Source organism: Streptomyces sp. NPDC102467, assembly GCF_044765445.1.
In the GTDB taxonomy this organism is placed as follows: Bacteria; Actinomycetota; Actinomycetes; order Streptomycetales; family Streptomycetaceae; genus Streptomyces.
The window spans coordinates 1-112,580 of sequence record NZ_JBIWKA010000022.1 but is presented as its reverse complement, the minus strand read 5'-3'; the positions used below and the strand labels follow the sequence as shown (position 1 = coordinate 112,580).

The 112,580-nt window shown below is 68.9% G+C and carries 104 protein-coding genes, 2 tRNA genes, 2 pseudogenes and 1 riboswitch (1 of these 109 running past the window's edge); of the genes and pseudogenes, 44 read left to right on the top strand and 64 right to left on the bottom strand.

Translation table 11 applies throughout. The features are described 5' to 3' along the window. The 3 genes from ACIREE_RS36740 to ACIREE_RS36730 form a co-directional block, all read left to right on the top strand. Window positions 1-390, top strand: partial view of a Uma2 family endonuclease gene (locus ACIREE_RS36740; protein ID WP_404162437.1) — the 3' portion only. 189 nt of this gene lie to the left of the window's left edge; the window shows 390 of its 579 coding nt (coding positions 190-579); its start codon lies off the left edge, out of view; its stop codon occupies window positions 388-390. Further along, window positions 387-593, top strand: a complete 207-nt coding sequence (locus ACIREE_RS36735; protein ID WP_404162434.1) for a helix-turn-helix transcriptional regulator — start codon at window positions 387-389, stop codon at window positions 591-593. Before ACIREE_RS36740 ends, ACIREE_RS36735 begins: the two co-directional genes overlap by 4 nt. 199 nt (window positions 594-792) lie before the next feature. Beyond that, window positions 793-1,278, top strand: a complete 486-nt coding sequence (locus ACIREE_RS36730) for a very short patch repair endonuclease (protein WP_404162554.1) — start codon at window positions 793-795, stop codon at window positions 1,276-1,278. On the opposite strand, the gene ACIREE_RS36725 is transcribed toward ACIREE_RS36730, so the two are convergent. From ACIREE_RS36725 to ACIREE_RS36705, 5 genes are all read right to left on the bottom strand, one after another. Next, entirely contained in the window at window positions 1,216-2,442 is a 1,227-nt protein-coding gene (locus tag ACIREE_RS36725; protein WP_404162431.1) for a DNA cytosine methyltransferase, read from the bottom strand. The genes ACIREE_RS36730 and ACIREE_RS36725 overlap by 63 nt on opposite strands. A 62-nt stretch (window positions 2,443-2,504) precedes the next feature. Next, window positions 2,505-3,287, bottom strand: coding sequence for a DUF3883 domain-containing protein (locus ACIREE_RS36720; RefSeq protein ID WP_404162428.1), 783 nt, complete (start codon window positions 3,285-3,287; stop codon window positions 2,505-2,507). Window positions 3,288-3,351: 64 nt separating this feature from the next. Further along, window positions 3,352-5,175 carry a DEAD/DEAH box helicase gene (locus ACIREE_RS36715; RefSeq protein WP_404162425.1) on the bottom strand — a complete coding sequence of 608 codons (1,824 nt, stop codon included), beginning with the start codon at window positions 5,173-5,175 and terminating at the stop codon, window positions 3,352-3,354. Beyond that, a complete protein-coding gene (locus ACIREE_RS36710) occupies window positions 5,172-6,590 on the bottom strand; it encodes a transcriptional regulator (RefSeq protein ID WP_404162423.1) in 1,419 nt (472 codons plus the stop codon). The genes ACIREE_RS36715 and ACIREE_RS36710 overlap by 4 nt, the downstream gene beginning before the upstream one ends. A gap of 73 nt (window positions 6,591-6,663) precedes the next feature. Beyond that, window positions 6,664-7,344 carry a hypothetical protein gene (locus ACIREE_RS36705; protein ID WP_404162420.1) on the bottom strand — a complete coding sequence of 227 codons (681 nt, stop codon included), beginning with the start codon at window positions 7,342-7,344 and terminating at the stop codon, window positions 6,664-6,666. 273 nt (window positions 7,345-7,617) lie between these two features. Here ACIREE_RS36705 and ACIREE_RS36700 point away from each other — a divergent pair, with 273 nt between their 5' ends. Further along, window positions 7,618-8,448: a multiprotein-bridging factor 1 family protein gene (locus ACIREE_RS36700; protein ID WP_404162417.1), complete on the top strand. Its 831-nt coding sequence runs from the start codon at window positions 7,618-7,620 to the stop codon at window positions 8,446-8,448. 16 nt (window positions 8,449-8,464) lie between these two features. Here ACIREE_RS36700 and ACIREE_RS36695 read toward each other — a convergent pair whose 3' ends face one another. Next, on the bottom strand, window positions 8,465-8,971 hold the full coding sequence (locus ACIREE_RS36695) for an ATP-binding protein (RefSeq protein ID WP_404162414.1): 507 nt from the start codon (window positions 8,969-8,971) through the stop codon (window positions 8,465-8,467). Window positions 8,972-9,314: 343 nt separating this feature from the next. Between ACIREE_RS36695 and ACIREE_RS36690 the strand changes: the two genes are divergently transcribed. The 8 genes from ACIREE_RS36690 to ACIREE_RS36655 all read left to right on the top strand — a co-directional run bounded on the left by ACIREE_RS36690 (window position 9,315) and on the right by ACIREE_RS36655 (window position 16,883). After that, complete coding sequence (locus tag ACIREE_RS36690) at window positions 9,315-10,160, top strand: helix-turn-helix domain-containing protein (protein ID WP_404162412.1); 846 nt, start codon at window positions 9,315-9,317, stop codon at window positions 10,158-10,160. Further along, window positions 10,160-10,378 carry a DUF397 domain-containing protein gene (locus ACIREE_RS36685; RefSeq protein ID WP_404162409.1) on the top strand — a complete coding sequence of 73 codons (219 nt, stop codon included), beginning with the start codon at window positions 10,160-10,162 and terminating at the stop codon, window positions 10,376-10,378. Before ACIREE_RS36690 ends, ACIREE_RS36685 begins: the two co-directional genes overlap by 1 nt. Window positions 10,379-12,061: 1,683 nt before the next feature. Then, on the top strand, window positions 12,062-12,379 hold the full coding sequence (locus ACIREE_RS36680) for a hypothetical protein (protein ID WP_404162406.1): 318 nt from the start codon (window positions 12,062-12,064) through the stop codon (window positions 12,377-12,379). 159 nt (window positions 12,380-12,538) lie between these two features. Continuing rightward, on the top strand, window positions 12,539-13,747 hold the full coding sequence (locus ACIREE_RS36675) for a putative T7SS-secreted protein (RefSeq protein WP_404162403.1): 1,209 nt from the start codon (window positions 12,539-12,541) through the stop codon (window positions 13,745-13,747). 59 nt (window positions 13,748-13,806) lie between these two features. Then, on the top strand, window positions 13,807-14,475 hold the full coding sequence (locus tag ACIREE_RS36670) for a hypothetical protein (RefSeq protein WP_404162400.1): 669 nt from the start codon (window positions 13,807-13,809) through the stop codon (window positions 14,473-14,475). A gap of 4 nt (window positions 14,476-14,479) precedes the next feature. Next, window positions 14,480-15,172, top strand: coding sequence for a hypothetical protein (locus ACIREE_RS36665; RefSeq protein WP_404162398.1), 693 nt, complete (start codon window positions 14,480-14,482; stop codon window positions 15,170-15,172). Next, window positions 15,169-16,281: a hypothetical protein gene (locus ACIREE_RS36660; protein ID WP_404162397.1), complete on the top strand. Its 1,113-nt coding sequence runs from the start codon at window positions 15,169-15,171 to the stop codon at window positions 16,279-16,281. Before ACIREE_RS36665 ends, ACIREE_RS36660 begins: the two co-directional genes overlap by 4 nt. A gap of 128 nt (window positions 16,282-16,409) precedes the next feature. Beyond that, window positions 16,410-16,883 carry a carboxymuconolactone decarboxylase family protein gene (locus ACIREE_RS36655; RefSeq protein ID WP_404162395.1) on the top strand — a complete coding sequence of 158 codons (474 nt, stop codon included), beginning with the start codon at window positions 16,410-16,412 and terminating at the stop codon, window positions 16,881-16,883. Here ACIREE_RS36655 and ACIREE_RS36650 read toward each other — a convergent pair. Next, entirely contained in the window at window positions 16,859-17,866 is a 1,008-nt protein-coding gene (locus ACIREE_RS36650) for an SDR family NAD(P)-dependent oxidoreductase (RefSeq protein WP_404162393.1), read from the bottom strand. The genes ACIREE_RS36655 and ACIREE_RS36650 overlap by 25 nt on opposite strands. A 293-nt stretch (window positions 17,867-18,159) precedes the next feature. Here ACIREE_RS36650 and ACIREE_RS36645 point away from each other — a divergent pair, with 293 nt between their 5' ends. After that, the gene (locus tag ACIREE_RS36645) at window positions 18,160-18,480 is read left to right on the top strand and encodes a hypothetical protein (RefSeq protein ID WP_404162390.1); all 321 of its coding nucleotides are present in this window, start codon (window positions 18,160-18,162) and stop codon (window positions 18,478-18,480) included. A gap of 14 nt (window positions 18,481-18,494) precedes the next feature. On the opposite strand, the gene ACIREE_RS36640 is transcribed toward ACIREE_RS36645, so the two are convergent. Together ACIREE_RS36640 and ACIREE_RS36635 are read right to left on the bottom strand one after the other, a co-directional pair. After that, a complete protein-coding gene (locus ACIREE_RS36640) occupies window positions 18,495-18,869 on the bottom strand; it encodes a VOC family protein (RefSeq protein ID WP_404162551.1) in 375 nt (124 codons plus the stop codon). A gap of 14 nt (window positions 18,870-18,883) precedes the next feature. Beyond that, window positions 18,884-19,798 (bottom strand): annotated as a pseudogene (locus ACIREE_RS36635) (GlxA family transcriptional regulator). 168 nt (window positions 19,799-19,966) lie between these two features. Between ACIREE_RS36635 and ACIREE_RS36630 the strand changes: the two are divergent. Further along, entirely contained in the window at window positions 19,967-21,175 is a 1,209-nt protein-coding gene (locus ACIREE_RS36630; RefSeq protein ID WP_404162387.1) for an MFS transporter, read from the top strand. Window positions 21,176-21,219: 44 nt separating this feature from the next. On the opposite strand, the gene ACIREE_RS36625 is transcribed toward ACIREE_RS36630, so the two are convergent. The 3 genes from ACIREE_RS36625 to ACIREE_RS36615 all read right to left on the bottom strand — a co-directional run bounded on the left by ACIREE_RS36625 (window position 21,220) and on the right by ACIREE_RS36615 (window position 25,455). Next, entirely contained in the window at window positions 21,220-21,858 is a 639-nt protein-coding gene (locus tag ACIREE_RS36625; RefSeq protein WP_404162384.1) for a hypothetical protein, read from the bottom strand. 434 nt (window positions 21,859-22,292) lie between these two features. After that, on the bottom strand, window positions 22,293-23,759 hold the full coding sequence (locus ACIREE_RS36620; RefSeq protein WP_404162381.1) for an MFS transporter: 1,467 nt from the start codon (window positions 23,757-23,759) through the stop codon (window positions 22,293-22,295). 166 nt (window positions 23,760-23,925) lie between these two features. Further along, entirely contained in the window at window positions 23,926-25,455 is a 1,530-nt protein-coding gene (locus tag ACIREE_RS36615; protein WP_404162549.1) for a DUF445 domain-containing protein, read from the bottom strand. A 380-nt stretch (window positions 25,456-25,835) separates the two neighbouring features. On the opposite strand from ACIREE_RS36615, the gene ACIREE_RS36610 reads away from it, so the two are divergent. Continuing rightward, a complete protein-coding gene (locus ACIREE_RS36610) occupies window positions 25,836-27,158 on the top strand; it encodes an SGNH/GDSL hydrolase family protein (RefSeq protein ID WP_404162378.1) in 1,323 nt (440 codons plus the stop codon). 21 nt (window positions 27,159-27,179) lie between these two features. Here ACIREE_RS36610 and ACIREE_RS36605 read toward each other — a convergent pair whose 3' ends face one another. The 4 genes from ACIREE_RS36605 to ACIREE_RS36590 all read right to left on the bottom strand — a co-directional run bounded on the left by ACIREE_RS36605 (window position 27,180) and on the right by ACIREE_RS36590 (window position 30,736). Continuing rightward, entirely contained in the window at window positions 27,180-28,025 is an 846-nt protein-coding gene (locus ACIREE_RS36605) for a DUF1707 domain-containing protein (protein ID WP_404162376.1), read from the bottom strand. Window positions 28,026-28,044: 19 nt separating this feature from the next. After that, window positions 28,045-29,028, bottom strand: coding sequence for an ATP-binding cassette domain-containing protein (locus ACIREE_RS36600; protein WP_404162373.1), 984 nt, complete (start codon window positions 29,026-29,028; stop codon window positions 28,045-28,047). Window positions 29,029-29,046: 18 nt separating this feature from the next. Then, on the bottom strand, window positions 29,047-29,811 hold the full coding sequence (locus ACIREE_RS36595) for an ABC transporter permease (RefSeq protein WP_404162546.1): 765 nt from the start codon (window positions 29,809-29,811) through the stop codon (window positions 29,047-29,049). Between the two features lie 112 nt (window positions 29,812-29,923). Then, entirely contained in the window at window positions 29,924-30,736 is an 813-nt protein-coding gene (locus ACIREE_RS36590) for an ABC transporter permease (RefSeq protein WP_404162371.1), read from the bottom strand. Between the two features lie 142 nt (window positions 30,737-30,878). Between ACIREE_RS36590 and ACIREE_RS36585 the strand changes: the two genes are divergently transcribed. Then, complete coding sequence (locus ACIREE_RS36585) at window positions 30,879-33,269, top strand: transglycosylase domain-containing protein (protein ID WP_404162368.1); 2,391 nt, start codon at window positions 30,879-30,881, stop codon at window positions 33,267-33,269. On the opposite strand, the gene sugE is transcribed toward ACIREE_RS36585, so the two are convergent. The 3 genes from sugE to ACIREE_RS36570 form a co-directional block, all read right to left on the bottom strand. After that, complete coding sequence (sugE, locus tag ACIREE_RS36580; protein ID WP_363193268.1) at window positions 33,214-33,534, bottom strand: quaternary ammonium compound efflux SMR transporter SugE; 321 nt, start codon at window positions 33,532-33,534, stop codon at window positions 33,214-33,216. The two genes, ACIREE_RS36585 and sugE, sit on opposite strands and share 56 nt — an antisense overlap. A 32-nt stretch (window positions 33,535-33,566) precedes the next feature. After that, window positions 33,567-33,630, bottom strand: a riboswitch (guanidine-III (ykkC-III) riboswitch). 67 nt (window positions 33,631-33,697) lie between these two features. Beyond that, complete coding sequence (locus tag ACIREE_RS36575) at window positions 33,698-34,042, bottom strand: GroES family chaperonin (RefSeq protein WP_404162366.1); 345 nt, start codon at window positions 34,040-34,042, stop codon at window positions 33,698-33,700. A gap of 44 nt (window positions 34,043-34,086) precedes the next feature. Continuing rightward, window positions 34,087-34,434: a DUF3618 domain-containing protein gene (locus ACIREE_RS36570; protein ID WP_404162364.1), complete on the bottom strand. Its 348-nt coding sequence runs from the start codon at window positions 34,432-34,434 to the stop codon at window positions 34,087-34,089. 171 nt (window positions 34,435-34,605) lie between these two features. Between ACIREE_RS36570 and bcp the strand changes: the two genes are divergently transcribed. The 5 genes from bcp (at window position 34,606) to ACIREE_RS36545 (ending at window position 38,454) form a co-directional block, all read left to right on the top strand. Further along, entirely contained in the window at window positions 34,606-35,073 is a 468-nt protein-coding gene (bcp, locus tag ACIREE_RS36565; protein ID WP_404162362.1) for a thioredoxin-dependent thiol peroxidase, read from the top strand. A gap of 149 nt (window positions 35,074-35,222) precedes the next feature. After that, window positions 35,223-36,728 (top strand): glycine betaine/L-proline transporter ProP, encoded by a 1,506-nt coding sequence (gene proP / locus ACIREE_RS36560; RefSeq protein ID WP_404162359.1) that lies wholly within the window; start codon window positions 35,223-35,225, stop codon window positions 36,726-36,728. Between the two features lie 253 nt (window positions 36,729-36,981). Next, window positions 36,982-37,473 carry an HNH endonuclease gene (locus ACIREE_RS36555; protein ID WP_404162357.1) on the top strand — a complete coding sequence of 164 codons (492 nt, stop codon included), beginning with the start codon at window positions 36,982-36,984 and terminating at the stop codon, window positions 37,471-37,473. A gap of 59 nt (window positions 37,474-37,532) precedes the next feature. Then, window positions 37,533-38,330, top strand: coding sequence for an HNH endonuclease (locus tag ACIREE_RS36550; protein WP_404162355.1), 798 nt, complete (start codon window positions 37,533-37,535; stop codon window positions 38,328-38,330). A 41-nt stretch (window positions 38,331-38,371) separates the two neighbouring features. Continuing rightward, window positions 38,372-38,454: transfer RNA gene (locus ACIREE_RS36545), tRNA-Leu, on the top strand. Window positions 38,455-38,504: 50 nt separating this feature from the next. On the opposite strand, the gene rdgB is transcribed toward ACIREE_RS36545, so the two are convergent. From rdgB to ACIREE_RS36525, 4 genes are all read right to left on the bottom strand, one after another. Continuing rightward, on the bottom strand, window positions 38,505-39,110 hold the full coding sequence (rdgB, locus tag ACIREE_RS36540) for an RdgB/HAM1 family non-canonical purine NTP pyrophosphatase (protein WP_404162352.1): 606 nt from the start codon (window positions 39,108-39,110) through the stop codon (window positions 38,505-38,507). A gap of 32 nt (window positions 39,111-39,142) precedes the next feature. Continuing rightward, the gene (locus tag ACIREE_RS36535) at window positions 39,143-39,535 is read right to left on the bottom strand and encodes a hypothetical protein (protein ID WP_404162350.1); all 393 of its coding nucleotides are present in this window, start codon (window positions 39,533-39,535) and stop codon (window positions 39,143-39,145) included. A 122-nt stretch (window positions 39,536-39,657) separates the two neighbouring features. Further along, the gene (gene rph, locus ACIREE_RS36530; RefSeq protein WP_404162347.1) at window positions 39,658-40,404 is read right to left on the bottom strand and encodes a ribonuclease PH; all 747 of its coding nucleotides are present in this window, start codon (window positions 40,402-40,404) and stop codon (window positions 39,658-39,660) included. Between the two features lie 181 nt (window positions 40,405-40,585). Beyond that, window positions 40,586-40,819 (bottom strand): glucose PTS transporter subunit EIIB, encoded by a 234-nt coding sequence (locus ACIREE_RS36525; RefSeq protein WP_398513146.1) that lies wholly within the window; start codon window positions 40,817-40,819, stop codon window positions 40,586-40,588. A 200-nt stretch (window positions 40,820-41,019) separates the two neighbouring features. Here ACIREE_RS36525 and ACIREE_RS36520 point away from each other — a divergent pair, with 200 nt between their 5' ends. Both ACIREE_RS36520 and ACIREE_RS36515 read left to right on the top strand, forming a co-directional pair. Further along, window positions 41,020-42,306, top strand: a complete 1,287-nt coding sequence (locus ACIREE_RS36520; RefSeq protein WP_404162344.1) for a PTS transporter subunit EIIC — start codon at window positions 41,020-41,022, stop codon at window positions 42,304-42,306. 243 nt (window positions 42,307-42,549) lie between these two features. Next, the gene (locus ACIREE_RS36515; protein ID WP_404162342.1) at window positions 42,550-43,812 is read left to right on the top strand and encodes a PTS transporter subunit EIIC; all 1,263 of its coding nucleotides are present in this window, start codon (window positions 42,550-42,552) and stop codon (window positions 43,810-43,812) included. Between the two features lie 75 nt (window positions 43,813-43,887). Here the strand turns inward: ACIREE_RS36515 and ACIREE_RS36510 are convergent, their stop codons facing one another. Next, window positions 43,888-44,640 carry an MBL fold metallo-hydrolase gene (locus ACIREE_RS36510; RefSeq protein WP_404162339.1) on the bottom strand — a complete coding sequence of 251 codons (753 nt, stop codon included), beginning with the start codon at window positions 44,638-44,640 and terminating at the stop codon, window positions 43,888-43,890. A gap of 198 nt (window positions 44,641-44,838) precedes the next feature. Here ACIREE_RS36510 and ACIREE_RS36505 point away from each other — a divergent pair, with 198 nt between their 5' ends. Further along, complete coding sequence (locus ACIREE_RS36505) at window positions 44,839-45,273, top strand: type II toxin-antitoxin system PemK/MazF family toxin (protein WP_404162336.1); 435 nt, start codon at window positions 44,839-44,841, stop codon at window positions 45,271-45,273. A gap of 197 nt (window positions 45,274-45,470) precedes the next feature. On the opposite strand, the gene ACIREE_RS36500 is transcribed toward ACIREE_RS36505, so the two are convergent. From ACIREE_RS36500 to clpS, 7 genes are all read right to left on the bottom strand, one after another. Further along, the gene (locus ACIREE_RS36500; RefSeq protein ID WP_404162333.1) at window positions 45,471-46,421 is read right to left on the bottom strand and encodes a PLP-dependent cysteine synthase family protein; all 951 of its coding nucleotides are present in this window, start codon (window positions 46,419-46,421) and stop codon (window positions 45,471-45,473) included. 17 nt (window positions 46,422-46,438) lie between these two features. Beyond that, a complete protein-coding gene (locus tag ACIREE_RS36495) occupies window positions 46,439-46,717 on the bottom strand; it encodes a MoaD/ThiS family protein (protein ID WP_404162330.1) in 279 nt (92 codons plus the stop codon). A gap of 89 nt (window positions 46,718-46,806) precedes the next feature. Continuing rightward, window positions 46,807-46,908 carry a putative leader peptide gene (locus tag ACIREE_RS36490; protein ID WP_323179532.1) on the bottom strand — a complete coding sequence of 34 codons (102 nt, stop codon included), beginning with the start codon at window positions 46,906-46,908 and terminating at the stop codon, window positions 46,807-46,809. Window positions 46,909-47,010: 102 nt separating this feature from the next. Further along, on the bottom strand, window positions 47,011-47,427 hold the full coding sequence (locus ACIREE_RS36485; RefSeq protein ID WP_404162327.1) for a Mov34/MPN/PAD-1 family protein: 417 nt from the start codon (window positions 47,425-47,427) through the stop codon (window positions 47,011-47,013). Window positions 47,428-47,512: 85 nt separating this feature from the next. Next, window positions 47,513-48,955 carry an amino acid permease gene (locus tag ACIREE_RS36480; protein ID WP_404162324.1) on the bottom strand — a complete coding sequence of 481 codons (1,443 nt, stop codon included), beginning with the start codon at window positions 48,953-48,955 and terminating at the stop codon, window positions 47,513-47,515. A 328-nt stretch (window positions 48,956-49,283) separates the two neighbouring features. Continuing rightward, entirely contained in the window at window positions 49,284-49,886 is a 603-nt protein-coding gene (locus ACIREE_RS36475; protein ID WP_404162322.1) for a DUF2017 domain-containing protein, read from the bottom strand. A 20-nt stretch (window positions 49,887-49,906) separates the two neighbouring features. Continuing rightward, on the bottom strand, window positions 49,907-50,224 hold the full coding sequence (gene clpS, locus ACIREE_RS36470; protein WP_404162319.1) for an ATP-dependent Clp protease adapter ClpS: 318 nt from the start codon (window positions 50,222-50,224) through the stop codon (window positions 49,907-49,909). A gap of 107 nt (window positions 50,225-50,331) precedes the next feature. Here clpS and ACIREE_RS36465 point away from each other — a divergent pair, with 107 nt between their 5' ends. Further along, the gene (locus tag ACIREE_RS36465; protein ID WP_404162316.1) at window positions 50,332-51,660 is read left to right on the top strand and encodes a nicotinate phosphoribosyltransferase; all 1,329 of its coding nucleotides are present in this window, start codon (window positions 50,332-50,334) and stop codon (window positions 51,658-51,660) included. 111 nt (window positions 51,661-51,771) lie between these two features. Further along, window positions 51,772-52,371: an isochorismatase family protein gene (locus ACIREE_RS36460; protein ID WP_404162314.1), complete on the top strand. Its 600-nt coding sequence runs from the start codon at window positions 51,772-51,774 to the stop codon at window positions 52,369-52,371. A gap of 77 nt (window positions 52,372-52,448) precedes the next feature. Here ACIREE_RS36460 and ACIREE_RS36455 read toward each other — a convergent pair whose 3' ends face one another. Together ACIREE_RS36455 and ACIREE_RS36450 are read right to left on the bottom strand one after the other, a co-directional pair. Further along, the gene (locus tag ACIREE_RS36455) at window positions 52,449-52,769 is read right to left on the bottom strand and encodes a hypothetical protein (RefSeq protein WP_404162311.1); all 321 of its coding nucleotides are present in this window, start codon (window positions 52,767-52,769) and stop codon (window positions 52,449-52,451) included. 133 nt (window positions 52,770-52,902) lie between these two features. Then, window positions 52,903-55,293, bottom strand: a complete 2,391-nt coding sequence (locus tag ACIREE_RS36450; RefSeq protein ID WP_404162308.1) for an immune inhibitor A domain-containing protein — start codon at window positions 55,291-55,293, stop codon at window positions 52,903-52,905. Window positions 55,294-55,641: 348 nt separating this feature from the next. Between ACIREE_RS36450 and ACIREE_RS36445 the strand changes: the two genes are divergently transcribed. Then, window positions 55,642-55,944 (top strand): hypothetical protein, encoded by a 303-nt coding sequence (locus ACIREE_RS36445; RefSeq protein ID WP_404162306.1) that lies wholly within the window; start codon window positions 55,642-55,644, stop codon window positions 55,942-55,944. A gap of 43 nt (window positions 55,945-55,987) precedes the next feature. Here ACIREE_RS36445 and ACIREE_RS36440 read toward each other — a convergent pair whose 3' ends face one another. Together ACIREE_RS36440 and ACIREE_RS36435 are read right to left on the bottom strand one after the other, a co-directional pair. Next, a complete protein-coding gene (locus ACIREE_RS36440) occupies window positions 55,988-56,719 on the bottom strand; it encodes an RDD family protein (RefSeq protein WP_404162303.1) in 732 nt (243 codons plus the stop codon). Window positions 56,720-56,799: 80 nt separating this feature from the next. Further along, the gene (locus ACIREE_RS36435; RefSeq protein WP_404162301.1) at window positions 56,800-58,416 is read right to left on the bottom strand and encodes an RDD family protein; all 1,617 of its coding nucleotides are present in this window, start codon (window positions 58,414-58,416) and stop codon (window positions 56,800-56,802) included. A 243-nt stretch (window positions 58,417-58,659) separates the two neighbouring features. Here ACIREE_RS36435 and ACIREE_RS36430 point away from each other — a divergent pair, with 243 nt between their 5' ends. Beyond that, entirely contained in the window at window positions 58,660-59,136 is a 477-nt protein-coding gene (locus ACIREE_RS36430) for an SsgA family sporulation/cell division regulator (protein ID WP_404162298.1), read from the top strand. Window positions 59,137-59,167: 31 nt separating this feature from the next. Here the strand turns inward: ACIREE_RS36430 and ACIREE_RS36425 are convergent, their stop codons facing one another. Next, window positions 59,168-60,538: an FAD-binding oxidoreductase gene (locus ACIREE_RS36425; RefSeq protein WP_404162296.1), complete on the bottom strand. Its 1,371-nt coding sequence runs from the start codon at window positions 60,536-60,538 to the stop codon at window positions 59,168-59,170. A gap of 108 nt (window positions 60,539-60,646) precedes the next feature. On the opposite strand from ACIREE_RS36425, the gene ACIREE_RS36420 reads away from it, so the two are divergent. After that, entirely contained in the window at window positions 60,647-62,128 is a 1,482-nt protein-coding gene (locus ACIREE_RS36420; protein ID WP_404162293.1) for a tetratricopeptide repeat protein, read from the top strand. Between the two features lie 268 nt (window positions 62,129-62,396). Here ACIREE_RS36420 and nthA read toward each other — a convergent pair whose 3' ends face one another. Genes nthA through hppD form a run of 4 tightly spaced genes read right to left on the bottom strand, consistent with a single transcriptional unit; the run spans window position 62,397 to window position 64,734 of the window. After that, window positions 62,397-62,984: a nitrile hydratase subunit alpha gene (nthA, locus tag ACIREE_RS36415; RefSeq protein WP_404162292.1), complete on the bottom strand. Its 588-nt coding sequence runs from the start codon at window positions 62,982-62,984 to the stop codon at window positions 62,397-62,399. After that, window positions 62,974-63,267 carry an SH3-like domain-containing protein gene (locus tag ACIREE_RS36410; RefSeq protein WP_404162289.1) on the bottom strand — a complete coding sequence of 98 codons (294 nt, stop codon included), beginning with the start codon at window positions 63,265-63,267 and terminating at the stop codon, window positions 62,974-62,976. The genes nthA and ACIREE_RS36410 overlap by 11 nt, the downstream gene beginning before the upstream one ends. After that, complete coding sequence (locus ACIREE_RS36405; protein WP_404162286.1) at window positions 63,260-63,544, bottom strand: hypothetical protein; 285 nt, start codon at window positions 63,542-63,544, stop codon at window positions 63,260-63,262. The genes ACIREE_RS36410 and ACIREE_RS36405 overlap by 8 nt, the downstream gene beginning before the upstream one ends. Window positions 63,545-63,576: 32 nt before the next feature. Further along, the gene (hppD, locus tag ACIREE_RS36400) at window positions 63,577-64,734 is read right to left on the bottom strand and encodes a 4-hydroxyphenylpyruvate dioxygenase (protein ID WP_404162283.1); all 1,158 of its coding nucleotides are present in this window, start codon (window positions 64,732-64,734) and stop codon (window positions 63,577-63,579) included. Window positions 64,735-64,901: 167 nt separating this feature from the next. On the opposite strand from hppD, the gene ACIREE_RS36395 reads away from it, so the two are divergent. From ACIREE_RS36395 to ACIREE_RS36375, 5 genes are read left to right on the top strand one after another with little or no spacing between them, the layout of a single operon-like run. Continuing rightward, window positions 64,902-65,372: an Lrp/AsnC family transcriptional regulator gene (locus ACIREE_RS36395; RefSeq protein ID WP_404162281.1), complete on the top strand. Its 471-nt coding sequence runs from the start codon at window positions 64,902-64,904 to the stop codon at window positions 65,370-65,372. A gap of 29 nt (window positions 65,373-65,401) precedes the next feature. Next, the gene (locus tag ACIREE_RS36390) at window positions 65,402-66,049 is read left to right on the top strand and encodes an ABC transporter permease (protein ID WP_404162279.1); all 648 of its coding nucleotides are present in this window, start codon (window positions 65,402-65,404) and stop codon (window positions 66,047-66,049) included. Between the two features lie 46 nt (window positions 66,050-66,095). Next, window positions 66,096-67,346, top strand: coding sequence for an ABC transporter ATP-binding protein (locus ACIREE_RS36385; protein WP_404162543.1), 1,251 nt, complete (start codon window positions 66,096-66,098; stop codon window positions 67,344-67,346). After that, on the top strand, window positions 67,343-68,206 hold the full coding sequence (locus ACIREE_RS36380; RefSeq protein WP_404162276.1) for an ABC transporter permease: 864 nt from the start codon (window positions 67,343-67,345) through the stop codon (window positions 68,204-68,206). The genes ACIREE_RS36385 and ACIREE_RS36380 overlap by 4 nt, the downstream gene beginning before the upstream one ends. Then, on the top strand, window positions 68,203-69,171 hold the full coding sequence (locus tag ACIREE_RS36375; RefSeq protein ID WP_404162273.1) for a glycine betaine ABC transporter substrate-binding protein: 969 nt from the start codon (window positions 68,203-68,205) through the stop codon (window positions 69,169-69,171). The genes ACIREE_RS36380 and ACIREE_RS36375 overlap by 4 nt, the downstream gene beginning before the upstream one ends. Window positions 69,172-69,193: 22 nt before the next feature. On the opposite strand, the gene ACIREE_RS36370 is transcribed toward ACIREE_RS36375, so the two are convergent. The 3 genes from ACIREE_RS36370 to ACIREE_RS36360 form a co-directional block, all read right to left on the bottom strand. Continuing rightward, window positions 69,194-69,997, bottom strand: coding sequence for a S16 family serine protease (locus tag ACIREE_RS36370; protein WP_404162270.1), 804 nt, complete (start codon window positions 69,995-69,997; stop codon window positions 69,194-69,196). A gap of 391 nt (window positions 69,998-70,388) precedes the next feature. Beyond that, entirely contained in the window at window positions 70,389-71,501 is a 1,113-nt protein-coding gene (gene menC, locus ACIREE_RS36365; RefSeq protein ID WP_404162267.1) for an o-succinylbenzoate synthase, read from the bottom strand. After that, the gene (locus tag ACIREE_RS36360) at window positions 71,498-72,346 is read right to left on the bottom strand and encodes a chorismate synthase (protein ID WP_404162266.1); all 849 of its coding nucleotides are present in this window, start codon (window positions 72,344-72,346) and stop codon (window positions 71,498-71,500) included. The genes menC and ACIREE_RS36360 overlap by 4 nt, the downstream gene beginning before the upstream one ends. 114 nt (window positions 72,347-72,460) lie before the next feature. On the opposite strand from ACIREE_RS36360, the gene ACIREE_RS36355 reads away from it, so the two are divergent. Continuing rightward, complete coding sequence (locus tag ACIREE_RS36355; RefSeq protein WP_404162263.1) at window positions 72,461-74,047, top strand: PucR family transcriptional regulator; 1,587 nt, start codon at window positions 72,461-72,463, stop codon at window positions 74,045-74,047. Window positions 74,048-74,262: 215 nt separating this feature from the next. Here the strand turns inward: ACIREE_RS36355 and dapE are convergent, their stop codons facing one another. The 5 genes from dapE to ACIREE_RS36330 form a co-directional block, all read right to left on the bottom strand. After that, entirely contained in the window at window positions 74,263-75,372 is a 1,110-nt protein-coding gene (gene dapE / locus ACIREE_RS36350) for a succinyl-diaminopimelate desuccinylase (protein WP_404162261.1), read from the bottom strand. Beyond that, the gene (locus ACIREE_RS36345; RefSeq protein WP_404162540.1) at window positions 75,369-76,769 is read right to left on the bottom strand and encodes an amino acid permease; all 1,401 of its coding nucleotides are present in this window, start codon (window positions 76,767-76,769) and stop codon (window positions 75,369-75,371) included. The genes dapE and ACIREE_RS36345 overlap by 4 nt, the downstream gene beginning before the upstream one ends. Before the next feature lie 150 nt (window positions 76,770-76,919). Continuing rightward, entirely contained in the window at window positions 76,920-77,561 is a 642-nt protein-coding gene (locus tag ACIREE_RS36340; protein ID WP_404162258.1) for an IclR family transcriptional regulator, read from the bottom strand. Window positions 77,562-77,920: 359 nt separating this feature from the next. Then, on the bottom strand, window positions 77,921-79,717 hold the full coding sequence (locus ACIREE_RS36335; protein ID WP_404162256.1) for a DEAD/DEAH box helicase: 1,797 nt from the start codon (window positions 79,715-79,717) through the stop codon (window positions 77,921-77,923). Window positions 79,718-80,450: 733 nt separating this feature from the next. Beyond that, entirely contained in the window at window positions 80,451-81,893 is a 1,443-nt protein-coding gene (locus tag ACIREE_RS36330) for an MFS transporter (RefSeq protein WP_404162537.1), read from the bottom strand. Window positions 81,894-82,088: 195 nt separating this feature from the next. On the opposite strand from ACIREE_RS36330, the gene ACIREE_RS36325 reads away from it, so the two are divergent. Further along, a tRNA-Cys gene (locus ACIREE_RS36325) sits at window positions 82,089-82,160 on the top strand. 77 nt (window positions 82,161-82,237) lie between these two features. On the opposite strand, the gene ACIREE_RS36320 is transcribed toward ACIREE_RS36325, so the two are convergent. Beyond that, a complete protein-coding gene (locus ACIREE_RS36320; protein ID WP_404162253.1) occupies window positions 82,238-82,429 on the bottom strand; it encodes a hypothetical protein in 192 nt (63 codons plus the stop codon). Window positions 82,430-82,519: 90 nt separating this feature from the next. Between ACIREE_RS36320 and ACIREE_RS36315 the strand changes: the two genes are divergently transcribed. The 7 genes and pseudogenes from ACIREE_RS36315 (at window position 82,520) to ACIREE_RS36285 (ending at window position 93,016) form a co-directional block, all read left to right on the top strand. Then, entirely contained in the window at window positions 82,520-82,726 is a 207-nt protein-coding gene (locus tag ACIREE_RS36315) for a DUF664 domain-containing protein (protein ID WP_404162250.1), read from the top strand. Next, entirely contained in the window at window positions 82,645-82,947 is a 303-nt protein-coding gene (locus tag ACIREE_RS36310) for a DUF664 domain-containing protein (protein WP_404162535.1), read from the top strand. Before ACIREE_RS36315 ends, ACIREE_RS36310 begins: the two co-directional genes overlap by 82 nt. Before the next feature lie 242 nt (window positions 82,948-83,189). Next, window positions 83,190-83,695, top strand: a pseudogene (locus tag ACIREE_RS36305) (hypothetical protein). Then, window positions 83,695-85,995: a hypothetical protein gene (locus ACIREE_RS36300; RefSeq protein ID WP_404162247.1), complete on the top strand. Its 2,301-nt coding sequence runs from the start codon at window positions 83,695-83,697 to the stop codon at window positions 85,993-85,995. Before ACIREE_RS36305 ends, ACIREE_RS36300 begins: the two are co-directional and overlap by 1 nt. A 789-nt stretch (window positions 85,996-86,784) precedes the next feature. After that, on the top strand, window positions 86,785-87,453 hold the full coding sequence (locus ACIREE_RS36295; RefSeq protein WP_404162244.1) for a hypothetical protein: 669 nt from the start codon (window positions 86,785-86,787) through the stop codon (window positions 87,451-87,453). Window positions 87,454-88,655: 1,202 nt separating this feature from the next. Further along, window positions 88,656-90,881 (top strand): protein kinase, encoded by a 2,226-nt coding sequence (locus tag ACIREE_RS36290; RefSeq protein ID WP_404162241.1) that lies wholly within the window; start codon window positions 88,656-88,658, stop codon window positions 90,879-90,881. Window positions 90,882-90,925: 44 nt separating this feature from the next. Further along, entirely contained in the window at window positions 90,926-93,016 is a 2,091-nt protein-coding gene (locus ACIREE_RS36285; RefSeq protein ID WP_404162238.1) for a PQQ-binding-like beta-propeller repeat protein, read from the top strand. 7 nt (window positions 93,017-93,023) lie between these two features. Here the strand turns inward: ACIREE_RS36285 and mycP (ACIREE_RS36280) are convergent, their stop codons facing one another. The 13 genes from mycP (ACIREE_RS36280) to ACIREE_RS36220 all read right to left on the bottom strand — a co-directional run bounded on the left by mycP (ACIREE_RS36280) (window position 93,024) and on the right by ACIREE_RS36220 (window position 109,265). Then, window positions 93,024-94,268 carry a type VII secretion-associated serine protease mycosin gene (mycP, locus tag ACIREE_RS36280; RefSeq protein ID WP_404162235.1) on the bottom strand — a complete coding sequence of 415 codons (1,245 nt, stop codon included), beginning with the start codon at window positions 94,266-94,268 and terminating at the stop codon, window positions 93,024-93,026. Between the two features lie 25 nt (window positions 94,269-94,293). Further along, window positions 94,294-95,661, bottom strand: a complete 1,368-nt coding sequence (gene mycP / locus ACIREE_RS36275) for a type VII secretion-associated serine protease mycosin (RefSeq protein WP_404162233.1) — start codon at window positions 95,659-95,661, stop codon at window positions 94,294-94,296. Window positions 95,662-95,665: 4 nt separating this feature from the next. Further along, window positions 95,666-97,366, bottom strand: a complete 1,701-nt coding sequence (locus ACIREE_RS36270; protein WP_404162231.1) for a translation initiation factor IF-2 — start codon at window positions 97,364-97,366, stop codon at window positions 95,666-95,668. Then, entirely contained in the window at window positions 97,367-97,897 is a 531-nt protein-coding gene (locus ACIREE_RS36265; RefSeq protein ID WP_404162228.1) for a hypothetical protein, read from the bottom strand. A 190-nt stretch (window positions 97,898-98,087) separates the two neighbouring features. Next, window positions 98,088-100,424 (bottom strand): xanthine dehydrogenase family protein molybdopterin-binding subunit, encoded by a 2,337-nt coding sequence (locus ACIREE_RS36260; protein WP_404162226.1) that lies wholly within the window; start codon window positions 100,422-100,424, stop codon window positions 98,088-98,090. After that, window positions 100,421-102,187: a 2Fe-2S iron-sulfur cluster-binding protein gene (locus ACIREE_RS36255; protein ID WP_404162223.1), complete on the bottom strand. Its 1,767-nt coding sequence runs from the start codon at window positions 102,185-102,187 to the stop codon at window positions 100,421-100,423. The genes ACIREE_RS36260 and ACIREE_RS36255 overlap by 4 nt, the downstream gene beginning before the upstream one ends. After that, on the bottom strand, window positions 102,184-103,080 hold the full coding sequence (locus ACIREE_RS36250; RefSeq protein ID WP_404162220.1) for an FAD binding domain-containing protein: 897 nt from the start codon (window positions 103,078-103,080) through the stop codon (window positions 102,184-102,186). Before ACIREE_RS36250 ends, ACIREE_RS36255 begins: the two co-directional genes overlap by 4 nt. Before the next feature lie 375 nt (window positions 103,081-103,455). Continuing rightward, a complete protein-coding gene (locus tag ACIREE_RS36245) occupies window positions 103,456-105,081 on the bottom strand; it encodes a beta-N-acetylhexosaminidase (protein WP_404162218.1) in 1,626 nt (541 codons plus the stop codon). A gap of 1 nt (window position 105,082) precedes the next feature. Then, window positions 105,083-105,946 carry a carbohydrate ABC transporter permease gene (locus ACIREE_RS36240; RefSeq protein WP_404162215.1) on the bottom strand — a complete coding sequence of 288 codons (864 nt, stop codon included), beginning with the start codon at window positions 105,944-105,946 and terminating at the stop codon, window positions 105,083-105,085. Then, window positions 105,943-106,836 carry a carbohydrate ABC transporter permease gene (locus tag ACIREE_RS36235; protein ID WP_404162212.1) on the bottom strand — a complete coding sequence of 298 codons (894 nt, stop codon included), beginning with the start codon at window positions 106,834-106,836 and terminating at the stop codon, window positions 105,943-105,945. The genes ACIREE_RS36240 and ACIREE_RS36235 overlap by 4 nt, the downstream gene beginning before the upstream one ends. Then, complete coding sequence (locus ACIREE_RS36230) at window positions 106,833-108,131, bottom strand: extracellular solute-binding protein (RefSeq protein ID WP_404162209.1); 1,299 nt, start codon at window positions 108,129-108,131, stop codon at window positions 106,833-106,835. Before ACIREE_RS36230 ends, ACIREE_RS36235 begins: the two co-directional genes overlap by 4 nt. A 224-nt stretch (window positions 108,132-108,355) precedes the next feature. Next, window positions 108,356-108,652, bottom strand: coding sequence for a DUF3039 domain-containing protein (locus ACIREE_RS36225; RefSeq protein ID WP_363193321.1), 297 nt, complete (start codon window positions 108,650-108,652; stop codon window positions 108,356-108,358). Between the two features lie 52 nt (window positions 108,653-108,704). Next, window positions 108,705-109,265, bottom strand: a complete 561-nt coding sequence (locus ACIREE_RS36220; protein ID WP_404162206.1) for a YqgE/AlgH family protein — start codon at window positions 109,263-109,265, stop codon at window positions 108,705-108,707. A 253-nt stretch (window positions 109,266-109,518) separates the two neighbouring features. Here ACIREE_RS36220 and murA point away from each other — a divergent pair, with 253 nt between their 5' ends. Further along, on the top strand, window positions 109,519-110,859 hold the full coding sequence (gene murA / locus ACIREE_RS36215; RefSeq protein ID WP_404162204.1) for a UDP-N-acetylglucosamine 1-carboxyvinyltransferase: 1,341 nt from the start codon (window positions 109,519-109,521) through the stop codon (window positions 110,857-110,859). 344 nt (window positions 110,860-111,203) lie between these two features. Here murA and ACIREE_RS36210 read toward each other — a convergent pair whose 3' ends face one another. Both ACIREE_RS36210 and ACIREE_RS36205 read right to left on the bottom strand, forming a co-directional pair. Beyond that, a complete protein-coding gene (locus ACIREE_RS36210) occupies window positions 111,204-111,485 on the bottom strand; it encodes an HU family DNA-binding protein (protein ID WP_016645140.1) in 282 nt (93 codons plus the stop codon). A 297-nt stretch (window positions 111,486-111,782) separates the two neighbouring features. Beyond that, window positions 111,783-112,580 (bottom strand): NADP-dependent malic enzyme (locus ACIREE_RS36205; protein ID WP_404162202.1); only part of this gene is annotated, 798 nt, incomplete at its 5' end.

Here is a 112,580-nt window from a genome sequence, read left to right as displayed (position 1 = left end):
CTGATGATGGAGACGGACGTCGAAGACGCGAGCCTGGGTGTGCTGCGCGTACCAGATCTCGTCGTGGTCGAGGCCGCAGCCGAAGAGGCCGCCTCAGACGCCCTGTCCCCCCGCGACTGCCACCTGATCATCGAGGTCGTCTCCCGCTCCAACCCCGCCAACGACTACGAAGGCAAACTGCGCGACTACCCCGCCATGGGCATCGAGCATTACCTGATCGTCGACCCCCGGGATGGCACCGCCGTGCACCACTGGGCGCCCACATCGCGTACCGGAAGTCCCACGTACGACAACGAACAGCACTACATCTTTGGCGACACCATCACCGTTCAGGACTGGAAGATCGACACGTCGAGTCTGCGTCGCTACGAGGACAAGCCCGAGCAATGACGGACACCGCAGCGGTCGTACGCGACTGGCGCCGACGACGTGGACTGTCACAGGCGCAACTGGCAGAGTTGATCGGCACCGGCCAGGCGGCGATCTCACGAATCGAGAATGGCCGCGACGTCCCTACGCTGCCGTTGCTTGCGCGGATCGCGGAGGCGCTGGAGTGCAGGGTGACTGTGTCGTTCGAGAGCGTCGGGGGCTGACGCGGCGACGCCACCCCGGCCGATCCTTCACGGGGCGGGCAGCTTCGGCACAATGCATGGGTGGCCCGCCCAACCCCATCATCCGCCGCCGTCTCGGCACGCATGAGCCGACAAGGCTCTCGTGACACCGCACCTGATCGTGGTCCTAGCGGACTTCGAACCGACGGCCTCCGATGCACCACTCAGCGGGAGACTGACCATGAGCCCTTCATCGGATCTCAACTGGGAGCCACCGGAAGGCTCTTGGGCGTCTTCCGCTGCCCGCCGCCGGAACATGCAGGCGATCCGAAGCCGGGACACGAAGCCCGAGCTCAAGCTTCGGAAACTTCTTCATGCGATGGGGTTGCGATACAGGGTGGCCGCACGGCCGCTCCCCGACGTGCGTCGCACCGCAGATCTGGTATTCCGGCCGACGAAGGTCGCAGTCTTTATCGACGGGTGTTACTGGCATGGCTGCCCGGAGCATTATCAGGCACCACGGAAGAATTCTGGTTATTGGTCGGAGAAGGTGTCCGGGAACATGACGCGAGACCGGGATACCGATCAGCGCCTCCGGGCCGCCGGCTGGCTCGTACTTCGGTACTGGGAACACGAGCCAGCCGAAGAATGCGCCAAATCGGTTTCAGATACTGTCGCCGCCCGGCGAAGGATACTCGTCGAAAAGAAACTGCGGGGCGACGGCTGACGGGTCGGCCTCCAACTCAAAGTCCGGACTTGGGTCCTTATGTAGCGGACCCGTACGCTCGAGCGCTTCACGGATACTCCGGCCGACCGCTTCAGCAACGCGCGGCGGAAATGCGTTGCCGACCTGGCGGTATCTGGCAGTTTTTCCGCCGGTAAAATCCCAGCTGTCTTTACCCGGGAATCCCTGGATGAGCGCGGCCTGCTCCACGGTCAGCATCGGCCACTGTGCACGTCCGGACTTCCCCGGGTCCCCCAAGTCCCGCTTGGAGTCGACCATCTTGTCCGGGTCGTTGGCAACTCCCATGGCGTTCACGCCGAGCTTCTCCCAGGCATGCTTCGCGCGCGTCGGGCCAAGATCGGCGCCCCCATGCTTCTTCGAGCCTCCGACCAGGGTGGGGGCAACGGTGCCCTTGCCGGCCTGCTTATACCAAGCATTGAAACGGTCCGTATCAGCCCCGAACCGCTCCCTCATTGATTCCGCGAGTTCCGCCTGCACCGTCTGGACTTTCTCGTTTTCAACCGGCCAGTCAAACCCTCGGTATTCGTCCTTCCGAATTGCGACAAGAATGGCACGCGGTCGTAGCTGCGGAACGCCGAAACTCTCGGCATGAAGAAGCTTCCAGCCGCAGATGACATAGCCTTCTTTCCGCAACCTGTTCTTAATGTGATTCCGATAATAGCGGAACTTGTCTTCAGGTTCTACAAGACCCCGAACGTTTTCGATCATCACGGCGCGCGGCTTCAGTTCTGCAACAAGGTCAAGCATGTTCGGGAAAAGATCACGTTCGTCAGCCCGCCCCAATTGATGCCCGGCAGCAGAAAAAGGCGGGCATGGGACCCCGCCGGCGAGGAGGTCGAGCTGCTTCCGCTTGAGCATCGGATACTTTTTATCTGGGTCCCGCTTAGAATGCCCAGGAGCTTGCGCGGCGTACACCTGTTTAGCCGGCCTGAATTCTTTCACGTCACCTTCGTGAATCAGGCAGTGCTCTTTTTCCCAGGCCCAATCCGGGTGATTCCCAATATTCGTGCGCAATGTGTCTGCCGCATGCTTATCGATCTCCACGAGCGCGAGGTGCCGGAAGCCCGCCGCGTGGAGCCCCAGGGCCTGGCCACCGGCTCCCGCGCAGATCTCGATTGAGGTCAATGGGGGCTTGCCGGAATCCATCGGTTCCTCCTGGTGCGGGACGTGCAGACACGCAAGTGTCGCATCCTTCAGCACCAGGGTCCTCAAGACAGGGCAGGTTCCCCTGCCTCCGCCCGACTGGACGGGATCACACCCTGGTCATCGCTCCTGTCCCGCGATCGTACGAGTTCCTCAAGCCCTTGGATACCTGCTTTCGTCTCCCCGTCTGGAATGTCCAGACGGGCGGTGTGCCACGCCGCGTCGCGGGAACGATCATCTGGCACCACGGATTCGATCCAGCCACGGTCAACAGTGACAATGCTGAGCAACTGGTCCTGCTCCCCCAGCCGGACAGCGATCATCCGCCACGAATGGTCGGCACGCATCGTGCGGAACTCATGCCGGGTGAGGTAAGCGGTGCGGGCCCCGCTGTGGAGAGTGCTCTTGACCTCCAGGTGAAGTTGTCGGCCCAACGCACCGGTCACCGCGATGTCGTACCCGTAGGCATCACTCTCCTCCGCGACGTGCCTGACCCACCAGCCTGCTTGCCTCAGGAGCTGGACAAGGGCTCGCTCACCCGCCGCGCCTACACGGGCCCGCTCCTCCAGGTCGGCCTTGCCCCGGACCTCACCGGCCACCGCTTGCAACAAGGCATCTGAGGCCCCGAATGCATCGCTGGCCTCCCGGACTATGGCAGGTTGCGAGGAGCACCCTGGTGATGCCGACTCCACAGCGACCAGGAACGCGCGAAGACCGGTTTCCGCGTCGGGCCAGGCCGGCCGGTCGCGCACATCGACCAACCCTGTGCTTCTGAGCCAATTCAGGGCAGCCAGGTATTGGGCTGGCGTCAGGTCTGCGTAATCGGGGTGATGGGTGAAAAGCGCCATGACGCGTGGTGCGTCCGACGCGCTCAGGTACGTCAGCCACCTGAGTGCAGCGCGTAAGACGGGGCTACCGGCCATCATGGATGTGCCTCATCAGGGCCGCGACATCCGCCATGTCCATTCCGCCGGCCACCGGTGCTTCCTCCTGGAGGTCCGCGAGCTGCTGAACAGACGGGTCGTCGAGGATCTTCCCCATGAACTCCAGCTTCTCCTCAAGCCGTAGTGCCACGATCTCGTCGACGGTGCCGCGTGAGGCAAGCACGGTGACGTTGGTCTCGGTGCCTGGTGCGAGACCGAGCCGGTGGATCCGGTCAAGGCTCTGAAGGAATCGTCCGGCCATGAAGTCACGGTCGACATAGACCGCGTCGTGGCAGACCTGGTGCAGGCTGATGCCTTCGCCAAGAGTTGCCGGATTGGAGATCAGGACCGCACACTCCGGGTCTTCCCGGAAGCGCCGGATCTCGGCTTCCCGGTCCTGGGTCCCTCCATAGACGACGGCAGGGTTGTAGGCCGCGAACAGCTTCTCCATCGTCGTGATGCCGCGCACAAACGTTGACCACACCAGCGTCTTCCGGCCCTGCTCCGCATTGGCCGCAACGATGCCCAGGGCCTCTTTGAGCTTGGGCGACAATTCGTAGCTCGGAAGGTCTCGCATCAGGTTGTAGAGGGTGTCGCCCGCAGGGACCTCCAGCGGCGGCACCTGATAGGCCAACGGCTCGTACCGCGTACTCCCCTCTCGCAACAGAGCGGGGCTTGTGGCCGCCATGAGCAGCCTGAGCATGGCCTTGCCAAGGGCATCAAAGTCATCCCGGGAGATCTCGGCCCGCGCCGAGTAGTTCCCCACCAGGGCGTCGTAGATCTCGCGGTGCAGGCCCTCCAGATCGACATACCGAATCTTCGGCTCAAAGGGCGGAAGTCCGAGCTCTGCCTTGGTCGTGCGGGTGAACAAAGGGCGAAGAACCTGGCTTGCGTAGGCAAGATCGCCGCCGGCCACCGCATTGGTAACGACAGTCCTGCCATGTCCTGGCCAGACGAAAGACAGGAGGTTCTCGAGGTCCCTAGCCCCATTCGGGGCCGGGGTACCAGTGAGGATCAGACGGCGACGACTGAGCGGGCCAAGTGCCATGCAAGACGCGCCGTAGACGCCCCGGGTCCCCAGCTTCATGCGGTGGGCTTCGTCGAGAATGACCATGGAGGGGACCGCTCGCAGCCAGGAAGCCAGAGCAGCGAGGGATCGGTCAAGCCGCTCGTAGTTCACCAGCATGATCTCGGCTGACTGATCAGGGTTCCGGCCCATCACAGCGAACCGCAGCGGCTCCTTGAAGCACGCACCATTCTCGAATTCCCATGACTCGTACGCCGCCTTGGGGCAGACGACGAGAAGACGCTGGGCTTCTCCGCGCGCCCGCAGCGCCGCGAACACGCCGAGCCCGACACGGGTCTTTCCGGCTCCGGGGACACTGAAGTTCGCGCCATGCCGCAAGGACAGCAGCCGCGAGATGTCGCGCTTCTGGAAGCTGGTGAGATCGGCGATCCAGTCTTCGCCGAGAAGGCGGGGCAGATCGTCTGGACTGACAACCGCTACATCCTCAGCGCCGCCTCTGAGCTGTGCTTCCGCGGCGTCGGCGTCATCGAGGACGCTGCCGACCAGCTCCCCGAATTCGTCGTCCCAGACGACGTCGCGAGACGGCCAGGAGCCAAGTTCGCTGATGCCGGCCAGAAACTCGTCAAGTTCAACCTCGGCGAGATTCCGGCTGCGAAGGCCGCCCGCAGGGAATCGGGCGGCCAGGGCAGCAAGTTCAGCGGTGAACTCGTCGCTGGCACGGAGTTCGGCGCGTGTGCGGGTGACGTCGAACCCAATGCGCAGTGACGGTTCCCCTGTTGGGCTCACGCATCCTCCTTCCCAGTCGCGCCGAGCAGCCAGGCCAGCCCATCGCCGGGCATCTTGATGCTGCGGTCCGCTTCGAGCGCGAGTTTGCCGAGCATGTCCCTCAACTTCAGAACGGCCTCGTCGAAGGCCTCTTCATCGAGTCCTCCAGACCCTCGCGCCAGAACCAGGTCGGTAACGCACTGGTCAATATCCTTGCAGGCATCAGACAAGCGATCGGGTGCTGCCTGCTTGCGCTTACGGACGCGGGCGTCCTTGCCAGCCGGCTCCAATGCTTCTTCCATCGCGCTCTTGACAGCCTCGAAGCGGTCGGCTGCTTCTGCCTTCTGCTCCGCTGTGGCCCCTGCCTTCGTCTCCCGGACGGCCTTGGTCTGGAGGACGGCATCCGTGAGCTTCCGAGCCTCCTCCACCTTGGGGTCGTTGCCCCTCACCGTGCGGTTAAGGCCCGGAATGGCGATCCCTGCGGGAGCTGCTGCCGCCTTCGGACGAACCGAGGACGGAAGACGCTTCTCCAGGTAGCGGTCCCGGAATTCCGGCTCGATGAGGCGGACGTCCGTCTTAGAGAAGCCGAGCACGATCGCAGCAAGCCGGTTCTCCTTCAGCAGGTCCGCCCGCGGCTTGCTGACGGCCGCTGCCTTCACGTAGGCGCGGTGCAGCTCCTTGAGCTTCTCCTGATGCTCCTCGAAGTCGAGCAGCTGCAAGCGAGCCCCGCCTTCCTCGCTTCGTGTCACCAGGTCCCTCAGGGTCTGCAGCACCCAGAGGTCCTGCTCGCACGCCTTGACCGTCGTACGGAACTCGCGCGCGAGATCCGTCAGCGGTCGGCCCAGCTCGATCTGCTCCTCGATCGTCAGCAGTCGATTGACGTAGGAGTACTCACGCCGGTGATCCTTGCGAAGCTGCAGGGACAGCTCGACGCGGCTGATGTCCTCCAAGTTGCAGGACTCGGGGAGCACGGCGACGCGCATGTCGCTCTTGCTCAGCTCCTTGAGGGCAGCACGCCGGGTATTCGCGTTGACGAGGATGCCGTCCCTGGTGATCAGGCCCGCGTCGTTCTGCCCGTACTCCTTCAGGCTCTCCATGAGGGCCGTGAATTCGGGGTCCGTCTTGCTGGGGTCAGCCGGCAGGGCCTTCAGCAGGTGGTGCAGATAGGCCTGACCTTCTGCACCGAAGGGCGCCTCATCGAGAATCCTGTCCCGTGCCGCATCGTGAGCTCGCTGAGCGCGGATTCGGTGAGTTCCAGGGTTGTAGTACAGCGAGGCTACGGGCATCACGATGACCGGGAACGGGGTCGGAGTGCCGCGCCACTCGACCATCAATGTCTCCTTGACGCCCCCCTCCCGCTCGACCTCGCGTAGCCGGGCCTCGACCTGTGCGCGGTTCTCCTCAGCCAGGGGCGGCCGACTGTAGTTCGAGCTCACGTGTGCCTCTCAGTTCAGTGGTGATCGATGGTGCCAGGGCGGGGGGCTGGAACCGGCCCCCCGCGAGCGCTGGCTAGTCGCCCTCAGTCAGGCCGTCACGGATTTCATCACGAGAGTCAGGGGTCAGCGTCTGGTACTCGGCCCAGACCTTCTCCACGAGGCCGAAGTCCCGCTCGCCGGCCTGGATCCACTTGCGCAAAACATCCCTCTCGATCGGGCTGAGGCGCTCGATCCGGTCACGCAGGTGCGGCAGATCGGTCACCAGGTCGCGCCCTCCGACCCGGCAGCGGTTGCACTCGGTAACCAGCTGCACCTCGTCACTGCCGTTCGGCAGACGGACGACTCGCCGCGCCATGTCCAACTGGGCGATCTCGTACGTGCCCTCGTAAGTCTGGCCAGGCGTGGCGCCACAAGAGCGGCACCGGTTGCCGTCACGGACAAGGGTGTCCCGACGCTGGGCAGCGTTGATACCGTCGCTGGACCGACGACGCTTTCCCGGCTCCCAGACCGCATCGCCACGGCTCACGAACCTCTGCTCATGCGACCCGAGGCTGGGATCCTCACGGTTGGTTTCGATGCGCCAGCCGTACTTGCGAAGCTCACGGACACGCCGGTCGATCTGGGCGACATTCGGGAAGGCCTCGGCGAGCCGTGCCTTGGTGAAGGTGTTTCCCTCACCGACCACCTCAATCAGCCACAGTGCGGCCTTGCTCATCGACCCCTTGGTGTCCTTGTAAGACGGCAGTTCTTCCATGCGACCAGCGCCTTCCGCTCGGCAGTTGGGGGAACGCCGAAACCCCCGCTGCGCAGAAGTCGCTCCCACCAGATGCCATCAAGGCTGCCGGTCCCCCTGCCACAAAGCCAGGGCGAACGGATCTTTCCCCAAAGGGGATACACGAAGCTCCTTGCAACACAGCCACACCAGCGGAATATAGGGAGCACTTCAACTCGTGAACTCGTGCCAGGAGAAGGGAAGGGCATGCCACCCAAGGGGGAAACGACAGACGAGCCGCTTCCGGGAAGCAGCGTGGAAGAGATCGCGTTTGCTCAAGCTCTGCAGGACGCGTGCCACCGCGCCCGGCTCGACTACGGCAGCCAGAAGGAGCTCGCCAGAAGGATCAGTTGTGCCGAGTCAACGTTGTCCTCATGGATAAGAGGACGGAAGATCCCGCATCTCGATGCTGCGTCCAAGCTGCTGAGAATCGCCCCGGACCTCGGTGGCAACGTCCCTGGCTGGGACCCGAAGGAGCTACTCGCTCTTTCACACCTCTGGGTACGCGCGAAGGCCGCTCGCGCGTACCGTCATGCAGCGGGAGAGGCAGAGAAGCTCATGCGGGCCGAGGCCAGGAAGCACTCGTGGGATCCGGGAACCGAGACCGCGATCACCATCGGGCTCGCCTTCGATGACGACTCCAAGCCGGCCGACTCCGGCAGGGGGGACGGCAGCGACCTTGAAGAAGAGACCTCAGGATCCGAGGTTTCCGCCGCCGAGCAAGAAGCGTTGCCGGTCCCCCACTCGCCAGGGGACCGGCAACATCTCATGCAACAGCCGTACGCCAACACGGGACTTGAGGAGCAGTTGACGGTGCTCATCAGCAGCAAGCCCGGTGCCGACTTACTCCCCGTGCTGAACCACATCGCGGCGAAATATCCCGTCGACGACATAGTGCAGGTGGTCAGGGTCTGCAGGGACAAGAAAGGGCTGTCACCAGCCGCAGATGTGGTGCTGCGAAACGCCGGACACCATCGATCCACGCCGGAAGTCTTTGCCCTCGCGGACGCCCTGCACCATGCCGGGCGATCTTCAGATGCGGGACTCCTCATCAGCGTGGCAGCTGCGCAACACCCCATGGACTGACACAGGGCCCGCCTGGTTACGCGGCCAGGTCGGCCTCCGCCTCGTACTGCAACAGGGCTTGGTCGAGCACGGTGTCGGGGTCTCCTCCCTGCACCGAGATCCAGTGCAGCAGATCGCAAATGGCATGCGTCACCGCCTCCTGCCCGGCAGCACTGTGCCCCACCAAGCCCTGGTGGCCGTCAGCAACCCGGCCGTACCCCTCCATCACGGCTGCCGCCCGTCGCACTCGAGCGCGGTGCCGGATATGATCCAGTGAAATTTCGCACCAGATCGCCTTGCCTGTGGTGGTGAGGAGGACGCCCCAATCAACCGCCAGGCCGGCCAGCAGTTGCAGGCCTCTGCCGTGTTCGGACCAGCGCTCCGCCCCGCTCACTCGAGGCGTCTCGTAGCTTTCGTCGTGTACTTCGATGCGCAGTGACCGGTCGCTGACCTCCATGACGATGGAGGCCGAGGCTCCCTCCCCCACGTGCTGGATGACGTTGGTAGCCAGCTCGGTCATGGCCAGCTCGGCCTCATCGCTCACGGCCGGCAGGCCCCAGCGGATGAGCTGGCGTTCTCACCGCCTTGCGCAGCGGGGACAGCCCTGCTGGCACCGCCTCGAAGGGCAGAACCGAACGGAGTTGATGCGAGTCAGTCTCGATCTGGGGCATAACGAGATTCCCTCCCAAGCCACACAGCGCTGCGCCTGCCGCGTCCGCGCGACTGCGCTGTGTAGCGGTCTGTGACCGAGCACGACATAGAGAAGTCTCGCTATGTAACTTCTCACGAGCATCCATCGAGTGAATCCGCTAGTCGGACAACTTCCCTGCTGCATAGCCTGATTGGGATTACCGGGCAGGTACCCGGCACTCGCTGGGAGGAGCTCGATGTCCGTACAAACCACCACCCGCCGACGGCAGCTAGGCGCCATGCTGCGCAAGCTGCGCGCCCGGAAGGGCCTGACGCTTGAGGAAGCTGGGCAGTTCGTCGGCGTATCCAAAGCCACGGTCAGCCGCTACGAGACTCAGGTTGGCCCGGTCAAGTGGCTTGTAGTGGAGGGGCTTTGCCGGGCCTACGGCGCGACGGAAGCTGAGCAAGGGGCGATGGTCAGTCTTGCGAAGGATGCAAAGCAGCAAGGCTGGTGGAGCTCCTTCGCCGACTCGATCCCCGAGAGCATGAACCTCCTTCTCACGCTCGAGGACGACGCCACCCGCGAGGATCACTTCTCCTGTGTGTACGTGCCGGGTCTTCTGCAGACACGGAGTTACAGCACCGCTCTGCAACAGGCCAACGAGGTCCAGCTCACGCCGGCGGAGATCGAGCGTCTGGTCACCATCCGGATGAAGCGGCAGGAGATCCTGGACCGCCCGAAGCCGCCCCGCCTGTGGGCGATCCTCGACGAGTCCGTCATCCGCAGAGTCGTCGGATCACCGGAGATCATGAAGGAGCAGCTCGGCCGACTCCTCGAAGCTAATGAATCGCCCCACGTCACGCTCCAGATACTGCCGTTCTCCAAGGGCGCCCATGGCGCCGCTCTCGGCAGCTTCGTCATCATCGGCGGCACGGAGGCGGCCCTTGATGTCGTGTATGTCGACCTCCATACCGGCTCGCTCTTCCTGGAGAAGGAACAGGAACTGGAGCGCTATCGGCTTGCGTTCGAGTACCTGCGCGCACAAGCGTTGGACATGGAAGCCTCTTCCTCCATGATCCATCGCGTGCGCAAGGAGCTGTAATGCCCGTACAGGACTGGCGTCCCTCATCCATCAGGCTCACCTGGTTCAAGTCGTCATACAGCGGAGCCAACACCACCGAGTGCGTCGAAGCCGCTTTCGTCGCTCAGGCCATACTCCTGCGAGACTCCAAAAACCCCGACGGCCCTTGCCTCAGAGTCTCAGGTCAGGCCTGGGCCGACTTCCTGACGACTCCGCCCCACATACACGCCGGCGGCTGAGCGGGTGCCCCGGTGCGGGTTCGTTGCCGGGTGAGGGGACGGTGTGGCTTCGGGTCCGGCGCTCGCGCCGGTGGAGTGGTTGCTGTGGGTTGAAGTTGAGTGCGGGCAGTGGGTGTTCTTTTGGGATTGCGTAGCTGGTGTGCGTGGTGGGTTGCTGTGCGCTGCTGAGGTCTCGGCGTTGGCTGGAGGCCGGTGGGGGCTGGCTTTCGTGGGTTGGGCTTTCGTCGTGGAAGAGAGCCAAGTCAGCCGACCGTTCCAGGACCTTCGGTGTGCAGCACCGCTCCCTGCGGTGGGGCGAGAGCGGGTTGTTTCGTGGTTGTGGTTCTTAAGTCTGGCTACGGGCTGTCGAGTTGGGAGCGTTGGCCTGAGTTTGCTCGTAGCGCCTCGACTGTGCCACTGTCCGTCACGGAGCGATCACCGACCGCTTATAGAGCTTCACATTGGTGACCCCCGCGAGGCGGCAACCTCCGGGGGTCCGGCACCAGGAGACAAGAACTCCCCATGCAGATTCATCGTATGCCCCGACATGAGCGGGGCTTCACCGTCATTGACAACAACGCTCTACGCGACCCGCGTCTGTCCCATACTGCGCGCGGCATCCTCGCCTACGCCCTGTCGATGCCCAGCGGCTCTCAGGTCAATGTCCGCACCCTGAGCGATGGGTTCCCGCAAGGGCGGCGCTCCGTGGGCAAAGCGGTCGATGAGCTGCGTGGGCTGGGGTATTGGGTGACTCGGACCGAGCGGGAGCCCGCTACTCGGCGGATCGTCTCCAGTGTTGATGTGTATGAGGTTCCGGTTCCACAGGTGGCCCTGTCGGCCGTGGCCCAGGCCTCGTCGCAGCCCTCGCCGCAGTCCTCGCCGCAGTCCGCAGCGTCTCCGGCGCCAACTCCGTTTGCCAGCACGCCGGTTCCCGGGCGGGTGGGAACCGGGAGCTCGGGCACGTTTTTCCCTGGCGGGAACAAGGACTCTTTCAAGGACGGGGGCAAGAACCCTCCCTACCCTCCCGCCGGAGCCGACGCTCGTGGCGGTGCGAGTGGCGGAGCCGTCAACGATCCGCACACCGATGAAGGCGCCCGCATCCTGCGCCGTCTTGCATCCGTCGATCCCCGGCTGCGGCTGTCCGAGCGGAGCGTTCAGGCGTTGGCGCCCGAGGTGGGTATGTGGCTGGACCGTGGGGCCTCCGCCTCTGAGGTCGTTGATGCCGTCACCGTCGGGCTGCCTGCCGAGGTGTATTCGGCCGCGCGGCTTATCGCCGACCGGCTCGTCCGTAAGCGGCCTGCTCGAAAACGGGCCTGGCGGCGGGTCTTTGAGTGTTCCGAGTGTCGTGATCCGTTGCCTTGGGGGCGTGAGTCGGGGGTCTGTCGGGCGTGTGCCCATGCCCAAAGAGGGGAGCCGGACGAGCATCGGGGGGCCTCAGCGGGCGGTGGTCACGTCGAGGTGCGGCGGGCTCTGCGGGAGCGGGTGAGGGTGCGGGCGCGAGTGCAGCCGGCTTAAGTGGGCGGCGTTCCTGCGTCCCCCGACCCGGACCCCCTGTACAGCGGGGAATTTGCGAATGTGCGCGCTTCGTGAAGGCGGCGTGCGCGCAGGAGGTAGATCGTCAAGCCCCCCGAAGTGGCATTCACCCATGGCCTTAGCCTGAGTCCGTCCGTCAGCGGCCAGGTGAGTACAGGGGAGACAGGCGCCATGTCGACGAGCGGGGACGGCCTGCACATCGATCCAGACGACGCGCAGCGCATCGCGCACAGCCTTGCCGAATTCGATCGCCGCATCGGCTCTTTGCGGTCGCGTCTGGAGAAGTACGGCCGCAACACGCTGGGCACCGAGGGGCTGGACGACGCCTGTGACGATTTCCAGGATCGGTGGGACGACGGGCTCAAGCGGTTGAAGAAGGCCGCGAGTTCCATCAGCGGGAACTTCGACAAGGCCATGAGCGAGTACGCCAGTACGGACATCGACGTACGCCACCACGTGAACAGCGTGAAGACCGACGAGCTGGCATAGCCGGCATGGCTGGCATGGCTGGCATGGCTGGCATGGCTGGCATGGCTGGCATGGCTGGCATGGCTGGCATGGCTGGCATCGCCGGTGCAGCGGGCGCAGCGGGCGCAGCGGGTGTGGCTGAAACAGCAGGCAGACGAGAGAGATACGGGGAGTACGGCTGTGTCCTGGCGTGGCATCTTCATCGCGGATGATTCCTCCTGGCCCGGTCTGGGCTTCAATCCGGCGCGTGGCGAAGTCGCCGCCATCGACCATCTCGCCGCTGATCTCAAGGCCGTGGGGCGGGGGTTGGACGATCTGCACGGGCTCGTCACGGGCGTCGGCAAGAACCACGGGTTCTGGCGGGGCGAGGGCGCCGATGCCTTCCGCAAGAAGCTCGGGAAGCTGCCCGAGTACCTGCAGCAGGGCAACGAGTCGATGAGCACGGCGGGGCGTGCGCTGCTGCACTGGCACGACACCCTGGACTCCATACAGCGTCAGGCCGATCCGCTGGAGTCGCATGCGGTGACGGCCCGCCGCGACTGGGAGCGTCTTGCGGGCGCGGCGGACACGGCCATGGCGCACGCCACGGCTCCGTCGGGTGATCCTCAGACCGACAAGCAGCACTCCGAGCGGGCCAAGACGGCCTCGCACGAGGCGCATGCGGCGAAGGAGAAGCTTGACGCCCTGGTCCGGCAGGGCGAGGAGTTGCACAAGAAGTGGCGGGAGGCGGCCGCCCGCGCCGAGCACGCCATTCGCGAGGCCACGGATCTCGCGCCCGAGTCCATCGGTCTGTGGGAGCGCGTCACCGACAGCCTCAAGGGTGCGCTGCACGACTTCACGGACTGGCTCGTGGAGCACGCGGACACGTTGTCGACGATCTCCAGCGGTCTCGCGCTCGCCGCGGTGGCCGTCCAGGCGATTCCGGTGGTCGGCCAGGCGGCCGGGGCCGTGCTGGGCACGGGCGCGGTTCTCTGCTCGGCCGGCGCGTTGGTCGGGCATGCGGTGGGGATGCGGCGTGGGAACGGGTCGGGGTGGCTGGATCTGGCGGGGGACGCGTTGGGGGTGGTGCCGGGTTGGGGGCTCGCCAAGGGCGCGGGACAGGCCGGAAAGGCCGTGGTGGTCGGCGGGAGGATGGCAGCAGTAGGGCGGTTCGGCCAGGCCGCCAAGGTAGCGAGGGGCGGGACGGAGGCCTTGAAAGAGGGGGCCTTCGCAGCCGGCACCAAGCTGCGCGCTGGTCTTGCGCAGCAGGGGATCGACAAGGCGGCTGTTCCACTCGCCAAGCGATTCGGCGTCGAACTCACGGGCAAGAAACTGCACTATTTCCAGGTTGGATCCCAGACCTTGCTCAGGGGCAACTCGTTCGCCCACAAACTGACAGGCGGAGAATGATTCTCAAGCCCTCGGACCGGGCTGCGACGGCTAGTCGATCAGGTAACTAGGTGCATGCGATGAAAAACGAACCCAACACCATTCTTACCACCTTGCAGACGGCGTGCCCAGGACAGAAGGTACGTGGCTATTACGTCACGGAAAGTGGCGCCTCGGCCTTTCCCAGCGAGCTGGGATTGGCGTTCGGTGAACGCCCTTGGGTGCTTTACGATCGAGTGAACCCCCTCTATTACATCTGGCGTAACTTCGTCGTGATCGATTGGATCGGGTCGGGCAAACCCCGCTGGAAGACCAGTGCTACATTGCCGCACGGTTCGGAGCGGCGTGCCCGATACTTCGCCAAGACCAAGGAGGAGTACAGGCACTTCGGCGACTGGAACAGTCTGGCCGGGCATATGCTGACAGGCCTCCAGGGCCGCGCGCGTTGCTTGTTCCAGAATCATCTCGTGGTGACTGACGAGGAGCTGTTGATCGTCGCCCTGTCCGACAACGAGAAGCACGCGCAAATCACCTTCCGCGTCCCTCTCGCCGATGTCCCCTGGACCCGTAGTCCACATCACCAGAAGGACAGGATCCAGTTCGGCTTCAGCGACGGGTCCTGGCATACCGCGAAGGTTGTTCGGACCGATCACCGGTCACCGAAGTTTCTGGAAGTCCTCCCGGACACCCTGCCGCACACCGCGCAACTTCCCGACGTCTTGGCCGAAACCGCGGGCGGAGGTGACTGATCACGTGCTGCGAGACAAAGTAGATACGTTCCAGGACCTCGTGAAGCGGGCCGATGCCGGGGAGCTGCGGGGGCACTTCTCCACGTACGAATCGCCCAGCGACCTGGAAAACGGACTGCAGTTGGCCTTGGTCGAGCGCCCCTGGAATTTCAGCGGCCGGGTGAATCCGATTTACTGGATCGGGCGGATTCTCGTGGTGGTCAAGATTCTCGGATCGGGAGTGCCGCGCTTGTGGAACAGCGCCAAGTTGCCGCAGAGCGCGGAAGAACGTGCCCGGCTTCTGGCCGACACCAAGCGTGAACATGCGCACTTCGGCGGGTGGAACAGCATGGCCGGACGCATGCTGATGGGAGTTCAGGGGCGCTCCCGCTGCTGCTTCACCGAAAATTACGTCCTGGTGACAGACCAGGAAGTCCTGGTGTCCGCGATCACCTTCAGCGAAAAGCACGCGCAGATCACCTTCCGTGCGCCTCTGACAGACATCGCGTGGACGCGGAAGCCGCGTCAGGGATATCTCGAGAGCAAGTGCACGATGCAATTCGGCTTCACGGACGGCTCGTGGCAGACCCTGAAGATGGGCTCCACCAGTTCCGACCTCACGAAAATCACGGAACTCTTTCCCCAGACCCTGCCCGGCACCGAGACCATCCCCGACGCCTTCGCAGGCTCGCCAGGGTCGCAAGGAGATCGGTCGTGATCGAGGACATAGGCGTGGATTCCGATGGAGATCTCGATGAGGGCGCGGTGCAGTTCTTCGACAGTTCATTGTATGTGGGCTGGCAGGTGCCGGACTTCTTTCATCACCTTCCCGTGCGCGCCGCCGATCACGACGAACTCGTCGATGAAATAGCCGACTTGGCCAGTGAACTCTTCCCGGGGCGCAGCCGCGAGGAGCAGTTCGACGTCGCCGTGATGTTTCTCGCGCAGACCGCCGGGTTGATCGATGCCGGGGCGCAGTACGCCGGGATGTGCTTCGTCGACTTCGACGGGCGCCCGTCCATGGCCACGGTCACCGCCCAGCGCGTGGAGCGTGAGCCGGGTGACGTGCGTGGGGTCGCCGAGGCGCTCGCGGGCCGGCTGGCGCGTCATGCGCCGGAGGACGACGTGGAGGTCGCCGAGCTGGCCTGCGGGCCGGTCGTCCTGCGCAGCGGAGTGGCGCCCTTGATCGTGCCGGCCGAGGTGTCGCCGGACTCCGTGGTGCACACCGTGCCGCGCCGGTTCGCCCAGGCGCACATACCGCTCCCCGACGACCTGAGCGTCCAGATGCTGGAGCTCAGCACCCTCAGCGTCGACGACTGGGACGCGTACGCGCAGATGTTCGCCCAGATCCTCGACACGGTCGAGTGGGCGACGGACGACGAGCTGCAAGCAGCGCGCGAACAGCGGGCATCCGAGGCGGAGTTGGACGACGAGGCACGCCTCACCCTGGCCGCCGTCTCCTCTCGCCTGTGGGACCTCATCAGCGCCCAGCAGTCGGGGATCGGGATGAGTCCGGAGCTCGATCGCATGCGCATGGGCTTCTGCTCGGCCTGCCGGGCCGCCGGTGATCCGGAACCGTGCGAGCCCGAACACCGCTGGGTCCTCGCGCCGGTCGACGCCGCGGAGGCCGAGCAGCTCGTGGCGCGGGTGCGCGGCCCGCTGGTCGCGGAGAGCTGGTCCTGGGCCTCGGACACCTTCTCCACGCCAGGGCACTGGCACGCCGCGCGCGCCCTCCCCCAGCCGGTACGCCTCGTCCTGCGCCACTCCGCGCACAGCGGCGCCGTCCACGTCACCGTCACGCTCGCCTGCCGTCGTCGTACGGGGTGACCCCCGATGTGTGGCGTGGGCTACGTCACATCCGGAGCCGTCACACTTCCCTCGGCCCCTCCGTCATAGAAGCGAACCCCCGAACAGGGGCCGACAAACGACGGTCAACGACGGTCTGGGAGCACACCATGGAAGCTCGACTCAACATCTTCGGCAACGCACTCGCCGGCAAGTTCATGAAGCACATCAACAGCGCGGGCAAGGTCGTCGGTGACGCCGGTGTGCCGCACGCCACGCAGGAGCTCGTGAAGATCCGGGCCAGCCAGATCAACGGGTGCGGGTTCTGCACCGACATGCACACCAAGGACGCCGCCCACGCCGGAGAGACCACCCAGCGGCTGAACCTCATCGCCGCCTGGCGCGAGGCCAAGGTCTTCACCGACGCCGAGCGGGCCGCCCTGGAGCTGGCCGAGCAGGGGACGCGGATCGCCGACGCGGCCGGTGGCGTCAGTGACGAGGCCTGGGCGAACGCCGCGAAGCACTACGACGAGGACCAGCTCGTCGCGCTGGTGGGGCTGATCGCCGTCATCAACGCGTACAACCGGCTCAACGTCATCGTCCAGCAGCCCGCCGGCGACTACCAGCCCGGCATGTTCGGCTGAACCAGCTCCTGGCTCGCCTCCCAGAGGCGGGCCGCCGTCTCCGGGTCCGTCATATGAGGCTTGGGCCGCTCCAGGCACGGGGCGCCGCGCAGTCCGAAGTGGCGCGGGCCCCACAGCCCGCCGCCCTCGACCTCCGGGTCCAGGGCGGCCCGGACGATCGGCCAGGCCCCCGCTTCCTTGCCCTGGACCAGGGCAGCCGCGGGGAGCGCGCGCAGCCGGGCGGACGGGGTCGACGCGGGGATCGTGGGCCGGGGCGGGGTGAGGGCGTCGAGTGCGCCGCCGGGGTGGGCCAGCACGCTGAGGACGGAACTGCCGTCGGCGCGCAGGCGGCGGTCGAGTTCGAAGCCGAACAGCATCTGGGCCAGCTTCGAGCGGCCGTACGTGCGCTTCGCGCGATAGTCCCGGGTCGACTGGAGGTCGGCCAGGTCGAGGCGTTCCGAGCGGGCCGCGAAGCTGCCGACCGTCACGACCCGGGCCGCCGGGGCGAGCGTGAGCAGGGGGATCAGCCACTGGGTGAGCGCGAAGTGGCCCAGGTGGTTGGTCGCGAGCATCAGTTCGTGTCCGGCGCTCGTCTCCCGGCGGGGCGGGTCGTCCAGGGCCACGCCCGCGTTCAGGATCACCGCGTCGAGGTGGCCGAGGGCGGCGAGGGCGTTCGCGGCGCCCTGTAGGGAGGGGAGGTCGGCCAGGTCCAGCGGGAGGTGGCGCAGTCGCGCCTCGGGGACCCGGGTCCGGATCGACGCCATCGCCGTCTCCGCCTTGCGAGCGTCCCGGCAGCCGAGTATCACCAGGGCTCCCGTCGTGGCCAACTGCTCCGCGACGAAGTAGCCGATCCCCGCGTTGCCGCCTGTGACCAGGAAGTTCTTGGCCGGCGCGGACGGCAGGGCGTCGACCCGCCAGCCGGCGTTCCGGTAGGCGCCGCTCACATCTGATGGCCGGCTCGAGGGCCGGTTCGAGGGTGAGTTCGAGGGCGGGTTCGCGGGCATGAGGTGGGCTCCTTCGGTCGGACCGCTGTGTGCGGGGCCGGGGTGTGCGGGGCCGGGCTGAACCGGCCTGCCGAGCATCTCAAGCCTCACCGACATATCGCCGACAGATCAGCGGTAGATCGGAGACAGAGCGGACCATCCCACCGACAGGGCGCCGACAACGGGCCGCCGGACACCGGCCGATCCCCGGCGAAACCCCCACAACCGGCGCCCGCACGTCGCGGCGTAGCCTCACGAGCAGCGTCCATGACCTGGAGACGCAGCGTCCATGACCTGGAGACCAGGAGGTCCTCATGCCCCGTACCGCCCGTTCCCTCCCCACCGCCCCCATCGCCGCCGCCGGACTCGTCGGTGGGTACGCGACCGCGCGTTTCACCAAGAAGCGGCAGCTGGGCGGAGTCGTGCTCGCCGCCGCCGGGGCGGCCGCGGCCACGCAGTGGAAGCGGACCGCGGGCGGGAAGGTGGCCGGGGCGCTGACCGGGGCGTACGTGGTGGCGTTCGCCGGGTCGCATCCACTGGCCAAGAAGGTCGGCGCGTGGCCCGCGGTGTTCGGAGTGGCCGGGGCCGTGGCGGCCGCCTCGTACGTGCTCGTGGACCGGAAGGCGGCCGCCTAGCCAGACGCACTGCTTCAGGAGCGCGCGGCTCCGGCGTGGCCCAGTACATTCACCACCTTCCCCTGCGGGTCCCGTACGAAGAAGCGGCGCACGCCCCACTCCTCGTCGCGCAGGTCGCGGACGATGTCGGCGCCCGCCGCCAGCATGGCCGCGTACGCCGCGTCGACGTCTCCCACCTCCACGCTCATGTCGGGCACGACGAGCGCCGGTCCGCCCTGCTCGATGAAGTTGATCTGGGCCGTGGGCTGGGTGGGCGACGCCAGTGTCATCACCCAGCCGAGGTCCATGACCTCCTCGAAGCCGAGCGTGCCGTAGAAGGCACGGTTCGCCGCCAGGGACTCCTCTCCGTCCACGGCGACATTCGGTACGACCCTGCGGGCTTCGTTCATCTCAGTCATGCGGTTCATCGTCCCCGGAACGTCGCCCGGTACGCCCCCGGCGACACACCCAGCGCCGTCTGAAAGTGCTGGCGCAGCGAGGTACCCGTGCCGAAGCCGGTCTCCGTCGCCACGCGGTCCACGGTGTGATCGGTGCGCTCCAGCAATTCCCTGGCCCGGTCGACGCGTTGGCGGGCCAGCCAGGTCATGGGCGTCAGGCCCGTCTCCTCGCGGAAGCGGCGGTTGTACGTACGGACCGACATCGCGTCCCGCGCCGCGAGGTCGGCGAGGGCCAGCGGCTCGCCGAGGCGTTGCAGGGCCCAGGCGCGCGAGCCCGACGTCGAGGTCAGTCCCGTCTCCTCCACCGGACGCCGGATGTACTGGGCCTGCCCGCCCTCCCGGTGCGGCGGGACGACCGTGCGGCGCGCCACCTCGGCCGCGACCCCCGCACCGTGGTCCGTGCGGATCATGTGCAGACACAGGTCGATGCCGGCCGCCTCGCCCGCCGAGGTAAGCACCCGGTCCTCATCCACGTAGAGGACGTCCGCGTCGACCGTCACCCGCGGGAACGTACGGGCGAACCGGTCCGACGACATCCAGTGCGTCGTCGCCCTGCGGCCGTCCAGCAGGCCCGCCGACGCCAGCACGAACGAACCCGTGCAGATCGACGCCACGCGCCCCCGCACCGAGCCGAGAGCCTACGTCAACTCGCCGCCCAGCGAGCCAGGTTGTAGCCCTTCGTCCGTCTCGTGTGACGCCGGGACCAGGACCGTGTGCGCCCGCTCCACCGCTTCCAGGCCGTGCTCGGCGAAGATCGGGAAGTCGGCGTCCGTGCGGATCCGGCCGGGGCGCGGGGCGCAGGTGCGGACGTCGTAGAGGCGCTCGCCCGTCGACGGGTCGCGGGCCGTGCCGAACAGCTGGTGGACCAGGCCCAGTTCCATCGGCAGGACACCGTCCCTGACCAGGACCGCCACCGACGTCCGTGTCCGCGTCCGTGTCCGTGTGTGCTCGTTCTGGTACTCGTGCCGGTCACTCATGGCCAGATCCTTTCAGATCATGTCCGTCTGGCCAGTCGTCCGGGCCTGGCCCCCCGCCGCATGGTCGTATTCATGGACACGAACAGGAAGTGGATCGTCGCCGCGGGGGCCGCCCTCGCCATCGTCGTCGCCGGTGCCTTCAGCACGCTGGCGGGGCTGCTCGTGGGGCCGCTGCACGAGGAGCTCGGCTGGTCGCGGTCGGCTGTCGGGCTCGGGTCGCTGGTGAACATGGTGGTGTACGGGGCCACCGCGCCGTTCGCCGCCGCGCTGATGAACCGGGTCGGCATGCGCAAGGTCGCCACCGGTGCGCTCGGCCTCGTCGGCGGCGGGGCGCTGCTCGCCACGACCATGACCGCGCCCTGGCAATTCGTTCTGTACTGGGGGGTGTTGGTGGGTCTCGGGACGGGAGCCACGGCCACCACGTTCGCGGCGACCGTCACCGAGCGGTGGTTCGTGGCGCGGCGCGGGCTCGTCGCCGGGCTGCTCACGGCGGCCAGCGTGGTGGGGCAGTTCGTGTTCCTGCCGCTGCTGTCGTGGGTGATCGACGCGTGGGGGTGGCGGGCCGCCGCCTACGGCCTCGCGTTCGCCGCCGCGGGCGCGCTGCCCCTCGTCTACGCGGCCGTACGGGATCCGGAGGCCACGCCTCTGCACGACAACGTACGAATCAAGGGAGCCGTCAACTTCCTTCGTAGCGGCCCCTTTTGGCTGCTCGCCGGAACGTTCGCCGTCTGCGGCGCCTCCACCAACGGCGTCATGTGGACCCACTTCGCCCCCGCCGCGCACGACCACGGCATGCCGACGACCGTCGCCGCGTCGCTGCTCTCCCTCATCGGGATCTTCAACGTGGCCGGGACCGTCACATCCGGCTGGGCGACCGACCGCTACGACCCGCGGAGGCTGCTCGCCGCGTACTACGCGCTGCGCGGGGTCAGCCTGCTCGCCCTGCCCCTGCTGCTGAGCTCGACGGTCGACCCACCGCTCGTCGCGTTCACCGTCACCTTCGGCCTCCTCGACGTCGCCACGGTGCCGCCGACGATCGCCCTGTGCCGCGCGCACTACGGCACCGACGCCCCGGTCGTCTTCGGCTGGGTCAGCGCCGCACACCAGGTGGGCGCCGGCTCCGTGGCGTACGTCGGGGGCGCCGTGCGGGACGTCTTCGGCTCGTACGACCTGGTGTGGGTGGGGGCGGGGGTGCTGTGCGCCGTGGTCGCGCTGCTCGCGCTCGTCATTGAACGCGGGCAGCGTCAACCATGCTCGCCCGAGGCCCAGTTGACCGCCTAAGGCACGCGCTCTCCGGTGTGCTCCGCTACGCGCTCGGCGAGCGGCTACGCGATGCGCGTCAGAACGTTCGCCGCGTTGTTGCCGGTGCTCGACTCCTGGCTGCTCGTGGCGACGGTGTTCGCCAGGCGCACGGTGCCGCCGCCGTGGGAGGGGGCCTTGCCGACGATCTCGAGCCGGATCGTCTTGCCGGGGGCGAGATCGCCGACGTTCAGCGCGATGCGCCCGTCGCCGGTCAGGGTTTCGGTGGCGTGGCCCTGACTGATGCGGTGGGCGACGTACTTGATGCCATTGGGCATGGTGGTGCTGGACCGCACGTTCTTGGCGGTCGCCTTGCCGCCGTTGGTGATCTCGACGACCCAGCGCTGCTCCTGGTCGTGGTCCAGATGGGACGGACCGGTGGCGTCGACGCGGACGTCGGCGAGCTGCTGCTTCCCGGAGGTACCGCCACCCCAGGCCTTGCCGTGGTCCTTGTTGTAGGACTTGGTCCAGTTGTCGGCGTAGCCGCCGCCGTAGTTCTTGACCCACGCGTCGCCGTAGTTGCCGCCGGTGTCCGCGGAGGCGGCCCCGGTGGCGGTGAGGGACACACCGACGGCGCCGGCCATGGCGAGCAGGGCGACGGCGCCACGGCGCCGGAGGGAATGGCTGCGGGTGCGGACACGGACGGGGGCAGAACGGTGAGCCATGGGATCGGCCTTTCGTCTGAGGAGACCCGGCAACAACCGGAGCGAGGTCTCGGGAGCTGTGGTGGTCGCGCCGTTCTCGGTGCGACCACCCACCACCCTGCCGAGCCCGCGGCACCGCCGGAGCGAGCGGAGGTCCCGGGGCGGGGGCCTTTCGCCCCTGTCCCCTTCCCGCGCCCGCGCACCGTCCGGACCGGCCGCCCCGGTTCGCCCGTGGCCCGCCTTCGCTCCGCGGACGAGAGAACCGTCAGGACCTTCGACTCATGGGCCAGTGGCGCCAGTTACGACTCTTTGCCCTTGATTTACTCATCCGGCCGACCGGATCCGTAGGGGATGTAACGAAGCCCCAGCGGACGTGTCACGGCGAGAAGCGACCCCACGACGACCCCACGACGACCCCACGACGACGCCACGACCCCCGTACCTGAACTCAGCGCCTACACCTGCGACAGTGGCCGCGCGATGTCCTCGAGCGACCGCCGCTCCGCGCGCACCGCGAACGCCGCCGCCACCAGGCCCCCCAGACACATCAGCGTGGCGCCCACCGAGAACGCGAGCACCGTGTCGCCGACCTCGCCGCTCTTGGTGAGGCCGGCGAAGAGCAGCGGTCCGCTGATGCCGCCGGCCGCCGTTCCGACCGCGTAGAAGAAGGCGATCGCCATCGCGCGGGTCTCCATCGGGAAGATCTCCGAGACCGTCAGGTACGCACTGGACGCACCCGCCGACGCGAAGAACAGGACCACCGACCAGCAGGCCGTCAGCGTCGTCGCCGTCAGCGATCCGCGGTCGAAGAGCCAGGCCGTGCCGAAGAGCAGCAGACCGGAGAGCAGGTACGTGGACGAGATCATGATCCGGCGGCCGACCGTGTCGAAGAGCTTGCCGAGCAGCAGCGGGCCCATGAAGTTGCCTGCGGCGATGACCACGAAGTAGTAGCCGGTCGAGCCGGTCGGAACGTCGTAGAACGTGGTGAGGATCGCGCCGAAGCCGAACGTGACCGCGTTGTAGAGGAACGCCTGCCCGATGAAGAGGGCCAGGCCGAGCGTGGTGCGGCGCGGATAGTCACGGAAGACGGTGCGGGCGATCTCCCCGAAGCCGATGCTCTTGCGCTGCCGGATGGTGATCTCCCCTGCTGGGGGCGGGAGTTCACGTCCGTCCTGCTGCGCGCGCACTTTGTCCTCGACTTCCGTGACCAGTGATTCGGCCTCCTCTCCCCTGCCGTGGATGAACAGCCAGCGGGGGCTCTCCGGCACGTTGCGGCGCACGAGGAGGATCACCAGGCCGAGGACGACGCCGAGGGCGAAGGTGAGCCGCCAGCCGATGTTCTTCGGGAACAGGTCGGTGTCGAGCGCGACGATCGAAAGGAGCGAACCGCCGATCGCGCCGAGCCAGAAGCTGCCGTTGATGATCAGGTCGACGCGGCCGCGGAAGCGGGAGGGGATCAACTCGTCGATGGCCGAGTTGATGGCCGCGTACTCGCCGCCGATGCCGAAGCCGGTGAAGAAACGGAAGACGAAGAACCACCACGGGGAGAACGAGATCGCGGTGAGAGCCGTCGCCGCGAGGTAGACGGCCAGGGTCAGCAGGAAGAGTTTCTTGCGGCCGTACCGGTCGGTGAGCCAGCCGAAGAAGAGGGCTCCGACGCAGGCGCCCGCCACGTACAGCGCGGCGGCGATACCCGTGACCTGCGCGGATGAGATCGGCAGGCCGCTGCCCGGCTCGGACAGGCGCCCCGCGATGTTGCCGACGACCGTGACTTCGAGACCGTCCAGGATCCAGACGGTGCCGAGGCCGATGACCACCGTCCAGTGCCAGCGGGACCAGGGGAGGCGGTCCAGGCGGGCCGGCACGGAGGTGGTGATCGTGCCGGGGGCGGGCGGGCGGTGCTTCTCGTGCTCCAGGGACATGTACGCCCTCCTCGTTGAGGGAACTGACCCCGTACGTGTGCCCCGCCAGGGGCGCGGGGAACTGCGCGACCAGCCACGACACACCGGCACCCGGCCACGTTCCCCCGCATGGCAGACGCGACGCCCTGATCGCGGAGACCCACCGACCCGCTGATGCCCGGAGGGCTTACGCCCCGAACCCCCTCGACACCGCGTAGATCAGCAACCCTGCCAACGAACCGACCACCGTGCCGTTGATCCGGATGAACTGCAGGTCGCGGCCGATGTGCGCCTCGATCTTGCGGGACGTGTGCTCGGCGTCCCAGCCGGCGACGGTGTCCGTAATCAGGGACGTGATCTCGGCGCGGTACGTCGTCACGACGTACACCGCCGCGCCCTCCACCCAGCCGTCGACCTTGGCCTGCAGCTTGGCGTCGGTCGCCATCCGCTGCCCGAGCGAGAGCAGCGACGCCCGTACCCGCATCCGCAGTTCGCTGCGCTCGTCCTCGGCCGCCGCCACGATCATCGAGCGGACCGCGGACCAGGTCGAGGCGATCAGGTCCTGCACCTCGGAACGGCCGATCACCTCGGACTTCAGACGCTCCACCCGGGCCCGCGTGTCGGTGTCGGACTGGAGGTCGCCCGCGAAGTCCTTCAGGAAACGGTCGACGGCGCCGCGCGCCGGGTGCTCCGGCATGTCCCGCATCTCGGTGACGAAGCGCAGCAGTTCCTTGTAGACGCGCTCGCCGACCCGCTTGTCGACGAAGCGGGGCGTCCAGCCGGGGGCGCCGCCCTGCACCGCGTCCGTGATGGAGTCCGAGTGCAGGACCAGCCAGTCGTGGGCCCGCGTGCACACCAGGTCCACGACCCGCTTGTGGCCGCCGTCGGCGACGACCTTCTCCAGCATCTTTCCGATGCCGGGCGCGATCTCGGCGTTGTCGGCGCGGCGCGTGATGGCTTCGCCGACGACCGCCTGGACGTCGGAGTCGCGCAGGACGGTCAGCGCGCCTCTGAGCGCCGTCGCCAGCTCCGCCGTGACGCGGTCGGCGTGCTCGGGTTCGGCGAGCCAGGCGCCGAGCCGGGATCCGATGCCGACGGCGCGCAGCCGGTCGCGTACGACATCGCCCGACAGGAAGTTCTCCCCGACGAACTCGCCGAGCGAGACGCCCAGCTGGTCCTTCTTCGTGGGGATGATCGCCGTGTGCGGGATGGGCAGGCCGAGGGGGCGGCGGAACAGGGCCGTGACCGCGAACCAGTCCGCGAGCGCGCCGACCATGCCCGCCTCTGCGGCCGCCGCGACATAACCGGCCCAGGCGCCCGCGCCCGAGTGCCCCGCCCATGTCGCCAGTACGTAGATGAGCGCGACGAAGACCAGGAGACCGGTCGCCGTCAGCTTCATACGGCGCACCCCGCGCTGCTTCTCCTCGTCGGCGGCGCTGAACTCGCCGGTGAAGCGGCGGCCGGTGCGGGATGGGCCGGGGGCCGGGCGGGCAGACTCCCCTGCGCCCGCTTCACCCCTTTCACCCCTCGCGGCCCCGCCATCTTCCGCCAATCGGGGCGTACTCGGGTCCGCGACCCGGGATGCCTCTTCCTCGCCGACCCGGGACGCGCCCTCGTCGCCGACCCCAGACGCGCCCCCGTCGCCAACCCGGGATGCACCTTCACCCGCCCCTCGGGGCGCACCCGCGTCCGCCGCCGCATACACGGCAGGCCCCATCGGCACGGGCTTGCCGAGATCCGCTGCCTCGGGCCCGCCCGTCCCCTCCGGCACGGACCCGCCCGGCTCCGCCGCCACGGACCCGCCCGTCCCCTCCGGCACGGACCCGCCCGGCTCCGCCGCCACGGACTCGTCCGACTCACCCGTTCCGTTCCCTACGCCACCGGCCATCCGGCCCGCTCCGTCCACGTCATCGCCATCGCCTCTGTCATTCCCCTCACACATTGTCCCTTCCTGACCTACTCCCGGAACGAACCACAAGTTCCCGGCGTCTGAATGAACGGAGGGGGGCACTGTCGGCCTCGTCCCGCCCCATGACGCATCATGGGTTCATCACACCGGAGCCTCGGGCTCCCCCTGCCCGAGGAGACACACACCGCATGGCCAGGCGTCACGGTTATGCCTTGTTGGCCGCGCTCGTCGCGGTCGTCGTAGTGATCTCGGCCGCCATATACGTCGCTTTCTCCGGCGTCCTGCGCGGCGACGAAGGCTCCGTCCAGGCGGGCGGCGCCCATCCGCACGGATCGGCCGCGCCCGCGTCCACCGGCACCTGGGCGGGCAGCTGGTCCGCCTCGCCCGCGGGAGCCGAGCCCGGCACGGAGACGACTGGTTTCTTCGGCCGCTCCCTCCGCAACATCGTGCACACCAGCATCGGCGGCACCGGTGCCCGCATCACGCTCTCCAATCTGTACGGGCAGCAGCCCCTCAGCATCACGCACGCCTCCCTCGCCGTCGCCTCCGCGCCGAACAACCCGACGGCGCTGGCCGGGACGGTGCGCCGGCTGACGTTCTCCGGGAACACCTCGGTCGTCATCCCCGCCGGTGCGCAGGTCATGAGCGACGCCGCACGCCTTCAGGTGCCGCGCGACGCGGACATGCTCGTCACCACGTACTCACCGACGCCGTCCGGGCCGGTCACCTACCACCCGCAGGCACGGCAGATGTCCTACGTGGCCCAGGGCGACCGCACCGAGGACCCCAGCGGCGCGCTGTACACCGAACAGAGCCCGTACTGGCGCTACCTGACCGCGCTCGACGTGCTGAGCCATGAGGCGGAGGGCACCGTCGTCGTCGTCGGCGACTCGCTCACCGACGGCATCACCTCCACGATGGGCGCCAACGTCCGGTGGACGGACATCCTGGCCGACCGGCTTCGCACGGAGTCGGGTGCCCCGCGCTACGGCGTCGTGAACCAGGGAATCAGCGGCAACCGGGTGCTGTCCGACGGACTCGGCCGCCCCGCCAACAACCCGAGCGGCCTGTCCCGCTTCGACCGGGACGCGCTCAGCCGCACCGGCGTCCGGGCCGTCGTCATCGACCTCGGGATCAACGACATCCTGCGCAACCCGCAGCAGAACGACCCCGACCAGATCGTGGAAGGCCTGCAAGAGCTGGTCCGGCAGGCGCGCACGCGCGGGCTGCGCGTGATCGGGGCGACACTCATGCCGTTCCAGGGCCACCGGGGATACGAGCCGCACCTCGAAGCCGTCCGCGAGGGCGTGAACGCGGCGATCCGCAGCGGCAAGGTGTACGACAACTACGTCGACTTCGACAAGGCGCTCCGCGACCCGTACAACCCCCGCAAGCTGCTCCCGCGCTACGACTCGGGCGACCATCTGCACCCCAGCGACGCCGGGTACAAGCGGATGGCGGACCGGTTCGACCTCGCCGGCCTGAAGGGCTCCACCGGCGCGGAGCTCTAGTAGCACCCAGCCGCCCCGGGGTCAGTCCCGGTGGCGGCGGTCCCGGCGGTCCCGGCGTTCCTCCATGCGGTCGAGGTGGTCCTCCATCCGCTCCCGGTGCCGCTCGAACCGGTCGGCGTGCAGCTCGTGGTGGCGGTCGCGGCGGCCCTCCAGCTCTCCCCTGCGCTCGGCCCTGCGGTCCAGTTTGTCGCGGCGGCGCTCCTCCTTCAGGCGCAGCCGCTCCGCCCGCGTGACCTTGCGCTCCACACCGACGCCACCCCAGAACGCGAACCCGCTCACCACCACCCGCGGCGCCCCGGGATCCCCCGGCACGCCCTCCTCGCTCTGGTCGAAGCCGCCCATGATGCCGATCCCGCGCACCACGACCTCGACGCCGGGCGGCACCACCACGTTCATCCCGCCCATGATCGCGACGCAGTTGACGACGACCTCGCGGTCCTCGAAGTTCGCCTCGCGCAGGTCGATCTCGCCGCCGCCCCAGAACGCGAAGCAGTTGAACCGCCGCGGCGCCGTCCACCGCCCCTTGCGCTGGAACCCGGACAGGATCCCGATCCCCCACGTGGAGGTGGCCTCGCCGCCGATGCGCGGCGACCAGTCGACGGCGCCCTCGGGCAGCGGCGCCTTCACCAGGTTCACCGGGGCGCTCACCCCGGCGCCGGGCAGATCGCGGGTCAGCGGCGCCAACTCCCCGTACGTACGCGCCTTGTACGTCGCTTCGAGCCGCTCCTCGAACTCCTCCATGTCGAGCCGGCCCTCGGCGAGCCCGTCCCGCAGCCGCTCCGCGACCTGTTCGCGGTCGGCGTCGGAGGCTCGTAGATCGGGGGTGCCAGGCACCTCGGAGCGCTCGGGCAGCGGTTCATCCGTCATACAACTCAGCCTACGGGCGTCAGGGCGCGACGGAAGCGTCCCGGGCGTACATCCGAGCGATCACGGCTTCGATGTCGGGCTCCCGCACCGAGAGGTCGACCAGCGGGCAGCGCTCCGCGATCGCGGCGACGAGCGGCGCCGCCGACCTGTCCGCCGGGAACGCCAGCCACTGACGGGCCCCCTCCACTTTCACCACCCGCGCGAACTCCACTTCCAGCGGCGGCAGTTCACGCTCCAGGTCGACGACGAGCGTACGCTCGACGACACCGCCGCCCACCTGGTGCAGGCCCTCCAGTTCGCCGTCGTACATCAGCCGCCCGTGGTCGATGACCATCACGCGGCGGCACAACTGCTCGATGTCGGTCAGGTCGTGCGTCGTCAGCAGCACCGTCGTGCCCTTCTCCGCGTTCAAGTCCCGCAGGAACCCCCGCACTTTGACCTTCGACACGACGTCGAGGCCGATCGTGGGCTCGTCCAGGTACAGCACCTCGGGGTCGTGCAGCAGCGCCGCCGCGATGTCCCCGCGCATCCGCTGCCCGAGCGACAGCTGCCGGACGGGCACCTCCAACAGCTCGCCCAGTTCGAGGAGTTCGACGCATCGGGCGAGGTTCTCCTCGTAGCGCCCGTCGGGAATCCGGTACATGCGTCGCATCAGCCGGTACGAGTCGATGAGCGGCAGGTCCCACCAGAGCGTCGTCCGCTGCCCGAACACGACCCCGATCCGGTGCGCGAGCCGTGAGCGCTCGCGCGACGGGTCGATGCCGGCCACCCGCAGCCGCCCCGCGCTCGGCGTCAGAATCCCGGTGAGCATCTTGATCGTCGTCGACTTCCCGGCCCCGTTGGGCCCGATGTAACCGACCATCTCGCCGCGCGGCACCGTGAAGCTCAACGAGTCGACGGCCCGCACCTCGCGCCGTTCCCGCCGCATGAAGCCCACCTTGCGCCGCACGTCGAAGACCTTCTCGACGCCGTCCACCTCGATGAACGCCTCGTCCTCAACCACCCTGTCGTCCCTTCGTGTTCAGCTTCCGGTACTGCGATATGCGCGCAGCGCCGCCCGCCAGGCGAGGCCCGCCACGCCCAGGCAGGCGCCCGCCACCAGCGGCGGCGCGAACGCGACCCAGCTCGGCAGGTCGAGCGGGTAGGGGCGGCCGAGGATGTAGAGCGCGGGCAACCAGTTCACGAAGGCCAGCGGCAGTACGAAGGTCACGCCGCGCAGCAGGTTGTCGCCGAAGACGGTCGGCGGGTACGCGAGCATGGCATTGCCGCCGAACGTCGCCGCGTTCTGCACCTCGGCCGTGTCCTGCGCCACGATCTGGAAGGACGCGCCCGCCAAGAACACGGCCGTGAAGATCCCGGCGCCGCTCACCAGGAGCACCGGTACGAGCAGCGCTTTCAGCGGGGTCCACGCGATGTCGAGCGCGACCAGCGCCCACGCCATGACCAGCAGGCCCTGGGTGACCCGGCCGAGGCGGCGCAGCGCGAACCGGTCGGCGCCGACCTGCGCGAGGATCGGTGCGGGCCGTACCAGGAACGCGTCAAGGGTCCCGTCCCGCACCCGGTCCCCGAGCCGGCCCAGCGTTCCGGCGAACAGGTCCGCGAGTCCGAAGGCGGCGCCCGATGTCCCGTAGAGGAAGGCGATCTCGGGCAGCGTGTAGCCGCCGAGCCGGTCCACCTGCGAGAACATGAGCAGGATGCCGACGAACTCCAGGCCTGTCAGGGCGAAGTTGCCGAAGGCCGTCATCACGAAGGACGCGCGGTAGGCCAGCGTGGAGCGGATCCACATGGCGCTGATCAGGCGGAACGCGCGTGCGCCGCTGCGGATCTGGCCGAGGCGGTCGGCTACCCGGTCAGGAGCCCAGACAGGAGCCCTGCCAGGAGCCCGGTCGAAGATCCGTTCAGCCACCTTGCACCACCACCCGTCGCGTCGCCGTCGCCTGTGCGAGGCGGCCGACGACGAGCAGCCCGGCGGCCCACGCGGCCTGGAAGAGGTAGCTGCCCAGCACCCCGCGCCCGCCGTGCGTACCCATCAGGACGTCCGCGGGCACCTGCAGCAGCGCCGACCACGGCAGCATGCGGGCCACGTCACCGATGGCGCCGGGGAAGACGTTCAGCGGCAGCAGCATCCCGCAGAAGAACGTGGCCGTGATGCCGTACATCTGCGCGACACCGCTCACGTCCATGAGCCAGAACGCGGACAGCGCCACGAGATAGCGCAGCGCGAAGCTGACGAGCATCCCGAGGAACACCGAGACGAGGAAGGCGAGCCAGGTCAACAGGTCGGCGGGCAGCGCCAGTCGGAAGAGCAGCGCGCCGATCGCCATCGGCACGACTCCCCGCGCGAGCAGTTGGAAGACGGCCCGCCCCAGATCCTGCGCCAGCCACCAGTACTGGAGGTCGGCCGGACGGTACAGATCGACGGCGATGTCGCCGCTGCGGATCCGCCCCGCCAGCTCGGTCTCGAACCCGGAGGGCACACCGAGCATCATCACCGAGAACATCGCCTGCCCCACCCACACGAAGGTGAGCGCCTGCGCCTGGTCGTATCCGCCCAGGTGGGGCCGCTCGTCCCAGAGCGCGATGTACGTGCACGCGATGATCAGACCGAAGACGGTGTTGGTGAAGACGCCGGCGAAGGTCGCCCCGCGGTAAGTGGCGTAACGCCGGAAGGCCCCGGCGGCGACGGCCGCGTACAGCCGTACTACTTGCACGTACGCCCCCTCAATCGGCCGAAGCGCAGGAGCCTAGTCAGTGCGGGCTCCGCCTGCCACGCATTTTCAGGGTGATGTAGGAGGCTTATGTGTCATACGAGGCGTACGTGACGTACGACGCGAATCAGGAGTTTCACAGGACATGAGCAGCGACGAGCCGCCCCAACCTGCGCAGCCCGAACGCACGCCCGAGCCCGCGCCGGCGTCCGGGCCGGGTTCCCAGGCCAAGACCAAGCGGCCCAAGCGCCCCAAGCGCAAGGGCTGGCGGCGCCTGATCCCCACCTGGCGGATGCTGCTCGGCACGCTGCTCGGTTTCGTCCTGCTGTGCATCGGCCTGTTCGCGCTCGGCTACTTTCTCGTGCACATCCCGCCCGCCAACTCGGCGGCGACCGCGCAGTCCAACGTGTACCTGTACGCCGACGGCACGCAGATCGCCCGCGACGGCGAGGTCAACCGGGAGAACGTGCAGCTCGCCCAGATCCCCAAGGCCACCCAGCGCGCGGTGCTCGCCGCCGAGGACCGCGACTTCTACAGCGAGTCCGCGATCGACCCGAAGGCGATGCTCCGCGCGGCCTGGAACACGGTCACCGGCAAGGGCAGGCAGTCCGGCTCGACGATCACGCAGCAGTACGTGAAGAACTACTACCTGGGCCAGGAGCAGACGGTCACGCGGAAGGTGAAGGAGTTCTTCATCTCCATCAAGCTCGACCGGGAGGAATCCAAGGACGACATCCTGGAGGGGTATCTCAACACGAGCTACTTCGGGCGCAACGCGTACGGGCTCCAGGCCGCCGCCCAGGCGTACTACGGCGCCGACGTCGAGGAGCTGACGGTTGCTCAGAGCGCTTATCTGGCAGCCCTGTTGAACGCACCGAGCGCGTACGACGTGATCGCGCACCCGGAGAACAAGGGACGGGCCGTGGCCCGCTGGAACTACGTCCTGGACGGCATGGTCAAGGAGAAGTGGCTGAGCGCCGCCGACCGCGCCGCGACGACGTTCCCGGTGCCCGACGAGGCGAAGGGAACGGCCGGCCTCTCCGGCCAGCGCGGCTACATCCGCGACGCCGTGAAGGACTACATCACCGACAACAAGATCCTCGACGAGGACACCCTCGCCCTCGGCGGCTACCGCATCACCACCACCCTGCAGAAGAAAAAGCAGGACGCCTTCGTGGACGCCGTCGACGACCAGCTGATGTCGCAGATCGACAAGAGCGCCCGCAAGGCCGACCGCAACGTCCGCGCGGGCGGCACCGCCATCGACCCGGCCACCGGCAAGGTCCTCGCGATGTACGGCGGCATCGACTACACGAAGCAGTACGTCAACAACGCCACCCGCCGCGACTACCAGGTCGGCTCCACCTTCAAGCCGTTCGTGTTCACCTCCGCCGTGGAGAACGGCTCGACCACGCAGGACGGCCGCACCATCACCCCGAACACCGTCTACGACGGCACCAACAAGCGGCCCGTCCAAGGGTGGGACGGCGGCTACTACGCCCCCGAGAACGAGGACGACGTCTCGTACGGGCCCATCACCGTGCGCACCGCCACCGACAAGTCCGTGAACTCCGTGTACGCGCAGATGGCCGTCGACGTCGGCCCCGGCGAGGTCAAACAGACCGCGACCGACCTGGGCCTGCCGAGGACCACCCCCGACCTGACCGCGACCCCCTCGATCGCGCTCGGCCCGGCCACCGCCAGCGTCCTCGACATGACCGAGGCGTACGCCACGCTCGCCAACCACGGCAAGCACGGCACGTACACGATCGTCGCCGCCATCAGCAAGGACGGCACCGACGTCGACCTGCCCGAGCGGAACACCCGGCAGGCCGTCAGCCGCGAGTCCGCCGACACCACCACCTCGGTCCTGCAGTCCGTCGTGGAGGGCGGCACCGGTACCGCCGCGCAGGCCGCGGGCCGCCCCGCCGCCGGCAAGACCGGCACCGCGGAGGAGGACCAGGCGGCCTGGTTCGCGGGCTACACCCCGGACCTGGCGACCGTCGTCTCGGTCATGGGCCAGGACCCGGACACCGGCGCCCACACCTCGCTGTACGGCGCCGCGGGCCTGCCGCGCGTCAACGGCGGCGGATTCCCGGCGCAGATCTGGGCCCAGTTCACGAAAAACGCCCTGGCGAACAAGGAGGCCACCGACTTCGACCTCGAACTGGAGCAGGGCTCCGAAGACGTGCCGCCCCCCGCCACCACCGCACCCTCGGCCACCGGCTCCGGCTCCGCCTCCCCCGACGAGCCCAGCACCGGTGCACCCAGCGACGGCGGCACGGCGCCCACCGGCGGCACGGACGAGGGCCAGGACCAGGGCTCGACGCAAGGCGACACGGAAGGCGGGACGGACGGCGGCGGGTCGACGACCGACGGCGGCGCCACGGACGGCGGTGGCGCCGACGGCGGCACGGACACGGGCGGCGCCGACGTCGGCGGCCTCACGGGCGGCGACGGCGGCACCACCACAGGCCCGCTCAATGCCCTGACGTCGCCTTCAGGCCGACGATCGCCACCAACAGCAGAGCGATGAAGAACACGCGCGCGGCCGTCGCCGGCTCACCCAGCACCAACATGCCGACGATGGCCGCACCCGCGGCACCGATGCCCACCCATACGCCGTACGCGGTACCGATCGGCAGGGACTTGGCCGCGTAGGACAGCAACATCATGCTGGCGACGATCCCGGCGCCCGTGAACACGCTCGGCCACAGCCGGGTGAAACCCTCGGTGTATTTCATGCCGATCGACCAGGCGACCTCGAGAAGTCCGGCGATCACGATCAGGATCCAGGCCATGACTGGCACCTCCGTCAGTGGTTCTCAACAGGGGTGCGTCGTCTTTTCAGGTCCCGGTACGGCGCGTCTCGTCGGGGTCCATCCAACATAGCAAAGGGCAGACAGAAGGGGCTGGTGACCATGGTCACCAGCCCCTTCTCACCACATGTCGCAGCCGGTCGCGCTACAGGTACAGGCCCGTCGAGTCCTCGGAGCCCTCGAAACGGTCGGCGGCCACCGCGTGCAGATCCCGCTCGCGCATCAGCACGTAGGCGACTCCGCGCACCTCGACCTCCGCCCGGTCCTCCGGGTCGTACAGGACCCGGTCACCCGGCTCCACGGCCCGCACGTTCTGCCCGACCGCCACCACCGCCGCCCAGGCAAGGCGCCGGCCGACCGCCGCCGTCGCGGGGATCAGGATGCCGCCGCCGCTGCGCCGCTCGCCCTCCGCGGTGTCCTTCCGGACGAGCACGCGGTCGTGCAGCATGCGGATGGGCAACTTGTCGTCGTGATGGGTCTGCTGGCTCACGGCGACGAACCTACCTGCCCCACCACGATCCGTACGCCCCCGGGTCAGCGCTTACGACGCCGCGAGGTCACCGTGAGGAGCCCGACGACACCGACCACGACGAGCGCGGCCGGCACGATCCGCCCCAGGCGCGGCGCGCCCTCCTCCGAGACGAACTGCCCCTTCACGTCGGAGACGAGCCGGTTGGCACCGACGTACGCCCGACCGAGGGTGTGATCGACGTTCGACACGAGCTTGGCCTTGGCGTCGCCGACGATCGTCTTCGGGTGCACGCGCACCCCGATCTCGTCGAGCGTCTCGGCCAAGGTCTCGCGGCGGCGCTTGATGTCCGCCTCGATCTGCGCCGACGTCCGCGTATCCGGCGTATCCGACGTGCTGGACGTGTCCGACACCGCGCTGCCTCCGTGGTCGCTTCGTATCCGCTCGCTGTCCTGCGTTACGGCTGGGGGACAGTCTGTCAGCTCAGCGCCGTCACCACCCCACGGCACCCCTATTACGCTCGTCCGGAGTCACCCACCCGGTCACCCACCACGGTCACCCACCCGCGAGGAGATACGAGCGACATGAGCGAGCGACTGCAGCCCGGCGACACCGCCCCCGCCTTCACCCTGCCCGACGCCGACGGCAACGAGGTCTCCCTCGCCGAGCACAAGGGCCGCAAGACGATCGTCTACTTCTACCCGGCAGCGCTTACCCCCGGATGCACCAAGCAGGCCTGCGACTTCACCGACAACCTCGACCTGCTGGCCGGCGCCGGCTACGACGTCATCGGTGTCTCCCCCGACAAGCCGGAGAAGCTCGCCAAGTTCCGCGAGCAGGAGAACCTCAAGGTCACGCTGGTCGGCGACCCGGAGAAGAAGGTCCTCGAGGCGTACGGCGCCTTCGGCGAGAAGAAGCTGTACGGGAAGGTCGTCACCGGTGTCATCCGCTCCACGGTGGTCGTGGACGAGGACGGCAAGGTCGAGCACGCCTTCTACAACGTGAAGGCCACCGGACACGTAGCGAAGATCATCAAGGATCTCGGCATCTGAGAACCGCGGAAGCCCTGCGCGTCCGGACAACCCCGCCGGGTACCCACGCTGTGACGTAAGTCCCCTCTCCCGGGGACTTTCGTTTGCGCGCGCCATCACTGAGCAAGTGATCCCCTTGGAAGCGATGTATGTCCAGAGAAGGGATCGCCATGTCCACCGACACCGAGGAAGGGCCCCAGTCGCCCGACCCGGAGGCGGTCAAGCGTCACCGGGCGCTGTTCCGCGCCGTCAAGCGGCGCAAGAACCCGCCCCTGCGCCGCACCGACATCACCGTCACCGATGACACGGCGGTGAAAAGGGCGGTCAAGGCGGCCTCGCTCGGCAACGCCATGGAGTGGTTCGACTTCGGTATCTACTCCTACCTCGCGGTGACGATCGGACACGTCTTCTTCCCTTCCGGGAACGACACGGTCCAGCTGATCTCGTCGTTCGCGACCTTCGCCGTGTCCTTCCTCGTCCGGCCGATCGGCGGCATGGTCTTCGGCCCTATGGGTGACAAGATCGGCCGCAAGAAGGTCCTGGCGATGACCATGATCCTGATGGCGATCGGCACGTTCGCCATCGGTCTCATCCCGTCCTACTCCACGATCGGTTTCTGGGCGCCGGTCCTGCTGATCCTCTTCCGCCTGATCCAGGGCTTCTCCACCGGCGGCGAGTACGGCGGCGCGTCGACCTTCATCGCCGAGTACGCGCCCGACAAGCGGCGCGGTTACTTCGGCAGCTTCCTGGAGTTCGGCACGCTCGCCGGTTACGTCGGCGCGGCGGGCCTGGTCACGATCCTGACCTCGGTGCTCGGCAGCGACGGCATGGACTCGTGGGGCTGGCGCATCCCGTTCCTGGTGGCGGGCCCGATCGGCCTCGTCGGCCTCTACCTGCGACTGAAGCTGGACGAGACCCCGGCCTTCCAGAAGCTGGCGGACGAGTCGGCCCACAAGGCCTCGGAGGCGGCGTCCACGGTCGAGACGACGGCGAAGGGCGACCTCGCCAAGATCTTCCGCGACTACTGGCCGACGCTGATCCTCTGCATCTGCCTGGTCGGCGCGTACAACATCACCGACTACATGCTTCTCTCCTACATGCCGACCTACCTGTCGGACGAGATGGGCTACTCGGAGACCCACGGCCTCCTCATCCTCATCGCCACGATGATCGTCCTGATGTGCATCATCAGCCAGGTCGGCAAGCTCTCCGACCACTTCGGCCGCAAGCCGCTCCTGATGACGGGCATGCTCGGCTTCTTCATCACCTCGATCCCCTCGTTCCTCCTGGTGAAGAACGGCGCCCTGTGGGCGGTCTCGCTCGGCATGCTGATGCTGGGCCTGTCCCTGGTCTGCCTCCTCGGCACCATGTCGGCGGCGCTCCCGGCGCTCTTCCCGACGCAGGTCCGCTACGGCTCCCTCTCCGTCGGCTACAACCTCTCGGCATCGATCTTCGGCGGTACGACCCCGCTGGTGGTCACGGCCCTGATCTCGTGGACCGGCACCGACATGATGCCCGCGTACTACGCCATGGCCGCGGCTCTGGTCGGCGTCATCGCGGTCGCCTGCATGAAGGAGACGGCGCAGAAGCCACTGGCCGGCTCCCCGCCCTCGGTGGAGACGCAGGAGGAAGCAGCGGAGATGGTGGAGTCCCAGGCCCAGGCCCCGAGGTTCTGACCTCCCTACTCCGCAACCGCTCCACCGCTTCCCGGATCGGACCGTTCCGCATTTCGTGCGTGACGGTCCGATTTTCGGTTCGTTAGTCCGTACGAGAACGGAACTGGCGGTCGAGGGGGGCCCAATGGTGAGGCAGCGTTATACGCGGGAGCTGTTGGAAGAGGCGGCGCGGGAGTCTGCGTCGTGGGATGAGGCGGTGCGGTTCTGTGGGGGTGAGCCGACGCGGTACAGCAAGCGGTACCTGCGGGAGAAGATGCTGAAGGCGGGCATCGACGTCTCGCGGATCGCGACGCGGGCCGTGCGGCACACGGAGGAGGCGCTGCGGGAAGCCGTCGCCGAGTCCCGCAGCGTCAAAGACGTCGTGCGCCACTTGGGCATCAGCAATGTGGGCGGGAATCACACGCACATCAGTCGCCGCATCGCAGCGCTGGGCATCGACATCTCGCATTTCGTCAGCAAGCACGGCAAGGGTCCGGGAGCCCGCGGCGACGTGCTGGTCCTGCGGGAGCCCTGCGCCGGACGCACCCCCGGAGGCCGACTGCGCCGAGCCCTGCTTCAGGCCGGTACGCCAGAGGCATGCGCCGCCTGCGAGGCTGCCACATGGACCGGGCAACCGATCCCGCTGGAAGTCGACCACATCAACGGTGAATGGTGGGACAACCGGCCGGAGAACCTGCGGCTTCTGTGCCCCAACTGTCACGCGGTGACGGATACCTACCGAGGCCGAAAGCGAGGGGTGAAGTGAGCAAGTACCCACGTGACGTGCTCGCCCGAACGGCCAAGGAATCAACGAGTCTCGTAGACATGATGCGCAGACTCGGCGCGCCGCTCGGAAGCAAGCCCTACAGCTACTTGCGGCGCAGGCTCAGCCACTACGGGATCGACACCAGCCATTTTCAGGAGGAACCGCTCCCCGAGCGCCCGAAGCGGTCGTACTCCCGGGCGATCCTGGCGGAGGCCGCAGCTGACTCCAGCAGCATCCGTGAGATGTTCCTCCGTATGGGGATCCCTCCCGAGGACGGCCCGTACCAGCACGTCAAGCGAAGGCTCGCCCACTTCGGTATCGACACCAGCCACTTCCTGCCGTCACGCAGCCATCGCCGGTCAGGCCCCATCCCTCAGCAGGAACTCACCGTGGCCGTCGCAGCGGCCCACAGCCTGGCCGATCTCATGCGCCGCCTGGGGTACCCGCCGTTCAACGGGGCCGCACGGGCCAAGGCAGTACGCAGCATCGACGAGTACGGGTTGTCGACAGAGCACTTCACCGGACAAGGACACAACGCGGGGTGGCGTTCTCCGGCGCGCAGGAGCGCCGGAGACATCCTGATCCAGGCTCCCGCCGGCGCCCGCCGAACGCGCACAGCGCTCCTGCGCCGCGCCCTCGACGACACGGGAAGACCTCGCATGTGCGCCAGGTGCGGAGTGGGCGAAACGTGGCAGAAGAAACGACTGGTACTGGAGATCGACCACGTCAACGGCGACCCATTGGACAACCGGCAGACGAATTTGCGCTACCTGTGCCCGAACTGCCATGCACTGACCAGCACTTGGTGCCGCGGTGACAGGCACGCTCCCCCAGCGGGCGGCATCGCCGTACACTGACGAGGCGGATCACACCCGAAAGGCGTGATGTCCGTTTTATCGCGGTCGTGATGGAATGGTAGACATGTCGGGTTTAGGTCCCGGTGGGAGAAATCCCGTGAGGGTTCGAATCCCTCCGACCGCACGCGAAGGGGCGCTCCCGGCGGGAGCGCCCCTTGCCATATCCACTACTGGTCAGCCCACCAGCTCCCGCACCACCGGCACCAGCGCCCTGAACGCCTTCCCCCGGTGGGAGATCGCGTTCTTCTCGGCGGAGGTCAGCTCCGCGCACGTGCGCGTGTCCCCCTCCACCTGGAGGATCGGGTCGTAGCCGAAGCCGCCCGCGCCTGCCGGGGCGTGGCGCAGGGTGCCTCGGAGTTGGCCCTCGACCACGCGCTCCGTGCCGTCGGGGAGGGCGAGGGCCGCGGCGCAGGCGAAGTGGGCCGTGCGGTGGTGGTCCTCGTCGATGTCGCCGAGCTGGGCGAGGAGGAGGTCGAGGTTGGCCTTGTCGTCGCCGTGGCGGCCGGCCCAGCGCGCGGAGAAGATGCCGGGGGCGCCGCCGAGGACGTCGACGCAGAGGCCGGAGTCGTCGGCGACGGCGGGCAGGCCGGTGGCCTTCGCGAGGGCGTGGGCCTTGAGGAGGGCGTTCTCGGCGAAGGTGACGCCGGTCTCGCGGACGTCGGGGATCTCGGGGTACGCGTCGGCACCGACGAGTTCGTGGGGCAGGCCGGCGTCCGCGAGGATGGAGCGGAGTTCGACGATCTTGCCGTTGTTGCGGGTGGCGAGGATGAGGCGGGTCATGCCTCCAGTATTCACGCCCGCCCCGGCACCCGTTACGGCGTGCAGACCTTCGTCAGTTCGCCGGCCGCGTCTATGGCGGGGTCGACGTCGGGGGTCTCGTCGCCGTTCTTGATGGCGGTACGCACGTTGCCCACGGCCGTGTTGAGGTCGCCGACCGCCTTCGACACGTCGGCGTTGTCGGTCTTGTCGCCGATCTTGTCGAGGTTCTTGTCGATGGAGGCGAGCGCCTCGTCCGCCTGGCCCGGGTCGTTCGCCGCGCTGTCGACGGCCTGCTGGAGGTCGTTGACGCTGTCGGCGATGGCGTCGGCGGTCTGGACGCAGTCGAGTGCCTTGTCGACGGCGGAGCAGCCGACGGCGGCAGGCGCCACCATCAGTGCGGCGGCTGCCGCGAGTACGGCGATACGGCGGTGGCGGCGCGCGGACATGGAACGGTCCTCCCCTGAAGTACGGACGGGTGGACGGCGGTTGCTGGCGCGTGCCGTCCACTCATCCGTAGTGACGCAGTCGGCGGCCGAGTGGTTGCCGCTCTGCTTGGGGAGTTCTTTACCTAAGCGGTTTCTTTTCCGAGTGCGCCCTCAAGTGCCTTGCGCTGGGCGATGGCGAGCTCGTCGCAGCCCGAAACGGCAAGGTCCAGAATGGAGTTGAGTTCGTCGCGGGCGAACGGCTCGGCCTCGGCGGTGCCCTGGACCTCGACGAAGCGGCCGTCGCCGGTGCAGACCACGTTCATGTCGGTGTCGGCCCGCACGTCCTCCTCGTAGCAGAGGTCGAGGAGCGGTACGCCGCCGACGATGCCGACGGAGACGGCGCTGACCGTGCCGGTGAGGGGCTGACGGCCTGCCTTGATCAGCTTCTTGCCCTGGGCCCAGGCGACGGCGTCGGCCAGGGCCACGTAGGCGCCGGTGATGGCGGCGGTGCGGGTGCCGCCGTCGGCCTGAAGGACGTCGCAGTCCAGGACGATGGTGTTCTCGCCGAGCGCCTTGTAGTCGATGACGGCGCGCAGCGAGCGGCCGATGAGGCGGCTGATCTCGTGGGTGCGGCCGCCGATCTTGCCGCGGACGGATTCGCGGTCGCCGCGGGTGTTGGTGGAGCGGGGCAGCATCGAGTACTCGGCGGTGACCCAGCCCTCGCCGCTGCCCTTGCGCCAGCGGGGGACGCCCTCGGAGAAGGAGGCGGTGCAGAAGACCTTGGTATCGCCGAAGGAGACGAGGACGGAGCCTTCGGCGTGCTTGCTCCAGCCGCGTTCGATGGTGATCGGGCGGAGCTGTTCGGGCGTGCGGCCGTCGATGCGAGACATGTGATGAGCCTAGCGGGCACCGGCAGGGCGAAGGTCTTGAGGTGGTGGAGCGGCGGGGCGGGTGAGCCGGCTCCGGTGGAGCGGCCCGGACCGGCGTCGATGGGGGGAAACGGGAACGGCCGCCGCTCCCTGGTCGTGGGGGCGGCGGCCGTTCTCGCGGGGCCTGTTCAGTGACGAGGGGTCACATCATGTCTTCGATGTCGGCGGCGATCGGGTCCGCGTCGGTGCCGATGACGACCTGGATGGCGGTGCCCATCTTCACGACGCCGTGGGCGCCGGCGGCCTTGAGGGCGGCGTCGTCGACCAGCGACGGGTCCTTGACCTCGGTGCGCAGGCGGGTGATGCAGCCCTCGACCTCTTCGATGTTGTCGATGCCGCCGAGCCCGGCAACGATCTTCTCAGCCTTGCTGGCCATGTCGTTCTCCCTGTTGTTCCCTGGCCCCCCAGTGGGCCGCTTTGTCACGGTAACCCACGGTTGGCCCATCTTCGCGAGCGGTAGCACCGCCCGTGACGAAAGATGACGAGCACGTGGACCGACCCGCCCCGCGACTGGTCTACACCAGTAGCCAGAGTACCTAACGCCCGCCAGACGTGGCTTTCTACGGGAGGACGCCCATGAGCGCGAACGCCGCCGCAGCACCCCGGCCGAGCCCTTGGAGCAGCTTCTTCCAAGGGCTTCAGAAGATGGGGCGCAGCCTGCAGCTGCCCATCGCGGTGCTCCCCGCCGCGGGTATCGTCAACCGGCTCGGCCAGCCCGACGTCTTCGGGGACGACGGTCTCGGCTGGACCAATGTCGCCAAGGTCTTCGCGGGTGCGGGCGGCGCGCTGCTCGACGCCGACCTGGGCCTGCCGCTGCTGTTCTGCATCGGTGTCGCGATCGGCATGGCCAAGAAGGCGGACGGCTCCACCGCGCTGGCCGCGGTGGCGGGCTTCCTCGTCTACCGGGGCGTGCTGCACCAGTTCCCCATCGACTGTGCCGACGGGGCCAAGGCCGTACTGACGGGCTGTCAGGCGGCGGACAACACCGTCTCCGCCTTCCAGTTCCAGAACCCGGGTGTGTTCGGCGGCATCATCATGGGCTTCCTGGCGTCGTTCTTCTGGGTCCGCTACCACCGCACCAAGCTGGTGTCGTGGCTGGGCTTCTTCAACGGCCGCCGGCTCGTCCCGATCATCATGGCGTTCATCGGCATCATCTTCGCGGTGATCTGCCTGTGGATCTGGCCGCCGATCGGTGACGGCCTGGAGAGCTTCTCCAACTGGCTGCAGGACCTGGGTGCCATCGGATCGGGCATCTTCGGTGTCGCCAACCGCGCCCTGCTGGTGATCGGCCTGCACCAGTTCCTGAACGTGCCGCTGTGGTTCCAGTTCGGTTCGTTCACCAAGCCGGACGGTACGACCGTGCACGGCGACATCAACATGTTCCTCAGCGGGGACCCGAGCGCCGGCATCTACCAGACCGGCTTCTTCCCGATCATGATGTTCGCGCTGCCCGCGGCCTGTCTGGCGATGTACCACTGCGCGCGGCCGGAGCGGCGCAAGGCGGTCGGCGGCATGATGCTGTCGCTGGCGCTGACCTCGTTCGTCACCGGGATCACCGAGCCGATCGAGTACTCGTTCGTCTTCATCGCGCCGGTCCTTTACGCGGTGCACGCGGTGCTGACCGGTGTCTCGATGGCGGTGACGTGGGGCCTGGGCGTGCACGACGGCTTCAGCTTCTCCGCGGGTCTCATCGACTACGTCATCAACTGGGGCCTGGCGACGAAACCGTGGATGATCATTCCGATCGGTCTGTGTTTCGCGGTCGTCTATTACGCGATCTTCCGGTTCGCGATCACGAAGTTCGACCTCAAGACCCCTGGCCGGGAGCCCGAGGAAGAGGTCGAGGACGTCACCAAGGCGTAGCTGCCGCGACTCGCTCCCACGCGGCGCGAAGGGCCCTCGGACCACTGGTCCGGGGGCCCTTCGTCACGTCTGAGCCGAAGCGGACGCATATGTTCCAGACCACAGAATCAGCGGGTTCCTTATCTCACCTTCACCGTGCTACAACAGGTCTACACCACTGAGTGGTGTAGACCTTCTGGCTGCTGCCCACCCCCCTCTTTTCACCCCGTCCCCTGGCAGCACCCCAGCACATGGAGGAAGTTGATGAGCACCGCCAGCGCTACGGCGGCTCCCGCGAAGAAGCGGGGATCGGGCCTGTTCCAGGGCCTCCAGAAGGTGGGCCGCAGCCTGCAGCTGCCGATCGCGGTGCTGCCGGCCGCGGGCATCATGGTGCGCCTCGGCCAAGACGACATCTTCGGCAAGGACGGCTTCGGCTGGGACAAGGTCGCCGCGGTCTTCAACAACGCGGGCGGCGCCATCACCGGCAGCCTGCCGATCCTGTTCTGCATAGGCGTGGCCATCGGCTTCGCCAAGAAGGCCGATGGCTCGACGGCGCTCGCCGCGCTCGTCGGATTCCTCGTCTACAGCAAGGTCCTGCAGGCCTTCCCGGTGCACGAGGCCGTGGTCAACACGACGGCCAACAAGGGCGTCGACGTCGCTGCCGTCTACAACGACCCCGGTGTCCTCGGCGGCATCATCATGGGTCTGCTGGCCGCGGTCATGTGGAAGAGGTTCCACCGCACCAAGCTGGTCGACTGGCTCGGCTTCTTCAACGGCCGCCGTCTCGTCCCGATCCTCATGGCCTTCGTCGGCGTCATCGCCGGTGTCTTCTTCGGCCTGGTCTGGGAGCCCATCGGCAACGGCATCACGGACTTCGGCAACTGGATGACCAGCCTGGGCTCCGGCGGCGCCGCCCTGTTCGGCGGCGTCAACCGCGGGCTGATCCCGGTCGGCATGCACCAGTTCGTGAACACCGTCTCCTGGTTCCAGCTCGGCGACTTCACCGACTCCGCCGGCGCGGTCTGGCACGGCGACATCCCGCGCTTCATGCACGGCGACCCGACGGCCGGCATGTACCAGTCCGGCTTCTTCCCGATCATGATGTTCGGTCTCCCGGCCGCCGCGATCGCGATGGCGCACTGCGCCCGCCCCGAGCGCCGCAAGGCCGTGATGGGCATGATGGTCTCGCTCGCCCTGACATCCTTCGTGACCGGTGTGACCGAGCCGATCGAGTTCTCGTTCATGTTCATCGCGCCGATCCTCTACGTGCTCCACGCGCTGCTCACCGCGGCGTCCATGGCGATCACCTGGGGCCTGGGCGTGCACGACGGCTTCAACTTCTCCGCCGGCTTCATCGACTACGCGCTGAACTGGAACCTGGCCACCAAGCCATGGCTGATCATCCCGATCGGCCTGGTCTTCGCCGCCATCTACTACGTGGTGTTCCGCTTCGCGATCATCAAGTTCGACCTCAAGACCCCGGGCCGTGAGCCCGAGGAGGAGGTCGAGGACCTCACCAAGGCGTGAGTCCTCCCCCGTACCACGTCGAAGGCCCCGGAACCGATGCGGTTCCGGGGCCTTCGCCATGCCACATCAGAACGCTCAGAGCTCGTACGCCGCCCCGGCCACGGCCAGCTCCACCGGGCCGTCGAAGACATCCCGCGCGTCCGCCAGGTTCACCTGCGGGTCCGTCCACGGCGGGATGTGCGTGAGGACCAGCTTGCGGGCGCCGGCGCGCTGGGCCGAGTCGCCCGCCTCGCGGCCGTTCAGGTGCAGCGCCGGGATGTTCTCCTTGCCGTGCGTGAACGCGGCCTCGCACAGGAACAGGTCGCTGTCCGTGGCCAGTTCGTCGAGCGCGGCGCACGGCCCGGTGTCACCGGAGTACGTCAGGGAGCGGCCACCGTGCTCGATGCGGATCGCGTACGACTCGACCGGGTGGCAGACCTTCTCCATGCGTACGGAGAAGGGCCCGATGTCGTACGAGCCCGGCTTGACGGTGTGGAAGTCGAAGACCTCGCTGAAGGCGGAGGCCGAAGGGGTGTCGCCGTGCGCGGTGGTCAGGCGCTGCTCGGTGCCCTCGGGTCCGTAGACCGGGATGGGGTCGCAACGGCCGCCGTCGTGGCGGTAGTAGCGGACGACGAAGTACGCGCACATGTCGATGCAGTGATCCGCGTGCAGATGACTGAGGAAGATCGCGTCAAGGTCGTAGAGACCACTGTGGCGCTGCAGCTCGCCAAGGGCGCCATTGCCCATGTCGAGAAGCAGCCGGAAGCCGTCGGCCTCGACGAGGTAGCTCGAACAGGCCGAATCCGCGGACGGGAACGACCCCGAGCAGCCGACGACGGTGAGCTTCATATGAGCCGGAACCTCCGCGCTGGCGGTCGGGAAGCGGGTGTGGAACGGGACTGAGGGATTCGTCGAGCGTAAGGCGCGAAAGGGCGGGTAGCTCCTCCGTCGCGGGCCGTTGTGGGCGAACTCACCTGCGTTGTCACCGGTTCGGGGGGCGCTCACCCGGCGCGGCGCCCCGTGCGCCCCGCCCGGTACCGTCATGCCATGGACACGTCCTGGTGGCTCGCGCTCGTTGCCGTCGTACTGCTCGCGTTGGTGGCGACGCTCGTCGACGGTTGGGGCCGGGGTTCGCGCCGACGCCGACTGCGGACAGGCTCCGCCGCGGTCGCCGACGGGCCGCGCCCGGCCGAGATCTGGTGGGCGCTGGTGCCCTACGAGGACGGGCCCGGCGGAAAGGACCGGCCTTGTCTGGTGCTGGCGCTGCGCGGCGACTCGGCGCTGGTCGCGAAGATCACCAGTCGGCAGCACGAGGAGCGGCCCGGGGTGATCGCGTTGCCGCGGGGGGCGGTGGGCGATGCGCGGGGGCGGGCCAGTTTTCTGGAGACGGATGAGCTCCGCGAGGTGCCTGTGCGGGACTTTCGGCGGCGGGCGGGTGTGGTCGACCCGGGGCTGTGGGATCGGGTGCGGCACCTGGGGTGACCGGGCCGCCCGCAGACCGGCCGCCCACAGGTCCAACCCCACAGATCCAGCCCCGCCGGGCCGGCCCCGCCGGGCTCACCGCCTCGGGGCTCCGCCCCGGACCCCGCTCCTCAATCGCCGGAGGGGCTGGATATTTGCCGGGCGGGACTGGACTGTTGTCGGACGGGCTGGATTGTTGCCGGGCAGGGCTGGATATGTCAGGCCCAGAGCTGGCCGTGCAGGACCTCGATCGCCTCTTCCGTCGTTGCCGCCGTGTAGACGCCCGTCGACAGGTACTTCCAGCCGCCGTCCGCCACGACGAACACGATGTCCGCCGACTCGCCGGCCTTGAGCGCCTTCTTGCCGACGCCGATCGCGGCGTGCAGCGCGGCGCCCGTGGAGACGCCCGCGAAGATGCCCTCCTGCTGGAGGAGTTCACGGGTGCGGGTCACCGCGTCGGCCGATCCGACCGAGAAGCGGGTGGTCAGGACTGACGCGTCGTACAGCTCGGGGACGAATCCCTCGTCGAGGTTCCTGAGCCCGTACACCAGGTCGTCGTAGCGCGGCTCGGCCGCGACGATCTTGATGTCGGGCTTCTGCTCGCGCAGGAACCGGCCGACGCCCATGAGCGTGCCGGTGGTGCCGAGGCCCGCCACGAAGTGGGTGACCGAGGGGAGGTCCGCCAGGATCTCCGGGCCGGTCGTGGCGTAGTGCGCGCCCGCGTTGTCCGGGTTGCCGTACTGGTAGAGCATCACCCAGTCCGGGTGCTGCCCGGCCAGCTCCTTGGCCATCCGTACGGCCGTGTTGGAGCCGCCCGCGGCCGGGGACGGGATGATCTCCGCGCCCCACATGGCGAGCAGGTCGCGCCGTTCCTGTGAGGTGTTCTCCGGCATGACGCAGACGATGCGGTAGCCCTTGAGGCGGGCCGCCATGGCCAGCGAGATGCCGGTGTTGCCCGAGGTGGGTTCGAGGATGGTGCAGCCGGGGGTGAGCCGGCCGTCCTTCTCGGCCTGTTCGATCATGTGGAGCGCGGGGCGGTCCTTGACCGAGCCGGTCGGGTTGCGGTCTTCCAGCTTCGCCCAGATCCGTACGGAGTCGGAGGGCGAGAGCCGTGGCAGGCGCACCAGAGGGGTGTTGCCCACCGCGGCCAGCGGACTGTCGTAACGCATACGTCGCTACGTCCGGCTCAGCGCATGCCGCCGGCCACGGCCGGCAGGATCGTGACGTTGTCGCCGTCGGCGAGCTTGGTCTCGATACCGTCGAGGAAGCGGACGTCCTCGTCGTTCAGGTACACGTTCACGAAGCGGCGCAGCTTGTCCCCGTCCACGATGCGGGCGGAGATGCCCGCGTGCCGGGTGTCCAGGTCGGCGAAGAGCTCGGTGAGGTTCTCCCCGTTGCCCTCGACGGCCTTGGCGCCGTCGGTGTAGGTGCGGAGGATGGTCGGGATGCGGACCTCGATGGCCATGCTGGTGCTCCTGTCAGGGGTCGGAAGTCGTGTGGGAGAGCGCGCGGCGACGCCCTGTACCGGCGGTCGGCCGAGTGAAGGGGTGCGTTTCAGCGCGGACAGATGGCGCTGGCGAGGCGGCACAGGTCGACGTGCAGCCGCGCCACGAGCAGCATGCCCGGCGTCTTTTCGCTCACGTCGTGGGAAACCATGCGGTCATCGTATCGATTCCCGGTCGGGATCCCCGAGTGTGATCTCACCATGCGGTCGAAATCCGTCCGGTGAACGAGACGGGCTCCAGAACGCGCTCTGGATCACGGGGTGACCTCGACCTCTTCCTCCGTCACCTGGCCCTCGACGATGCGGTAGGAGCGGAACTGGAAGGGGCCCGCGTCGTCGGTGTCGGCGGTGGAGACCAGGACGTAGTGGGCGCCCGGCTCGTTGGCGTACGTGATGTCGGTGCGGGACGGGTACGCCTCGGTGGCCGTGTGCGAGTGGTAGACGATCACCGGCTCCTCGTCGCGGTCGTCCAGGTCGCGGTAGAGCTTGAGCAGGTCGCCGGAGTCGAACTCGTAGAACGTGGGCGAGCGGGCCGCGTTGAGCATCGGGACGAAGCGCTCGGGGCGGCCCTCGCCGGCCGGTCCCGCGACGATGCCGCAGGCCTCGTCGGGGTGGTCGGCGCGGGCGTGGGCCACGATCTGGTCGTACAGGGCCTGGGAAATCGTCAGCATGCCGCCAGGATAAACAGCTGGGCCGCCCCGTACCGGAGTGCGGTACGGGGCGGCCCAGCTGGTGAGACACGGGTCGACGCGGCGGCTACGAACGCTTGGCGAACGCGGTGCTCTGCGGGTTGCGCTTGCGCAGGACGAAGTACGAGACGCCCAGGATGACGCCCCACACCGGGGCCGCGTACAGGGAGACGCGGGCGTCCTTGTCGATGCCCATCATCACGATGACCATCGCGATGAACGCCAGCGAGAGGATGCTCGCCCAGATGCCGCCCGGCGCGCGGAACTCGGACTTGGGGAGATCGCCGCGGTCGGACTTGATCCGGTAGCGGATCTGGCAGATCAGGATGACGATCCAGGCCCACATGCCGGAGATGGTGGCGAAGGAGACGACGTAGTTGAACGCCTCGCCGGGCCACTGGTAGTTGATCCAGACGCCGACCAGCATCATCGCGGCGGAGACGGTCGTGCCGATCAGCGGGAGGCCGTTCTTCGTCAGCTTGGTGAAGAAGCCGGGGCCCTGGCCGTTGAGCGCGAGGTCGCGCAGCATGCGGCCGGTGGAGTACATGCCCGAGTTGCAGGACGACAGGGCGGCGGTGAGCACGACGAAGTTGACGATGCCCGCGCCCGCGGACAGGCCCATCTTCGAGAAGGCCTCGACGAAGGGGCTCTTGCCCGCCTCGAAGTTCGTCCACGGCACGACCGAGAGGATCATGATCAGGGCGCCGACGTAGAAGACGGCGATACGCCACGGCACGGTGTTGATGGCCTTCGGCAGGACCTTCCGCGGGTCCTTGGACTCGCCGGCGGTGACGCCGACCAGCTCGACGGCGAGGAAGGCGAACATGACCATCTGGAGGGTCATGAGGGTGTTGCCGATGCCGTTCGGGAAGAAGCCGCCCTGGTCCCACAGGTGGGCCACGGAGGCGGTGTCGCCGGCGTCGGAGAAGCCGAGGGTGAGGATGCCGGCGCAGATCAGGATCATGCCGACGATGGCGGTGACCTTGACCATGGAGAACCAGAACTCCAGCTCACCGAAGAGCTTCACGGAGATCAGGTTGGCGCCGTACAGGATGACGGTGAAGACGAGGGCGGACACCCATTGCGGGATGTTCCACCAGTACGTCATATAGGTGGCGGCGGCGGTGACCTCGGTCATGCCGGTGATGACCCAGAAGAGCCAGTACGTCCAGCCGGTCACGAAGCCCGCGAAGGGGCCGATGAACTCGCGCGCGTACTCCGAGAAGGAGCCGGAGACGGGGCGGTACATGAGGAGCTCGCCGAGCGCCCGCATGATGCAGAAGATGACGACGCCCGCGATGGCGTACGCCAGGATGAGGCTCGGGCCCGCCTTGGAGATGCCCTTGCCCGCGCCGAGGAAGAGGCCGGTCCCGATGGCGCCGCCGATGGCGATCATCTGGATCTGCCGGGAGCCGAGGCCCCGCTTGTAACCCTCGCCGCCCTCACCGGGGGCGGTGTCACTCACGGCCTCATTGCCGGCGTTGTGCTGGTCGACCTGCGCTGAGGTCATGGTGCTGCGCCTTTCTCCATGCCGATCCGTGCCATGGGCGGCTCGGATCGACTGTGACGATCCTTGGGGACCTGGTCCCTGGATGGATGGAGCTGTGCCTGCCGGCGGTCGGCCGACAAGGGCGCCCCCGGCGGACAGGGGTGGCGTCCGCCAGGTGGTCGTGAAGATTTATCACGGCGTTCACGGTGCCCGGTCGAGACGCTTGTGACGTGGGCCACTGGAAAAAGGGGACAAAAGTTGTTCGCAACCGCAATGAGGATCGACGCGGTGACGCGATCGTTATACGGATTTGAGTGCCCGCTGAGCGAACGCGGTCGGGGCGCCGCGCTCAGGGCATGAGGGTTTCGACCAGAGTCTCCTGCAGCCCGCCCAGCCACAGGTACGCCATCACCATGGGCTTGCGCGGATCCTCGTCGGGGAGCCGGTAGAGGAGGTCCGTGTCCTCCTCGTCGGTGATGTCGAGGCGGGTGCCGATGGCCAGGCGCAGGTCGTTGAGGGCCCGCATCCACTGGATCGACTCGTCCTGGGAGAGCTTCAGGACCGCGCCGCCGTCGCCACCGCCAGGGCTCAGCACGTCCAGCGTGCGGACCACCGCGAGGGCGTCCTCGCGTTTGCCGGCGCGCAGGTCGTTCTCGGTGAAGCGGCGGAACTCCGAGGAGTGGGCGCGCAGTTCGGCCTCGTCCTGGTCCGCCGGGCCGCCGGGCCCGCCGTACGCGTCCGGCAGGAGGCGGCGCAGTACCGCGTCGGTGGGCGGCTCACTGGGGCCCTCGGCGAAGAGTTCGGCGAGCGGGTCGTCGAAGGCCTCGCCGCCGGGGCCGGGACCGATCAGCTCGAGGAGCTGCACGGCGAGCGAGCGGATGATGGAGATCTCGACGTCGTCGAGGGCGACGGCCGCGCCGCCTCCGGGGATCGGTTCGAAGTGCCCGGGCATCAGAGCGCTGTACCCCTCATTTAATTCCGGTCGTGTTGCAGCGTGGCCCACAGGCCGTAGCCGTGCATGGCCTGGACGTCCCGCTCCATCTCCTCGCGGCTGCCGGAGGAGACCACCGCGCGGCCCTTGTGATGGACGTCCATCATCAGCTTCGTGGCCTTGTCCTTGGAGTACCCGAAGTAGCTCTGGAAGACGTACGCCACGTAACTCATCAGGTTGACCGGATCATTGTGGACGAGCGTGATCCAGGGGACGTCCGGCTCGGGGACCACGGAGAGATCCTCCGTCGTCTCGGGGCTTTCGATCTCAAGGGGTGCAGGAGCCGTCACACGGTCCATGCTGCCACCACCAGGCGTCAACCGCACAAACGGGCCGCTCGGGCCGTTGGCACAAACAGACCCCAGAAATCGTCACCTTGACGCTAATTGGGGGTAGCATCCAGCCCATGAACACAGCGGACCTTGGCCTGCCGGTGGACGTTCCGTCGACAGCGCTCTTCACCGATCACTACGAGCTGACGATGCTGCAGGCCGCCCTCCACGGGGGCGCGGCCGACCGCCGCTCGGTCTTCGAGGTCTTCACCCGGCGCCTGCCCGAGGGCCGCCGCTACGGCGTCGTCGCGGGCACCGGGCGCGTCCTGGACGCCGTGGAGAACTTCCGCTTCGACGCAGGAGTGCTCGGCTTCCTGCGCGAGCGGAACATCGTCGACGAGCCGACGCTGCAATGGCTCGCGCAGTACCGCTTCTCCGGCGACATCTGGGGCTACCCCGAGGGCGAGGTGTACTTCCCGGGCTCGCCGATCCTGCGGGTCGAGGGCTCGTTCGCCGAGTGCGTGCTCCTGGAGACGGTGATCCTCTCCATCCTCAACCACGATTCGGCGATCGCCGCGGCCGCCTCCCGGATGGCCTCGGCCGCCGCCGGCCGGCCGCTGATCGAGATGGGCGCGCGGCGCACGCACGAACTGGCCGCCGTCGCCGCCTCGCGCGCCGCGTACGTCGGCGGGTTCGCCACGACATCGGACCTGGCCGCCGGATTCCGGTACGGCATCCCGACCGTCGGCACCAGCGCCCACGCCTTCACGCTGCTGCACGACTCCGAGCGGGACGCCTTCCGCGCCCAGGTCGACTCCCTCGGTGGCGGGACGACGCTGCTCGTGGACACGTACGACGTGAAGGAAGCGGTGCGGACCGCGGTGGAGGTGGCCGGGCCCGAGCTCGGCGCCGTCCGGATCGACTCCGGCGACCTGCTGCTCGTCGCGCACCGGGTGCGCCAGCAGCTCGACGACCTCGGCGCGAAGGACACCAAGATCGTGGTCACCTCCGACCTCGACGAGTACGCCATCGCCTCGCTCGCGGCGGCGCCCGTGGACGCGTACGGCGTCGGTACGCAGCTGGTGACCGGCTCCGGCCACCCGACCTGCTCGATGGTCTACAAGCTGGTCGCGCGCGCCGAGTCCGCCGACCCCGAGGCGCCGCTGGTGCCGGTCGCGAAGAAGTCGGCGGGCGGGAAGACGTCCATCGGCGGCCGCAAGTGGGCCGCGCGCCGGCTCGACCGGGACGGTGCCGCGGAGGCCGAGGTCGTGGGCGTCGGCGCCGTGCCGGCCGACCTCGCCGACCGGCAGCTCCTCGTCGAGCTGGTCAAGGGCGGTTCGGTGGTCTCCCGCGAGCCGCTGGACGCGGTGCGCGAGCGGCACATCGCCGCCCGCGACGGGCTGCCCCTGTCGGCGACCCAGCTCTCCCGGGGCGAGGCCGTCATCCCCACCGAGTACGTGTGACCCCGGCGAGTCACCGGGCGCCCCGTATGCCCTCTCCCGCGAAGCACTTGAAGCTTCTACGCTCATAAGTCTCCACGCCCACCCGGGCAGACCTGAGTAAGGACACCGCCCATGCGCCGCGCCCTGATCGTCGTAGACGTGCAGAACGATTTCTGTGAGGGCGGCAGCCTCGCGGTGGCGGGAGGTGCCGATGTCGCCGCCGCGGTCACCGACCTGATCGGGCAGTCGGCCGGCAGCGGGTACCAGCATGTCGTCGCCACCCGCGATCACCACATCGCGCCCGGGAACCACTTCGCCGTGCCGCCGAAGACCCCCGACTATGTGCACAGCTGGCCCGTGCACTGCGTCGCCGGGACGGAGGGTGTGGGGTTCCATCCGAACTTCGCCCCCGCGGTGGCCTCCGGCGCGATCGACGCGGTGTTCGACAAGGGGGCGTACTCGGCCGCTTACAGCGGGTTCGAGGGGGCCGATGAGAACGGGGTGTCCTTGGCGGGGTGGCTCCGGGCCCGGGACATCTCCGAGGTGGACGTGGTCGGGATCGCCACGGATCACTGTGTGCGGGCCACCGCGCTGGATGCCGTCGGGGCCGGGTTTCTTACGCAGGTGTTGCTCGATCTGACCGCGGGGGTCGCTGCCGCTACGACCGAGGCGGCGTTGGAGGAGATGCGGGCCGCCGGAGTTGAGCTCAGCGGTAAGCCCGTCGTGGCCTGAGGTCACGGGGCTCCGCCCCGGACCCCGCTCCTCAAGCGCCGGAGGGGCTGGATTTTAAACGCCGGAGGGGCTGGATTTTATGCGCCGGAGGGGCTGATACGGAGCAGCGCTCTTATCGGGTGCCAGAGCTCGCCCGCCGTCGGGTCAGGGGCGTCGCGCCAGAGCAGGCCGTCCGGGTGGTGCAGGACGGCGGTGATCTCGTCCGGGGTCGGTGGCTGGGCGTTGCCGCGGAGGTAGACCGCTCGCAGGCCCAGGTTGCGCAGGCGGGTCAGGGCTCGGGCCCGGTTCGCGGCGTGCACGAGGATGCGGACCGCGCGCTCGCCGGAGCCCGGCGCGGGCAGGGTCAGAGCGACCACCACACTGCCGCCGGGCAGCTTGCAGAACCCTCCTGCGGACATGACTGTCACACCCCCGTGAGACGTAGTGTCAATAAGAAACTCACAGGACGCACTCAAACACGATCGGCCGCGACCCGCTAGACCCAGCTAGCACAGTCGCGGCCGATACGTTTCTGACCTGCGGTTTTACCGGCTACTTCGCCGAGGGGCCGACCTTGACCGTGATCGAGGAGCCGTCGAGCGGCTGACCCACGACCGAGATCCGGGTGTGGGTGTCAGTTGTCTTGACACTCCCGGTCGGGTTCTCCGCGTACCAGTACGTGCCCTTGTGGTCGTCGAAGACCGGGTTGCCGAACTGCGCCGGGATCTTCGTCTCGACGCCCAGCTTGTGGAGCTTCATGCCGGGCACCGGGTACCAGCCGAAGGCCGCGTCGTACGGCGTGATCTTGTTCGAGATCAGCTTGCCGTCCGACCACTTCAGCGGCTTCGCGTGCGCGTCGATCGGGAGGATCAGACCCTTGCCGGGGTGCTGGCCGACGTTGTTGTTGCGCTGCGAGGTGTCCCACTGCCAGACCATCAGTCCGGGCCGGTACTGGTAGTGCTCGACCCAGTCGTTCTTCGCGCCGCCGTCACGCCACCCGAAGTTGTACGGGCCGGCCTTCAGGGTCTTGTCGTAGCTGACGTACTGGCGGTTCTCGGCGATGTAGAACTGCGGGAAGTCGCCGCTGATCGAGGCGCCGACGCGGGAGAAGCCGCGTGCGGTCCAGCCGTTGTCGTCGCCCTCGGCGTTGTCCGTGAACAGCGCCGAACCGTCCGCCTTGACCGTGAGGTTGTCGGCGGTGAAGCCCATGCCGCCCGCGCCGCCGTCGGTCTTGTAGCGGAAGCGGATGCCGATCTTCTTGCCCGCGAACTCGTCGAGCGGGAAGAGGAGATGCTGGAACTTGGTGGAGTCGCCGGTCAGGGCGGGCTTGTCGCCGCCGTCCCGGGTGATGGTCCGGCCGTCGGCCGTGCCGTCGATCGAGTGCCAGCTCGCGCCGTCGTCCGTGGACACCTGCGTGTACAGGTAGTCGTAGTCCTTCTCGATGTTCCACCAGCCGTCGAGCTCCAGCGACGCCTTGGACCTGCCGGTCAGGTCGACCGTCCGCTCCAGGGTGTTGGAGAGATCGTCGCCGTAATCCGACCACCACTGCTTGGCGCCCTCGGTGGGCTGCACGATGTCCGTGGTGACGTTCTTCTTCGGCAACTCGACGACCAGCGCCTGCTTCAGCTTGGTGTTGTACTCCGAGACACCCAGCTTGTGCGTCGACCTGGTCGCCGCCTTCGCCTTGTCGTAGTTGAGCCAGCCCAGCTGCAGCTTGTCCCAGGCGGTCATGTCGCCCGGCATGTCACCGATGGAGTCCTTGCCGGTGCCGAGCCAGGAGCCCGCCGACATCAGCGACCAGAAACCGACCGAGTTCTCGGCCGCGTTCGAGGTGTCGTACAGGTCGGGCAGGCCCAGGTCGTGGGCGTACTCGTGGGCGAAGACGCCGAGGCCGCCGTTCTCCGGCTGCATCGTGTAGTCGCCGACCCAGATGCCGGTGTCGCCGACCGGGGTGCCGCCCGCCTTGAAACCGGACGGGCCGGTGTCGCCGTCGTCGCGGCTGTAGGCGTAACCGCGGTGCGCCCACAGGGAGTCGCCGCCCTGCGCGCCGCCGCCGGCCGACCCGTCCTCGCCCGCGTGGACGATCTGGAAGTGGTCGATGTAACCGTCGGGCTCGTTGAAGTTGCCGTCGTTGTCGTGGTCCGTACGGTCCCACTGGTCGTACTGGGCGAGGTCGGCCTTGATGTCGGCGTCGGACTTGCCGACCGCCTTCTGCTGCTCGACCCAGGCGGTGACACCGTCGCGGACCAGGTCCTCGACGTTCGGGCAGTTGTCGGCGCCGCAGTAGTTGGAGCCGTAACGGGCCTCGTTCCAGGGGACCTTCACCCAGTCGGAGACCTCGCCGTCGACCGAGTAGCGGCCCGAGGACGTCTTCTCGTAGTACGTCTTGAGAGAGTCGACTCCCTTGCCGGACCCGAAGTAGAGGTCCTTGTAGTGCTGGGAGTTGTAGTCCTTCTGCCAGGCCGTGCTGTTGTTCTTGGTGCGGTCGGGCTCGGCTATCGCGTTGTGCAACGGGCCGGGCGTGCCGCCGTACTTGGGCTTCAGGTCCGGGGTGTTGTCGTCCGCGCGGTCCACCAGAGTGGTGTCGTCGACCTTGTCGCCGAACTCGGTCAGGATCGTGAAGATCTTGTCCGTGCGCTCACGGCCCAGCTCGACGTACTTGCCCTTGCCGAGGTCGACGACCTTGGAGCCGTTGCGCTCCACGACCTTCGACGTGCCCTGCAGCACGTTCTGCAGGGCGGTCTGGCGCTGCTGCTCCTGCTGCTTGCTGAACGGGCCGTCCATGACGTGGCCCTTGCCTCCGTACGTCTTGCCGGAGGTCGTGCTCGTCGCGGCCGGTGCGTCGGCCTGGGCGGTCGTCGCCGCTATGGACCCGGTGGCCGCGGTGGCGGCCAGGGTCACGAGCACGGCGGCGGATCGCAACGCCCGTCTCTTGGTGGTCACTTGAGTGTTCCCCTCTTCCGTGACGCAATCGCCACGTGTCACAAGTGACGCCATTTGACCGGAGGTAGAGGAGAAATAACAGCCCTTGACTGTGACGTTTCCGTTGCACTATGCAGGGGGGCGGGTCCGCTATCCGGACAAGGAGGTAAATGCACAACGGGCGCGTCGGAACGTCCACTTCCTGGACCGGATGACTCCGTGCGCCCCCCATGCACCTGCACTGTGGGTAAGGTCATGCTTACCGGACGTTCCACTCGGGCACACGTCGGATTAGAGTCGGGCCTCAGGTGCGACCCACCTCGTTCGCCCTTCTCGCGCTCCCCCGATGTCACGAGGACGGATACCGCCATGCCTCGCCCGACTGTCGCACAGCTCCTCTACGGTTCGGCCACCGTCGTCTTCTCCACCCTCGCCATGCTGCTGCTCTCGCAGACGAGTTCGGGGCCCGGAGTGGCCGTGATCGCCGTGTCGGCGCTCGCCCTGGGGCTGCTCGTGGCGCTGTCCGTACCCGTGCGCAAGCAGGCGCCCGCGGAGGAGCAGGCGGAGCAACCCACCGAGGAGGGACGGGTGCCCGCGCAGCACGTCCCGGCTCCGGCGCGCGCGGCCAGGTCCCGGTCCGTGCGGCGCGAACGCGAGCCGGCGGGCCCGTGAGGCACGGACCCGCCGGATCTGTCGTACGTCGTCGCTGTCGCCGTCAGGCGCTGCTGACCACCACTGTCTTCGCGGCCTTGTCGTGCAGGCCCTGCTTGTAGGGCTTGTCGAAGAAGCTCCAACCGCCGCAGATCGCCGTCCAGATGCAGGCGCAGCAGAAGACGGCGGGGAGCCACAGGACGACCGCGCGGATCAGGTTGGTCTGCACGCTGGGCGTCGCCCCGTTGTCGAGACGGGCCAGGCGCAGCTTCATCAGCTTCTTGCCGAGAGTCTGGCCGGTCTTCGCCATCATGAACGTGTCGTAGCCGATGTACAGGACGGCAGCGAGCAGCGACTGCCCGAACTGCCGGCCGTATTCGATCTTGTCGGGGTCGGTCTCGTACTCGGAGGTCCCGAACGCCCAGGACAGCAGGCCCACGACGATCCCGACCAGGACCAGGTCGATGATGCGTGCCAGGACGCGTTTGCCGCTGTCGGCCAGCGGCGGCATCCCGGCGAGCGGGTCGGCGCCGCCGTAGCCGCCGGATCCGTACGGGTCACCGCCGTACGGAGGGGGTGTGCCGCCGCCGAACGGGGGCGGGGTGCCGTCGCCCGGCGGGGGCGTCGAGCCATAGGGATTCTGCGCGGAGTCGTACGGGTTCTGGCCCGCTGAGCCCTGAGGGTGCTGCGGACCGTCGTACGGGGAGCCGCCGCCCGGGGAGGCCGGGGGCGGCTTGCGGAACGGGTCGTCGTCCGGCGGCTCGCCGGATCCGCCCGGCGGCGGTTCGGTACTCATGGCCCGAGTGGACCGCGAAGACCGGCGGCACGCACCCGGCGGGCCGCCGTCCGGATGACCCGGGGGCCGCTATCCGGCCACTATCCCGATACGAACGTACGCGCCACCTTGTCGTGCAGACACTGGCGCCACGGCCGGTCGATGGCGCCCCACAGGACGCCGAGGATCCCGATGACGAGCACGCCGAGCACGCTGTAGGCGAGCCAGCGGCGCAGGGCCGCGCCGAACGTCGGGGAGTCGCTTCCCTCGATCTCCCGCACGCGCAGGCCCATCAGCTTCTTGCCGAGCGTGTGACCCCACTTGGCGGTCGGCAGCGCCTCGTAGACGACGCCGAAGAGGAGCAGCACGGCGAGCACGATGCCGAGGTACGTCGCGGTCGTGCCGTCGAGCAGCCAGACCGTGACCTGCCGGCCCGAGGCCTTCGCCGCGTCGATCTTGCCGTCGATGTGGTCGAGCGCGCGGGTGCCCAGCGGCACGGCGACCGCCGCGGTGACGGCACCCAGAACGAGTGTGTCGATGAGGCGTGCCACGAATCTCTTGCCGAGACCCGCCGGGCGCGCGGACGCCTGGGCCTGCGCGGCGGCGAGGAACGGGTCGTTCACCACCGGCTTGAACGGAGTGACCGGGCCCTCCGGCTCCGCCAGCTGGTGCACCTGCTGCGCCCAGGACGGCGAACCGCCGCCGGGGCCCTGGGTGACGGGCGTCGGCACGGCGGGCGCCGCCGACCGCTCGGGCCCCGGGTAGCCGTACGCGGGCGGGGTCGTGGGACCCGGCGCCTGCTGGGCGGGGCCCGGGTAGCCGTACGCGGGTGCGGCCGTGGGACCCGGCGCCGGCTGGGCGGGGGCCGGGTAGCCGTACGCGGGCGGCGGAGTCTGAGCGGGTGCCGGGGCCGGGGTGCTCGCCTGGGGCTGTGCGCCGCCGAGGCGGGGGTCCGCGGCGGGGGTACTGGGCGCGCGCTGCGGGTTGAGCCCCGCGCGGGACTGGGCCGGGGCCTGCGGCTGGGGTTGGGCTTGGGCTTGTGCCTGCGGTTGGGCCTGCGGCTGCGGTTGGGCAGGGGGCCGTGCCCCCTGCTGCGGGGAGCCTTGCTGCGGTACCGCCCGGATCGTCATCGTGCCGTCGGTGCGCGGGGACGTGCCCGCGCCGCCGGGCCGCACGGCGCGGATCGCGACAGTGCCGTCGGAGCGCTCGGGGGCCGGGGCCGCCGGGGCCTCAGGAGTGGCGGGGGCGGCCGGAGTCGCTGGGGTGGCTGGGGTGGCTGGGTTCTCGGCGTGTCCGGCGGGCTCGGTGTGCCCTTCCGCCTCACCGCCGGAGGCCTCGCCACCGGAAGCCTCGCCACCGGAGGCCTCGCCGCCCCAGGAGACCCGGCGGTCCTGCTCGCCGCCGAAGCCGGACTGGCGGGCGGTGTCGGCCGCCCAGGCGGAGGCGGGCTCGGGCGACACCGGTTCGTCGGGGCCCGTCTCCGTACGCACGGAGGGCTCCTCGTCGAGGAAGACCGGGCCGGTCTCCTCGACGGGGGCGGCCGCCGGGGCCGAACCCGCCGGAGTCGGCAGCGTCTCGCCCTCGGAAGGGGCGGGGCGGCTGGTGCCGGGGACCCAGGCGGCACCGTTCCAGTACCGGACATATCCGGGAATGGACGGGTCGGGGTAGTAGCCTTCGCGGGGCCGGTCGTCACCGGGGGCCGGGGTTGGGGCGCTCATGTCCGTCGTCCCGTATCTGCTCGGGGGTCTTGTTGTGGCCTCCACATCTATCAGACGGCCGCACCCGCCCGCGCCGGTCCGCCGGTACGCCCCACTTTCCGGGCACGGAAGCTGTACAAAAAAACTTTCCCGAACTCGCGTAATGCCGACGGGACATCGCGCTCTCCTCCTGCACGGGCCCGCTCCGGGGCCCGTACGGGACCTCGTACGAGATCTCGTACAGAGGGAAAGGAAGTGCACGCCATGCACACCGTGGTGGAACGCGAACTCGAGCTGAATCTGGTGTTGTCGCCCGAGCGGAGCATCCCCGTACCGGCCCGCCTCACCTATCGCTCCGACGACCCCTACGCCGTCCACGTCATGTTCCACATCGGTTCGGAACACCCCGTCAGCTGGACGTTCGCCCGCGAGCTGCTCGTCGAGGGGGTGTTCAGGCCGTGCGGGCACGGGGATGTGCGGGTGTGGCCGACCAAGGTGGACGGGCGCAGTGTGGTGCTGATGGCGCTGAGTTCGCCGGACGGCGACGCGCTCCTCGAAGCGCCCGCCGCGCCGGTCTCGGCCTGGCTGGAGCGGACGCTGCGGGTGGTCCCTCCGGGCTCTGAGGCCGAGCAGCTCGGAATCGACGACGGCCTCGCCGAGCTGCTGGCCCACACTCCGGCCGACGACCTCTACCTGCGCGACCCGTGGCCGTCGGACGAGTCGTCGTCCGACGACCGGTGAGGCGCCGGGCGGTGCGGCGGACGCGGCCGGGTCAGAACAGCTTGCCGGGGTTGAGGAGGCCCAGGGGGTCGAAGGTCGCCTTCACCGCCCGCTGTACGTCGACGCCGACCGGGCCGAGTTCGCGTGCGAGCCACTCCTTCTTCAGGACGCCGACGCCGTGCTCGCCGGTGATGGTGCCGCCGAGCTCAAGACCGAGCGCCATGATCTCGTCGAAGGACTCGCGGGCGCGCCGCCCCTCGTCGGCGTCCTGGGCGTCGAAGCAGACGGTGGGGTGGGTGTTGCCGTCGCCCGCGTGGCAGCAGACGCCGATGGTCAGGGAGTACTTGTCGGCGATGCGCTCGACGCCTTCGAGCATCGCGCCGAGCGCCGAGCGCGGTACGCACACGTCGTCGATCATCGTGGTGCCCTTGACCGCTTCGAGGGCGGTGAGGGACAACCGCCGCGCCTGGAGCAGCAGTTCGGACTCGGCGGCGTCCTCGGCGGGTACGACCTGGGTGGCGCCCGCGGCCTCGCACAGGGCACCGACCGCGGCGAGGTCGCGCGCCGGGTCCGGGGTGTCGAAGGCGGCGAGGAGCAGGGCCTCGGTCGTCTCGGGGAGACCCATGTGTGCCATGGCGTTGACGGCCTTGACGGTCGTACGGTCCATGAGTTCGAGGAGCGACGGGGTGTGACCGCCCTCCATGATCGTGCAGACGGCGTCGCAGGCCGCGGCGGCGGACGCGAACTCGGCTGCCAAAACGAGCTGTTGGGGCGGCTGCGGCTTCAGCGCGAGCGTCGCCCCGACGACGATGCCCAGGCTGCCCTCCGAGCCGACGAAGAGGCGGGTGAGGTCATAGCCGGCGACGCCCTTCGCGGTGCGCCGTCCGGTGGACAGCAGGCGGCCGTCGGCGAGGACGACGTCGAGCCCGAGCACGTACTCCGCGGTCACCCCGTACTTGACGCAGCACAGGCCGCCGGAGGCCGTGCCGATGTTGCCGCCGATGGTGCACATCTCCCAACTCGACGGGTCGGGCGGGTAGTACAGGCCCCGCTCGTTCACGGCGCGGGAGAGCGTGGCGTTGATGACGCCGGGCTCGACGACGGCGATCCGGTCGACCGGGTTGATCTCCAGGATGCGGTCCATCTTGACGAGCGAGAGCACGATGCAGCCGTCGGAGGCGTTGGCGGCGCCCGACAGTCCGGTGCGGGCGCCTTGGGGGACGACGGGGACGCGCAGGGCGGTGGCGGTGCGCATGACGTGCTGTACCTGTTCGACGGTGCGTGGCAGTACGACGACGGCGGGGGTGCCCGCGTCGCAGAAGCTCGCCATGTCGTGGGCGTACGAGGCGGTGACGTCGGGGTCGGTGACGAGCGCCTCGGGGGGCAGCCCGTCGCCCAGCAGTTCGATGAGGGTGCGGCTCATGATCACAGCCTGGCACTCGGGGCCATCGGTGTGAACCCGTATGCGGGGTGCATCCCGTGCCGGAATGGCGGCCGGGTGTGCTCTTCGTATTGACGCACAGTGTGCGCCATGGAGACCTCCACAAGATCCCCGGAAACGGAACCCCCGGAAGGTGATGTGGTGCCCGGCGCGCCGCGCCGCCCCTCCCCCGCGCTGAAGCGCGCGGTCCTCGCGTCCGTCGCCGGATGCGTGGTGCTCGGCGGTGTGCTCGTCCTGCTGCCGAAGGACGACGCGCCGAAGTCGTCCGCGCTGCCGGGGCCCGCCGGGCGGGCGGTGATCGCGGCCGCCGCCGGGGCGCCGGCGTCCCTGCCCGACCTGACCGCGCTGATCGTGCGGCACGAGGCCGAGCTGCGCAAGAACCCCCGGGACGACCGGACGTGGGCGGCGCTCGGGGCCGCCTATGTGGAGCGCGGTACGCGCACGGCCGACTCGGCGTTCTACCCCAAGGCGGAGCAGGCGCTGGGCAGTTCGCTGAAGGTGCGGCCCCGAGGGAACGTGGCGGCCGTCGACGGGCTCGCCGCGCTGGCCGCCGCGCGGGGCGACTGGCCGGGCGCCAAGAAGTGGGGCGAGGCCGCGACGAAGCTCGCGCCGAACCGCTGGCCGGCGTACTCCGCGCTGATCGACGCCTATCAGGGCGTCGGCGACTACAAGGCGGCAGAGAAGGCCCTGGAGAAGCTGGCCGGGCTCACGTCGGGCACGCCCGTGACGCTCGGCACCGCGACCGTGTACCGGGACAAGGGCTGGCGCGAGGACGCGGCGGCGCTGCTCACCGACGCCGCGGCCCGCGCCGGAACACCCACGGAGCAGGCCGCGCTGCTGCAGCGCGCCGGTGAACTGGCCTGGGAGCGGGGCGAACCCGCCGACGCGCTGCGGCACTTCGAGGCGGCGAGCGCGGCGGACCCGGACTTCCCTGCGGCGCTCGCGGGCCAGGCCCGTGCGCTCGCCTCACTGGGCCGTACGTCGGAGGCGCTGCGGGCGTACCAGCGGGCCATCGCCAAGCGGCCCGCACCCGAATACGCCCTGGAACTCGGTGAGTTGTACGAGTCTCTGCATCTGGGCGGGGCGGCTCGCGCCCAGTACGCCATGCTGCGGGCCCGCGCCGCGGCGCAGGGTGCGCACGGGGTGGACGACGCGCTCGTGCTCGGCCGGTTCGAGGCCGATCACGGGGATCCGGAGGCGGCGGTGGAGCGGCTGCGCGCGGAGTGGAAGCGGGCGCCGGGCGTCCAGGCCGCGGATGCGCTGGGCTGGGCGCTGCACCGGGCCGGCGAGGACGACGAGGCGATCGGGTTGTTGCGGCGGGCCACGGATCGGCAGAAGGGCGGATCGTTGCGCAGTGGCCTGATCATGTATCACCGGGGCGCGGTGGAGCGGGAGTTGGGTCTGTACGGGGCGGCCCGGCGGCACATCGGGGAGGCGCTGCGGATCAATCCGACGTTCTCCCCGCTGCTCGCTCCGCGGGCCCAGCAGGACCTGGCCGCACTCGGCGACCCGCCGACGGGCGGGCCCGAGCAGATGTGGGCCCCGCGGGGCACGGCTCCGCAGCGCCGTTGAGCGCTTCGCCGCCGACGGGGTGCGGCTCTCGTCGTGGCGGGTCGCGCAGTTCCCCGCGCCCCTGGTTTGTTCTTCGTGCTCAGCTCGGTGGGGACTTCTCGCGCAGTTCCCCGCGCCCCTGGAGCATGCGGCTTCGCCGCAGCCCCATGGGGCGCGTGATGCGCGCCGATGAAATGGCGCACGCAGTGCGCATTTCAGGGGCGCGGGGAACGGCGCGAGAAGTCCCCACCGGCCCGCGGGCAAGGTACTGCCCAGGGGCTCGGGGCCGTCACAACAGCGCCGTTCCGATCAACCCGTTCCGAGTGACCAACGCGGCAAGTTCCGGCTCGGGCAGGCCCTCCGTCCCACCGGGCCGCCGCGGCAGCACCATGTACCGCGTCTCCGCACTGGAGTCCCACACAGTGACCCGCACGCCCCGCGGAAGGGTCACCCCGAACTCGGCGAGCACCCCGCGAGGGTCCCGCACCACGCGCGAGCGGTACGCCTCGCTCTTGTACCAGCCGGGCGACGGGCCGAGCAGCCGCAGCGGGTAGCAGGAGCACAGGGTGCACACGATGACGTTGTGCACGGATTCGGTGTTCTCTGCGACGCGCAGGCGCTGATGCTGGACTCCGCCCGCGGCGAAGCCCAGCTCGCCGATGGCCGCCGCGCCGTCCGCGAGGAGCCGCTCCTTGAAGGCGGGGTCGGTCCAGGCGCGGGCCGCGACCTTCGCCCCGTTCACCGGGGAGGCGCCGGCCAGGAACCCGTCGATGACCTCGTCGACGGTGTCGCCGCCGACGATGCCCCGCTCCTCCAACAGGCTCTCCAGAAGCCGGACCTGGCGGGAGATCACCGCGTCGTCGTGGTCACCGGACATCCGTGGTGTCAGCCTTTCGCAAGTAGCTCTCCGACAGGTCGAGGACCACCTCGTGTTCGCCCTCGCCCCACAACTCCCGCGCGGCGAACCGCACCGCGTAGATCATTTCGACGGGGGCGTCGGCGCGGCCCTGCGCACGGGCGTCGGCGAGCGGTGCCGGGCCCTCCGGCTCGACGACGACGCCGAGCTTGCCGCGGGCGTAGCGCGGCAGTCGCGTGTGGTGCGGCGGGTCGTGGCGGTAGGTGCGCACCAAGTCGCCGGGTGTGTACGCGAGTTCAGGCATCGTTCAGAGCCCCCTGCGCGATCACGCCTTTGTGCTCCAGGAGCGTACGGATCGCGTGGAACCAGCGCTCGTAGTACGAGGCCGCCAGGTACTCGGCCGGCGGCATCGTCTCGATGGCGTCCCGGAACTCGTCGAGGTTGAAGACCTTCTTGACGAGCAGTGCGCGCTGGAGCGCGAAAACGCGCGCTTCCCAGTCCGCCTGGAAGGGTTCGGCGTCATCGCTGGTGTCGATGGCGCCGAACCCTGTCATGCCGCCTACGTCGTTCATCCTGGCCATGGGCCCACAGTAGGCGGCGGCCGGGCGCTCGCCTACAGGTTGCCGCGCTTCTCCTGCTCCCGCTCGATCGCCTCGAACAGGGCCTTGAAGTTGCCCTTGCCGAAGCCCATGGAGCCGTGCCGCTCGATCATCTCGAAGAAGACCGTCGGACGGTCCTGGACCGGCTTGGTGAAGATCTGCAGCAGGTAGCCGTCCTCGTCGCGGTCGACGAGGATCTTCTGCTCGCGCAGGGTCTCGACGGGGACGCGGGTCTCGCCCGCCCACTCGCCGAGCGTGTCGTAGTAGGAGTCCGGGGTGTCGAGGAACTGCACGCCGGCCGCGCGCATGGCCCGTACGGACGCGACGATGTCGTTCGTGGCGAGCGCGATGTGCTGGACGCCCGCGCCCCCGTAGAACTCCAGGTATTCGTCGATCTGGGACTTCTTCTTCGCGACGGCGGGCTCGTTGATCGGGAACTTGACCTTCAGCGTGCCGTCCGCGACGACCTTCGACATCAGCGCGCTGTACTCGGTCGCGATGTCGTCGCCCACGAACTCCTTCATGTTCGTGAAGCCCATGACCTTGTTGTAGAACGCGACCCATTCGTTCATGCGGCCGAGTTCGACGTTGCCGACGCAGTGGTCGATGGCCTGGAAGGTGCGCTTGGCGGGCGGCTCGACGATCGGAGCGGCCGGGGCGAAGCCGGGCAGGTAGGGGCCGTCGTAGCCGGAACGCTCCACCAGTGTGTGGCGGGTCTTGCCGTAGGTGGCGATGGCCGCGAGCACGACCGTGCCGTGGTCGTCCTTCACCTCGTACGGCTCCTGGAGGCCGCGGGCGCCGTGCTCGACGGCGTACGCGTACGCGGCGCGCGCGTCCGGCACCTCGATGGCGAGGTCGACGACGCCGTCACCGTGGGCGGCGACGTGCTCGTTCAGGAAGTGGCCCCACTCGGTGGACGCCTTGATGACGGAGGTGAACACGAAGCGGGCGGAGCCGTTGGTCAGGACGTACGAGGCGGTCTCGCGGCTGCCGTTCTCCGGTCCGGAGTAGGCGACGAGCTTCATGCCGAAGGCGGTGGAGTAGTAGTGCGCGGCCTGTTTGGCGTTGCCCACGGCGAAGACGACCGCGTCCATCCCCTTCACCGGGAAGGGGTCGGCCTGCCGGGCGGTGTCGGGGGCTGCTGCGGCGGACGAACCTGTGGTCTGCGTCATGTGTGGAGGCTCCCCCTGTTCCACAAGGTGCGCAATAGTTCGCGTATCCGCTGGGCAATCTGGCCAGTGGAACGCCCACTCCTACGGTCTTCTTGTACAGGGTGACCAGGGTGCCGGGGGTTGCCAGGTGACCGGGACGGCCGGGACCACTGCTTCTGGAGGTGCTCATGTCGATCGACCAGCTGGACGGGCGGCTGATCGTGCTGCTCGCGCGCGAGCCGCGGATCGGGGTCCTGGAGATGTCGCGGCGGCTCGGGGTCGCGCGCGGCACCGTGCAGGCCCGGCTCGACCGGCTTACCTCGAACGGAGTCATCCGCGGATTCGGCCCCGAGGTGGACCCGGCGGCGCTCGGCTATCCGGTCACGGCGTTCGCGACGCTGCAGATCCGGCAGGGTCAAGGAGCCGATGTCAGGGCCCATTTGGGGCGAGTCCCCGAGGTTCTCGAACTGCACACGACGACCGGCGGCGGCGACATGCTGTGCCGGCTCGTGGCCCGCTCGAACGCCGATCTTCAACGTGTGATCGACCTGGTTGTCGGTTTTGATGGCATCGTCCGGGCTTCCACGGCGATCGTCATGGAAAATCCCGTTCCGCTGCGCATCATCCCGCTGGTGGAACAGGCGTCGGGAGATTCCTGACACGGGGACCGGTTCGGAAGTGAGGTGCGATGAACTTCTGGGACTACCTCGGCAACCGGCACCAGCAGCTGCTCGCCGACTCGTATCAGCATGCCAGCGCCGTCTTCCAGTGCATGGTCGTCGCGACCCTCATCGGGATCGTCATCGCCGTCCTCACGTACCGCAGCGACTGGGCCGGGAACCTGGCGACCACCGCCACCTCCACGATCCTCACCATCCCCTCGCTCGCCATGATCGGCCTGCTGATCCCGATCGTGGGCCTCGGCGTCGCACCGACGGTGATCTCCCTGACCCTGTACGGGCTCCTGCCGATCGTGCGCAACGCCATCGTGGGCCTGCGCGGCGTCGACCCCACGCTGATCGACGCGGCGAAGGGCATCGGGATGTCCCGCGCCGCCCGGCTCTTCAAGGTGGAGCTGCCGCTGGCCTGGCCGCCGATCCTCACCGGGATCCGGGTCTCCACGCAGATGCTGATGGGCATCGCCGCGATCGCCGCGTACGCCTCCGGACCGGGTCTCGGCAACGAGATCTTCCGCGGCATCGCCTCCCTGGGCAGCGCCAACGCGCTCAACCAGGTGCTCGCGGGCACCCTCGGCATCATCGTTCTCGCCCTGCTCTTCGACGCCGCGTACGTCCTCATCGGACGGCTGACCATCCCGAGGGGGATCCGTGTCTGAGACCACCACGAGGCGCACGCCCGAACCGGGCCCCGAGCCGGGTCCCGTGCCCGTGGACGAGCGCAACACCGGCGCCACCATCGAGCTGGAGAACCTGACCAAACGCTATCCGGGCACCCACGACCCGGCCGTGGACAACGTCAACATGGAGATCAAGGCGGGCGAGCTCGTCATCTTCGTGGGCCCGTCCGGCTGTGGGAAGTCGACCACCCTGAAGATGATCAACCGGCTGATCGAGCCGACCGGCGGACGGATCCGCATCGGCGGCGAGGACGTCACCGACATGGACCCGGTGAAGCTGCGCCGCAAGGTCGGCTACGCGATCCAGTCCTCGGGTCTCTTCCCGCACATGACGGTGGCGCAGAACATCGCGCTCGTGCCGAAAATGGTCGGCTGGTCGAAGTCGCGGATCAAGTCGCGGGTCGAGGAGATGCTCGACCTGGTCGGGCTCGACCCCGGCGAGTTCCACGGCCGCTACCCGCGCCAGCTCTCCGGCGGACAGCAGCAACGCGTGGGCGTGGCACGGGCGTTGGCGGCCGACCCGCCGGTGCTGCTGATGGACGAGCCGTTCGGCGCCGTCGACCCGATCACCCGCGACCACCTCCAGGACGAGCTGATCCGGCTCCAGCACGAGCTGCACAAGACGATCGTCTTCGTCACGCACGACTTCGACGAGGCCATCAAGCTCGGCGACCGGATCGCGGTGCTGCGGGAGCACTCGCACATCGCGCAGTTCGACACCCCCGAGGCCATCCTCACCAATCCGGCCGACGACTTCGTGTCCGGGTTCGTGGGCGCGGGCGCGGCCCTCAAGCGGCTCAACCTCACCCGCGTACGCGACGTCGAGGTGACCGACTATCCGACGGTGGGCGTCGACGACCCGCTGCAGGACATCTTCAACAAGCTGCGGGCGGCCGGCACGAACGAGCTCCTGCTGCTCGACCGGCGCCGCCGCCCCTACAAGTGGCTGCGCCGCGGCGACCTGATGCGCGCCAAGGGCTCCCTTGCCCGCGCGGGCACCCTGGTCCACGACACCGTCACCTGGGACGCGACCCTGCGCGACGCGCTCGAAGCCGTCCTCACCGACAACGCGGGCCGGGTCGCGGTGACCGGGCGGCGCGGCGAGTACGAGGGCGTCGTCGACATGGAGACGCTGATGAACTCCGTGCACGAACTCCTGGAGGCCGACCGGCTCGAAGCGGTCGAGCACCAGCACGAGCTGGAGGAGCACAGGGCCCAGCAGACGCAGGCGGAGCAGGAGGGCGCGCAGGCCGGCGACGGGGAGGCGAAGGCGTGAGCACTCCCCTGAAGCAGGGCGACGGGCGGCCCGAGGGCGAGCACGAGGTCAAGGGCCTCGCGTTCCGCGACGAGGGCGAGGGCGAGCAGGAGGCGCCGCCGCGGTCCGCCGCACGGCAGGAGCGCCGCATCACCTGGCAGAAGGTGACGTTCCTGCCGGTCGTGCTCGTGGCGGTGCTCCTCGCCACCTGGCTCTGGTTCCGCAGCGCCGACCTCGACTCGATCTCCGAGAACGCGATCTCCGGCGGGCAGGTGTGGAAGGCGCTGCGCCAGCACGTCACCCTGACGGTGATCTCGACGTTCTTCGTGCTGATCATCGCGATCCCGCTGGGGATCCTGCTGACCCGCAAGACGTTCCGCAAGGCGACCCCGTTCGCGCTCACCCTCGCCAACATGGGACAGGCGACACCCGCGATCGGCCTCCTCGCCCTGCTCGTCATCTGGCTCGGCATCGGCCAGAAGACCGCCCTGATCGGCATCATCATCTACGCGATCCTGCCGGTGCTCTCCAACACGATCGCAGGGCTGAAGGCCAACGACCCGACGCTCCTGGAGGCCGCGCGCGGAATCGGCATGTCGCCGATGGGCGTGCTCAGGAAGGTCGAACTGCCCCTCGCCGTCCCGCTGATCCTCGCCGGGGTGCGCACCGCGCTCGTCCTCAACGTCGGTACCGCGACGCTCGCCACGTTCGGCGGCGGCGGCGGACTCGGCGTCCTGATCACCACCGGGATCACCAACCAGCGCATGCCGGTCCTGATGCTCGGCTCCATCCTGACCATCGCGCTCGCGCTGCTCGTCGACTGGCTGGCCTCGCTGGCCGAACTCCTGTTGCGGCCGCGCGGGCTGGAGGTGCGCACATGAGGTACCGGATGCGTCTGGCAGCGGCGGCGACGAGCGGTCTGGCGCTGCTCGCCGGCTGCGGGCTCACCAGCGGCAGCCCCCTGGTCGACGACGTACGGCCCGGCTCGGTCGGCAAGGGCGAGCCGCTCAAGGGCGCGAGCATCACCGTCACGTCGAAGGAGTTCACCGAGCAGCTGGTCCTCGGCGCGATGATGGGCATCGCGTTCAAGGCGGCCGGCGCGGACGTCCTGGACCGGACCGGCATCCAGGGTTCCGTCGGCGCCCGCGAGGCCATCAAGTCCGGTGACGCGGACGCCATGTACGAGTACACGGGCACGGCCTGGATCACGTACCTCGGCAACTCCGATCCGATCCCCGACCCGCAGAAGCAGTGGCAGGCGGTGCACGACGCCGACCTCAAGAACGGCATCACCTGGCTGCCGCCGTCCGCGCTCAACAACACGTACGCGCTCGCCATGAACCAGGCCAACTTCAAGAAGTACGGCACCAAGACGCTCTCCGACGTCGCCGCGCTCTCCAAGTCGAACCCGGGCGCCGTCACCCTGTGCGTGGAGAGCGAGTTCGCCAACCGTGCGGACGGGCTGCCCGGCATGGAGAAGGCGTACGGGATGAAGATCCCCGCCGGGAACATCACGCAGATGGACAGCGGCATCATCTACACGCAGGCGAACAAGGGCAGTTGCACGTTCGGCGAGGTGTACACGACCGACGGCCGCATCAAGGCGATGAACCTGAAGACCATGGCGGACGACCGGCATTTCTTCCCGAACTACAACGCGGCGCCCGAGATCAACACCAAGTCGCTGAAGAAGTACCCGAAGATGGCCGAGGTCCTGGACCCCATCACCAAGAAGCTCGACAACACCGTCGCGCAGGAACTCAACGCCAAGGTCGACGTCGACGGGCAGGACCCGCACGACGTGGCGAAGGACTGGCTGGTGAAGGAGGGCTTCGTCAAGGAGTGAGCCGCGCGTTACGGCGTGCGGCTCAGCACTTGGGGACGGAGCCGAAGTCCTTCTCCAGGTCCGTCAGAGCGGTGACCGCGCCCTTGAGCGTGCTCACCGGGATCAGCCGCATCGACTTCGGCGCCGACGCCTTCGCGTCCGCGCACTCCGCCTTCGGTACGAGGAAGACCGTGGCGCCGTCACGGTCGGCGGCCTGCACCTTCAGCGAGACCCCGCCGACCGCGCCCACCTTGCCGTCGTCGTCGATGGTGCCGGTGCCCGCGATCGACTTCCCGCCGGTCAGCTCGCCGCCGCTGCCGTCGCCGTCCAGCATGTCGATGATGCCGAGCGAGAAGAGCAGACCGGCGCTGGGGCCGCCGACGTCGCCGAGCTGAAGAGTGACCCGGACCTTGTCCGTGCCGTCCTGGCCCTCGTCGGCCAGGTAGGCCAGGGCGGCCTCGGTGGCGGCGTCCTGGGAGCCCTTCATCTCGTCCTTGTTGTGCGCCTCGATCTCCTTCGTGGAGTTCCCCGCCGGGTAGACGGAGTCCCGCGGCATGATCGCCTGATTCTCCGCGAACCAGCCGTCGAGCACGTCACCGAAATGCACCGACGCATCGGGCCCTGTCGCCACGATGGTCACCGCGCGCAGCGCTCCGCGGGTGTCCCGGGTGGGGGCGCCGGTGATCTTGATGACGGCCTTGCCGTCGTCCTCACCGAGCACGTTCGTCGTGGGCCCTGGCTGCGCCACCGAGAACGGCAGCGGGGCGAACCCGGCGACCGCGAGCAACGCGATGACCGGGAGCGCGCAGAGGGCTAGGGCAGCGGGGCGGCTGAGGCGGTTGAGCACGGGCCCAATCTAACGCGGCCGGGGTTTTGCGCGGGGGGCGCCTTCGCGTGGGCCAGGGTTTTGCGCGCGGGGCGGCTTCGCGTGGGCCAGGGTTTTGCGCGCGGGGCGGCTTCGCGTGGGCCGGGTTCGGTTGCGCTTGATCGTCGGGTGCGGGCCGGTGGGGACTTCTCGCGCAGTTCCCCGCGCCCCTGAGGCCTGCGGCTCCGCCCGCGGGCCGGTGGGGACTTCTCGCGCAGTTCCCCGCGCCCCTGGAGCATGCGGCTCCGCCGCAGCCCCATGGGGCGCACGCGCGTGCGCCCTCTGAGATGGCGCACGCAGTGCGCATCTCAGGGGCGCGGGGAACTGCGCGACCAGCCCCCACCGGCCCGCGGTCGCCACGCAACCGGACGGACTACGGCGCGACGTACAGACTCAGCCGCGCAGTGGTGAACCGGCGCAACACATCCGGCAGCGGGGCGACCCCGATGCCGGGCCCCGAAGGCACGGGCAGATGGCCGTCCGCCAGGACGAACGGCTCCGTGATGTCCTCGGCGAAATACCGGCTGGAAGCAGACGTGTCGCCGGGCAGCGTAAAACCGGGCAACGCGGCAAGCGCCAGGTTCGGGGCCCGCCCGATCCCGGTCTCCAGCATCCCCCCGCACCAGGCGGCCACGCCATGCGCGGAGGCGACATCGTGGACGCGGCGCGCCTCCAGATATCCGCCGACCCGGGCGGGCTTGACGTTGACGACCCGGCACGCGTCCATGGCGATGGCGGACGCCGTGTCGCGGGCGTTGTGCAGCGACTCGTCGAGGCAGACGGGGGTGGCGATGCGCTGCTGGAGGAGGGCGTGGGCGTGCAGGTTGTTCTCTTCGAGGGGCTCCTCGATGAGCAGCAGCCCGAACGCGTCGAGCCGCCGCAGATGCTCGGCGTCGGCGAGCGTGTAGGCCGTGTTGGCGTCGACCTGGAGGGGGAGGTCCGCCCCGAACCGTTCGCGTACGGCCGCTACGGGCGCCACGTCCCAGCCGGGTTCGATCTTCAGCTTGATCCGGATGTACCCCTCGGCGAGATAGCGCTCGACGTCGTCGAGGAGCTCGGGGACCGAGTCCTTGATGCCGACGGAGACCCCGGCGGGCACCCGGTCGCGTACGGCACCGAGGTAGGTGGCCAGCGACATGCGGTGGGCGCGCAGCTCGGCGTCGAGGACAGCCGTCTCCAGCGCGGCCTTGGCCAGCTCGTGCCCCTTGATCTTGGCCATCGCGGGCGCGAGCGCCGCCGTCGTCAGTTCGGGCAGGGCGGCGACGCGCGGCAGCAGGAAGTCGCGGATCACGGTCTCGGCGCCGGAGACGAACTCGGAGCAGTACAGCGGCTCCGGGTCGGCGGCGAACTCCGACCAGCCCTCCGCCTCGTCGGTGACGACGTGCAGCAGGAAGGTGTCCTTGGTCGTCATCGTGCCGAACGACGTACGGAACGGGGTGACCAGCGGGATGGCGACATGCAGCAGTTCTACGTGGTCGAGCCTCATGCCTGCTTCTCCTCGGTCAGGGTGTACCAGCCGTCGCGGGACATGGCGGTGGCGGCGTACCCGTCGGCGAAGGCGTCCGTGAACACGGAGCGGACGGCGTGGCGCCAGCGCAGCGCGAGCGCGGGGTCGGCGGCGCGCAGCCGCACGATGTCGCCGGGGACGCGGCAGTGCAGGACACCGTCCGCACCGAGCACGAGCGGGTCGCCGTCGGGGGCGGTTTCGAGAACGGTGCCGGCGGGGACGGCGGGCTCTGCCGTGCGGTCGTCGCGGGCCAGGTCCCAGGTGACGGTGAGCCGGTCGCTCTCGTCGCCGTCGTTCACTCCGTCGGCCATGGGCCCGTAGAAGTCGACGAGGTACTCGGTGCCGGTGGCGCCCAGCTTGACCAGGTTGAAGCGGGCGTTGCGGCCGACCAGCGGGTCGAACGTCCAGCGCATGGTGCGCGCCCCGCGTTCCAGCGCCCACACCCGCTGGCCCTGCTTCACGGCGAGCCCGACGCCCCGGTCGCTGGTACCGGCGGCGGCCACGAACGAGTACACGTCGGATGCCGCGGGCTGACCGAACACAGCGGCGGCCGCCCCGCGCAGCTCGCCCGCGTCCGTGTACGCGGCGTGCACGGCGCCGCCCGCGTGCACCAGGCTGTGCAGCACCTCGGCCGGGTAGGGCGGGGTGCTGCGCGGGGTCTGCCAGACGTCGCTGAAGAAGTCGGCGACGGCCGCGATGCCGGACACGTCGTGGGCGGTGCGGACGGTGACGCCGGCCGCGTGCGCGGCCGCGGCGGCACGATCACGTACTGCGGGTGCTGCGAGTACTTCAGGTGCTGCGGGTGCTGCGGGTGCTCCGGTCATGCCTTGAGTCTCGGCGGGCGGGCAGGGGCCCGGGTTGTCCGTCGGCACAACAGGTACTTAAGGTCGTTTGGCGATCGGCCAAACGGAGGCTGCTCCCCGCCGGAAAGGCCCCCCATGGACAGCCCTCACCTCAGCCACCACCCCGCTCCCACCCTCAGTGATCTGCTCGATGTGCTCGGCGGCTCGTCCGTGCGGGCCATCGTCGCGCCCGCCGGGCTCGCCGTGTCGGTCGGTGAGGTGCTGCTGTACGACGCCGAGGCCCCGCTGCCCCAGGCGCCCGGCGCCGTCCTCCTCGCGGTCGGTGTCCGCGCCGAGGCCGCGGCCCCGCTGGTGCACGCCGCCGCCGACGCGGGCATGGCGGCCGTGGTCGTGCGGGGCGGCGCCGAGCGGCACCACCCCGTGGCGGCGGCCGAGCGGGCCGGGATCGCGCTGCTCGCGGTCGACGACGACGCCGCCTGGCACCGCGTGCACCTGCTGCTGTCCTCCGCGGCCGGCGCCGGGACCGCGCCCACCGCGTCCGGCGACCTGTTCGCGCTGGCCGACGCGATCGCCGCGGCGGTCGGCGGGGCCACCGCCGTCGAGGACCCGCGCCAGCGCATCCTCGCCTACTCGACCGTGCCGGGGCAGATCGTCGACGAGGACCGCCGCCAGGGCATCCTCGGCCTCCAGGTGCCCGACAGTCCCGAGAACGCGGAGCAGTACCGCACCCTGTTCGCCGCAAAGGCGCCGCTGCGGCTGCCCGCGCTCGACGCCGAGAACCTGCCCCGGCTCGCCGTCGCCGTGCGCGCGGGCGGCGAGACGCTCGGCTCGCTGTGGGTCGTCGACGAAGGCACCCTCGCCGCCGATGCCGAGCGGGCCCTGACCCAGGGCGCCTCCACCGCCGCGCTGTTGCTGCTGCGGGCCCGCGCCGCGCAGGAACTGGCCCGCCACCTCGGCGGCGACCTGCTGCGCCGCGTCCTGGACGGCACCGCCGACGCGGCCGGCGCCGCCCACCGCCTGGGCCTCGGCGCCGGTACGGACCCGGTGCGGGTCGCGGCGTTCGCCCCGGCCGGGCCGAGCGCGGCGCCCGACGTGGAGCGCACGGCACTGCGCCTCCTTGACCTCGTACGCCTGCAGTGCGAGGCCCGCTACGGGCGGCACGCCTGCGTCCTCGTCGACGGCGTCGTGTACGCGCTGCTCCCGGCGACCGGTGAACGCGGCGCGGCCCGCCACAAGCGGCTGGCCCAGGACATCGTGGAGCGGGCCGGGCACGCCCTGCGCGTCCCCGTGCGCGCCGGGCTCGGGGTGCTGGTACCGGGCCTGGCGCGGGCCACGGACTCGCGGGACGACGCCGATCTGGTGCTCAGGTGCCTCGACGAGGAACGCCCCGTCGCGGTCGTGGACGACGTACGGGCCCGGGTCACCCTGCTGCGGCTCGACGAACTCGTGGGCGCGCGAAGGGAGTTGACGTCGGACGGGACGTGGGTGCGGGTGCTGGCGTACGACGCCGCGCACGGTACGGAGTACGCGCGTACGGTGCTGGCGTGGCTGGATGCCGGGTGCGACATGGCGGGCGCGGCGAAGAATCTCGCCGTCCATCCGAACACGTGCCGGTACCGCCTTCGGCAGGCGCGGGAACAGGTGGGCCTGGATCTCGACGACCCGGACGAGCGGTTGGTGTTGTGGCTGGAGGCGCGGCTTGCTGGGGCGGGATCCGCCTAGGGCCCTTCTGACGGGTGCCTGTTCGGTGGGCGGCTGCGGACCGGTGGTCCTGCTGCGCGCAGTTCCTCGCGCCCCTGAAGGCGAGCGGCTTCGCCGCTCAGCCTTCATCGGGGAAATGCGGCGCGAAGCGCCTGCATTTCAGGGGCGCGGGGAACTGCGCGACCAGCCACGACGCAACCCGCAGCCGCCCACCGAACAGGCACTCCGCAGACGGTTCAGCGTAGCCAGGCCACCAACTTGCGCTCACATTCCACCAGTTGACCTACCGGCACATACTCCCCGGCCGTGTGCGCGAGCGCCGGATCCCCGGGTCCGAAATTCAGCGCGGGCACCCCGAGCTCGGTGAAGCGGGCGACATCCGTCCAGCCCAGTTTCGGGCGCGGCTCGGCGCCGAGGAAGCGGACCAGGGAGGCGACGGCGGGCCGGTCGAGGCCGGGCAGGGCGCCGGGCACGACCTCCGTCACCTCGAACTCGTACTCGCACGCGTTCTCATGGGATTCCGCGGAGAAGAGCCCTCGGACGTAACTCTCGGCCTGGGCCGCCGAACGGCTGGGCGCGAAGCGGGCGTTGAGGGAGATGACACAGGTGTCGGGGACGACGTTCCCGGCGACCCCGGCGCGTACGGCGACGGCGCTGAGCCCTTCCCGGTACTCGAGCCCGTCGATAACCACCCGCTCCGGGACGTGCTCGTCGAGCAGCCGCAGCACCGCCGCGGCGCGGTGCGCGGCGTTGACGCCCATCCAGGCGCGGGCGGTGTGCGCGCGGGCGCCGCGCACGGTGATGTCGGCGCTGAGTACGCCCTGGCAGCCCGCCTCCACTCCCGCGCCGGACGGCTCCATGAGGATCGCGAGGTCGGCGGCGAGCAGTTCGGGCCGCTCCGCCGCGATGCGGTGCAGGCCGTTGCGGTCGCCCTCGACCTCCTCGCACTCGTAGAAGACGTACGTGATGTCGCGGGCGGACGGTGCGGTGAGCGTGGCGGCCAGGCGCAGGGCGACGGCGACGCCGCCCTTCATGTCGCAGGCGCCGAGCCCGTGGAGGAGTCCGCCGTCGAGGCGCGCGGGCAGGTTGGCCGCGGCGGGCACGGTGTCGAGGTGTCCCGCGATGATCACGCGCTCGGGGCGGCCGAGGGTGGTGCGGGCGACGACGGAGTTGCCGACGCGGTCGACGCTCAGGTGGGGCAGGGCGGCGAGGGCCGTCTCGACGGCGTCGGCGAGGGGTCCCTCGGCGCCGCTCTCGGAGGGGATGTCGACGAGCGCGCGGGCGAGTTCGACGACGTCGGCGGTGAGGTCGAGGGCGGCGGTGAGGTCGAGGGCGGCGGCGTTCACGAAGGCCTGCCTTCCGGGTTGTTGAGCTTCGAGTGCTTGATTCCGTACAGCCGGTAGAGGACGAGCCCGGCCGCCATCCACGCGCCGAACGCCACCCAGGTGTCCGTACCGAGGCTGAACAGCATGTACACGCAGCACGCCACACCGAGCAGCGGCACCACCGGCGACCACGGCACCCGGAAGCTGCGGGGCGCGTCGGGGTTGCGGCGGCGCAGCAGGATCACCGCGATGTTGACGAGGGCGAACGCGAACAGCGTGCCGATACTGGTGGCGTCGGCCAGGCTGCCCAGCGGCACGAGGGCGGCGAGCACGGCGATGAACGACGAGACGATGACCGTGTTCACGCGCGGCACCCCGCTCTTGGCGTGCACCCGCGAGAAGACGGGCGGCACCAGTCCGTCCCGCGACATCGCGAACAGGATGCGGATCTGCCCGTACTGCACGGTGAGGACGACGCTCGTCGTCGCGACGACCGCGCCGACCGACAGCAGGATCGGCCAGAGGCTGCCGCCGCCGACGGCCCGTACGAGAACCTGGCTCAGTGTCGCCTCCGTCCCCGCGAAGTCGTGCCACGGCATCGCGCCGAGCGCCGCCACCGCCACGAGCACGTACAACGCCGTGACCAGGACGAGGGAGAGGATGATCGCGCGCGGCAGGTCGCGCTGCGGGTTCTTCGCCTCCTCGCCTGCCGTGGAGGCGGCGTCGAAGCCGATGTAGGAGAAGAAGAGCGAGGCCGCGCCCGCGCTCATCCCGGCGGCGCCGAGCGGGAACAGCGGCCGGAAGTTGCCCGCGCGGAACGCGGTGAAGGCGACCGCGCAGAACATCACCAGGGCGGCGACCTTGATCGCGACCATGACGACGTTGGCGACGGCGCTCTCCTTCGCCCCGCGCAGCAGCACCACCATGGCGAGGACGACGATCGCGGCGGCCGGAATGTTGAGGACACCGCCGGCGCCGGGCGGCGCGCTGAACGTGTCCGGCAGGGTGACGCCCACGGTCAGGTCGAGCAGCTCGTTGACGTACTGGCCCCAACCGACCGCGACGGCGGCGACCGACACCCCGTACTCCAGGATCAGACACCAGCCGCACACCCAGGCGACGAGTTCGCCGAGTGTCGCGTACGCGTAGCTGTACGAGGATCCGGAGCCGGGGATCATGCCCGCGAGCTCGGCGTACGACAGCGCCGAGAAGAGGGCGGTCACTCCGGCGAGAACGAAGGAGACGACGATCGCGGGCCCGGCCTCGGGCACCGCCTCGCCGAGGACGACGAAGATGCCGGTGCCGAGGGTGGCGCCGACCGACAGCAGGGCCAGCTGCCACATGCCCATGGTGCGCCGCAGCGCGCTGCCCGCGGCCGCGGCGGCCGCCACGTCCTGGCGCCTGGTCAGTCTCTGCACGTCCAAGGCAACGCTCTCCTCACCCCTGCACCGGTTGTCGCCCCGATGATGCTGAGCGCGGGCAGGGCGGGGGTGGGGAGATCCGCCAGAAAGCGGGCGGGCGCTTTGGCCAACCGGCCAAAACGCCCGCTCACATGGATTTCCCGCAGGTCAGCGCAGCGCGTCCGCCACTTCCCGGGCGGCATCCATGACCCGCGGCCCGACCCGTTCGGGCACGGCGTCCGCCAGCATCACCACGCCGACGCTGCCCTCCAGACCGGTCACCCCGAGGAGAGGAGCCGCGGCGCCGCTCGCGCCCGCCTCCAGTTCGCCGTGGGTGAGGGTGTAACCGGGTTCGGGCAGCAGGCCCCGCCGGGAGGCGAGGATCGCGCGGCCCGCGGCGCCCTTGTCCAGCGGATGCCGGAACCCGGTCCGGTACGCCACGTGGTAGTCGGTCCAGGTCGGTTCGACGACGGCCACGGCCAGCGCCTCCGACCCGTCGACCAGCGTCAGGTGCGCCGTCGCCCCTATGTCCTCGGCCAGCGAGCGCAGCGCCGGCAGCGCGGCCTCGCGTACCAGCGGATGGACCTGGCGGCCCAGGCGCAGCACACCGAGGCCGACCCGGGCGCGGCCGCCCAGGTCGCGGCGGACGAGGGCGTGCTGCTCCAGGGTGGCGAGCAGACGGTAGACGACAGTGCGGTTGACGCCGAGTTTGTTGGACAGCTCGGTCACGGTCAGCCCGTGGTCGGTGTCGGCGAGCAGTTTGAGGACGCGCAGTCCCCGGTCGAGCGTCTGGGAGGTCTCCGCGGTCACGACGCCCACTCCTTAGTGGTGAGGGTCGACGGTCTCCTACGCGGCGGTTGTCGCCGCCTGTCCCTTGGGCGACGCGCGTCAGAGCCGCCGGTCGGTGATCAGGCGCTGGGCTGCATACAGCTGCAACATCTGCCAACAGCTGCATTCGGCTGTCTTCGTGCGTACCGGCTGCGCTCCGCGGCGGCTCTGCCACGGGGCGTGTGCGTTGCCGGGAATGTAGCGAGGTCGTCCCGCTGAGCGGAAGACTCCGTCCAGAATCCGGTCAGTCGGTGGCCGGAGTTATGGGCGATTGCCCGCACTTGGTACCCATGTCACTTCATGCGGGTCGCCGGTACGCCGTGACTTCATGCGCGTGGCCGTCACTTCATGCGCGTGGCCCACTCCTGGACCTTCGCGATGCGCTGCCGCAGTTGCCCGCCGGTCGCCTCGGCGCTCGGCGGCCCGCCGCAGACCCGCCGCAACTCGGTGTGGATCACTCCGTGCGGCTTGCCGCTCTGATGGACGTACGCGCCGACGATCGTGTTGAGCTGCTTGCGCAGCTCCATCATCTCCTTGTGGGAGACGACGGGCCGCCGCTCGGCGGGCAGTTCGAGCAGATCGGCCTCACTGTCGGGCTTCTTCTTGCTGTGCGCGATCTGCCGGGCCTGGCGCTTCTGGAGGAGCAACTGCACCTGGTCGGGTTCGAGGAGCCCCGGGATACCGAGGTAGTCCTGCTCCTCCTCGCTGCCGGGACGGGCCTGCATACCGAACTCGGCACCGTCGTAGAGGACCCGGTCGAAGACGGCCTCGGACTCCAGCGCCTCGAAGGAGAACTGCTCCTGCTCGCCGGTGTCCTCGTCCTCCTGCTTGTTCGCCTCGTCCATCTCCTTCTCGGACTCGGCGTAGGGGTCCTCCTCCCCTTCCTTCTTCGGCTTGTCGAGTACGTGGTCGCGCTCGACCTCCATCTCGTTGGCGAAGCCGAGCAGGTCGGGGACGGTGGGCAGGAAGACGGACGCGGTCTCGCCGCGCCGCCTGGACCGCACGAAACGCCCCACGGCCTGCGCGAAGAACAGCGGGGTCGAGATGGTGGTGGCATACACGCCGACCGCAAGGCGGGGCACGTCGACACCCTCGGAGACCATCCGCACGGCGACCATCCACCGGTCCTCGCTCGCCGCGAAATCGTCGATCCGCTTCGAGGCGCCGGTGTCGTCGGAGAGCACGACGGTCGCCTTGCTACCGGTGATGTCCTTGATCAGCTTCGCGTACGCGCGCGCCGACTCCTGGTCGGTGGCGATGACGAGGGCGCCTGCGTCCGGGATGCCCTTCCTGACCTCGGTGAGCCGGGCGTCGGCGGCGCGCAGCACGCTCGGCATCCACTCGCCGCGCGGGTCGAGAGCAGTGCGCCAGGCCTGACTGACGGCGTCCTTGGTCATGGGTTCGCCGAGCCGCGCGGCGATCTCGTCACCGGCCTTGGTGCGCCAGCGCATGTTGCCGCTGTAGGAGAGGAAGATGACGGGCCGCACGACGCCGTCGCCGAGCGCGCTCCCATAGCCGTACGTGTAGTCGGCCGAGGACCGCCGGATGCCGTCCCTGCCCTCCTCGTACTGGACGAAGGGGATGGGGTTGGTGTCGGAGCGGAACGGCGTACCGGTCAGCGCGAGGCGGCGGGTGGCCGGCTCGAACGCCTCCAGACAGGCCTCGCCCCAGGACTTGCTGTCACCGGCATGGTGGATCTCATCAAGGATCACGAGGGTCTTGCGCTGCTCGCACCGGTTGCGGTGCAGCATGGGCCGCACGCCGACACCGGCGTACGTCACGGCGACGCCCTGGTACTCCTTGCTGAGCGGGCCCGCGCTGTACTCCGGGTCCAGCTTGATCCCTATCCGCGCGGCGGCCTCGGCCCACTGCTTCTTCAGGTGCTCGGTCGGCGCGACCACGGTCACCTGCTGCACGACGTGATGGTGCAGCAGCCATGACGCGAGGGTCAGCGCGAACGTCGTCTTCCCGGCCCCCGGGGTGGCGACGGCGAGGAAGTCACGCGGCTGCTCCTGGATGTACCTCTCCATGGCCCCCTGCTGCCAGGCGCGCAGCTTGTTGGCGGTGCCCCAGGGGGCGCGGCCGGGGAAGGCGGGCGAGAGGTGGTGGGACGAGGAGTTGGTGGCGGTGGTAGTCACGGTCTCCGATAACTCAAGGCTGGACGGCACGGCACGGCACGGCTACGTATGACAACCGGGCCACCCTACCGGTGACGGAGTTGACGGGGACGGTGGACAAGGCCGGGTGGACGGTGGGTGGGACGCGCATCACAGATCAACTGGCCTGCGCTCACGGGGAGTCGCGGGGGTGTCACCGGGGCGGGGGCGGGGGCGTCACGGGGGGCGACTCCCGGGGGGGGCACATGCGGCGGGGGTGGCGGGGGTGGCGATGGGTGCGGATGGGTGCGGATGGGGTCGGCTCGGCGGGGAGCGCGGCGGGGATCGGCCCGGCTCGGCTCGGCTCGGCGGGCAGCGTGGCGGGGCTGGGTCCGGCTCGGCGAGGAGGCGCGGCTGGGATCGGCCTCGGCAAGAAGCGCAGCCGCGCTCGGCCCGGCGTGAAGGCGCGGCTGAGCTCGGCCCGGCGAGAAGGCACGGCTGGGCTGGGTCCGGTGGCAGCGCGGCTGAGCTCGGCCCGACGAGAGGCACGGCTGAGCCCGGCCCGGCAAGAAGCGCGGGCGCGCTCGGCCCGGCGAGAAGGCACGGCTGAGCCCGGCCCGGCGAGAAGGCACGGCTGGGCTGGGTCCGGTGGCAGCGCGGCTGAGCCCGGCCCGGCAAGAAGCGCAGCTGCGCTCGGCCCGGCGAGAAACGCGGCCGCACCCGACCCACCGCACCGCCACCGAAGCGGCCCCCTCCCCCCTCTCTCTACCTCTCCCTACCTCTCCCGCAACCGCGTCCCCACCCACGCCCCCACGAGCGCCACGCCCGCCATCGGCAGGAACACGGCGACGAACGCGGCCGGGTGCGAGCCGCCCGCACCGTCCGCCACCCCGTGTCCGGCGGCGCCGACCGCTCCCCCGCCGAGCGCGGCGAACGCGGCGCCGCCGGCGGCGAGCAGCACCACGTTGGCGAGCCCGTCGGAGATCTGCAGGGCGGCGGAGTTCGTCCCGGCTTCCTTCGGCGCGGACAGTTGGAGCAGCAGCACGCTGGTGGAGGAGATGACGAGCCCCATCCCCAGGCACCCGAACCCCCACGCGATGGCCACGGTCCACACCGGCACGGCCGCGATCAGCACGCTCGGCGCGGCCGCGATGGCGGCGGCGACGAGCACCATGCCCCCGGCGACGAGCCGCTCCCGGTACGGCTCGAACCGGGACCGCGACTGCACCCAGGACCCCAGCGCCCAGGTCGCCCCACCCCCCGCCAGTGAGAACCCGGCGAGCGTCGGCGACAGCCCCCGCTGGGTGACCAGCATCAGCGGCACGAACGACTCCGCCGCGATGAACGACCCCGCCGCGACCCCGCGCAGCAGCACCACCGACGGCAGCCCGCGCACGGCCCGGTACGTGCCGCGGGGCAGCAGCCCGAGCACGGACGGCACGAGGAGTACGGCGCCGACGACGCCGGGGACCACAGCAAGCGGCCGCAGGTCCTGCGCGGCGTACTGGATGAGCCCGGCCCCCACCGAGATCCCGAACGCGAGCCGGATCCGGCGCCGGTCGAAGGCTGTGGGGACGGTTCCTTCGGGCGCGCCGCCGGCCCGCCGCCGTATCTGCGGCAGCGCCAGCCCGAGCGGCAACAACACAAGCACCGGAATCCCCAGGAACACCCACCTCCACCCCAGCTGCTCGGTCACAGCCCCGGCCGCCAACGGCCCCACGATCGACGGCACGACCCAGCTCGCCGCGAACGCCGCCATGATCGCGGGCCGCAACCGCGACGGGTAGGCCCGGCTGACGACGACGTACAGCGCGACGATGACGAGCCCGCCACCAAGCCCCTGCACGGCCCGCCCGGCCACGAACACCCACATGCTCCCCGCGGTCCCGGCGATCACAAGACCCGCGGCGAACGCACCGATCCCGACCGCCAGCGGCCCGAGCGGCCCCCGCCGATCGGCCCACTGCCCGGCGGCCACCATCCCGAAGAGGCTGGTGGTGAAGTACCCGGAAAAAGCGAAGGCGTACAACGACACCCCATCCAACTCCCGCGCGGCAACGGGCATGGCGGTCCCCACAGCCGTCGCCTCGAAGGCAATAAGCAGAACAACGGTGACGATGCCGACACTCAAAGCCCGATAGGTACGCCCGAGAACACCCTCGATCTCAACGAGCGCGGCAGGCCCTGCCCCGGCAACAACACCCAGCCCGGCTTCCATGCCATCTACGTCGTCCATACGGATCACCGTAAGGGCCGTAATGCCATCTGACCCCTGTCGGGAGGCGGGGACCGACTGGTCCCTTGGTCGTACGTCCATGAACGGCGTATGGCAGTCGCGTTGCGGCACCCCGGAAACCCTTGAGCCACCGACAGCAGGCCCCTACGGTCGTCACAACAAGCAAGAAACGAGCTTGGCCGTGTGCCCGAGTGGTTTAGGGATTCGCCTGCAAAGCGAAGCACACCGGTTCGATTCCGGTCACGGCCTCTCACGCAGCTCAACGGCGCTGAGCTGCGCGAATCTGAAGGGGCGTCCCGCTACGGCGGGGCGCCCCTTCGACGTCATCACCCGCCGGCGACCAGAATGACACCCCCGCCGACCACGATCACGGCGAAGACGACGAACGCGAACACAAAGAGCAGCAGCTTCCCGGCGGAAGGCGCGGGCTGATAAGCGCGGGGCGGCGAGGCGAACTCGCCCCGGTCGCCCGCATCCCCGGTTTCACGCCCTTCGGCGGCAGCTCCAGATGTACCCACGTGCGGTTCCTCTCGGGTTCTCTCGCATAACGGCAAATGCCTCATCACCGTACGTCTCACACCTAGCGGCGATCCGGCGGGGCCCCACCGATGATTCCGTCCACCGACGAAGGTCCGCCTATCGCGCGCGAGTTCCGCACCCAGCCACAATCGGTCCTGCCGTCGGGCTGGACACCACTGGGCCTCGTGCGCCATCTCGCCGACGCGGAACACCGCTGGTTCCAGGAGGTGGCCCTGGGCAAAACATCCACCCCGCCCGGTCCGCCGAACTCACCACTGCGGGCCCCGCAGAGGTGATGGCCTTCTACCGCGCGCAGTGCGAACTGTCCGACACCTTCCTGACGTCAACGCTTCTGGACGCACGCCCCTTGGGCCGGCACGGCGAGGACATCGAAGACGACATCACGGACCTGCGCTGGATCGTCCTGCACATGATCGAAGAGACAGCCCGCCACCTCGGCCACCTCGACGCGGCCCGAGAACTCCTGGACGGCCACACGGGCCTGGCCCCACGCTGACCCACCCGTACCGCCCAGGCCCCGTCAACGCCCCGTCCGGCCGCGACGCCCGCCACGCCCCCTCACCCCACTCGCCACGAAACCCGCGCTTCCGTCCGGAATCTGCCGTGGCAGCTGTCTGTGAGATCGCCACCTCACTCTGTGATCTTGATAAGTGAATTGCTAACTTAACCGGAGCTACCGCATCGGAAAGTCGCGAAAGCAACCGAACACACGGGGACACACGGGGGAAGGTACCGCCCATGGCATGGGACGAATGGGAGCAGCTCAAGACGGACGCCGCCGAGCGGCAGTCAACGCACATGAGGCTGAACCAGGTTGACGGTGGAGGGGGCGCCGCTCCGCCACTCCCCGGCAAGACGGGTGACCTCACGGTCAAGGATGCCGACCTGACCAAGATCGGCAGTCATGCAAAGACCCTCTACGACGACTTGTGGGACAAAGCCCGAGTCGCCGACTCCAGCAGCTGCAAAGCCGCCCCCAGCAGGGTTTCTCACTGGGTTCCGGCCTGCAGCACGTGGCGGACCGATGGGAAGTGCAGCTGAAGTCCCTCATGGACGCCTGCGCCCACATCTCGAACCACATGCAGGTCACGAAGAAGGTGCACGCCGGGGACGAGCACTACATCCAGCGGCAGATGAGCAGCATCGACACGCTCGACAAGGGCTTCGACGAACGCGTCGGTAAGCCCGGCGATCCGAATCCCGCGTACTACGGCAAGCCGGACGAGAAGAAGAAGGACAAATAGTGAACTTCGACGATCTCCTCGGCGCCGATTTCAAGCCGCTCGACGACGCCGTCGAAGACTGGCGCACTCTCGTCGACAACTTGGCGAAGCTCAAGAAGCAAGCCGAAGACGGACTGCACAAGGCTGCGAACAAGGCCGACTGGACCGGCATGAACTCCCAGGTGACCAAGGAGTTCATCGGCAAGACCGCCGGCGAGTTCAGCGACGCCCACACTCAGTCCAAGACCATCCACAGCATCCTCGACGACACCCGAGGCGAGCTGAAGGGCTACCAGAAACAGCTCACGGAGGCCGTGGGCCGTGGCCGCAAGAAGAACATCAAGGTCATCGGGTACGAAGGCGGCTTCACGGTCACCACGGATATCCCGCCGGAGGCCCGTGCCCACGCGGACAAGGACAACCAGGACGACATCAACGCGCTGCGCGACGACATCCAGAAGATCCTGGAAAAGGCAGCCGAAAGCGACAGCTCCGCGAGCAAGGTTCTCAAGGCGCTTGCCGACCAGACCGAGATCGGCTTCTCGGACGCGAGCTACAAGAACCGGGACGACGCGGCTGAGGCGATCAAGGAAGCCGAGGCCCTGGCCAAGCTCGCCAAGAAGGACCCCGAGGACCTCACGGTCAAGGACTTCGACCGCATCAACGCCGGGCTGAAGAAGTACAAGAACGACGACCTCTTCTCGGAACGGTTCGCCACCACGCTCGGCCCGAAGAAGACCATGGAGTTCTGGGCCGGAATCAACAACCCAGGCATGAACTGGGACATCGGCCACGATCGCCGCGACCAACTCGACGACCTGCAGCGCAACTTGGGTATGACGCTCGCCAACGCCTCCCAGAGCGACTCGACCGCGATGGACAACTGGCGTCGCAACGTCATCAACCTTGGCGACAAGCCCATTTACGGCGACAAGGGCGGCCCCATGGGCTTCCAGGTCATGAGCAACCTGATGCGAACCGGCGACTACGAAGACCAGTTCATGAAGGACTACGGCACCAAGCTCATGGCCACCGAACGCGACCTCACCGGCAAGGGCGAGCACGCCAACATGGCTTGGCAGCACCTGGGTTCGGACCAAATCCTCAACCGAATCGGCGAGGACAGCGGAAGCGACCCGCTCACGGGTTACCTCAAGGGCATTTCCAACAGCCCTGACGCAGCCACGAGCTTCTTTAATCAGGAGTTCATTTCGAAGGACGAATCCCCCTTCGAGCGAGACTCGGACGATGAAAACGACTATAAGGGGAAGGTAGCTCTGACCAATTTCCAGTACCTCTTCGAGGAACGAGAATGGCCAGAGGAGACCAACTTCCACGGCGATGAGGACAACACTGGGAGGAACAACCTGGCGCTGGCACTGGAGGCCGCAACTACAGGTCACCCAGCGGGGGAACTGCCGACGCTGGACACTGCTCCCCACACGGCCGCACAAGCCAAACTGTTCAGCGCCATCGTTTCCTCGGTCGGAGACACCCCGGAACGCCTCACCGACCACGGATACATGTCGGACAGTATCGGCCAAATCGCTTCCGAGTATCTACCTGACATCAATCGCGCAGAAAGCGGGGTTAACCCCGAGCTCGATCCGAAATCCTGGAAGGAAATCGAAAAGCTCTATCCCGCTAATGGATCCGCCGCCGATCTCGACCCTCGGGACACCAGCAAACTGTTGTTCGCTGTGGGACAGAACCCTGAAGGCTACGCAGCGGTCGAAGTCGCCCAAAAAGATTACCTGTCCCGACTGATGGATTATCACCTCAACCCAGATCTCCCAGAGAACCTTCGCTACTCTGACCATTACGAGATGACCGTCAGGCAGATCTCTCAAAGCTCCGGTGAAATTTCTGGAGTCCTCGGAATCGGCCGACAAGAAGAAGTGGAGGGGCCAGCCGCTACGAAGAACTCCGACTACGACAAATCGATTGCACAGTACAAAAACTTTATCTCTGGTACTGCCGGCACGGTTACGGGCGTGGGCACCTCGTTCATTGCGACTCCATGGGCCGGAGCTCTCGTAGGAGGTGCCGTCGGCACCGCGACCGGCGGCGTGCTCGAAAGTGTCTTCGCAGACGCTCAGGGCCATGTCGACAAAAACGACGATGCGGGGAATCGCTGGCAGACGGGTATGGAGGAAAACAACGCCAGGACAAGTCAGGCCGCTCGATTGGCCGCCGAAAGGTACGGAAAGATCGATGTCGAAGAAGCGGCTAAGTGGGCCAGCCAGTCAGCAAAACAAGGTTACGTTAACGCCCGCCCGATCCTGCAGGGTCAAGACCCAGGCGCCGTCACGAACCCTTGATGCCACAGTTTTTTGAATGGATCTGACGTATGCTCCCTAAGTACAAGTTCCATCCGGCGATTTTCGCCAAATTTGCCTTCATCGGGTACCTGGCGGTGACACTCACAGCTTGTTCCACGGATAGCTCTGATCGCGAGTACTCCACGCCTCAGTCATTGTGCGGTACGAAGATTGAAGCAAGTCGACTCAGAGACTTCCTTCCTTCCGGGCAAAAAATCACAGTCGAACGCAGGGCGGGGGATTCGGATACCGACCATTGCGACGTACACGTGGATTCGAAGCTTATTTTCGTGACCACACAGTCGTGGTGGGAAGACGGTTCTACGACCGCGAGGTTCGCATCTGGCCAAACACTTGACGATCCGGATCAATCCTCGAAAGAGGGGGACTACCTTTACTCCGACTACCAGGCGTTCGGCAAAGTCAAGGACTGTGAGAACTCCAGGCATAAAGACCAAGACCTGTTCACCGGCCTGCAGGCGTATGGTTCGAAACATCGCGACGCTGATGCCATGCGCCGAATGATCACGTCTTACACTCACGCAGTTCAAACATCGCATCAGTGTCAATAGAGCGGATACTTTTACGCTTCCAATCACTCCCTAACAAGGCGGCACCCGACAGTGCGCACCCTGAAACCGCCGAATTATGCGGCCAACCTGTGGCGCCGCAGCAGCTGACGTACGGACCACCGTCGTTTCACTGAAGCGGTCATGAAATCGATAAGAACGACTACCGTGGGCGCCACGTACGAGAAGTGAGCAAGGGCTGAGGATGCATCGGATCTCTGTGATCAATGTCGGTCGGCGCACGATCTGCGCTGCGGTCCTGGCCGTTGTCGCCTGTGGTTGCAGCGACTCATCGGCGAAGGACGAGGGCGACGGCGTGCAGGCGAGCAAAATGTGCGCAGGCGCACTCGACGCACCCGCCGCGACCGCTCTTGAGCGCATATCGGGCACCGACCGCTTCGAGGAACTCACTGGCACGAACGACTCGGGGGAACCCAACCGATTCTCAGTGTCACGGACGGTCAAACACCTTCATGACGAGTTGACCTCGCGCAGTTCGTGCTCGGTTTACAAGGCGGGTGACAACAGCGGAAAGCCGGTCCTGGACATCGATTTCTCCGCTTCCCAGAGCCACCCCGAGGGCACCGAATCGCCCAAATCTGTTAAGGCCACGGTTACTTACCCGCTAGGCGTCTACGCAGTCACCACCGCCAATGGAGCACAGCTGTTCTTCCGTTGCACGACTAAGGCGTCCTCCGCCGATGCCTATGTCGGTGACGCCAAGTACGTGATGGCGGAGATGTACTCGATGACGGGAGATGTCCGGGGTGGCGACGAAAGCAAGGACCGAATGACCGTACTCAATTCCGTGGCGAGGGCCGTCGCAAAGGAGGCCGGCTGCACAAGGGAAGCCGCCTTGCCCAACACCGTGCCCGCACCCGCCCGCTGAGCAGAGGAACAGCGAACCGCTGCCGCCATGGCAGTGCGCGTACATCGCCAGTTGCTGCACGCACCGCTGCGCCCCGAATGAGGGACGGCGGCCCGCGACCACCTCTGCACCCGCGCTCTCCCCCTCGTTCTTCCCGCCCGCATCCCTGCGTGCGTGGTCAGGCCCTCCCTGCCCCGCTGCCCGCCTCTCTAGTAGTCTCCCGGCACAGCCGTTACTGGGTCGGGGGAAGCAGTCGGTATGGGAACTCCACGAACGGGCCGGAGCACGGACGCGGGCCACGCCGAATTGGGCTCAGGACGCCTCGGCCCGTACATCCGACTCATTCAGCTCGACAACCAGCATTCCGCGGCCACCCTTCCCGAGGCCCGTCATATTGCCCGCACCGCGGATGGCACTCGCACCGTCCTGGTGAGCACTCCTCGTGCCGGCTCCGACGTCCAGCGGTTCATGGTCGAAGCCCACGCCGCCCGGCAACTGCCCGGCCCCTGGGGGTTTCCACCCACGGATCTCGCCGAGCACGGTGAAGACGGGTGGTGTGCACGGCCCTATCTGCCAGTGTTGCCGTTGCCCACAGCACTGGCTGTTCACGGCGGCCCGCTGCCCGAGCACACCGTCCGTGCCGTGGGAACAGCCCTTGCCGAGACTCTGCTTCTCGCCCACGCTGCGAATCTGACCTGGGCCGGGCTGTCCCCGACCGCAGTGCTCCTCGCAGTTGACGGCCCTCGTCTGACCGGCTTCGGCGCCGTACGGGCAGCAGCGCCTGACGGCGCAGGCCGTTCAGGCCTTCCAGGTCTGGATCCCGGCAGCCTGCCACCGGAGCAGGCCGCCGGCGGTCGTCCACGGCCCATGGGCGACATGTACGCGTTCGGGGCCACGATCGCGTATGCCGCCACCGGTACGACCACCCCTGAGCGGCATGAACTGCCCCGGGACATCGGCTCGGTCATCGCCCGATGTCTCGCCCATGATCCCGCCGAGCGGCCCCACCCGGCAGAGGTGCTCGAGACGCTGGCTCCGACGTCCACATCGCCGGTGGTCACGCACGCGGCTTCCAGGGCCACTGCGCTGCTAGGACCGGGCTGGCTCCCGCCGTCGGTCGTCGCAGCACTGGCGCATCAGTCGGCTGCCGTACTCAGAGCCGAAGTACCCCCGCAAGCGGCCCCGTTGCCTTCCGCCCCTTCCCGGAACTGACAGAACACCAGATGCTCTCCGCTCTCGCTTACGACGACCCAGTCTCCATCGGCCCCTATTGGCTAACCGCTCGCCTGGGCAGCGGTGGAATGGGCACGGTCTACCTCGGCCGCACGTCCGGGGGCCGCATGGTCGCACTGAAGACCATGCACGCTCGTATCGCAGCTGATCCTGACGCTCGCACCCGCTTCCGACTCGAAGTGGATGCCGCTCGTGTCATCGGCGGCCGGTACGGTGCGCCAGTCGTGGATGCGGACCCATTCGCCGAGACACCCTGGCTCGCCACGGAGTACGTACTGGGGCCGCCACTCGACGACGCGGTCCACCAAGGCGGCCCCTTCCCGGAGAGGTCCGTTCGGGTCCTGGGAGCGGCCTTGTGCGGGGCCCTGCGGCAGTTGCACCTCTCCGATGTCGTGCACCGCGATCTCAAACCGTCCAACATCATGGTCACGGCCTATGGCCCGAAGGTCATCGACTTCGGGATCGCCCGCGCCATGGGTGACTACCATCAGCTGACCCGGGCCGGGGCCGCGGTGGGGACCCCCGCGTTCATGTCTCCGGAACAGGCAACAGGACAGCACCATGGCGCTGCCGGAGATGTGTTCGCCCTAGCGGGTGTGCTGGTGTTCGCGGCCACAGGACGCGGGGCGTTCGGAGAGGGGCAGGCCGCGGATCTTCTGTACCGGGTGCGTTACGGACAGCCCGATCTCACGGACGTGCCCGTCGGCCTCGTTTCCGTCCTCGGCCGCTGTCTGGGGAAGGACCCGGGGGTCCGGCCCTCGACCGACGAGCTGGCACATGCCCTCCACGACGGCACAGGTGAATTCTCGGCGCATCTCCCGAATACGCTGCTCGCTGAGATCGGCCGCCGGGCAACCGAGGTCTGGCAGGTCGCGCCTCAACGATTGCCCACGCCCGCAGGCGTTCAGGAAATCGCTGCTCCTCCTGCCCGCCGGACCCGATCGCGGCGCCGGTTCCTGGCCGCCGGGGGCCTGACAGCTGGTGTCGCCACCACAGCGGGCACGGTCTGGTGGTGGCGCGCCACCCCCAGTTCGCGAACTTCCAAGCAGTCCGGGCGGTCCGGAGCGGCAGCGAACCAGCAGAACAGCACGGGGCTTTCCCCCCTGTGGAAGAGCACCGACAGCCATGGTCGTGACCTCGACCTCGCTCCCCTCGTGCCTCGTACGGTCAAGGGTCTGATTCTGCTGTGTGAGGGACTCACCTTCGCGGTGGACCCGCGCAGTGGCGAGGAGGTATGGCAGGCGTTCGGCGGCACGGACAGCTGGCAATGCTCCGTGGACGCCGGCAAGGCGTACCGACTCTTCGCGCCGGACGACGCCACCGGCGAAGAGTCGGACTCCGCCCCGGCACTCTCGGTACGCACAGTCGACGCGGACGATGCGTCAGGAGGATCGACCGTCGCCAAATTCGCCGACGTCAATGGCCGGCTCAGGGGGCACCAACTTCTCTGTGTCGCCGCAGGCGTTCTGTATGTGGCGGTCGGGCAGGGCCCCGACGCAGCGAGCGGTTCCGGAGAATTCCTGGAGCGTCAGAAGTGGACGCTGCGCGCCGTGGACGCCAGGTCCGGCAGAACTCTGTGGACCCAGCCGCTGCCGTCGCGTCCCGACAAGAGCAAGCGACTCCACTTCCTCGCTGCCAAAGTTGTCGGCGCTCGTCTCGTGACGTTCCAGGAGCCCGAGGAGCAGAGCGTCCGGATCGTCGTACGCGACACCCGTACAGGCGAGATCCACTGGCAGAAGCCGTACACGGTTGAGGACCCGGACACCCTTTGCGAAGGGGTGACGGCGGATGACGCCCATCTCTACGTGAGCACGGGCCAGTTGCGTGCTCTGCGGTTGAGTGACGGTGGGCAGGTGTGGACGTCTCAGCCGGCCAAGGGGCACGGACCCGTCTATGGGTTGCCTGCTCTCAAGGACGGCGTCCTGTATGCGGTCGCCCGGGCCGACGGAATGGTGGCGCTGGATCCACACAGCGGTCGGCGCAGATGGGTGGAGAAGGCATTCTCCGTCGGCGATCCGCATCTCACCTGCCGACCAGTCTGCGGCGACGACCACGTGTACTACCGGAACGGGGTGATGCTCAGAGCGGTGAAACTGTCCACCCGGGAGGCGGAGCAGACGTACGTCACGACGGGGTCCCAGTTCTTCGGCGACAAGCAGAACGGCGTACTCCTCGCTGTCGACTCCCGAACGGTCGCTGCGTTCCCCTTCAGCTGACGCGCCCGCCGCTTCCTCCGGTCCCCACGTAGAAAGACGACTTCATGAAGCCCCTAGGTACCGGCGATCCGATCCGACTCGGCCCCTACCGGATCCTGAGCCTTCTGGGCGAAGGCGGCATGGGCAAGGTCTACGTCGGTCAGGAGGACGCAGGCACTCTGGCGGCCGTCAAGGTGCTGCATCCCGACCTCGCACATGACAGTCACCTCGCCCGGCGTTTCCTGCGCGAGGCACTGGCCGCACAAGCCGTGACCAGTCCGGGGATCGCCGCCGTCGTCGGTGCGCACACCGAGGGGGGACGCCCGTGGATCGCGACGGAGTTCCTCGCCGGGCCGACCTTGGACCAGGCCGTCGAGGAGCACGGTCCGTTCGACGAGCCCGCGCTGCGCACCCTCGGGTCAACTCTGGCCCGCACTCTCGCGGACATCCATGCCGCAGGATTTATCCATCGTGATCTGAAACCACAGAACATCGTGCTGACCTCCGGCGGTCCGCGCATCATCGACTTCGGCATCGCCAGGCCAGAACACGGCCTCACGCTCACCGCTACAGGGCAAGTCCCGGTCACTCCTGGCTACGGTGCGCCGGAACAGGTCCTCGGGTTGCGTGTCACCCCGGCCGCCGACGTCTTCTCGCTGGGCGCGGTCCTGGTCTACGCCGCCAGGGGTCAACGGGCTTTCAGTGGCGGGCATGTGGCCGCCGTGCAGTACGAAGTAGTGCACGGCACACCCCGACTTGACTCCGTACCGCCGCAATTCCGGGCTCTGCTGATGCCGTGCCTTGCCAAGGACCCCGCCTGGCGCCCGTCTCCGGCGCAGATCATCCAAGCGTTCGGAACGCCTCAAAGGGCCCGCCGGGTATGGAAATCCGGGGCCGTGGCGCAGGACATCAAAGAACGTGAGCGCATCGCACACCGGTTGACGACGCAGATCACGGCAGTCGCCGCGCCCGGAGTCACACGGAGACGACTCATCACAGGCGTCGCCGTCGGCGGTTCCCTCCTCGTGGCGGGTGGCGGCACGGCCTGGTGGCTGACCGCGCGCCAAGCGGACGAGCGGGAACAGCAGGCAGACCCCTTCTACGCCCCACCAGCGGTCGACACGCCGCAGGCACGGCTCGCCACCGGTGCGGGCGACAGCCCCGCCGCTCTGTGGAAGGTGAGCAATGTGGCGGACGCCAGCGGATCAGGGCTCCTGCCCGTGCGCGATGTCGTGGTCTTCGCGGCTCTGTCGGGAGGGATCGTCGCCCTGGACGTGACCAACGGCAAGCGGCGGTGGGGCGCTCGCAGCGCGGAGGCCAAGGCCGGATTCCTCTCTCTGTCCGACCAGTTGATCGCCACTGGGGACTCGAGCGGTGCGCTGCACACGTTTGTCGCCTCCACCGGCCGGTCCAAGTGGACCTGCGCGGCCGCACAAGCGGTGTCGCTGCTCGCGGCGGACGACGACGCCGTCTACGTGGTCACCAAGGACAAACGCATCCGTGCCATCGGCCGTTTCGACGCGAAGATCCGCTGGACGGTCCGGCCGCCTGCCGGGTACCGGAGCACCGTGCAACGCCCCGCCGCCCTGGGGAAAGACCTTCTGGTGCTGGCTCTGGAAGGTGGCGCGCTACTGACCCTTTCCACGGCCGACGGGCATCCGGTGTGGGGCTTTCCGCAGAAGACGCAGCTCGCCCAGTATCCGGTCGTCGACAACGGTGTGCTCTACGTTGGCGGCCCGACCCTGTCCGCCCGCCGGGTGGGCGACGGCAAGGAGTTGTGGACCATCGATCACGAGACGTACCACTTGGGGGCGAGGGCTTGGGGGCCGCCGTCGGTGTCCGGAGACTCGCTCTTTGTCCAATCTGGCGACCGGACGGTCTGCCTGCGCACGAAGGACGGCAAGGAGATCTGGTCCGCGGCGGGCGGGGGCAGCTACTACAGCCCGACGCTGCGACAGGGGGGCGGCGTCTGGGCGTATACGAGCCAGGTCAATTCGGCGGCGCGTCAAGGCACCGTACGAACAATGCGCGCGGACAACGGCGACGAGGCCTGGTCGTACAACCTCCCCAAGAGCGATTACTACGCGCTCGCGGCGGACAGCAACCGCGTCTTCGTGCTCAGCGACAGCCTCGTGACGGCCCTCCCTGTGTTCTGACAGGGGTTCAGGGTCTGCGCCCGTCGCCGTCGGCCCGAGCATGAGGGTGAGGAGCGTAGGGCGGCAGCAGGGGCGTAGGGCAGCGACGCTTACGGGAACGAACAGCCGGAATAGCGATCCCCGCACCTGCCAGGACCCCGGCGACACCGACACCGGCCCAGAGCAGCACCTGCCCGGAGTCACGTGTCGATCCGTCGGCTGCCGCAGGACCACCGCTCTCGGTCTGCGGGGTAGCGGGTGAGGGAAAGTGGGTCACTTCGGCGACCGGATAGTCGCCCAACGGGTAAGTGTCCGCCGGACCGGGATTACCAGGGTTTTTCAACGCGATACGCGGGCGGACGGCACCATAGCCGATCCACTCGCTGCGCTCGACGCCGTTCGACGGCCCGCTGATGGTGTTCAGGACGACCTGAAGGACCTGGTCGTTGGTCCAGTCCTTGTGCTTCGCCCAGATCAAAGCGGCGCCGGCTGCTGCCAGAGCGGAGGCATCCTGCGTGCCATGCGTTTTGCAGAGTCCGCTCTTCCCCCCACAAGCGTGCACCATGTCCTTGCCCGGTGCCACGACGTCGACCTGATCGCCGTGGGCGGACTCACCGGTGACGTGCCCGTCCTTGTCCACGGCACCCACGCCTACAACGCCGGGGGTTGCCGCAGGGTAGGTCAGCTCGTTACCGAGGCTCCCGTCGTTGCCGACGGGTGCGAAGACCAGAGCTCCCTTTTTGAGGGCGTAGTCGACCGCGTCCGTGAGCTGGTCGGAGCCTTTGTAGGCCCACTGGTCGACGTCGATGACCTTGGCCCCATGATCGGCCGCGTACCGGATCCCCTTCGGGGCTACTTTGAGCATCTGGGCGTCGACATCGCCCTGCATGTTCGCCTTGCGCGGGTCCGGCAACCGAACCGGAAGGATCTTGGCTCCCGGAGCGAGGCCGAAAGCACCCTGTCCACCGCCGTACGCTCCGGTCGCCGCGATCAGCCCGGCAGCGCCCGTCCCACTGCCGTCGTAATCGCTGTGCTCGTCCCCGGATACACCGTCGGCCAGGTCCAAGCCGTCGAGGACACGTCCTCGCAGGTCAGGATTGGCAGCGGCGACTCCGGACCCGATGACAGCCACCGTGACGCCGATGCCTTTGGACGTGCGCCACATCTCCTCTGCCTTCATCGCTGTGAGATGCCATTGCTGATCACGAGTGGATGCCGCTTGCGCGGGCGTGTGAACGAAGCTCCACAGCATCACGCCGAGCACTGCCGCCACAGCCACCCTGCGCCCTCGGCCGTGCTCAGTCGCCATGGCGCGGCGGCTGATTCTGGTCATGCCTGGGCGGAGGGCCGTACGCCTGCGGTCCGGTGAACTGTTGCGGTGCGCTGTACGGCCGGCCGTACGGGCTCTGGCCATAGGGCGCATCCATGGGCGAGGGGGGCATGACCCGCCGTCGCTTGCGCACCACCGCGACAGCCACGCCTGCGGCGACGAGAACGGCGACACCCGCGCCGATGCCGATCCACAATCCTGTGTTGTCACTGTCCGGCTGCACCCCGTCGGCGCCCTTGTCCTCAGGCACCTGTGCGCCAGTCGCCTCCGAGGCATCGGACGACGGTGACCCGGCCCCCACCGGATAGTCCGGCAGTGGGTACTCGTTCGCCGGGCCCGGGTCGCCGGGGGACTTCAGTGCAACCCTGGGACGGACGATGCCGTACCCGATGGCGTCGTTGCGCTTGGCTCCGTCGGTCGGGGCACCGATCGTGTTGAGCATGACTCGCAGGACCTGGTTGTTGGTCCAGTTCGGGTGCTCGGACCAGATCAGGGCCGCGCTGGCCGAGGCGACCGCCGTGGCATCACTGGTCCCGTGACCGGTGCAGAGCCCCGTGCCACTGCTCTTGCTGCCGCAGGCGTGCACCATCTCATCGCCCGGAGCCGCGATGTCCACCTCGGGACCGGAAGTGGACTCGGCGGTCTTGCGCAGATCCTTGCCCACAGCGCCTACCCCGACTACACCCGGCGTGGCGGCGGGAAACTCGACAGGCTTCCCCTCCTTGCCGCTGTTACCGGTTGCGGCAAAAACCAGTGCGTCGTTCTTCAACGCATAGTCCACCGCTTCCGTCAGCCGAGTCGATCCCTCCAGGAGTCCCAGGGAAATATTGATGATCTTCGCTCCATGGTCCACCGCGTAACGGATCCCATCGGAGCCGGCCTTGCCGAACTGCGCGGAGGACTGGAACTGGTTATTCGCCTTCCCTCCGTCGGGAATGCGGATCGGGAGAATCCTGGCTCCCGGCGCCAGTCCGAAAGCTCCGCGGTCGGGACCGGCCGCGCCGGTCGCGGCGATCAGACCCGCCATGCTCGTGCCGTGTCCGTTGTAGTCGGTGTGCTCGTCCCCCGCTTCCTCGGGAGCGAGATCCAACCCGTCCAGCACTCGGCCCTGCAAGTCGGGGTTACCCGTCTCGACGCCGCTGTCCAGCACCGCGACAGTGACGCCCTGGCCCTTGCTGGTCCGCCACATGTTTTCCGCTTGCATGGCCGTGAGATACCACTGCGCATCGCGCGTCGATCCGGCCAGTGCGGGGGCGCTGCCCAGACCCACCAGCAGCAGGCCGAGAGCCGCTGAGGCCACTGCGGCACGGCCGTGTCGATTCCTGCTGGCGGGCATCCGACTACCTCTCGCTGTTTTTGGAAGCGTTGTCGACGTTCTCAGAAGCGTTGTCGACGACGGACGGTACATTGCGCCCGTCGTCCGGCTGCCAGGTCGCCTCGTCCTCGACGACGTAATCGGGACGTTCAGTGCCCGACTCGTCCCGCTCCTTACCAGGGCGGGAGCCGACCGGCGCACCACCGCCACGTCCGGCCTGGCCTGTGCCGTGCGAAGTCTCGGACGACGATCCGGCACCGCCCTGACCTCGCACCAGCCCCGAACCGCCAGGGCTGAACGATCGGGCGTTCGCACGGCCGCTCTGCGTGGATCGGCCGCCGACCACACCGCCCTTGCCGCTCGGCGCCCCAGTAGCCCGTCCGGTCGATGCCCCGCGCGCGCCCGTGCCAGACGGGTTTGATCCGCCGACGGTCGTCCCGCGTCCACCGGTCGCGCCTTCGCCACCCATGACAGTTCCGCGCGGAATGCCGGTAGCGGGCCTGCCCGAATTGGGCTGAGGACGCCCGCCTGCCACGCCTCCGCTGGTCGGCGCACGGCCGGAGGATCCACCCGTCACCGATCGTCCGGCTCCCCCACCGTTCGGCCCGCTCGTCATGGGTCCGCGCGCCCCTACGGGAGACGGGCGCCCGGTGGTACCCGCCGCAGACGGGCTGCCGGGCCGGGCCGTCCCCGTGGTGCCACCCGCGGGCGATGTCCCGCGCGCGACCGGCCCTGCCCCCGTGGCGCGGCCGGGCTGCGTCGTACCCGTCCGAGTGCCGAAGACCGGCGGAACCGTACCCACAGTGGAGGGAGGCGCGGTGCCTGTGCCCCCGCCCGTCGGCCCATTCTGCGTCTGGCCACCGGTCGGTGCTGGCGACTGCGTCGCTTCGGGGAGCGTTCCTACCGTGTCGATGCCCAAGTGGGTGGGTGCTTCGTCGACGGTCGGCCCCGGGCGGTTCGGATTGATCGTGTCGTGGCGCTGCACAGGCCCGTCCGCCGTGGCGTCTACGCCGGGTGCCCGCGGTGGCATCGCCTGTGGGCCCACCGAGTCAGGAGATGTCCGCGCTGTGGCTGACGGCCCCGATCCAGGGCTGCCGTCTCCATAGCTGCTGTCGCCACCGCGCTGGATGTCCTCGGGTACGAAAGGCGTGGGCGGCGGGAACTTCGGCTTGCTCTGCGCCAGTTGGTCCATCTGTCCCGAGGAGAGCGAGAAGGCCTGACCCAGCTTGTCCATGTGGCCGGCCGCTTCGAGACGCACCTTCTCCTTGTCGGCAGCTATCGCCGCGAGTTCACCCGACGACTTGGAGGCAACGGACCGTGCGTCCGGATCGTTGTGTGCCGACGTCGCCGCGTCCAGGTTGGCCTGAGCCGACTTCTTGTCTCTCGGAATGGACGCCTGGGCTGTGGAGATGGCGTTGGCGGCCTCGCCCATCCACTTGGCGGACCCTTCGCTGAAGTCGCCGAGACCGAGCGTCGCGTTGGCCAGCTTGCCCGCCCACTCCCGGAAGGAGTCTGCCCCCTCACCCTTCCAAGTGACCCATTGAGGACGGACTTTGAGCTCAGCCGCGATCTTATGGATCTCCTTGGCAGCCGCAGTGAGATTGTCGGCCGCGGCCTGAATTTCGCCACTGCTCGCCTGGTCGAGCCACTCCAGCATCTGCTCGTGGCTCATGCTCGTGAACTGCGTGCCCCCGCCGCTGCCGCCGTCGATCGGTGCTTCTGCCATTTAGATCGCTCCCCCCGAAGCCTCGTCCGAAGGCTGACTCGCCCCGCCACCATGGCCGTCAGCGCCACCGTCCTGCTTGGTCACCTTGCGGCTGTCCGGCACGTAAGGGCCGCCGTAGTGCTCGGTTGTCTCCGCACGGATCCGCTGCACCCGACGCTTGACGTCCTCGTCGAGATTCTCGTAACCCTGATGCGAGATCATGACCGCGATGCCCATGCCCTCGATGGAGTCGGACAGCAACTTGGACAGGTTCTCCAGGTCGGTGATGACCGTCTGGTACGACGTGTAGAGACCGGACGCCTCTTTGAACGCCCCCTCGCCGCCACCGAACTGCGCCCGGGCCAAGGGCTCGTTCCCCAGCTTCTTCGAATCCGCCGGTGACCCCTTGAGGTCCTTGACCAGCTGATCCACCCGCTGCTGGAACTTGGTGAAAGATTCCAGCTCCGTGACGATGTCCCCGGCCGCGTCCTTCGCGGCCTCGACCGCGTGGAACACCAAGCCTCCCAGGCCGCCGCCCTTGTCGTCCGCCATCGCGTACGTACCTCCCCGTTCCCCCGTGCTTCCCCGTGCCTCGCGCGCAGTCAACGTCGAGGCCAAAGTCTGGGATCAACTTTAGCCAGAGACACTGACAGTTCACAGGCGTCACGATGCAGAGGCAACGCACATCACGTCACAGAACGATACGACCGGTAACAGGAAGCGGTGGCAACCCCCGAGGGCGTCAGGCAGTTGACTCCACGCCGCTGCTGATGCCGGACGGCGACGCCTCCGTCACCACCGCCGCCTGCGGCCGGATCGGCAAGCGGTTTACCGGGCGGCCTGTTGCCGCACGGACCGCCGAGGCCACCGCCGCCGGGGACGCGACCACCGGGACCGCGCTGGCCGCCTTGGCTCCGAAGGGGGCTACTACGTCCCGCTCCTCGACCAGTTTCACGATGCGGATGTCCGGTGCGTCGAGCGCCGTGGGCAGGGCGTAGCCGGTGAGGTCCGGGCGGCGGACCACGCCCTTCGGGGTGCGGAGGTTCTCCGTGAGGGCCGCGCCGACGCCCTGGGTGACGCCTGCCTCGATGCGGGCCGCCAGTTGGCCGGGGTTGAGGATCCGGCCGACGTCCTGCGCCACCGCGAGTTCCACCACGCGGACCGAGCCGATTTCGATGTCGACGTCTACTACGGCGCGGATCGCGCAGAAGGCGAGGCCTACGAAGGCGTCGCCCTGGCCCGCGGCGTCGAGGGGCTCCGTGGGGTGCGGGCGGCATTGCGCCGTGGCCCACAACTCCTTGCCGTCCATGGCCTCTTCGACCGTCGTCGAGAGGACTCCGTCGTACGAGGTGATCTTGCCGTCGGCGATCTGGAGGAGCTCTGTGGACATGCCGAACTTGTGGGCCAGCGGCTGGAGCAGTTGCGTGCGGACCATCTTCGCCGCTCGTTCGACCGCACCGCCGGAGACCCATGTGTGGCGGCCTCGGCAACCCGGGCCAGCCGGTGGCTGGTCCGTGTCGACGGGGGCGACGTGGACCTCGTCGATACCCAGCGTCTCCTGGACGATCTGGCGGGCGAGGGTGGTGAAGCCCTGGCCGGTCTCCACCGCGGCGCAGATGACCGTGGCCACGCCGTTCTGGACCTTGACCGTGGCTGTCGAGACCTCGTCGGCGCCTTCCGCGCCCAGCATGTGCACCATGCCGATGCCGTAGCCGACGCCGCGGCGGACCGCCCCGGGCTCGCCAGCGCCCTCGGGGCCGCCGGGCAGCAGCCAGTCCTCCTCCGGGGTGTCCTTGGGGAGTGCGGGGAGGGGGAAGTCCCGTACCGCGTCCAGGAGTTCGGCCACCGGAGCGGGGCATGTCACCGTCTGGCCGGTGGGGAGTACGTCGCCGGTCGCGAGGACGTTGCGCATGCGCAGGTCCGCCGGGTCGACGCCCAACTTCTTTGCCAGCTTGTCCATTTGGGCTTCGTAGGCGGCGCAGACCTGCAGTGCGCCCTCGCCTCGTACGTGACCGGAGGGCGGGTTGTTCGTGCGCACCGCCCAGCCTTCGATCGAGGCGTGGGGGACGACGTAGGGGCCGCAGGCGAAGGCGACCGCTGCCGCGAGCGCGTCCGATGACGTGTCGGCGTAGGCGCCCGAGTCGAGGAGGATCTGGGCCTCCACCTTCACCAACTTGCCGTCCGCGTCCGCGTGGTGGCGGTAGCGCAGGAGGGTGGGATGGCGGTGCGGGTGGCCCAGGAAGGACTCCTCGCGGGTCGCCGTCAGCTTGACCGGGCAACCGGTGTGCAGCGCCAGCAGGCCGAGCGGGAGGTGGAAGCTCTGGTCCTCTCGGTCCGCCGTCGCGCCCGGGACTCCGGTGACCACGACCTTCACCCGGTCCGGGTCGAGGCCGTAACGGGCCGCAGCCGCGTCGCGGTCGCCGTGCGGGTCGGTCGACGCGATGTACAGCTCCACGCCGCCGTCGGGGCGGGGTACCGCCAGGCCCGCTTCGGCGCCGATGGGGGCCGGGTCCTGGCGGCCGATGCGGTAGAGGCCCTCGACCACGATGTCGCCGGTCGCCTCCGTGTCGCCGTGCCGGAGCGGGATGTGGCGGATCAGGTTGCCGTCGGGGTGCAGGGGTTCGGCCGCGAAGGCCTTCTCCGGGTCGGTGACCGGGTCGAGGATCTCGTACTCGACGATGATCGCCGCGGCCGCCATGCGGGCCGTGTCCGGGTGGTCGGCGGCGACCGCGGCGAGGGGCTCGCCGTGGTGGCGTACGACCTCGGAGGCGAACACCGGACGGTCGGCCGTGCGGTGGCCGGAGAGCGGGCCGCCGGGGACGTCCTCGTGCGTGACGACGGCGCGGACGCCCGGCATGTCGCGCGCGTGGGTGGTGTCGATGGAGACCACGCGTGCGTGCGCGTGCGGTGAGCGCAGGATCGCCGCCCAGAGGAGGCCTTCGGCCCACAGATCGGAGGCGTAGGGGAACGTGCCCTCCGCCTTGGCGCGTGCTTCCACCGCGGGCAGGGTCGTGCCGAGTCCGTGCGGGATCTCTTCCGCTTCGGGGGTCGCGGGAGCCTCCGTCGTCTCACTGCTCACGCCCGGCCTCCGTCCCGAGTGTCGCGAATATCGTGAATATCGTGAACGCCCTGAGCACCCTGGATGTCCTGGATGTCCTGGATGTCCTGAACATTCTGCGTGTGCTGCGTGTGCTGCGTGTTCTGGAAGTTCTGGATGTTCTGGATGGCTTCGTGGGTGGCCGGGCCTCCCTGGTGCGGGATGCGCGGCCTGTCCTCGGCGGTCGCGTCCGCCGTCTCCACCGATGTCTGCCGTTCGTCGGCGACCTGTCGTACCGCGTCGAGCACGCCGCGGTAGCCGGAGCAACGGCACAGGTTGCCGCACAGTGCCTGGCGGGCTTCGAGGTCGGTGGGGCTCGGGTTGCCTTCGAGGAGGTCGTGGACCGTCATCGCCATGCCGGGAACGCAGAAGCCGCACTGGACCGCGCCGCAGGCAGCCAGCGCGCGCTGCACATCGGAGGCCCCGCCCTCGTCGGCGAGGCCCTCCACCGTGCGGACCTCGCTGCCCGCCGTGGTCGCCGCGGGCACCAGGCAGGAGGCGACGAGACGGCCGTCCACCTGGACGTTGCACGCGCCGCACTCGCCCTGCGAGCAGCCGTCCTTGGCGCCGGCGAGGCCGAGGCGCTCGCGCAGCACGTAGAGAAGCGACTCGCCGATCCAGGCGTCGGTGACGGGGCGGTCGGTGCCGTTGACCCGGAGGACGTAGCTGGCCACCGGGTGGTCGTCGTGGAGGGGGGAGGTGGTCGGGGGGGCGGCTCCCTCGTCCGCCTCCTCCGGTTCCGGCGCCGACGCGCCATCCGGCGCCAGTGCCGCATCCGGTTCCGGTGCCGGTTCCACATCCGGTGCCGGTTCCGGTGCCGCGTCCGGCGCGAACTCCTGCTCCGGACCCGCCTCGGCTTCGGCCCCGGCTTCGGAGGCGGCTTCCGCCTCGGCCTCCGCGGCTCCAGCCACCGCTCCTGCTTCTACGTCGGCTTCCGGCTCCGGCGCGGGCTCGGGCTCGGGCTCGGGCTCGGGCTCGGGCTCGGGCTCAGGCGGAAGCGCAACAGGCTCCTCGGCCTCCTCCACCACGAACTCCGGCTCGGGCTCCGGCTCGGGCTCCACCACGGGCTCCGGCGCCTCGTCCGGCTGCGCCCACGGTTCCGACGCCCAGGGGGCCGCCGCACCGCCCGGCAGCGTCGCGGGAGGCATCCGGTCGCCCCACTGGGTGGCCAGCGAGGAAGTGGTGAACTCCCCTGATTCCTCCGGGAGTTCGCCGGTCGCGACCGGGATGGACCACTGTCCCGTATCGGCCTGCGCGAGGCCGTACGACTGTGGCTGCGAGTGGGGCTGTGAGTCGGGTTGCGAGTGGGGCTGCGACTGCGGCTCCGAGTGCGGCACATCCCGAAGGGGGTGCGGATACGGCTCAGAAGGATGCTGGTGCTGCGCCTCCGTGCCCGGCCCGGGATGCGCCGCGGGCCAGCTCACCTGATGGCCCGCGGGGCCGGAAGGCTGCTGCCCCCCGCCGTCACCCGCACCCGCACCCATCCCCGTCAGCTCGGGCGGCAGTACCCACACGCCGGTCGCGCCGGGGTCGGTCGCGGCGGCACCCGTGGCCGGGCTCACCGTTATCTGCGGCGGCACGTAGCCGTGGCCGGGCGCGGCGAGCGGTGCGGCGCCCGGGAAGCCGTCGGGGGGCAGTTGCACGAAGGCCGTGGCGTCGGAGTCGTACTCGTTCTGGGGCAGCGGCTGCCAGCCGTCCACGTCCGGTGCGGCGCCCGAATCGGGTCCGTTGTACTCGTTCGTCACGACAGCGCCCTCCCAAGTGCACGTCGGGCCAGCGCGGCGACGGTGCGCCGCAGATGCAGTACGGCGGCCGGCAGCGTCTCCTGCGTGCCGTCCGGAGCGGGGGCCGGGTCGGGGATGCAGGCCGCGGCGACGTACTCGCCGAACGCCTGCACGGCCTCGGGCACGAGCGCTCCGCGGTCGCCGTCCCAGTCGATGAGCGAGGCCACCCACTGCTCGGCCTCCAGCGGGCGCAGCGGCATCGGCGCGATGGCCCCGACGGCGCAGCGCACGGCGCGCCGGGCGGGTTCGAGGACCAGCGCGACGGACGCGGTGGCCCGGCCGGGTCCGGTGCGGCCCGTCGCCTTGAGGAAGACCTGCGGGGCGTGCAGCAGCGGTACGCGCACGAAGCCGATGAGTTCGCCCGGGCGCAGCATCTCCATGCCGGCCAGCAGGTGCGAGACGGGGACCTCGCGGCGCGCTCCCTGCGGCCCCGCGATGATCAACGTGGCTTCCAGGGCGGCCAGTACGGGCAGCGTGTCGTTGGTCGGGGCGGCCGACGCGATGTTGCCGCCGAGTGTGCCGGCGTTACGGATCTGGGGCGGGCCCGCGGCGCGCGCGGAGGCGGCCATGGCGGGCATGAGCGCGGCGAAGTCGGGGCGGCCCATGCGGGCGTGGGTGAGGCCGGCGCCGAGGAGGGCGTGGCCGTCCTGGTACTGCCAGCCGCGGATCTCGCTGATCCGGCCGAGGCCGACGAGGGCCGCGGGGCGGAGTTGACCCGCGTTGACCTGGGCCATGAGGTCGGTGCCGCCGGCCACGGGCACGGCGGCGGGCATGGCCGCGAGCGCCGCGACGGCCTCGTCCAGCGAACTCGGAAGTACCGCGGCCTGTGTCGCCTGCGGTGCGTGAGTGGTCAAACCGGCTGCCCCTTCCCGATGTCCGGCCGTGCGCCCGGCAGCTTCGGTGGTCCCCGCGTGGAGTGGTGCGTGACCGCCGTTCCCGCCGTTACGCCTGTTCCGCCGTACGGTACGTGCTGACAGGCCGGACGTGGCAACTCTGGCACATCTTCCCCGGCACCCGGAGAGGGGGTCCGGTAGGAGGCATTCGCCCCTTCCACCTGGGAGATGACCGATATGACAGCCGATCACCGGCAAGGGCGAATTGACACTCTTCGGTGACGTATGAGGCGGCCGAGGTGACCGGGGCCGCGGCGCGGCCGATCACGCGCGGCCCCGCCAGAAGGGGCGCGGCCGCGGACCGCGCCCCCTGAACACGCCGCCCGAGGGCGGGCCTCACACGTTCGGAGGTGTCCCTTCCTTCGGGCGTCCGAGCACACCGGGGCGACGCTGCCACGGCAACGGGCCGCCCGGCGGCCGGTAGTCGACACCCAGCGCGTCAAGGCGCAGGTAGTGGGCGGTCATTCGGCGCTCGAAGTCCGCGTAGTCGCGCTCGGCGGGGGCGGGCAGCTCGCTCCACGCCACTTCTGAGAACGCGGACAGGCGCGGGAACGCCTGGTAGTCGACGCGCCGTTGGTTCTCCATCACCTCGGTCCACAGGTTGGCCTGGGTGCCGAGCACGTGCCGCGCCTCGTCCTCGGTCAGCTGCGCCGGAACCGGTTCGAAGCGGTAGACGTCCTCCAGGGTGCGGACGAAGCCGATCGGGACCGGCTCGTCCTCACCGGGCGCCTGCCGGTGGTCCAGGTAGACCTGCTGCTCCGGGCACATGACGACGTCGTGGCCCGCCTTGGCGGCGGTGATGCCGCCGCCGTAGCCGCGCCAGGACGAGACCGCCGCGCCGGGCGCGAGACCGCCTTCGAGGATCTCGTCCCAGCCGATGAGACGCCGGCCGCGCTCGCTCAGCCAGGTGTCGAAGTGCCGGATGAACCAGGACTGCAGTTCGTCCTCGTCCTTGAGGCCCAGTTCCTTGATGCGGGCCTGCGCCGTCGGCGACTGCCTCCACTGGTCCTTGGGGCACTCGTCGCCGCCTACGTGGATGAACGTCGACGGGAAGAGGTCGAGCAGTTCCTCGAAGACGCCCTCGTAGAAGCGGACGGTGCTGTCAGTGGGGGCGAGTACGTTCGGATTGACGCCCCAGGTGTCCCAGACGGGGAGGGAGGACGTGTCGACGACATCGCTGTTGCCGAGTTCCGGATACGCGTGGATGGCGGCCTGCGAGTGGCCCGGCAGGTCGATCTCGGGGACGACCGCGATATGCCGTGCGTCGGCGTAGGCGACGATCTCGCGGATGTCGTCCTGGGTGTAGAAGCCGCCGTGCGGTGTGTCGTCCCAGAGTTCGGAGGCGCGGTGGCCCCATTTCGTCCGCTTGCGCCAGGAGCCGGCTTCCGTGAGTTTCGGATAGCGCTTGATCTCGACGCGCCAGCCCTGGTCGTCGCTGAGGTGGAAGTGGAAGACGTTGAGTTTGTGGGCGGCCAGCAGGTCGAGGTGGCGCAGTACGCCGTCCTTCGGCATGAAGTGCCGGGCGACGTCGAGCATGTTGCCGCGCCAGGCGAAGCGGGGGCTGTCCTCGACGCTGACGTGCGGCACGGTCCACTGCCGGTCGCGGGTGAGCGGGGCCCTGCGGAAGGCGTCGGGGCCGAGGAGTTGGCGCAGCGTCTGGGCGCCCCAGAAGACACCGGCCGCGGCGCCGCCCTCGATGGTGACGCCCGCGTCCGTGACGCGCAGCCGGTAGCTCTCCGGCTCCAGGGCCGCATCGAGCGACAGGCGTATGCCGTCACCCGCGTCCGTCGGGGGAAGCGCGAGCCCGGTGACGGCGCCGAGCGTGGCGCGCAGCCAGCGCGCGGTGTCCTCGGTCCCCTCCCCCGCCGCTATCCCCGTACCGCTGTCGAACACATAGGAGCCGTCGCCGTCCCGCGTCTGTCGGCGGGGCGCCGGAATGAGATCCAGGGGAACGTCAGACACTTCAGTCCTTAACCGCGCCGCCGAGCCCGGACACCAGGCGCCGCTGTACGAGTACGAAGAAAACCAGTACCGGAATGGTCATCACTGTCGAGGCTGCCATGATTCCGCCCCAGTCGTTCTCGTCGGGTTTGAAGAAGACGAGCAGGGCCATCGGCAGCGTCGACTGGGACGTGTCGCTGATGATGAACGACTTCGCGAACAGGAAGTCGTTCCAGGTGGAGATGAAGGAGAAGACGCTCGTCGCCACCAGGCCGGGGAAGACGAGCGGGAAAAGGATCTGCCACAGGAAGCGGGCGCGGCTCGCGCCGTCGAGGTAGGCCGCTTCCTCCAGTGCTTCCGGAACGGCTTTCACGAAGCCGCGCAGCATCCAGATCGCGAACGGCAGCGAGAAGGCGAGATGCGGCAGGATCAGCGAGCCGAGCGTGTTGAGCTGTCCGAAGTCGCGCATCAGGAAGAACAGCGGGATGGTGAGCGCCTCCACGGGCACCATCTGCGCGACGAGGAACATGATGAGCAGCGTCGTACGGAACCGGAAACGGAAGCGGGTCACGGCCGTCGCCGCGAGAAACGCGACCAGTGCCGAGACGATCACGACGGTGCCCGCCACGATGACGCTGTTGAGGAAGTACCGGCCGAATTCCTGTTGTTGGAACACGCGCCGGAAGGAGTCGAGCGACGGCGAAAGGGTCCATGGCCGTGGCTCGGTCGATTCGATCTCGCCCGCCGGTTTGAAGGCGCTGAGCACCATCCAATAGAGGGGAAAGGCGACCGCCAGGGCGATCAGCAGCGCGGACGCCTCGGCGGCGAGTCGCCAGGGCCGCCGGATACGCAGGGCACGCACCGCTCTTGTACTGGAAAAGCTCACAGCTCCCTCCCCTCTCTGCGCATCAGCCGCAGATAGACGAGCGTGACGGCGAGCAGGATGACGAGCATCACGACGCCGATCGCCGAGCCGAGGCTGTATTCGCTGCCTGCGAAAGCCTTTTGGTAGGCGTACACGTTCAGGACGAGGTTCTGTCCGGCGATGCCGCCGCCGTTCGTCATGACGTAGATCTGCGTGAAGACCTTGAAGTCCCAGATGATCGACTGGATGGTGACGACGACGAGGATCGGCCGCAGCATCGGCGCCATGACCGAGCGCCAGGTCCGCCACTGCGAGGCCCCGTCGAGGGAGGCCGCTTCGAGCACTTCGACCGGGATCGCGCGGATGCCCGCGTACACGGTGACCATCACGAACGGGAAGGAGCACCAGACCACTTCGAGCAGGACGAGCGCGAAGGCGCTGAACCTCCCGTACGTCCACGAGAAGTCGCCGAGTCCGAGCACCTTGTTCACCGGGCCGAAGTCCGGGTCGAAGAGGAACACCCAGACGGTGGACCCGGTGATCGCCGGGGTGGCCCAGGCGCCGAGCGCGGCGAGCATCAGCGCGAGGCGTGGCAGGGACCGTACGCGGGTGAGGAGCACGGCGAGCGCGCAGCCGAGGAGCAGGGTGCAGACGACGCAGGCCGCCGCGAACAGCACGGTGGAGAGCAGCACCTGCCAGAACTGGCTGTCGGCGAAGAGGTGTTGGTAGTTGCCGAAGCCTTCGAAGGTGGTCGGTTCGCCGCCGCTGACCTGGGCCTGGGTGTACTCCAGGAAGGAGATCAGGCCGAGTTGGTAGATCGGGTAGACGAGCAGGCCGCCGAGGAGGACGAGGGCGGGGGCGAGGTAGAGCCAGGGAGCCCATCCCCCGCCCCGCGCCCGCACGGAGCTCACCCGGCGGCCCCGAACGCGTCGTCCATCTTCTTCGCGGCGTCACCGGAGGCCGCTGCCACGTCCTTACGGCCGCTGACGACCTCCTGGAACATGGTCGGCAGGACGAGCGAGGCGTCGATCTTCGCCCAGGCGGGCGACGCGGGCACGAACTTGGCTCCGGCGCCGAGCGTCTTCACGAAGGGCGCGACGAACGGCTCCTGCTTGGCGACGTCCGCGCGGACGTCGGTGTAGGTCGGCAGGAAGCCCATCCCGGAGAAGAGGGCGCGCTGTGCGCTCTTGCCGGCGAGCTGTTCCATCAGGTCCACGGCCAGCGTGCGGTGCGCGGTGCTCTTGAGTACGCCGATGTTGTTGCCCCCGGCGAACGCGGGCGCGATCTCGCCGGCCTTGACGCCCGGCAGCGGTACGACGGCGTACTTCCCCTTCACCGCGCCGTCCTCCATGGCCTGGTGGCTGAAGTCGCCGCCGATCGCCATGGCGGCCTTGCCGGAGGCGAAGGCGGTGACGGTGTCGTTGCCGCCCATGCCGGCGCACTTGGCGGCGGGACAGTTGGTGTCGCCGAAGAGCGAGGTGTAGGCCTTGATGCCCTTGCGGGCGGCGGGGCTGTCGAGGGCGGAGACGTACGACTCGCCCTTCTTCTCGGCGAGTTCACCGCCGTTGGCCCAGATGAACGGCATGGCGCCGTAGGTGTACGCGCCGCCGACGGCGAGGCCGTACAGCTCGGGCCTGGCCTTGTGGATCTTTTTGGCGGTGGCGGCGAGTTCGGCCTGCGTCTTGGGTACGCCGACGCCCAACTCCTTGAACACATCGGTCCGGTAGTAGAGCGCGCGGACGCCGACGAAGTACGGGGCGCCGTAGATCTTCCCGTCGACCGTCACGGACTCCTTGGCGGTCGGGTCGGTGTCCTTGGCGTCGGCCCACGTGCCGAACTCCTGGGTCACGTCGGCGAGTCCACCGTCCTTGACGTATCCGGCGGTGTCGGTGTTGCCGTACTCGATGACGTCGGGCGCGCTCTTCGGGTCGTTGAACGCGGCCTTGATCTTCTCGGCGCGGGTCTCGACGGGGATGTACTCGACCTGGACCTTCGCGCCCTTGTGCGCTCTTTGGAAGGTGTCGACCGTGGCGTCGACGACCTTCTTCTTGGGCGTGTTGTTGACCTCCTGGAAGAGCCAGACGCGCAGCGTGCCGCTCTTCTCGTCCTTGGACGAGCCGCTGGTGTCGGAGGTGCCGGGGGCGCAGGCGGTGGCCGCGAGAACAAGTGCCGTGAGGGGAACGGCAGTTCGAACTGAGAGCTTCACAGGGAGCTTCATCGGAAACGCCTCCGGAGTGTCGTTGCAACATACGCAATGGGTGTTTCGCTGTGCACAACAGGATGGAGGCTAGAAGGACTGGACCAGTGAGCGCAATGGTTTACGTGAGACCAAAGACGCGGGCGCGCATCCGAAGACACCTGCCGACGCACAGAGGCCCCTGCTGTGCGTCACCGCACACCAGGGGCCTCGTGGAAGAGAAAGAGGGGCGCCTACTTGCCGCCCTTGCCGCCGTCCTTGCCCTTGTCGTTGTCGCCGCCCGCGCCCATGGACTCGTAGATCTCCTTGCACATGGGACACACGGGATACTTCTTCGGGTCACGGCCCGGCACCCACACCTTGCCGCAGAGCGCGACGACCGGAGTGCCGTCGAGCGCGCTCGCCATGATCTTGTCCTTCTGGACATAGTGGGCGAAGCGCTCGTGGTCGCCGTCGCCGTGCGACGTCTGCGGCGTCGGCTCTACGAGGGTCCCCGTACCTGTCCCGCGCTCGGGCTCAAGAGTGCTCATAAGGGCCAAGGGTACTGAAGCCCGCCCGCAGCGCGAAGGGCCACCGGCGCCGTCAGTTGAGCGAGGGATCGTCGGGGTACGTCGCCACCATCGCCAGCTCGCCGCGCTGACGGCGCAGCACCGCGCGCCACAGCCCCTCGGGCCGGGTCGCGGACACGTCCCCCGGCTCCGACTCGACGACGTACCAGGCGCCGTCGCTCAGCTCACCCTCCAGCTGACCCGGGCCCCAGCCGGAGTAGCCGGCGAAGATCCGCAGCGAGCCGAGCGCCGCCGCGAGCAGTTCCGGCGGCGCCTCCAGATCGACGAGCCCGATCGCGCCGTGCACCCGGCGCCAGCCGAGCGGGCCCTCCTCGCCGGGGATCACGGCGACGCCGAGCGCCGAGTCGAGCGAGACCGGGCCGCCCTGGAAGACGACACCCGGCTCACCGGCCAGGTCGCCCCAGCCCTCCAGGATGTCGCCGACGTCCACCGGGGTCGGCCGGTTGAGGACAACACCGAGCGAGCCCCCCTTGTCGTGGTCGAGGAGCAGGACGACCGCACGGTCGAAATTCGGGTCCGCGAGGGCGGGTGTGGCCACGAGCAGTCGCCCTGTGAGCGAGGACACCTCGGTCATGCCAGACATGATCCCGCACATTGCCCGCGCGCGGGGAGGCAAGCGCAAGACCCGCATGCGCGCAGCTCAGCGCGGATCGAAGCGCACGGGGCGCACGCGACACGCCCCGTCACCCCATGTGTCCGGTTCGCAACGGTTCGTGTTGTAGCGAAGTCATGACGGTTCCAGGCGTCCTTGGGCTTCCAAGCACACGGCTCCGCGCCCTTACCCTTATCCCTTGGCCCCCTGCCCACCTCATCGGAACGCGAGATTCATGACCGTCACCGACGATGTACTGCTTGTCCACGGCGGAACCCCGCTGGAGGGCGAGATCCGTGTCCGCGGCGCGAAGAACCTGGTGCCCAAGGCCATGGTCGCCGCGCTGCTCGGCAGTGCTCCGAGCCGACTGCGCAATGTCCCGGACATCCGCGACGTCCGGGTCGTACGCGGCCTGCTGCAGCTGCACGGCGTGACGGTCCGCCCCGGTGAGGAACCGGGCGAACTGGTGATGGATCCCTCGCACGTGGAGTCGGCGAACGTCGCCGACATCGACGCGCACGCGGGCTCCTCCCGGATCCCGATCCTGCTCTGCGGACCGCTCCTGCACCGCCTCGGCCACGCGTTCATTCCGGGGCTCGGCGGCTGCGACATCGGCGGCCGGCCGATCGACTTCCACTTCGAGGTGCTCCGGCAGTTCGGCGCGACGATCGAGAAGCGCGCGGACGGCCAGTACCTGGAGGCCCCGCAGCGCCTGCGCGGCACCAAGATCCAGCTGCCCTACCCCTCGGTCGGCGCCACCGAGCAGGTGCTGCTGACCGCGGTGCTCGCCGAGGGCGTCACGGAGCTCTCGAACGCGGCCGTGGAGCCGGAGATCGAGGACCTGATCTGCGTCCTGCAGAAAATGGGCGCGATCATCGCGATGGACACCGACCGCACCATCCGCATCACGGGTGTCGACACGCTCGGCGGGTACACCCACCGCGCGCTCTCCGACCGCCTGGAGGCGGCGTCCTGGGCGTCGGCGGCGCTCGCCACCGAGGGCAACATCTACGTGCGCGGCGCCCAGCAGCGTTCGATGATGACGTTCCTCAACACGTACCGGAAGGTCGGCGGCGCCTTCGAGATCGACGACGAGGGCATCCGCTTCTGGCACCCCGGTGGCCAGTTGAAGTCCATCGCGCTGGAGACGGACGTCCACCCGGGCTTCCAGACCGACTGGCAGCAGCCGCTGGTCGTGGCCCTGACGCAGGCCACGGGCCTGTCGATCGTGCACGAGACGGTGTACGAGTCGCGCCTCGGCTTCACGTCCGCGCTGAACCAGATGGGCGCGCACATCCAGCTCTACCGCGAGTGCCTGGGCAGTTCCGACTGCCGCTTCGGCCAGCGCAACTTCCTGCACTCCGCGGTCGTTTCGGGCCCGACCAAGCTGGAGGGCGCCGACCTGGTCATCCCCGACCTGCGCGGCGGCTTCTCGTACCTGATCGCGGCGCTCGCCGCGCAGGGCACGTCCCGGGTGCACGGCATCGACCTGATCAACCGCGGTTACGAGAACTTCATGGAGAAGCTCGTCGAGCTCGGCGCGAAGGTCGAGCTGCCGGGGAAGGCCCTGGGCTAGTCGTGCGCCAGCAGCCGTCCTGATCTTGTACGTCGATGGGGGCCGTCCGGATGTCCGGGCGGCCCCCATCGGCGTACCCGCAGCTGGGGGCAGGTCCGGCGGCCGCTCAGGCGCCCGGTACGGGCCGCGCGGCATGACCGCCGACCAAGTGAGCCCGGCAGGCGTCGCGGCCGCTCTCGCGGCGGGCTGACGCCTTCTCACAGCGCCTTCTCACGGCGCTTCCTCACCGGCTTTCGCCGACGGCCGCACGAGACACGCCGAAGGGCGGTCACCCGCACTCGGGTGACCGCCCTTCCGCTGCCAGAGCAGGGCTGAGAAGGCTGAGACCTACCAGCCCCTGCGACTTACTTGCCCTTGGCGGCTTCCTTGAGCTTGGAGCCCGCGGAGACCTTCACGCTGTAACCGGCCGGGATGTTGATCGGCTCGCCGGTCTGCGGGTTACGAGCGGTGCGAGCGGCACGGTGGGTGCGCTCGAAGGTCAGGAAGCCGGGGATCGTGACCTTCTCGTCGCCCTTGGCAACGATCTCGCCGACCGTCTCGGCGAACGCGGCCAGCACGGCGTCGGCGTCCTTGCGGGTCACCTCGGCGCGGTCGGCCAGGGCGGCCACCAGCTCACTGCGGTTCATTTTTGTACTCCCGTGTTCTTCTTGCCGTTGAGGCGTGCCATACGGACGAGCCGCATGTTGGGCAACAGCGAAGCCGATGCTGCCAGGGTCTCGGTCAGGCCCAGGACCCGGGTCCGTTGTCCGGACCCTCGCGCCCGAAGACGCATCCTGCCCCCACCAGCGGCGGTAAAGCCAATCCGGCACCCGTGGGGGGCACGCGGAAAGCCTCATCACCCTGGGACTGGGCGGGTCAGGGGGCCTGCTTCCCGGCCACCCTAGAGGGCCCGACCAGCCCCGCATTCCACGACGCGCCGGGCCTCAAACGGTCGTGGTACCCGTCACAACCACTCCGGCGGCCTTCGCGGCGGTGCGCACAGCGCCTGCGACGGCGCCCGCGACCTTGTCGTTGAAGACGCTCGGAATGATGTAGTTCGGGTTGAGTTCGTCCTCGGTGACCACGTCGGCCAGGGCCGTCGCGGCCGCCAGCATCATCTCCGTGTTGACCGTACGCGACTGGGCGTCGAGCAGGCCGCGGAAGACGCCGGGGAAGACCAGGACGTTGTTGATCTGGTTGGGGAAGTCGGAGCGGCCCGTGGCGACAACTGCCGCCGTCTCGCGGGCGATCGCCGGGTCGACCTCGGGGTCCGGGTTCGCGAGCGCGAACACGATGGCCCCTTCGGCCATGGCCGAGACGTCCGCGCCGTCCAGGACGTTCGGCGCGGAGACGCCGATGAAGACGTCGGCGCCGACGACCGCTTCCTTCAGCGTGCCGGTCAGGCCCTCGGGGTTGGTGTTGTCGGCGATCCAGCGCAGCGGCGAGTCACTCTTGGCGTCCTTCAGGTCCTCGCGGTCCGCGTGCACGACGCCGTGGATGTCGGCGACGACCGCGTTCTTGACGCCGGCCGCGAGGAGGAGCTTGAGGATGGCGGTGCCGGCCGCGCCCGCACCGGACATGACGACGCGGATGTCGCCGATCGCCTTGTTCGCCACGCGCAGCGCGTTGGTCAGGGCGGCGAGGACCACGATCGCGGTGCCGTGCTGGTCGTCGTGGAAGACGGGGATGTCCAGGGCCTCTCGCAGCCGGGCCTCGATCTCGAAGCAGCGGGGTGCGGAGAT

Excerpts from the sequence above, each read along its gene's own strand:
- ACIREE_RS36520 (WP_404162344.1), top strand. The coding sequence starts at position 41,020 with ATGAGCGCGAACGCCGCCGCAGCACCCCGGCCGAGCCCTTGGAGCAGC.
- ACIREE_RS36220 (WP_404162206.1), bottom strand. The coding sequence starts at position 109,265 with ATGACCGAGGTGTCCTCGCTCACAGGGCGACTGCTCGTGGCCACACCC.
- ACIREE_RS36360 (WP_404162266.1), bottom strand. The coding sequence starts at position 72,346 with ATGACCGGAGCACCCGCAGCACCCGCAGCACCTGAAGTACTCGCAGCA.
- ACIREE_RS36525 (WP_398513146.1), bottom strand. The coding sequence starts at position 40,819 with ATGGCCAGCAAGGCTGAGAAGATCGTTGCCGGGCTCGGCGGCATCGAC.
- rdgB (WP_404162352.1), bottom strand. The coding sequence starts at position 39,110 with ATGACCCGCCTCATCCTCGCCACCCGCAACAACGGCAAGATCGTCGAA.
- ACIREE_RS36685 (WP_404162409.1), top strand. The coding sequence starts at position 10,160 with ATGCCCGTACAGGACTGGCGTCCCTCATCCATCAGGCTCACCTGGTTC.
- ACIREE_RS36655 (WP_404162395.1), top strand. The coding sequence starts at position 16,410 with ATGGAAGCTCGACTCAACATCTTCGGCAACGCACTCGCCGGCAAGTTC.
- ACIREE_RS36270 (WP_404162231.1), bottom strand. The coding sequence starts at position 97,366 with ATGGCAGAAGCACCGATCGACGGCGGCAGCGGCGGGGGCACGCAGTTC.
- ACIREE_RS36430 (WP_404162298.1), top strand. The coding sequence starts at position 58,660 with ATGCACACCGTGGTGGAACGCGAACTCGAGCTGAATCTGGTGTTGTCG.
- ACIREE_RS36465 (WP_404162316.1), top strand. The coding sequence starts at position 50,332 with ATGAACACAGCGGACCTTGGCCTGCCGGTGGACGTTCCGTCGACAGCG.
- ACIREE_RS36585 (WP_404162368.1), top strand. The coding sequence starts at position 30,879 with ATGAGCAGCGACGAGCCGCCCCAACCTGCGCAGCCCGAACGCACGCCC.
- ACIREE_RS36500 (WP_404162333.1), bottom strand. The coding sequence starts at position 46,421 with ATGCGTTACGACAGTCCGCTGGCCGCGGTGGGCAACACCCCTCTGGTG.
- ACIREE_RS36730 (WP_404162554.1), top strand. The coding sequence starts at position 793 with ATGAGCCCTTCATCGGATCTCAACTGGGAGCCACCGGAAGGCTCTTGG.
- ACIREE_RS36670 (WP_404162400.1), top strand. The coding sequence starts at position 13,807 with ATGAAAAACGAACCCAACACCATTCTTACCACCTTGCAGACGGCGTGC.
- clpS (WP_404162319.1), bottom strand. The coding sequence starts at position 50,224 with ATGGACCGTGTGACGGCTCCTGCACCCCTTGAGATCGAAAGCCCCGAG.
- ACIREE_RS36505 (WP_404162336.1), top strand. The coding sequence starts at position 44,839 with ATGGACACGTCCTGGTGGCTCGCGCTCGTTGCCGTCGTACTGCTCGCG.
- ACIREE_RS36290 (WP_404162241.1), top strand. The coding sequence starts at position 88,656 with ATGCTCTCCGCTCTCGCTTACGACGACCCAGTCTCCATCGGCCCCTAT.
- hppD (WP_404162283.1), bottom strand. The coding sequence starts at position 64,734 with ATGACGCAGACCACAGGTTCGTCCGCCGCAGCAGCCCCCGACACCGCC.
- ACIREE_RS36555 (WP_404162357.1), top strand. The coding sequence starts at position 36,982 with ATGCTGAAGGCGGGCATCGACGTCTCGCGGATCGCGACGCGGGCCGTG.
- nthA (WP_404162292.1), bottom strand. The coding sequence starts at position 62,984 with ATGTCCGGTGACCACGACGACGCGGTGATCTCCCGCCAGGTCCGGCTT.
- murA (WP_404162204.1), top strand. The coding sequence starts at position 109,519 with ATGACCGTCACCGACGATGTACTGCTTGTCCACGGCGGAACCCCGCTG.
- ACIREE_RS36495 (WP_404162330.1), bottom strand. The coding sequence starts at position 46,717 with ATGGCCATCGAGGTCCGCATCCCGACCATCCTCCGCACCTACACCGAC.
- ACIREE_RS36420 (WP_404162293.1), top strand. The coding sequence starts at position 60,647 with ATGGAGACCTCCACAAGATCCCCGGAAACGGAACCCCCGGAAGGTGAT.
- rph (WP_404162347.1), bottom strand. The coding sequence starts at position 40,404 with ATGTCTCGCATCGACGGCCGCACGCCCGAACAGCTCCGCCCGATCACC.
- ACIREE_RS36720 (WP_404162428.1), bottom strand. The coding sequence starts at position 3,287 with ATGGCGCTTTTCACCCATCACCCCGATTACGCAGACCTGACGCCAGCC.
- ACIREE_RS36285 (WP_404162238.1), top strand. The coding sequence starts at position 90,926 with ATGAAGCCCCTAGGTACCGGCGATCCGATCCGACTCGGCCCCTACCGG.
- proP (WP_404162359.1), top strand. The coding sequence starts at position 35,223 with ATGTCCACCGACACCGAGGAAGGGCCCCAGTCGCCCGACCCGGAGGCG.
- ACIREE_RS36440 (WP_404162303.1), bottom strand. The coding sequence starts at position 56,719 with ATGAGTACCGAACCGCCGCCGGGCGGATCCGGCGAGCCGCCGGACGAC.
- ACIREE_RS36725 (WP_404162431.1), bottom strand. The coding sequence starts at position 2,442 with ATGGATTCCGGCAAGCCCCCATTGACCTCAATCGAGATCTGCGCGGGA.
- ACIREE_RS36595 (WP_404162546.1), bottom strand. The coding sequence starts at position 29,811 with ATGTGGATCCGCTCCACGCTGGCCTACCGCGCGTCCTTCGTGATGACG.
- ACIREE_RS36210 (WP_016645140.1), bottom strand. The coding sequence starts at position 111,485 with ATGAACCGCAGTGAGCTGGTGGCCGCCCTGGCCGACCGCGCCGAGGTG.
- ACIREE_RS36690 (WP_404162412.1), top strand. The coding sequence starts at position 9,315 with ATGTCCGTACAAACCACCACCCGCCGACGGCAGCTAGGCGCCATGCTG.
- ACIREE_RS36680 (WP_404162406.1), top strand. The coding sequence starts at position 12,062 with ATGTCGACGAGCGGGGACGGCCTGCACATCGATCCAGACGACGCGCAG.
- ACIREE_RS36490 (WP_323179532.1), bottom strand. The coding sequence starts at position 46,908 with ATGGTTTCCCACGACGTGAGCGAAAAGACGCCGGGCATGCTGCTCGTG.
- ACIREE_RS36480 (WP_404162324.1), bottom strand. The coding sequence starts at position 48,955 with ATGACCTCAGCGCAGGTCGACCAGCACAACGCCGGCAATGAGGCCGTG.
- ACIREE_RS36405 (WP_404162286.1), bottom strand. The coding sequence starts at position 63,544 with ATGGCCAGGATGAACGACGTAGGCGGCATGACAGGGTTCGGCGCCATC.
- ACIREE_RS36445 (WP_404162306.1), top strand. The coding sequence starts at position 55,642 with ATGCCTCGCCCGACTGTCGCACAGCTCCTCTACGGTTCGGCCACCGTC.
- ACIREE_RS36640 (WP_404162551.1), bottom strand. The coding sequence starts at position 18,869 with ATGAACGAAGCCCGCAGGGTCGTACCGAATGTCGCCGTGGACGGAGAG.
- ACIREE_RS36265 (WP_404162228.1), bottom strand. The coding sequence starts at position 97,897 with ATGGCGGACGACAAGGGCGGCGGCCTGGGAGGCTTGGTGTTCCACGCG.
- ACIREE_RS36620 (WP_404162381.1), bottom strand. The coding sequence starts at position 23,759 with ATGTCCCTGGAGCACGAGAAGCACCGCCCGCCCGCCCCCGGCACGATC.
- ACIREE_RS36650 (WP_404162393.1), bottom strand. The coding sequence starts at position 17,866 with ATGCCCGCGAACCCGCCCTCGAACTCACCCTCGAACCGGCCCTCGAGC.
- sugE (WP_363193268.1), bottom strand. The coding sequence starts at position 33,534 with ATGGCCTGGATCCTGATCGTGATCGCCGGACTTCTCGAGGTCGCCTGG.
- ACIREE_RS36705 (WP_404162420.1), bottom strand. The coding sequence starts at position 7,344 with ATGGAAGAACTGCCGTCTTACAAGGACACCAAGGGGTCGATGAGCAAG.
- ACIREE_RS36615 (WP_404162549.1), bottom strand. The coding sequence starts at position 25,455 with ATGGGGCCTGCCGTGTATGCGGCGGCGGACGCGGGTGCGCCCCGAGGG.
- ACIREE_RS36625 (WP_404162384.1), bottom strand. The coding sequence starts at position 21,858 with ATGGCTCACCGTTCTGCCCCCGTCCGTGTCCGCACCCGCAGCCATTCC.
- ACIREE_RS36630 (WP_404162387.1), top strand. The coding sequence starts at position 19,967 with ATGGACACGAACAGGAAGTGGATCGTCGCCGCGGGGGCCGCCCTCGCC.
- ACIREE_RS36375 (WP_404162273.1), top strand. The coding sequence starts at position 68,203 with ATGAGGTACCGGATGCGTCTGGCAGCGGCGGCGACGAGCGGTCTGGCG.
- ACIREE_RS36395 (WP_404162281.1), top strand. The coding sequence starts at position 64,902 with ATGTCGATCGACCAGCTGGACGGGCGGCTGATCGTGCTGCTCGCGCGC.
- ACIREE_RS36515 (WP_404162342.1), top strand. The coding sequence starts at position 42,550 with ATGAGCACCGCCAGCGCTACGGCGGCTCCCGCGAAGAAGCGGGGATCG.
- ACIREE_RS36425 (WP_404162296.1), bottom strand. The coding sequence starts at position 60,538 with ATGAGCCGCACCCTCATCGAACTGCTGGGCGACGGGCTGCCCCCCGAG.
- ACIREE_RS36510 (WP_404162339.1), bottom strand. The coding sequence starts at position 44,640 with ATGAAGCTCACCGTCGTCGGCTGCTCGGGGTCGTTCCCGTCCGCGGAT.
- menC (WP_404162267.1), bottom strand. The coding sequence starts at position 71,501 with ATGAGGCTCGACCACGTAGAACTGCTGCATGTCGCCATCCCGCTGGTC.
- ACIREE_RS36460 (WP_404162314.1), top strand. The coding sequence starts at position 51,772 with ATGCGCCGCGCCCTGATCGTCGTAGACGTGCAGAACGATTTCTGTGAG.
- ACIREE_RS36315 (WP_404162250.1), top strand. The coding sequence starts at position 82,520 with ATGATTCCGTCCACCGACGAAGGTCCGCCTATCGCGCGCGAGTTCCGC.
- ACIREE_RS36390 (WP_404162279.1), top strand. The coding sequence starts at position 65,402 with ATGAACTTCTGGGACTACCTCGGCAACCGGCACCAGCAGCTGCTCGCC.
- mycP (WP_404162233.1), bottom strand. The coding sequence starts at position 95,661 with ATGCCCGCCAGCAGGAATCGACACGGCCGTGCCGCAGTGGCCTCAGCG.
- ACIREE_RS36475 (WP_404162322.1), bottom strand. The coding sequence starts at position 49,886 with ATGCCCGGGCACTTCGAACCGATCCCCGGAGGCGGCGCGGCCGTCGCC.
- ACIREE_RS36485 (WP_404162327.1), bottom strand. The coding sequence starts at position 47,427 with ATGCTGACGATTTCCCAGGCCCTGTACGACCAGATCGTGGCCCACGCC.
- ACIREE_RS36225 (WP_363193321.1), bottom strand. The coding sequence starts at position 108,652 with ATGAGCACTCTTGAGCCCGAGCGCGGGACAGGTACGGGGACCCTCGTA.
- ACIREE_RS36535 (WP_404162350.1), bottom strand. The coding sequence starts at position 39,535 with ATGTCCGCGCGCCGCCACCGCCGTATCGCCGTACTCGCGGCAGCCGCC.
- ACIREE_RS36550 (WP_404162355.1), top strand. The coding sequence starts at position 37,533 with ATGATGCGCAGACTCGGCGCGCCGCTCGGAAGCAAGCCCTACAGCTAC.
- ACIREE_RS36645 (WP_404162390.1), top strand. The coding sequence starts at position 18,160 with ATGCCCCGTACCGCCCGTTCCCTCCCCACCGCCCCCATCGCCGCCGCC.
- ACIREE_RS36610 (WP_404162378.1), top strand. The coding sequence starts at position 25,836 with ATGGCCAGGCGTCACGGTTATGCCTTGTTGGCCGCGCTCGTCGCGGTC.
- ACIREE_RS36355 (WP_404162263.1), top strand. The coding sequence starts at position 72,461 with ATGGACAGCCCTCACCTCAGCCACCACCCCGCTCCCACCCTCAGTGAT.
- ACIREE_RS36330 (WP_404162537.1), bottom strand. The coding sequence starts at position 81,893 with ATGGAAGCCGGGCTGGGTGTTGTTGCCGGGGCAGGGCCTGCCGCGCTC.
- ACIREE_RS36435 (WP_404162301.1), bottom strand. The coding sequence starts at position 58,416 with ATGAGCGCCCCAACCCCGGCCCCCGGTGACGACCGGCCCCGCGAAGGC.
- ACIREE_RS36605 (WP_404162376.1), bottom strand. The coding sequence starts at position 28,025 with ATGACGGATGAACCGCTGCCCGAGCGCTCCGAGGTGCCTGGCACCCCC.
- ACIREE_RS36410 (WP_404162289.1), bottom strand. The coding sequence starts at position 63,267 with ATGCCTGAACTCGCGTACACACCCGGCGACTTGGTGCGCACCTACCGC.
- ACIREE_RS36455 (WP_404162311.1), bottom strand. The coding sequence starts at position 52,769 with ATGTCCGCAGGAGGGTTCTGCAAGCTGCCCGGCGGCAGTGTGGTGGTC.
- ACIREE_RS36735 (WP_404162434.1), top strand. The coding sequence starts at position 387 with ATGACGGACACCGCAGCGGTCGTACGCGACTGGCGCCGACGACGTGGA.
- bcp (WP_404162362.1), top strand. The coding sequence starts at position 34,606 with ATGAGCGAGCGACTGCAGCCCGGCGACACCGCCCCCGCCTTCACCCTG.